This is a genomic window from Providencia sp. PROV033 (assembly GCF_028484855.1).
Taxonomy (GTDB): domain Bacteria; phylum Pseudomonadota; class Gammaproteobacteria; order Enterobacterales; family Enterobacteriaceae; genus Providencia; species Providencia alcalifaciens.
In genome coordinates this window covers 1-115343 of the sequence record NZ_JAMPSW010000001.1, presented here as the reverse complement: position 1 = coordinate 115343, position 115343 = coordinate 1, and the positions used below count along the sequence as shown (strand labels likewise).

The window sequence follows — 115343 nt, the reverse complement described above, 5'->3', positions numbered from 1 at the left end:
GTCATTCCTGGGTCAGGAGGAACTAATTTAGAAATGCGATCCACGAAACCATATGGATGACCAAGCACACGCCCTACGTCACGAATAACGGCTTTTGCTGCCATCGTACCGAAGGTAATAATCTGAGATACGGCATCTCGTCCATACATTTGTGCTACGTGATCAATAACTTGATCCCGTTTTTCCATGCAGAAGTCAACGTCGAAGTCAGGCATAGAAACCCGCTCAGGGTTTAGGAAACGCTCAAACAGTAAATCTAGCTCAAGAGGATCTAAGTCTGTAATTTTTAAGGCATAAGCGACTAAAGAACCAGCACCTGAACCTCGGCCGGGTCCAACAGGAACACCATTATCTTTCGACCATTGGATAAACTCCATCACGATCAAGAAATAACCAGGGAATCCCATCTGGTTGATAACATTAAGCTCTATTTCTAAACGCTCATCGTATTCAGGACGCTTTTCAGCCCGCACTTTTTCGTCTGGGAATAAAAATTTGAGTCGCTCTTCTAAGCCTTCTTTCGCACGCATAACCAAAAAGTCTTCTGTTTCCATATCCCCAGTCGGGAATTTAGGCAGGAAATATTCACCAAGCCGAATGGTTACGTTACAGCGCTTAGCAATCTCTACACTGTTTTCTAATGCTTCAGGGATGTCGGAAAACAGCTCACACATCTCTTCTTCAGTACGTAAGTATTGCTGAGGACTATAATTTTTAGGGCGTTTCGGATCGGCTAATGTATAACCATCATGGATAGCGACACGAATTTCATGGGCATCAAAATCACTGCTTTCAATAAAACAGACATCGTTAGTCGCAACAACAGGCAGACCGCGCTGGGTTGCCAGCTCAACCGCCGCATGAAGGTAACTTTCTTCATCAGGTCGACCTGTACGTATAAGCTCCAGATAATAAGCATCAGGGAAATGTGTTTGATAAAACTCAAGACTTTCATCGACTAACGCTTGGTTACCACGCAGTAAAAATTGCCCCACATCCCCTTTTCGCCCGCCTGATAATAGGATTAAACCTTCTTTATGTTTGACAAGCCAATCGCGATGAATCGTTGGGCCAATGGCGCCATAGCCTTTTTGGTATGCTTCGGAGATGAGTAAAGTGAGGTTTTGATAGCCTTCGTTATTGCGAGCCAGAACGGTTAAGTGAGCAACCTCATCACCCAGTTGCTCACTTTCCATATAAAAATCAGCCCCAATGATTGGCTTGATGCCCGCACCATGAGCCGCACCATAAAACTTCACTAACCCACAAAGGTTAGTAAAATCCGTGATGGCAAATGCAGGCATGCCCATGGCGGCAACTTTTTTGACTAATGGACCGGTTTTTGCCAGCCCATCAATCATGGAATAGTCACTATGAACACGTAGATGAATAAAACGAGGAGAAGCCATTAACCTTATACCTATTTTTCTATGCCGACTATTTTATGTCTAACGCACGTCTTACAGGCGCGAAGCTTTTACGATGAAACTCGGTAGCGCCAAATTCAGCTAATTTTTCTAAATGATACGCTGTAGGATAGCCTTTATGTTTCACAAAACCATACTCAGGAAAAGCTTTATCGAGCTCAACCATTTCTCTATCTCTGACGACTTTCGCTAGAATAGATGCCGCGCTTATCTCTTGGACTAAGCTATCGCCTTTGACTACTGCCTGTGATGGTATATCTAGCTTAGGGCAGCGATTACCATCCACCAAAACAAATTCCGGTTTAATCGATAATCCTTCCACGGCTCTTTGCATCGCCAACATAGTGGCATGCAATATATTCAACTGATCGATTTCTTCTGGTTCAGCACGTCCAATGCACCAACACAGCGCTTTTTCTTTGATTTCATCGAACAGTTTTTCTCGTTTCTTTTCACTGAGCTTTTTTGAATCAGCCAGTCCTTCTATAGGATTATTGGGATCTAAAATCACTGCTGCTGTCACTACAGCGCCCACCAAAGGTCCACGACCGACTTCATCAACACCAGCAATTAAGTTGGCTTTCGGGTATATAAATTCCATTATTTTCTAACCAAATCCAGTACAGCCTCTGCGGCTTGTTGGTCCGCATCACAACGAATGAGTTGATGCAATTGTAAGAAAGTTTGCTTCAGCGCTTCCACTTTTTCACCACCTTCCAATAATGGCAGTAATTGCGCAGCAAGCTGCTGTGGCTGACACTCTTCTTGGAGTAATTCTTTGACAATTTCTTTCCCTGCCAATAAGTTTGGCAAAGAAACATAAGGGGTTTTAACTAAGCGCTTTGCAAGCCAGAATGTGAAGGGTTTCATTCGATACCCCACAACCATTGGACATTTTGTTAGCATACATTCCAACGCTGCCGTGCCTGATGCTAAAAGTGTCGCATCAGCCGCAGTCATCGCATCGCGAGCTTGTCCATCAAGAATATGGACATTCAATTCAGGAGCAACCTGCTGCTTTATTTCATCAAATTGCTGACGTCTCTTCTGATTTACCAAAGGCACTACAATATGTAAATCATCGAAATGACTATTTAATAGTGTAGCGGTTTTTAAAAAATCAGCACTGAGCATCTCCACTTCAGAATGTCGACTACCCGGTAATAAGGCTAAGCATTTTGCAGTTGCTGGGATATTTAAACGCTCGCGTGCCGCGTATTTATCTGGGTTGAGGGGAATCGAATCCGCCATTGTGTGCCCAATAAAACGGCAAGGAACATCAAAGCGGTCATAAAATGCCTTCTCAAATGGGAGAAATGCTAAGACTAAATTTGTTGAGCGACCAATTTTGAATACACGCTTTTGACGCCAAGCCCAAACAGAGGGACTAACATAATGGATAGTTTTAATACCTTTTGATTTTAAACGACCTTCAAGAGTGATATTAAAATCAGGTGCATCAATACCAACAAACACATCAGGCTGTAACTCAGTAAAACGCTGAGTTAAATCTTTGCGTATAGATAATAAGCGAGGTAATCGACCAAGGACTTCAACAATTCCCATGACGGCAAGCTCTTCCATTTCATACCATGCTTCACAACCTTCAGCTTGCATGAGTGGTCCAGCGACACCGACAAAACGGGCATTGGGAACGTGTTGTTTTAAGGCGCGGATGAGTCCTGCGCCTAAGATATCGCCAGATGTCTCTCCGGCAACAAGGCCAATAGTAAGTGGGCGGTTGCTATTTACCAAAATTCGCTCCTTATTAAAGGCCTTTTCGTATCTTCATCTACAACAGCAAAAAATTAACGAATAATTCCACGCTTAGATTGTGCTGAGTCTTCTAAAAAGTCGCTAAACACTTTAACGTGTTCATCCGTTTTAGCCATTTCAGCAATTTCTTCGCGCGCTTCTTCTAAAGATTTTCCTGAGCGATATAACGTTTTATACGCGTTACGGATCGCATGTAGAGACTCTTTTTCAAAACCACGACGTTTCAAACCTTCAAGGTTTAAACCGAATGGAGTTGCATGGTTACCTTGTGCAATGACGTACGGAGGCACATCTTGTGCAACACCAGAGCACCCACCCACCATAACGTGGGCACCAATTTGGCAAAATTGATGCACCGCAGTCATGCCACCAATAATGGCGAAATCACCTAAAGTGACGTGACCACCTAACGTTCCGTTATTCGCAATAATACAGCGGTTACCAATGATGCAGTCATGTGCAATATGGACGTTAACCATCAGTAAATTATCATTACCAATTCTAGTTAAGTCACCGCCTTGTGTGGTTCCACGATGGATTGTCACACTCTCACGGATGCGGTTACGATCGCCAATCTCAACACGAGTCGGTTCACCTTGGTATTTCAGGTCTTGGTTAATTTCACCAATTGAAGCAAATTGAAAAATAACGTTGTCACGACCGATTTTTGTGTGTCCGTTCACAACAATGTGAGATTTCAGCTCAGTACCTTCACCAATTTCAACATCAGCGCCAATATAGCAAAAAGGTCCAATGCGTACATTGGCACCAATAACAGCTCCATCTTCTACAATAGATGAGGGATGAACATAGGCAGTTTTGTCAATCATATCAGACCTCACGACGACGGGCGCACATCATTTCTGCTTCGCAGGCCACTTCTCCATCAACTTTTGCAACACCTTTAAAACGAGCAACACCGCGACGTTCTTTGATAAATTCGACTTCCAGGATCATTTGGTCTCCTGGCAGAACGGGACGTTTAAAGCGCGCGTTATCTATAGCTGCAAAATAATACAATTCGCCGGGCTCAAGTTTACCTACGCTTTTAAACGCAAGAATGCCTGTAGCCTGAGCCATCGCTTCTAAGATTAAAACACCCGGAAAAATTGGTTTGCTAGGGAAATGTCCCTGAAAGAATGGCTCGTTAAAAGAGACGTTCTTTACCGCGCGCAAAGATTTACCTTCTTCAAAATCCAATACACGGTCAACCAAAAGGAATGGGTAACGGTGCGGAAGTAGTTCTAAGATTTCTTCTATATTCAGAGTATGATTATCACTCATCGAAATACTCTTCCTGTCAATTAATACTATTTAATTAATGAATCGGCCCGCTTTAACTCAATGGTGAGTTAACAGGCAGGCCGGAAAAACGTAACTCAAGAAACTATTTTAGCTTGAATTACCAAATAATTACTGATTTTTTTGATTTTGGCTATCTAATTCACGTTCAATTGTTTTTAGACGCTTATTCATCTCATTGATGTTTAAGACTAAAGCCGCAGTTTTACGCCATGTTTTATTCGGCTGTAAAGGGATACCAGAAGAGTAAACTCCAGGCTCAGTAATTGGTCGCATGACCATTCCCATACCTGTTACGGTAACCTTATCACAGATTTCCATGTGCCCATTGATAACACTGGCTCCGCCAATCATACAATAACGACCGATTTTTAAACTGCCGGCCATGATGACACCCCCCGCAACTGCGGTATTATCACCTATTGTTACATTGTGCGCAATTTGGCATTGGTTATCGATAATAACGCCATTGCCAATGACTGTGTTATCTAATGCGCCACGGTCAATTGTTGTACACGCGCCGATCTCAACACGAGACCCGATGATCACGGTACCCAACTGAGGGATCTTGATCCAATTACCACGATCATTGGCATAACCAAAGCCATCCGAGCCGATCACTGTGCCAGATTGGATTAAACAGCTTTCACCAATTTCAACATGATGATACACACTGACGTTCGCCCATAAACGGGTACCTGCGCCAATACGGGTGTTTTTACCAATAAAGCAACCAGCGCCGATCACAACGTTATCACCTAGCACTACGCCACTTTCGATAACAGCATTCGCGCCAATAGCGACATTTTGACCAAGCTGAGCATCATCAGCAATAACGGCTGAAACATGGATATTCTCCGCAGGAGCTGGAGTGGTATCCATAATTTGTGCCATATACGCATAAGCAAGGTAAGGATTATCTACAACCAGTGCAGCAACCTTACAAGCACTCAGATCTTTTTCCGTTAAAACCACAGCAGCAGCTTGGCAGTCTGCCAATTTGTCGCTGTAACGGCTATCAGATAAAAAAGTAATCTGTTGATTGTTCGCTGAATACATCGGTGCGATACCGGTGATGACGATATCGCCATCACCGTGTAACTGTGCATTCAACTGCTGAGCGAGGTCAGCTAATCGAATTGAAGACATCTATTATTTAACCTGTTTTTGAACCTGGCTGGTGATATTGATACCATCTTTTGCATACGCAACTGCGTTTGCATCGATAACAACATCATAGCCTTCTTTCGCTGCAACAGCTTTAATAGAATCTTGGATACGGCTCAGAATTTTATTACGCTCTTCAGATTGACGACGACGATTGTCTTCCTCAAATTTTTGAGCTTTTTCTGCAAACTGGTCACGTTTAGTGATTAATTCTTTTTCCTGCTTTTCACGATCACTAGTGCTCATAGTCGCACCGTCACGACGCAGTTTTTCTACGCGTGATTGCAGATCTTTTTCCAGATTTTGCAATTCAGTAGCACGGCTTTTGAATTCACTTTCAAGCTGCTTAGCAACGGCTTCACGAGCAGGCATGTTTTGGAAAACTTCGCCAACATTCACGATAGCGATTTTTTCAGCATACGCACCCGCAGACATTGCTAAAGCAATACTCACACCCGCTGCACACAACAATTTTTTCACACTAAACTCCTTAACCCATTCTTATGGCTGGAAATTTTGGTAGCCCTCATTCTCTTATGAGGGCTGATTTCGATAGAGACTGGGCTATTACCAAGTTCTACCAATATTAAATTGGAACTGTTCTGACTTGTCGCCTTCGTAATCCTTGATAGGTTGCGCATAGGAGAAGACCAGAGGTCCAAGCGGCGAAATCCACTGTAAAGCAATACCCGTAGAAACACGGACATTGGTTGCTGTACCGTAGTCAGGCATACCTGCACGCCACGCTGGGTTAATACTATTCCAATTGGTATCCCATACTGTACCCGCATCCACAAATAGGGATGTACGGATTGTATTCGCATATTTTTCGTCGACAAATGGCGTTGGGGTGATCAACTCAAATGAACCTGCATACATCGCGTTACCACCAACTGCATCGCTGGATGGGCTACCTGGCTCAGGACCATCTTTGCCATTAATATTCTTCAGATAAACCGCTTTCGGACCGATGTTATTCGAACGGAAACCACGGATGGTGCTAGAGCCCCCTGCATAGAAGTTCTCATAGAATGGCATTTGTTTGCTACCAATACCATCACCATAACCTGCCTGTGCACGACCTAACACAACCCATGTTTCATCATCATTCAGTGGGAGGTATTGGGCAGTATCAAAACGCAGTTTGTAGTATTCGTTATCAGAGCCAGGGATTGTCACTTTACCTGAAACGCTGGTTTTGTTACCCGATGTTGGGAAGAAACCACGGTTTAATGAGTTATACGTCCAACCTAAGTTCAGCGTAAAGTCATCCGCTCTGAAGCTTTCTTTGTTACGACCATCTTTAGTCACCGGTGGGTTTTCACCCATAGATTGCAGATAATCCCACATAGCTGCTTGCGCACGCATGTCAGACAGGTCGTTATGAACATAACCCGCACCAATACGGAAGGAGTTATTTTCATTGAATGGGAAGCTTAATGTGCTATCTAGGCCATACGTTTTGTTGTTATAGCCAGATAAGTCCGCATCTTTCGCACTAAAGTCGTTATAGAAAATACGTCCACCCAGACTCACACCGTTAACAGTGAAGTAAGGGTCTGTCATTGAAAACTCGACGTTGGTTGAGTAGTCATTTCGGCTAGCGTTAATGCCAACTGCATTACCTGTACCCAACCAGTTATCCTGAGTTACACCAACTTGGAAGCTAACGCCACTTTCAGTACCAAAACCAACACCAAAGTTCATTGAACCGGTGTTACGTTCTTTAACCTTATAGATAACATCAACTTGGTCTGGGCTACCTGGAATACGCTGGGTTTCAACATCAACTGTTTCGAAGAAGCCTGTACGATTCAGACGTTCTTTACCCAATTCAACTAAATCGTTACCTAACCACGCCCCTTCCATTTGACGCATTTCACGACGTAAAACAGAATCTTTACTGGTGTCGTTACCTTGGAAACGAATTTGACGAACATAGAAACGGTTACCTGCATCGACGTTCACATGTAATTTAACGGTTTTATCTGCATCGTTAATTTCAGGTTGGGTCATGACGCGTGGGTACGCATAGCCATAGCGACCAAATAAATCTTTAATTTGGTTTTCCATTTGAGTCACTTGCGCACCATTGTATAACTCACCTGGTGTGATAGTGATCAGTTCTTGGATATCTGCTAAATGCTCAGCCGTATTACCATTAACGTCTACACCGGAAATCTTATATTGATCGCCTTCAGTCACATTAATCGTAATGTAGATATCTTTCTTGTCTGGCGTCAGACTCACTTGTGTTGAGTCGATATTAAAACGTGCATAACCACGATCAAGGTAGAAACTACGCAGAGTTTCTAAGTCTCCCGCCAGTTTTTGTTTTTGATATTTTTGGTCAGCCGCAAGGTTCCACCATGGCACATCGTCACGTAATTGGAGTTTATTCACCAATTCCGCTGTCGAATAATTTTTATTACCTACGATGTTGATCTGCTGAATTTTTGCAGATACGCCTTCAGAGAACACGAATTTTAAATCCACGCGGTTACGTGGTAATGGTGTGACCACGGCTTTTACTGTTGCATTGTATTTACCAACGCTGTAGTAAAAATCCTCTAAGCCTTTTTCAATATTCGCAATTTTAGTGCGGTCTAATGCCTCACCCACACGGATATTTGATGCTTCCAAGTTCTGCTTTAGCATGTCATCTTTTACAGATTTATTTCCTGTAAAAGTGATACTCGCGATGGTTGGTCGCTCTTTAACTTGAACGATCAGCGTGTTTCCATCACGCAGGACCCTAACATCTTCGAAGTTACCCGTAGAGAATAGCGAACGAATCGAACGACTAATATCTTCGTTATCGATTGAATCCCCGACCCTGACAGGCATGTTCAATAATGCTGCACCAACGGCGACGCGTTGTAGACCTTCGAAACGAATGTCTTTAACTACGAATCCGTCTGAACCGTATGCAGTGGCGCTACCTAAAAGCAGCGACGCTATGAGCAACTTTTTCATCGCCATCGTTGTTATGCGTATTCCTTACTGGTCCCAAGCTTACAAAATTAGAAGCGAGAGAAATCATTAAAAAGTGCAAGCCCCATTAACAAAATCAATGCCATTGCACCAATTCGAAAACTAAAGTCTTGTACTCGCTCAGACACCGGACTCCCTTTAATTTTTTCAATTAATAAGAAGAGTAAGTGCCCCCCATCTAACACAGGCAATGGAAATAGATTGATGATGCCTAAATTCACGCTAATCAGCGCAATAAACATCAAATAATATACCAAGCCTGACTCCGCCGAAACCCCCGCACCTTTTGCGATAGATACCGGACCGCTCAAGTTATTGAGTTTGACATCCCCAACAACCAGTTTACCCATCATATTGACAGTCAATTTCATCAACTGCCACGTCTTATCGCTAGCTTGATATAGTGCAGAAACAGGGTTGTACTGTTGCACCATTTTATATTCATCTGCTAACGGTAACACTGTTAATTCGACACCCGCAACACCAAAGCGCTCACCTTTTTTACCGTCCTGAGCATCAGGTACCAAGGTTAAAGTGATCAATTGCGAATTTCTTTGTACGGCTAATTTTAGTGGTGTCCCCGGATTATTTCGGATAATTCTCGTGACAGGATTCCAATCGTCCAGCACTTCTCCGTTGACACTGATAATTCTATCTCCCGGTTTTAAACCGGCACGTTCACCCGCTAAGCCTTCCGTTACTTTATGGATAACCGGATCAACTTTCGCAGACACTGGCATAATACCAATGGATAAAATTGGGTCCTGTTTTTCAGGATCAAATTGCCATGAACTTAAATCTACTGTTTTAGAAACCGGCTCATTATATCCTTGAGGCAAAACTTGTGCAGTAAATTCCCTATCACCTATTTTACTCACCAATGCTAAACGAACTGAATTCCAATCAGGTGTTTCGATACCATCTATCGATTTTAGTTCCATCTGAGGCTCAAAATTTGCCTCAGCGGCAATAGAATTCGGTTTAATACTCTCAATCACTGGGCGAACTGACGGTATCCCAATCATAAAGACAATCCAGTAGACAACAATAGCAAGCAAAAAGTTCGCAAGAGGTCCCGCGCTAATAATGGCGGCTCGCTGCCCAACTGTTTTGTTATTAAAAGCCAAATGTCGACGTTCTGGGCTCACTTCACCAACGCGTTCATCGAGCATTTTGACGTAACCACCAAGCGGGATCAGTGCCAAAACAAACTCGGTGCCATGTTTATCAACTTTACGCCAGAGTGTTTTACCAAACCCTATAGAGAATTTTTCAACGTAAACACCGCAACGACGCGCGACCCAATAATGCCCAAATTCGTGCACGGTAATCAGCACACCAATTGCAATAATAAACGCCGCTAAGCTCCAAATAAATCCCATTAATCTTCCTAAAGACCAAAACCGTTAAAAACTAACAAATTCAGCCCTGCAAATACGGGAATTGCCGCAGTTAGGCTATCAATTCTATCTAATATTCCGCCATGACCTGGGATCAAATGGCTACTATCTTTAATACCTGATTGGCGTTTAAACATACTTTCTGTCAAATCACCAAACACTGATACTACAACAACAATAATTGAAGTCACTAGTAAATAATCTGGCATTGCAGGGATTGGGGCATACAGGCTAAATAACCATGAGATAATTCCCGCAGTAATCAAACCACCGATTAAGCCTTCCCATGTTTTACCCGGAGACACTTTCGGTGCCATTTTATTACGCCCTATCGTACGTCCAAATGCGTAAGCGCCGGAGTCCGCTCCCCATACCAACAACATGACATACAGCAGCCACCATGCTCCAACAGAGGTATCCGCTTGATAACCAATCGTTCTTAATACCATCATACCGCTGTAGAAAGGTACGATAGTTAATACACCAAATAGCAATCGAATAATGACTGATTTGCCCCACGATGCCGATGCAGGGTAAGTCACCACTAATAAAATTGCGGCAATCCACCAGATTAAACCCGCCCATAGGCTATATAAAATAAACGAGGAATTGGCTAACGCAGTCATATCAAGCAGAGAAAATTGTATTGCGAGTAGTGCCACTGCAAATACAACAGCTAAACCAATACGTTTAGCTGGAGAGTGCCATCCTGCAAATTGGGCCCATTCCCACGCACCTAGAGCACAGACAGCTATCACAACTAGACCGAAATTCGCTGGAGACAGTAAAAAAAGTGCAGCAATAACAATTGGAATTAAAATCACCGCAGTGAGTAAACGATACTTCAGCACATCCATCCCCTTTTATTTGACAAGTTCGTCATCTGATTCTGCCCCACCATAACGGCGTTCGCGCTTGCTAAAAGCATCGACTGCATCCTGAAACACCATTTCATCAAAATCTGGCCATAAAACGTTGGTGAAATAAAATTCCGCATACGCAACCTGCCATAACAAGAAATTACTAATGCGATGTTCTCCACCTGTACGAATAACCAAATCAACACACTCTTGATCATGCATACAAATGTGGTCACTAATCGTACTTTCCGTGATGTCATCGACAGACAACTCACCACGATTCACTTTCTCATATACTTGTTTAACACTATTAACGATGTCCCATCGTCCACCATAATTGGCGGCAATATTCAGCTGTAGCCCCGTATTATTCGCTGTTAATGCTTCGGCTTTATCAATTCTTTTTCTTAAAGTTTCACTAAAGCGACCAACATCACCAATAATTTTTAGTTTTACGTTATTTTTATGCAGGTTTTTGACTTCATTATCTAATGCAAAAACAAACAGATCCATCAGTGAACTGACTTCTTTCTCAGGTCTTTTCCAGTTTTCACTGCTGAATGCGTAAAGTGTGAGAGAACGAATATTATTCTTTACTGCAAAACGCACAGAACTACGTACAGATTCAACACCTGCTCGATGACCAGTAATTCTGAATTTTCCTCTCTGCTTTGCCCATCGCCCATTGCCATCCATAATGATAGCAACATGCTTAGGCATCATAGAATCAGAGAGATTTTCACCACTAGAGTTCATTAAATGTTAATCCTTGTCTGTACTACTTGGGAAATCCGGCTCAATCATAACTCTTATGATTATAATTGCTGATAAGACACATCCTTAATTTACTTATTGTTGATATGCTTTTTATTCTCAACCCGCCACATATTAAAGATATATTATAGTTATCAGCAACTAAATAAATCACATATCAAGATTAAAATTCTTGAGTAATGAGTTGAGCGGCTTCACGACGAGCACAAGCATCGATTTCTAAGACCTCATCAATGGATGTGGGTTCCGAAAAATCTAATTTATCCATAATCTTGTGGTTGATTTTTGCAATATCCGTAAAACGAATTTTCTCTTCCAAAAATGCGCCTACGGTAATTTCATTCGCACCGTTTAATACTGTGGTAGCCGCTTGGCCTTGGTGGCATGCATCGATAGCCAATTTCAGGCAAGGATAACGTTGATAATCAGGTTCAACGAAAGTCAGTGAAGATAATGTAGTGAAATCCAATGGTTTAGCACCAGAAATAATACGCTGAGGGTATGCCATGCTATACGAAATTGGTGTACGCATGTCCGGCGTTCCTAATTGAGCAATCACACTGCCATCACGATAACGCACCATCGAGTGGATCACCGATTGTGGGTGAATAATCACTTCCATCTGCTGTTCAGTCGCATTAAAAAAATAACAGGCCTCGATATATTCTAGCCCCTTATTCATCATCGTTGCAGAATCAACGGAGATCTTACGCCCCATAGACCAATTTGGGTGGTTACACGCTTCATCAGGCGTCACTTGATCAAAATAAGATAATGGCGTATCCCTAAATGGTCCACCGGACCCCGTCAAAACAATGCTGGAAATACCGGAAGCCGTTAGATCTGCAAAACCTAAATTCAGCTGAATTTCTTCAGGTAAACTTTGGAAAATTGCATTATGCTCGCTATCTATTGGGAAAACTGTAGCATGGTGCTCACGAATCGCATTAAAGAATAAACGGCCACTGGTAATCAGAGACTCTTTATTCGCTAATAATATTCTTTTTCCTTTACGGATAGCCGCTAGCGTTGGCAAAAGTCCTGCGACCCCCGTAATAGCTGACATCACTTGATCTGCTTCATCGAGTCCCGCGAGTTCAATTGCTGATTCTTTGCCCGATAAAACGTCTGTTTTGCAGTTATTTTCCGTCAAAATAGAACGTAATGCTTTCGCGGCACGCTCATCAGACATAGAGACATATTTAGGATTAAATTCAAGGCACTGGCTTGCCATTTCAGATACGTTTTGACCTGCAACTAATGCAAGAATTTGGAATTTATCAGGATTTTGACGAACAACAGAAAGTGTACTTGTACCGATTGAGCCTGTAGAACCCAGGATAGTAAGACGTTTCATAGTGATCAGATGCTCTGTATTAATTCAATACTGAGATTATATCAGCTTAGTGATGAGAAAGGATTGTTTAATAGAAATGATAAATAATAAAGCCATGCTAAAGCACACTTTTAAAAAATGTGTTCAGATGGCTTTATTATTAAGATGGATTAAAACTCCATCAGCTCCGCTTCTTTCTGAGCCAATGCTTCATCCACTTTTTTGATGAAATGATCAGTCAACTTTTGGATGTCATCCTGTGAACGGCGCTCGTCATCTTCACTGATTTCTTTATCTTTCAGTAAAGCTTTAACTTTATCGTTAGCGTCACGGCGGACGTTACGGATAGCAATACGACCTTGTTCTGCGTCACCACGTACCACTTTGATTAAGTCTTTACGACGTTCTTCAGTCAATGGAGGAAGTGGAACGCGGATAACAGTACCCGCTGAAGAAGGATTCAGACCTAAGTCAGATGCCATGATTGCTTTTTCAATTGCAGGAGACATGCTGCGGTCAAAAACAGAAATAGCTAATGTGCGTGAATCTTCAACAGTCACGTTAGCTAATTGACGTAAAGGCGTCGCAGAACCGTAATATTCAACAGTGATACCGTCTAACAGGCTTGGAGAAGCGCGGCCAGTACGAACTTTACTGATTTGACTTTTTAATGATTCAAGGCTCTTTTCCATACGGTCTTGAGCATCTTTTTGGATTTCGTTAATCACGTTATCAACCCTTAAGAACTAGTTATTAAAGGCCGCTAAGCAGCCTCGCTTAAATTGTCTGAATTTATGCTAGATAATACATTCAAACTCAGGTCATGTCTCTGAGTATTAATTGTGAGAAATCAGAGTTCCTTCGTTTTCACCCATCACAACACGGCGTAATGCGCCTGGCTTATTCATGTTGAAAACACGAATTGGCAGGTTGTGATCGCGGGCTAGCGTAAATGCAGCTAAGTCCATAACTTTCAATTCACGCTCAAGAACATCTTGATAATTCAGTTTTTCATACAGAACGGCATCAGGATCTTTGGCAGGATCTGACGAGTAAACGCCATCAACTTTTGTGGCTTTCAGTACAACATCAGCTTCAATTTCAATGCCTCGTAAGCAAGCCGCTGAGTCCGTTGTGAAGAATGGATTTCCTGTACCCGCAGAGAAAATAACCACACGACCATGACGCAATAAGCTAATGGCTTCAGCCCAGCTATAGTTATCACATACGCCATTGAGTGGAATTGCAGACATCAGTCTTGCGTTAACGTATGCACGGTGTAGTGCATCACGCATTGCCAGACCGTTCATGACAGTTGCTAGCATCCCCATATGGTCACCAACAACACGATTCATACCTGCTTGTGCCAAGCCAGCACCGCGGAACAAGTTACCACCACCAATAACCACACCGACCTGTATACCCAGTTCTATAAGTTCTTTGATTTCCTGAGCCATACGATCTAAAACGCTAGCATCGATACCAAAACCTTCTGCACCTTGTAGAGCCTCGCCACTTAGTTTAAGCAGAATACGCTGATAAACGGGTTTTGCATTGGTTGCCATGAGTTGTGTCCTAACAGGTCATTATTGGAGTCATACATAAAGAGTCACGCTCTCTATGCCGAAAAATGTATTTATACAGAATGCTACACAAAAATAGTTCAAGTTGCAGGAAGTTAAGTCGCTACTCTAAAAGAGTGCGAAAGCATGCAGCTTGAAATATGCAGTGTATTAAAGAAAGGCCGCCAATTGGCGGCCCTTTAAGTTGATTACTTGCTCATTGCAGCAACTTCTGCTGCGAAGTCAGTTTCAACTTTTTCGATACCTTCGCCAACTTCGAAACGGATGAAGTTAGTTACAGTAGCACCTTTTTCTTTCAGTAAGTCACCAACAGATTTGCTTGGATCCATTACGAAAGGCTGGCCAGTCAGAGAGATTTCGCCAGTGAATTTGTTCATGCGACCGATAACCATTTTTTCAGCGATTTCGCGTGGTTTACCAGATTGCATAGCGATGTCTAACTGAATTTGGTGCTCGTGAGCAACAACATCAGCTGGAACGTTGTCTGGAGTCACATATTCTGGTTTGCTTGCAGCAATGTGCATAGCGATGTGTTTCAGCAGTTCTTCATCTGCGCCTTCGCCAGCAACCAGAACACCGATACGAGCACCGTGCAGGTAGCTACCTACTTGTGCGCCTTCCAGAATAGCAACGCGACGGATATTGATGTTTTCACCAATTTTCGCAACTAACGCTGTACGAGCTTCTTCGAATTTTGCTTTCAGAGCGTCGATATCAGCATTTTTATCTGCAACAACAGAAGCTAATACTTCTTTACCGAATGCTAAGAAACCAGCATCTTTAGCAACGAAGTCAGTTTCACAGTTCAGTTCGATCAGTGCGCCAGTTTTACCGTCGTTGAAAACTTCAGTCAGGATAACGCCTTCAGCTGCAACGCGACCTGCTTTTTTAGCCGCTTTTGCTTGACCTGATTTACGCATGTTGTCGATTGCTAATTCGATGTCGCCGTTAGCTTCAACTAATGCTTTTTTACATTCCATCATACCTGCGCCAGTACGTTCGCGCAGTTCTTTTACCAATGCAGCGGTAATTCCAGACATGTGATTTATTCCTCGATGTTCCCCGTGAGAGTTTTCTCACGTGGATAGTTCTGATTCACAGAGTACAAAAGGGGCCCAATCAGGCCCCTTCTAACTATATATAGCAGTACCTGTATAGCAATACCTAGTTAATAAGGGGTGACCTTATTATTCAGCTTCTACTAAGTTTTCTTCTGCTTGAACAGCCAGATCTTGTGAACGGCCTTCACGAACGGTGTTTGCAACAGCGCCCAGATACAGTTTGATTGCACGGATTGCATCGTCGTTACCAGGGATAACGAAGTCGATACCGTCTGGATCAGAGTTAGTATCAACGATAGCGAAAACTGGGATACCCAGGTTGTTAGCTTCTTTGATAGCAATGTGTTCGTGGTCTGCATCGATAACGAACAGAGCGTCTGGTAAACCGCCCATATCTTTGATACCGCCTAAGCTGTTTTCTAACTTACCAAGTTCACGAGTACGCATCAGCGCTTCTTTCTTGGTCAGTTTGTCGAAAGTACCGTCTTGTGACTGAACTTCCAGATCTTTCAGACGTTTGATTGACTGACGAACAGTTTTCCAGTTAGTCAGCATACCACCTAACCAACGGTGGTTAACGAAATATTGATCACAGCTGTTAGCAGCTTCTTGAACGGCTTCGCTTGCAGCACGTTTAGTACCAACAAACAGAATTTTGCCTTTACGAGAAGCAATTTTAGTCAACTCAGCCAGAGCTTCGTTGAACATTGGAACAGTCTTTTCCAAGTTGATGATATGAACTTTGTTACGAGCGCCGAAAATGAAAGGTTTCATTTTAGGGTTCCAGTAACGAGTCTGGTGACCAAAGTGAACGCCCGCTTGTAACATATCGCGCATGGAAACAGTTGCCATTTTATACCTCTGTATATAAGTAATTGGGGTTATGCCTCCACGAATCCCATGCTACCGACTCTAAAGCTGCGTCTAAACGCATAAGAGCACCCCGGCGCATGTGCCGATTCGTGTGTGTTATTACACAATTGAGTTTTAGTTTACGCACATCCAATTGATGTCTTCAATGTTCATTCGCAAACCCAAGATTGGATTAAAAAATGAGATAAAGAGAAAAATATGGATTGCCGGCGCGCTTTATACCATAAAATGCAGTTGTAATCCAATAATTGTTGTTTTTTTCACTGATAAAAACCGAAATAGTCATTCCCGTCACGACGAACTTTACCGCAAAATAAAATCACTATTTAGCAAATTTGGAACGACAACAAAACGATAGCGAAAAATGCGAGAAGTAAAAACTATTCCATCTAGAATAGATGAGCAATTTTGGCAATTTGTGCTCTAAAAAGCTCAATTTGAACAAACCCACCTTAAGGCTTGGCTTACCCTATGCCTCATTCGTTGTTTTTAACCCGACTCTAGGCGCCTAAACATATCGCCTACTAGTTGGCAGAAAATGCGGTGACTGTTACCATACTCAGCATCAACAGTAAAAATGTCGCAACAATTGCCCATTTCGAATCCCTTTTTTTAACATGTCTCAAATTCTTGCAGACATATATGGACTGAACTCATGGCTATTATTATCAAAACTGAAGAAGATATTCAGAAAATGCGTGTTGCTGGTCGCCTAGCAGCAGAAGTGTTAGAAATGATTGCACCGCATGTTGTGCCGGGAGTCAGTACAGGTGAACTGGATCGCCTTTGCCACAAACACATTGTTGAGCAACAACAAGCGATCCCTGCCTGCCTTGACTACCATGGTTTCCCTAAATCTGTTTGTATTTCTGTGAATGATGTTATCTGTCACGGAATTCCAAGCGACGATAAAATTCTAAAAGACGGTGATGTGGTTAACATTGATGTTACCGTTATCAAAAATGGCTTCCACGGTGATACTTCTAAAATGTTCATCGTCGGTAAACCAACGATCCAAGGCGAGCGCCTGTGCCAAGTAACCCAAGAAAGCTTATATTTGGCAATTCGCATGGTTAAACCGGGTATCCGTTTACGTACTATCGGTAAAGCAATTCAAGAATTTGTTGAAAAACAAGACTTATCCGTTGTTCGCGAATATTGCGGACACGGTATTGGTGAAGGCTTCCACGAAGAACCACAAGTTCTACACTATGATGCAGATGACAGCGGTGTTGTCCTGCAAAAAGGAATGACATTTACTATCGAGCCAATGGTCAATACAGGCGATTACCGCATCCGCACCATGAAAGATGGCTGGACCGTGAAAACCAAAGACCGCGGTTGGTCTGCGCAGTACGAACACACCTTAGCAGTGACTGACAATGGCTGTGAAATTTTAACGCTACGTAAAGAAGAAGAGCCTTTTATTTCGGCTGTTCTGATTAACGAGTAATCATCTTTAAGCTCCTCGTATGAGGAGCTTAGTTTTACTGTTCATCCCTGCTAAAAAAACGTAAGCTGATCATAATCTCTGTATGGCTCTCAACACGGACAGATCATGATGACAGCACCTTCAAACAGCTACCTCTCCCCCACTCAGTTCCAACCTTCTGACCTTGAGCTTTCAGCGCTTCGACAACACGTTGATCAATTTGATGCTTGGCAAGAATCCGCTTTTCACCAAGGGCAAAATGTCGTGGATTTACTGCACGCGCGCAGCGACTACCTTGACGCCTTACTGACCAAGCTCTGGCAATCTTACCAATTTGATCAATGTGCCAATATGTCACTGATTGCAGTGGGCGGCTACGGGCGTCATGAACTTCACCCACTGTCAGATATTGATATTTTAGTCCTAAGCCAACAGCCTCTTCCTGAAAATATTGCCACCAAAGTGGGACAATTTATCACCTTACTTTGGGATCTACGCTTTGATATTGGGCACAGCGTTCGCTCACTGGAAGAATGCATTGAGGCAGGAAAACAAGACTTAACCACTGCCACTAATTTGATTGAATCTCGTCTAATTTGTGGTGATATCGCGCTATTTTTAACCTTACAGAAAACCATATTTAGTGATGACTTTTGGCCTTCAGCCACTTTCTTCGCCGCTAAGTTGGCAGAACAGCAAGAACGCCACCAGCGTTATCACAGTACCAGTTACAACTTAGAGCCTGACATTAAAAGTAGCCCCGGAGGATTACGAGATGTTCATACCTTACTGTGGGTAGGACGACGTCATTTTGGCGCAACGACCGTAGATGAAATGGTTGGATTTGGCTTTCTCACCGAAGAGGAACGCCATGAGCTCAAAGAGTGTTTAACATTCTTATGGAAAATTCGATTTGCCTTACACTTGGTCGTTAAGCGCTATGATAACCGATTACTATTCGACCGCCAATTTAGTGTTGCACAATCATTAGGTTATACCGGTGAACGGAACCAGCCTGTCGAACGTATGATGAAGGATTTCTATCGCGTCACTCGCCGCGTTAGAGAACTAAACCAAATGCTACTTCAGCTCTTTGATGAAGCCATCTTAGCGTTGAATCCAAATGAAAAACCACGACCTATCGATGAGTATTTTCAACTACGTGGTAATTTAATCGATGTTATTGATGAAATGCTGTTCATCAAGCAGCCCGAAGCCATTTTAAAAATGTTTTATCAAATGGCGCGCAATCCGAATATTGACGGTATTTATTCCACAACATTACGCCAATTACGGTTTGCAAGGCGCGATCTTAAGGTTCCCTTATGTGAAATTCCTGAAGCGCGCCGTATGTTTGTGAAAATATTGCGCCACCCCAGAGCAATCAAAGGGGCATTTGTGCCCATGCACTTACACAGTGTTCTCAGTGCCTATACCCCGTTTTGGAGCAATATTGTGGGTCAAATGCAGTTTGACCTATTCCACGCCTATACCGTGGATGAACACACCATTCGCGTTCTACAAAAAATTGATAGCTTCACACAAGAAGAAAATCGCCGCGAGCACCCTCTCTGCGTCAGTGTTTACCCGAAAATTTTGCAGCCAGAGCTCCTACGATTAGCCGCCATGTTTCATGATATCGCCAAAGGACGCTCTGGAGATCATTCTGAGCTAGGAGCTGAATTTGTCTATGAGTTCGCTCTACAACACGATTTTACGACCAAAGATGCCGAACTCGTTGCATGGCTAGTGAAAAACCACCTGCTAATGTCCGTAACAGCGCAGCGCCGAGATATTCAAGATCCTGATGTGATTAAACAATTTGCTGGAAATGTAAAATCGACCGCTCGCTTAAACTACCTTATGTGCTTAACCGTTGCAGATATTTGTGCCACAAACAGTACATTATGGAATAGTTGGAAACAAAGCCTGATTCGCGAACTCTACCTTTCAACAGAGCATCAGCTTAACCAAGGAATGCAAAGCACTCCAGATCTTCGAGAACGCATTCGCCACCATCGTTATCAGGCACTATCGCTGCTACGCCAATCTCATATTGATGAAGAACAGCTCAACAAATTATGGTCCCGCTGCCATGCGGATTATTTTCTACGCCACACCCCCATGCAACTCGCTTGGCATGCTAATCATCTGCTCAAACATGATTTAACCCAACCATTGATATTAATCAGCACGCAGCCCAAACATGGTGGAACGGAGATTTTCATCTGGTGTCATGATAAGCCACACTTATTTGCAGCAGTTGCGAGTGAACTTGATAGACGCAATTTAAGTATTCATAGCGCTCAAATTTTTACCAATAAAGATAATATGGCGATGGATACGTTTGTTGTACTTGAACCCAATGGCTCACCACTTTCAAAAGATCGATATGAACATATTCGCAAAGCCTTGTTACTCGCGGTTCAACAACCGGAAATTCCATTACCAAAACCGCGCATGATCCCAGCTAAATTGCGTCATTTCAGCGTGCCAACGAAAGTGAATTTCTTGCACTCCAATCATGAACGTCGTACCTACATGGAGTTATTCGCCCTCGATCAACCTGGACTGCTTGCCAAAATAGGGCATATTTTTGCCCAAATGGAGATTTCGTTATACGGTGCCCGTATCACCACTATTGGTGAAAAAGTCGAAGACTTTTTTGTTCTCGCCGACAAAGAACACAAAGCGCTGGATAAAAATATGCAACAAGAGTTATCAGAAAGGTTGACAGAAGCCCTTAAATCGAAGGATAAATTATAGTGCCAACCTGATTTATGGCATGTCCCTGACTGAGAACCATTGTAGGAGAAAAAGCATTAATGCAACAATTACAAGCAATTATTGAGCAAGCCTTTGAAGATCGCGCATCGATTACGCCTAACACCGTGACACCTGCCGTCAAACAAGCAGTGACAGAAACCATCGCATTATTAGATAGCGGTAAACTGCGCGTGGCAGAAAAAATTGGCGGAGTTTGGATCACTCACCAGTGGTTGAAAAAAGCCGTTTTACTCTCATTCCGTATTCATGATAACCAAGTCATTGAAGGCGCAGAAAGTCGTTATTTTGATAAAGTTCCGATGAAATTTGCTGACTACGACAAAGCCCGTTTTGAACGTGAAGGCTTCCGCGTTGTGCCACCAGCCGCAGTACGTCAAGGCGCTTATATTGCTAAAAACAGCGTATTAATGCCATCTTACGTCAATATTGGGGCGTATGTAGATGAAGGCACAATGGTTGATACATGGGCAACCGTGGGTTCTTGTGCACAAATCGGTAAGAATGTTCACTTATCTGGTGGTGTTGGTATCGGTGGTGTTCTTGAACCATTACAAGCGAATCCGACTATCATCGAAGATAACTGCTTTATCGGCGCACGTTCTGAAGTCGTTGAAGGGGTGATCGTCGAAGAGGGTTCTGTTATTTCAATGGGCGTTTACTTGGGTCAAAGCACCAAAATTTATGATCGTGAGACTGGTGAAATTTTCTATGGTCGCGTCCCTGCCGGCTCTGTTGTAGTTTCAGGTAACTTACCCTCTAAAGATGGTAGCTACAGCCTATACTGTGCAGTGATTGTGAAGAAAGTCGATGAAAAAACCCGCGGTAAAGTGGGTATCAACGAGTTATTAAGAAGTATTGATGAGTAATATGCGGATAATTATCCTCTAACTACTTAATCAATCTCAAAACTCTCACCTCCCCCTTATATTTTAAGGGTTACAAGGTGCCAAACGCAAAGCTACCCCGAAGCGCATACTTTGTCTGCAAATCGGGTAGCCGAGTGCCCCTTGATCCACAATGAAAAATTCCTTCCCCTAAGCATAAATACCCCGTTAAGTCAGCAGAAACCTCTGGGTTATAGATAAATAACCTAAATAATAAAGTATTTTTTATTAGAAAGAGAGGTTGGTCAAACACGATTAATCGCGCATAATATGACCGAGAATTTACCGCCCTTGGTCAATTAACTGCTATTATTAGATGGTTATTTTGTCACTCATCATTCTATAAGCAATTAGGGCTCAGTAAATGGTTATAAAGAGAGACCGCTTTGTTTATAACCCCAAGGTCATTGACATAGTCCCTTACGATTAAGCGAGCTAATATGTACGACAATCTGAAAAGTTTAGGTATCAGCAATCCACAAGATATCGACCGCTATTCCCTGCGCCAAGAAGCTAATAACGACATTTTAAAAATCTATTTTCGTAAAGATAAAGGTGAGTTCTTCGCTAAAAGCGTGAAATTTAAATACCCACGTCAGCGTAAAACGGTAGCAGCCACTGATGGTAGCAATAACTTCAAAGAAATTAACGAAATCAATACTAACTTACGTTATGTAATTGAAGAATTAGATCAAATTTGTCAAAGCGACCACACTGATATCGATTTAAAACACAAAATCTTGGATGACTTACGTCATTTAGAGCATGTGGTATCCAACAAAATCGCAGAAATTGAAGCCGACCTTGAAAAGTTAACGCGTAAATAATCGCGTTTTCCCACTGCACTGTAAATCCTCGTTTGGTATTCAACCACCAATACTTTTACAGTGCAGATGCTTGTTTTATCATACTTAAAGCATATCAGCCCAAGCCTGTAACCATGCTTTAGCAAACTCTTCGGGCTCTTCCACTTCAGTCGCATCAATAAATAAGATATCGCCAATACGACTGCCCGATTGCTCGGCTAACAGCTCATCGAATTGCTTTCCTGCCCCACAGAAATTTTCATAACTGCTATCACCTAAAGCAATGACGCCATATCTCAGCTCAGGCTGATAACCGATAACATCTTTAATTTCATAAAATAGGGGCGCGATCGTATCAGGGAAATCACCTTGCCCAGTGGTAGAGGTGATCACCAAAGCAATACCTTCACCTGCATTATAGACTTGCCAATCCGCCAATGTCGGCTCATCAAACACTTCAATTTCATGACCTTGCTGTTCAAGAATCTCTTGCGCCACTTCTGCAACGGCTAATGCATTACCATATACCGTCCCGACAAAAATTCCGATTTTGGACATAATGCCCCTCCTTATGAAAAAATATCAAATAGAACGATTGATAACATCGATGTCGAGCTCATTGACGGCGTCAATCCATCCAAATTGCTCAATGAGTGATAGCCATTGTGCATCCCACGATGCGACTAAGGATATTTTTTCTTCTGTTATAGGGTGAATAAATATTAGCTGACTAGCATGTAGCATCAAACGTGAGACAGAAAAATGCTCAGCCACACCGCGATTTTGCCGTAAATCACCATGCTTGCTATCCCCAATAATTGGGTGGCGCAAGTGGGACATATGCCGTCTTAATTGATGCTTACGACCTGTTTCTGGTTTTAACTCGACAAGACTAAAACGGGCAGTATCATAGCGACCGATAGCGACAGAGCACTCGACTGTTGCCAACGGTTTATAGTGAGTAACACACTCTTGTAGCCTTGGTTCTTTCGTCGCATTTTTATCTGCAATTTTGTCGAGCTCTTCCAATAACGGATAGTCCAACCTATCCCCATCCATGACATAGCCTCGAACAATCGCATGATACACTTTTTCCATACGATGCTGCTCAAACTGCTCTGCCAGTAGCCTTGCTACATCACTGGACAACGCAAACAGCAAAACGCCTGATGTCGGTCTATCAAGACGGTGAATAGGAAAAACATGCTGCCCAATTTGATCTCGCAATGTTTGCATGACAAACACCGTCTCTTTACTATCGAGCCAGCTGCGATGAACTAACATGCCTGCAGGTTTATTGACTGCAACCACATACTCATCTTGATAGATAATTTCCAGCATCAGTTACTCGCCCATCATGGTGAATTGAAAATAGCTATCTAACTCACGAAGATGGTCTAGGAACACAATAAAGCGCCCTTCCTCATCTTCTTTGTAGATTTCCTCAAAATAAGGGGCAATAGCAAAATTGTTCGGTAACATCGCACCTTGATCTATCATTGCGGTTAGGCGGGGAATTAAGATCCACTGTAACCATTGCGCAGCTTCCATCGTATCAATAGCAAAAGGTTCTACGCTTTCAAACGCTTCAGGGCTTGGTGGAAGCTCATCCCATAGAGATTTGTCTCTCATTTCCATTTCGAGATGCCCGAGTTTCTCTAGAATGCGTTGCTCAATATTCATACTAAAACCTATTCGACTGTAATAATTCAAAATATACCGTATTTTATGGCACGGTTCTGTCGAAAACATGGGGATGGCTGAAATAAAAAGCAATCAAACGCCCTCAAATTATTCCGCTATATCCTTTCGCTCATATTTATTAAAAAAATTAATAATCATTTATCATTTATTGTATATTTGGCATTTATTATCAAATGTTTTTCTATACAGTTTGCTTTTTTCATTATTAACATAAAGATGGTTTATCTATGGGACTATTAAAGCAGTGGCGTCAACAAAATCAGACATGGAAATCTTTCACTAACAAATATGTACAGCTAAAAAGAAAGATTCGCATTGCTAGATTGCCTTCACAACAATATCAGCAATATCAATCGATGTGCGACAGCTATCAGAGCGCTCTATTATCCGCGTCCATTGATGGCGTACCACAATTTATTGAGCGTCCTATAAATAAATATCTGCACAAAGCGTGGAGCGGTAAAGAAAAGTTATCAACTGCGAGCTACACATTAGACTTAATTGAAAGAACCTTTACCCCCGAAGCCATTACTGCCATGTTTTCGGATAAACGTGAAGGGCTGACTATTGCTAATATTGAGCTAAAATCGGGTGATTTTGCGCAATTAAAAATGATCTATTCCCAATATCCTCGTGAAGGGGATCTCTCAATTCATTTACTCAATGAAACTGGAGATGAAATCTATCTGATGAGTTTCTCATTCGGGGAACAAGGTCAACTCTATGTGTGTTCTCTACAAGGACCATCTACCGAGCAGAGCGTAGAGCAAGTGAAATCTATCACGAAACAAATGCACGCAATGAGGCCTAAAAATCTGTTAATGTCAGCCATTTATGCTGTAGCGGCTTATTTCCAAATCAAATCGATTAACGGGATTTCGAATAACTGTCATATCAAGAGCCAGCATTTAAAATCCAGCTACGATACGTTTTGGGAAGAGTGTGGCGGTGTATTAAATTCTGCGGGATGGTATCAGTTACCGCTTCAAGAACCCGTACGTGATATTGAATCCGTTAAAAGCCAGAGACGCTCTGAATTCCGTAAACGCGAGGCGCTACGAGAAGCCATGTTCCAGAACATAGTTCAATCCCTTACCCTCTACTCAAACACGGCGCAGAAATAAAAAAAAGTAGCCAGTTAAAAACTAACTGGCTACTTATCTATCAACTGACTTGCATCCTGCAATGCGACTTCCTGCCGCCTAACATCCTGTTAGAAAAATGAGCAAATTAACTGCTCTGCTAGGCTATCCATTTCCTTGTTTTTAAAATGTAAATCGCTAAACAACTACCCTGTCCAGCCCGATAAGAATGTATTAAATCCATTAATGAAACAACCTAGTATTCCATTCTTATGTGGTTCAAAAAATAATAAAAAACTTAAAATAGATAGTAATGCCATGAAATTAAAAGTTAAATAGTTATCATTTCAGTAAAATGAAAATTTATTAAGATATGGCTTAACCCAATTGTAGGTAATAACTTACAGTTCAATGCTGCTAATCTCTTACCCCTGAGATGATATAACTGGCTTCAACTGTTGAATAAAACTCGCAAGATTTTCTGCAATTACCCGTCGCTGCTTACTTCCGAATGTTTCCACAATAATTTCTCCCGTTAAATTACACATGGAAATCATCTCTAATTCAGAATCTAATGTGGCGATAAACAGCGTTGGTGATAACTTTAATCGTTTTTGCGTCACTAGATGCCCAATCAGGTTTTCTTGTAAACGAATAAAATCTTCTTCACTCCACACTTGAACCAAGTTCAATGACAGATCATTGAATGTCGCACACATATCTCCGGCTAATTGCGTAGTATAAAAAGCATGGATGTCATCTTGTAATTGCAAGTCGACACCATTAGCTACATTACTTAGGCTTTTTTCTGCTAATGGAAATGGTTGAGGCTCCCAATAAACCACATCGTCACCAGTACGGACGATACAAGGAGACGGTACGCCATAAAGTTCAGCGGAACTTGGCGGTAATCCCGTAACGTCTTGCCACTTTGCTACATACTGGCTAGTAAAATTTTTAATTAAATCAGAGATTATTGTATTCATCGTTTTTCAATTGTTAGAAATAACATTATTTAAACCAATTTAAATTGGCGGACTCAATATTACAGATAAGTGGTATTATGACAGAAGTTAACAAACGAATAAAACGTACTCAGTTTACCTATTAAGGACTGATGTGCCGAAAGATAAGGATCACTATGTCTCACTATCAGAATAACCCTGCTCTCGATAATTTAACGCTGGGAAAGAAGACGGCTTATCATGACCAATATGATGCCGCTTTATTACAAGCTGTACCACGCAGTCTTAATCGAGATCCTTTGGACATTCATGCTGATAGCCTGCCATTTCACGGCGCAGACATCTGGACACTGTATGAGCTTTCTTGGCTAAACGCCCGCGGAGTCCCTCAAGTTGCTATAGGCTCTGTTAGTGTTGATGCCACAAGTGAAAATCTCGTGGAATCCAAAAGTTTTAAGCTTTACCTCAACAGTTTCAACCAGACCCGTTTTGAAACGTGGGAAAATGTGCGAACCGTTTTGCAAAAAGACCTAAGCCGCTGTGCTAACGGCGAGGTTAAGGTTACACTTTATAAGCTTGACGATTTCACTCAGCAAGCCATTCACCAATTCCAAGGTGTCTGTATTGATGAGCAAGAGATTGACATCGATAACTATGAATTTAATCGTCAGTATCTGGTCGATTGTACCCAATCAGAGGTCGTCGAAGAAATCCTCGTCAGCCATCTGTTAAAATCAAATTGCTTGATCACCAACCAGCCTGATTGGGGTTCAGTACAAATTCATTATCGTGGTCCGAAAATCAATCACGAAGCGTTATTACGTTACCTCGTCTCATTTCGTCATCATAATGAATTTCATGAACAGTGCGTGGAACGCATTTTCAACGACATAACAATACTGTGCAAACCGGAAAAGTTATCGGTATATGCACGCTATACTCGCCGAGGTGGATTGGATATCAATCCATGGCGCAGTAATGAACAATTTGAGCCTGAAACGGGTCGTTTGGCACGGCAATAAGTACCTACTAAATTGAAAAACAGTGTAATTTAAGAGAATGCTATTTAAATCATTTTCAATGTAATTCACGCGTCAATAGCCCAATTGGGTAAAGGAGTGTTACTTGATTACTCATATCAGTCCATTAGGATCTATGGATCTACTGTCTCAGCTTGAAGTCGACATGCTGAAACGTACGGCGAGCAGCCATTTGTATCAATTGTATCGAAACTGCTCCTTAGCAGTGTTACATTCAGGAAGCTTAACTGACAGCAGTAAAGAGCTATTAGAAAAAAGTGCAAGTTTTGATATCAATATCTTACGTCGCGAACGTGGCATTAAGCTGGAACTCATCAATCCCCCTGAAAAAGCATTCGTTGACGGAAAAATTATTCGCTCATTACAAGCTAACTTGTTTGCTGTACTGCGCGATATTCTGTTTGTGCATGGACAAATCAGTACAGCAAAACAGCAATTCCATCTCGATTTGGAAAACAGTGTCCATCTAACCAACATGATCTTTTCTATTTTACGTAACGCCCGTGCTCTGCATATTGGTGAAGACCCGAATATGATCGTGTGCTGGGGTGGTCACTCCATCAATGAAAACGAATATTTATATGGTCGTAAAGTTGGTAATGAACTTGGCTTACGCGAACTGAATATCTGTACCGGTTGTGGACCGGGCGCGATGGAAGCGCCGATGAAAGGCGCTGCGGTTGGTCATGCGCAGCAACGTTACAAAGACAGTCGTTTTATCGGTTTAACCGAACCCTCTATCATCGCGGCAGAGCCACCTAACCCACTCGTTAACGAACTGATTATCATGCCTGACATCGAAAAACGTCTCGAGGCATTTGTGCGTTTAGCTCACGGGATTATTATTTTCCCAGGTGGTGTAGGGACTGCGGAGGAACTTCTGTATTTGTTAGGCATCATGATGGATCCTGAAAATACCGAGCAAGTGTTACCTCTCGTGCTCACGGGACCAAAAGAGAGTGCTGAATATTTTTCTGTACTGGATGACTTTATTCGCCACACTCTGGGTGATGAAGCCAGCAAACATTATCAAATCATTATCGATAACCCACAAGAAGTGGCTCGCGTAATGAAAAAAGGAATGTCTGCTGTGAAAGAGAGCCGCCGTAATACTGGCGACGCTTACAGTTTCAACTGGTCGATTAAAATTGCACCAGACTTACAGCATCCATTTGAACCAACCCATGAAAATATGGCGTCACTGAACTTGCACCCAGACCAATCTCCTGAAAAATTGGCGTCTGATTTACGTCGTGCTTTCTCTGGGATTGTCGCGGGTAACGTGAAAGAAGTTGGTATGAAAGCCATTGAAAAACATGGTCCTTTCAAAATTCACGGTGATAGCGACATTATGAAACGTATGGATATTTTACTCCAAGGTTTCGTGAAACAGCATCGTATGAAATTGCCGGGTGGCACCGCTTACGAACCTTGCTATGAAATTGTGAAATAATCACCTACGCGCCAAGGACGGCGCGTTTAACTACCAAACGGCTTATGATCCATTTATTAATTATTGATGCTTTAAATTTAATTCGACGTATCCACGCGGTTCAAGGTAGCCCATGTGGAGAAACCTGCTTGTCCGCTATTTCTCAATTGATTAACCACACTAATGCAACTCACGTTGTTGCCGTCTTTGATGAGGAAGGTCGACACCATAGTTGGCGCCATGAAAAGCTACCTGACTATAAAGCAGGACGTCAGCCTATGCCTGAATCATTACACACTGAACTCCCCAACTTAGTTGCTCAGTTTGAAGAAAATGGTATTCATTGCTGGCAATCTGAGGGAGACGAAGCCGATGACTTAGCGGCCACTCTCGCTAAACGCATTGCCGATTCTGGGCATACCGTCACCATCGTCTCCACCGATAAAGGCTATTGTCAGTTGCTGTCACCCAATTTACGTATTCGTGACTATTTTCAAAAACGCTGGCTAGACGTGCCTTTTATCGAAAATGAATTTGGGGTCAAACCTGAACAACTTCCTGACTACTGGGGTTTAGCGGGGATCAGCAGCAGTAAAGTTCCCGGAGTTGCAGGAATTGGAGCTAAAAGCGCCACGGAGCTGCTTCAGCGATTCCGCTCGATTGAAAATTTGTACGCCAACTTTGATGTTCTTGAAGAAAAATGGCAGAAAAAATTAGCAAATCAAAAAGATATAGCGATAATCTGCCGCGAAATTGCGACACTAAAAACGAATATTGCGTTGAAAGGCAACCTAAACCAATTACGCTATCAAGCTAAATAGTCGACACAAAAAAGGTCACTTTGAAGTGACCTTTTTGCTATTCAAACCAATCCAGCTTTGACTTAATAATATTCACGCGCCATTGGGTTTGCAGACCAAACACGTTGTACATGCACGGTGACTTCTTCACGGTCATGGTAAAGCTGTTTCGCGTGGATCAGAACGTTGATACCATTCTCTTTCAGCTGAACTTTCATTTTTTCCAGAATATGCGCGACTTCTTCATAACGCTTTTTCATCGGCAACTTCAAGTTAAAAATGGTTTCACGACACCAGCCTTCTTGTAACCACTGCGTCATCAATGCAGCAACTTTCGCGGGTTTTTCTACCATATCACACACTAACCAAGTGATATTCTGCGATGTCGGCTTAAATTTAAAGCCATCTTCACGATGGTGTCGAACTTGCCCTGTATTCATCAAGCTTTCCGCCATTGGACCATTATCAACGGCATCAACCATCATACTGCGTTTCACCAACTGATAAGTCCACCCGCCTGGACATGCTCCAAGATCAACGGCTTTCATTCCACTCCCTAAACGCTCATCCCACTCTTCATAAGGAATAAACACATGGAAAGCTTCTTCCAATTTTAACGTTGAACGACTTGGTGCATCTGATGGGAATTTTAAACGCGGAATGCCCATGTAAAAATTCGAACTATTATTCGAATAAGAATAGCCGGCATAACAACACCCCGGTGCAATAAAGAACACATGGATCACCGGGCGTTTAAAGTTCTCTTTCGCCAATAATACTTTCTCTTGGCGTAACGCATTACGCAGAGGTACTGTAAATTTACGGCAAAACTTCATTAACTCTTTTGATTCATTGGTATCTGCGACTTCAACGCGCAGATCACCTGCTCGCTCAACCTGCTTGCTAAGCGCATTCACAATAGGAGTAACCCTATCTTCTGGAGGTAGATCTTTTAATAAATCACCTACCACAAACATTTGACGAGCAAAAATTAATTCACGAAATGGCAGCGTGCGTGCAAGAATGTCTGCGTCCTCAGACTGATAACATTCAAAAATAACATAGCCGCTATTCTCTTTAACACGAGCAAAACCGTAAATTTCACGTTGTCCTGCTTTATCTGTAATTTCTGCTGCACACTCTTTTTCAAAGCCCGGGCGGCAATATAATGCAATCTTGTTACTCATTGCGTGACGCCGATTTCCTTAGACGCATAGCGCCAATAACTGCTAAAAGCCAGCCAACTAGGAAGCAAACGCCACCTATTGGCGTAAAATAAGAGAAGTATTTTACCTGCAATAAGGCCATACAATAAAGGCTACCACTAAAAAGAAGTATTCCGACGGAGAAAAATACCCCAGCCCAATAGAACCATAAAATGACTTTACGCAGTAATACTGCGCCTAGCACCATTAATGCAACGGTATGAAACATTTGATAACGCAATCCTGTCTCAATCCATGCCATTTGATAAGAGCTCATCATTGGTGCAAGTGCATGCGAGCCAATAGCACCAAATGCGACCACAAAAAATCCACTGATCCCTGCAAAAATTAACATCAAACGACTATTCACAATAGCACCTTCGTTTTTACTGTTTGATTATTGTATATGCGTCAAATCTTGGTCATTGGTAATAAACCCGAGCTTTTCTTGCTCACTGGCTGCTTGCGCGAGGATCCATTGACGAAATGCCGCAATTTTCCCTAAATCGGCCTGACTTTCTTGGCAGACCAGATAGAATGCGTTTTTACTCACTAAAACTTCACTAAATGGGCACACCAATCTGCCCGCATCAATTTCATTTTTTGCCATCACATTGTTAGTTAGCGCAACGCCTTGTCCATGTACTGCAGCTTGAATCACCATCGAACTGTGACTAAAAATAGGTCCCTGCTGTACATTAACAATATTCTGCAAATCTAACTGCTTCACATATGCCTGCCAATCACGGCGAGAAGAGTCATGAAGTAATGTATGCTTTGCTAGATCTTCAGGATTTTTAAGTTGATTCCCACCCGTTAACAACGAAGGTGAACACACTGGCATTAAGTATTCAGCATACAGCCTGTCAGTTCTTAGACCTGTCCAATTTCCTCGACCGTAAAAAATCGCAACATCGACATCATCGGCTAGCTTATCTTCTTCCCGATCAACCGCTTGAATACGTACATCAATGCCGGGAAACGCTTGATTAAATCCAGAAAGACGAGGAACTAGCCATTGTATCGCGAAACTTGGCGATAAGCTTACAGTGAGTGCGCCTTTTGCACTTCTGGCTTGAAGCTTTCTCGTCGCCTCATTTAAAGACGAGAAAATTTCCTTAATATCAAGATAATAACTTTGCCCTTCTTCCGTCAGTAACAATGAGCGATTTCGGCGACGAAACAACTTCAAACCAAGAAAATCTTCTAGGCTTTTTATTTGATGACTAACAGCAGCTTGTGTCACAAATAATTCATCTGCCGCTTTAGTAAAACTTAAATGACGGGCGGCGGCATCAAACACTCTCAGAGCATTTAAAGGCGGTAATCTTTTAGACATAATCTCTTCGGCTCAGCTTTGTTATATGCATTAGTTTTTCTCATCCGAAGCATTATAAATTGTCCATTGAGGATCCGCTAGTAAATACCTATAGTATGCACACTTCCTAAGCCGGAACGAAAAGTTGCAGAGTTTAGTTACTTTGAAACTTTTGGCTTTGTGGTTGTGATGTTGTGTTTGCAAGTTGTCTGGTTAAACCAGGCTTTGTAGCAATTGCTACTGTTTTTTTCACTTCCTGTACATTTACCCTGTCTGTCCATAGTGATTTTATAGTGCACCGCCAAAGCGCGGTGCTTTTTTTTATGTTGAGCGCGATAAAATCCATTATGGAAGATAAAAATTATTATCCCATCAGACTAAGAGTAAAAAAGCACACAAAACCACCTTAAATTAAATTTAATCATTAGATTAAAAGTAAACCGAAAACGTTTTAAACTACGTTGCATTTTTATGGCGCGCAATTATTCTAAAATCTGAGCAAAAATCTTCCTGTTAAGTGTAACAAATTATGTCTAATAATCGATAACTGAATAACATTTTTTGTACCCATCTACTTATTCACTGTTTTCCGTTATTATCATAGCCAGATCATAATCACATTCACCAACTGAATGATTAACGACAAAGAATCAGCATAATGGATAACTTTAACGCCCTTCAATTTCGCCAGCAATTTCCTGCTATCAGCTCAGATATCGTTTTTCTAGACAGTGCCGCTACCGCACTAAAACCGCTGGAAATGGTCAACGCCTCCGATAATTACTATCGTTTTTCAGGCAGTTCTGTATATCGAGGGCAATCGCCAGAGGCATTAAAAATCACGCAACTCTATGAGCAAGGGCGCTCCTTAGCGGCTAAGTTAATCCATGCGCCCGACGAAAAATCCATTATTTGGACTCGCGGTACCACTGAGTCGATAAATTTGATTGCTCAAAGCTATTTTCGCGAGAAACTTCAAAGTGGCGACGAAATTATTGTCAGCGAAACTGAGCATCATTCTAACTTGCTACCATGGCTGATGTTGGCACAGCAAACAGGTGCAAAGGTCGTAAAATGGGCAATAGAACCTGACTTAACGCTCGATATCAACGCACTACGCTCTATCTTAAACACAAAAACTAAAGTTATTGCTATCACTCAAATGTCCAACGTAACAGGCTACCAGCCGGACATCTCCACCATAACTAAATTAGCCCATCAAGTTGGAGCAAAAGTTGTTGTGGATGGCGCACAGGGCGTTGTACATCACCCTCTAGATATCTTGGCGACAGATGTAGATTTCTACGTGTTTTCAGCCCATAAATTATATGGACCAACCGGATTAGGAGTCTGTTACGGAAAACCAGAACATTTAGCCAACATGAATCCGTGGCATGGTGGTGGCAAAATGTTAAGTCACGTCGATTTTTCAGGCTTTACTCTCGCGCCAATACCACAACGTTTTGAGGCCGGAACACCTAACATTGCAGGTGTCATTGCCTTTGCAGCAGTGCTTAAATGGCTTTCAACCCAAGATTTAACACAAGCTGAAATCTATACGTGTTCTCTGATAGATTACGCGTATGAGCAACTGTCGCAACTCGACGGTATTATTTGTTATCGCACAGAAAACTCACCACTTTTATCTTTCAATTTCCACAATATTCATCATAGTGATTTAGGTCTCTTCTTGACCGAACAAAAAATTGCACTACGCTATGGGCAGCATTGTGCTCAACCGTTGATGGACGCACTCAATATAAGCGGCTGCTTGCGCATCTCTTCCATGCCATACAACAACAAACAAGATATTGATAAATTTATTAATTCTGTAAAATTTGCACTGTCGATTTTAAATGATTAAAAGGTAATCACATGACTTTGTCTAGACATGAACTGGCTTCTCATCCATTTGGCACAGAGATTGTCATTCACGAAATCGTTGAACAGTTTTCCAAACAAAAAGCTTGGGAAGATAAATATCGCCTGCTCATTCAATTAGCCAAAAAACTGCCAACCCTTACTGAAGAAGAAAAGCAGCAAACTCAAGAAGTTCAGGGTTGTGAAAACCGCGTCTGGATTGGCGCCATCCTCAATGAAGATGACACATTTCATTTTTATGGGGATAGCGAAGGGCGTGTGGTGAAAGGATTATTTGCCGTTTTACTTGCCTGTATTGAACATAAAAATGCACAGCAAATTTTAGACACTGACTTTGATGAAATTTTCAATCAAACGGGTTTATCAGGACAACTCAGTGAATCCCGCCAAAATGGGATACAGGCGTTAATTTCTGCGGTTAAGAATATTGCAGGGGAGATGACCCCGGCAGAATAATGACATGATTGAGGCTACGCGGATACGGTAGCCTCAATGCCAACTATTTAGCCTCTCTTTGCGCTTTAGCGACCATCTTTTTCAACGCATGTGACACGGCAATAAAACCAAAGCTAGCTGTGACCATCGTGACAGCACCAAAACCTGATGCGCAATCCATCCGTTTTGAGCCATCCGCTGTACTTTTCGCCGCACAGACGGTTCCATCACTTTGAGGGTAAACCAATTGCTCTGTCGAAAACACACAATCAATCCCCAGCTTGCCTTTACCATTTTTCACAACGTTAAAGTCTGATTTTAAGCGTTCACGCAATTTGGCAGCGAGTGGATCTTGGACTGTTTTAGCTAAGTCGGTAACTTGGATTTGAGTCGGATCAATTTGTCCCCCAGCGCCGCCCGTTGTGACTACGGGGATTTTAAAACGACGGCAATACGCAAGTAATGCTGCTTTAGGTCTTACGCTGTCGATGGCATCGATAACATAATCAAACCCCAAAGAAAGGTACTCAGCCACATTATCGACTGTTATAAAGTCATCAATAACATTGACGGTACATTCTGGGTTGATGGCTAAAATACGCTCTTTCATTACATCAACTTTTGGTAATCCCACCGTCGATTTCAATGCATGCAATTGACGATTGGTATTTGTGACGCAAATGTCATCCATATCGATCAAAGTGATCGCACCAATACCAGAGCGTGCTAATGCTTCCGCAGCCCAAACGCCAACGCCGCCCACACCAATAACGCACACATGTGAACGCGCAAAAAGATGAAGGGCTTTTTGCCCATATAAGCGCCCAATTCCAGCGAATCGCTGCATCCACGCCTCAGAAAGCTGAGCTTGCATAATCACAAACAACCTTAGTTAAAACGGTAACTTAGTAAAAATAACAATCTAGTAAATAATCACTACATCGCACTAAAAACAGGCTGACTCTTTTTCAGTACCCATACACGACCATAATGGTTATAAAAGCCTGCCATTTTGCCCGCTTCGTGCCCTGTTCCATGATAAATATCGAAATGGTGCCCTTTAATTGCGCCCCCCACATCGAGAGCAACCATCATACGCATTTCGTATCTACCCGTAAATTTTCCATTACTATCTAATACTGGCACTTCGGCTAGCAATGCAGTTCCAGGTGGAATCAATGTTTTATCTGATGCTACCGAGGCTTTTGCCACTAATGGCACAGCACTCGCTCCCCTAACTGGGACAAACGATTGTGGTTTAAAGAAGACAAATGATGGGTTGCTTTCCAGTAATTCACGAACCTCTTGCTCACTGTGCGTGTTAGTCCAATCATGAATTGCTTGCAGCGACATTTTTTCTAATGGCACTTCGCCTCTATCAACCAATACTTTGCCAATACTTTTATAGGCATGACCATTTTTCCCTGCATAAGCAAAGAAATTCAAAGGGCTACCATCACCAAAGTCGACATAACCACTACCTTGCACTTCCATCATGAAGTTATCGACAGGAGAGTTACTGTAAGCGAGGATCAAGTTGTTACTGAGCGCACCATTATAGATTTGTGCGCGACTTGGTAAACGTTTCTTGCCTTTTGACGGCATTCCATATAACGGATGTTGATAATCCCCTTGTGGCGAACGACGGGCTTCAATTACGGGAGTGTAGTAACCTGTAAACTGAACGTTTCCGTAGTTATCCATCCCTTCCATTTGGAAGGCTGATAAATTAAACCGCGACAACTGAGCCGGATCCCCACCTGCCATTAACCAATTCTCTATCGCATGGTAAGTATCATTATTGCTGTTGAATAAGCGTGGTGATGCATTTTGAATCTCAGTCACTTGGCGATTAAAATCCGACGCATTTATTGGTCGCCCTTGCACATTAACCTGATTAACTTGTTGCAAGTCACTATGCATTTTTCCGTCTTTATATTGTTGTCCTTTATCTGTCGGATGAGACTGACACCCTGCAAGTAAAGAAAAAAAGACGCCCGCAATTAACCCTTTCTGCCATGAATTCATCTTTTACCACCTAACACATATCCAATATGAAGCGCACAATAGCAAACCCAAATTGAGAATGAAACGAGTATAAATATTTAGTTAAGTTATTTCTGAGTTCAACACCAACAAAGAACAAAAAAGCAACATTCTGTGCGATTTTTAAACTCCGATCGATGAAAAATGAAAAAAAAACACGAAAAAACTTGCATCAGATCTCATCCCGAGTATAGTGCCCGCTATCGGACGCGGGGTGGAGCAGCATGGTAGCTCGTCGGGCTCATAACCCGAAGGTCGTTGGTTCAAATCCAGCCCCCGCAACCAATTTCTTGATTCAGTCAATATTGATTTAGTCAAAGTAAATTCAGCAGTAAAATCAAAGTAGTATCCCAAAGTAGTGAATATTTCAGGCGCGGGATGGAGCAGCATGGTAGCTCGTCGGGCTCATAACCCGAAGGTCGTTGGTTCAAATCCAGCTCCCGCAACCAATTCCTGATATATTAGCCTCTTCAGTCGCGGGGTGGAGCAGCATGGTAGCTCGTCGGGCTCATAACCCGAAGGTCGTTGGTTCAAATCCAGCCCCCGCAACCAATTCTTATGTTTCCTTTTCTTTCTTCTTTATCCTCCCAAACTCAACACTCAAATTAATTTTTAATTATTCTAGCTTCATTTACGATTTATTTTATCAATAAAAAAGGCGACTCACATTACTGCCTGCCACCTTCTTTCATATATAAATCAAATAATTAGTTACGAATAGCTAACTCGCCACCATTACGAAAATAGGCTTTAATCCCTTCAAAAATAGACTCTGCCATCTGCTGTTGGAATTTCGCGGTTTTAAGCTTACGCTCTTCATCTAGGTTACTGATAAACGCAGTTTCTACCAAAATAGACGGAATTTCAGGGGCTTTCAATACAGCAAAACCAGCTTGGTCTACTTTGTTTTTATGCAGCCGATTCACTCTACCCATCCGTTTCAGGACTTCATCACCAAACTTCAAACTGTCATTAATGGTTGCTGTTTGCACCAGATCTAACATTGTATGGTCAAGATAGACATCACCACTTTTGCTCACGCCACCGATTAAGTCAGCTTCGTTCTGAGTTTGAGCAAGATAACGCGCCGTATTACTGGTCGCTCCTTTCGTGGATAATGCAAAAACAGATGAGCCATTCGCTGAGCGATTCGTAAATGCATCCGCATGAATAGAAACGAATAAGTCTGCCTGCATTTTTCTCGCTTTCGCAACACGCACTTTCAATGGGATAAAGACATCCTCATTACGCGTCATATAAGCTCGCATTTTAGGATCTTTATCTATTAGCGTTTTCAAACGACGCGCAATTTGTAAAACCACATCTTTTTCACGCGTTTTATATTTACCAATCGCACCGGGATCTTCCCCACCATGACCAGGGTCAATCATAATAACAATCGGTCTATCCGTACCTGCTTTACCCGGTTTCTTCGCCTGTGCAGGCATGCTCTCTTCTAAATCACCTTTATTGTAATCTTCAAGAAGCGCAAGTAACGGATCATCATTGGTTTCAACCCCTTTACCTGGGTAAAAGTCCATGACTAAACGGTGTTTAAACTCAGCGACTGGCGGTAAAGTAAAGAACCGAGGTGTGACTTTATTCTTAACTTCAAACACTAAACGTACCGTTTTAGGATCAAACTGCCCCACCCTAACTAATTTTAAGTAAGGGTCTCGAGACTGAATTTGACTTCCCATATTCTTAAGAACGTTATTTAATTGGACGCCTTCTAAATCAACAACAATACGCTCAGGGTTGTTTAAAACAAACTGGCGATACTTTAAAGGAATGCTGGATTCAAGAGTAATACGGGTATAACTCGAGGCTGGCCAAATACGAACAGCAACAACACTACTACTGGCAGCAAATCCAAATGGGCTGACACTTAATAGCATAACTGCCGCCGCACCTTGCAATAGGCGACGTTTTGATGGGCTGTGATCTTGATGACTCATCAATAATTCCGAATCTATTTCCTGAAAAGTTTAATAATATCTAAAATAAGAGATAATATATTAGCGATTAATTCGCACTCTATCTAGTTCTTCATCCTTTGTCATTACCAATCTATTCTATTTATATCCCAGCACGCATCTATTCAATGCCATATAAACGCCATATTTACGTAATTTAAATAGTTAATGATGCTCAAATGTCGAATAACATTTATTGGCAATAATCTGATATGCAGATTGAATTGTTGTGATTATATCCATTTATATTTAGAGATATGTAAACCTTAAAAATAAATTTGTTACTTTTATTGTCCCAACTTTTACTTGATATTTCTTGCCAAAAAGAATAAAAATACAGTTATTGCGAATAAAAATTCAGTTAAGAGGGTAGTTATGAAAGAGCGCAGCACCGAGTTGGTTGATGAGTTTCGCCATTCGGTACCTTATATAAACGCCCATCGAGGCAAGACATTCATTATCATGCTTGGCGGTGAAGCAATAGCGCATGAAAATTTTCCTAGTATTGTCAATGATATAGGTTTATTGCATAGTTTAGGCATCCGTATAGTCGTCGTTTATGGTGCTCGTCCTCAGATAGAAGGGATTCTTGCAGAGCATAATTACGATGCTATTTATCACAAGCATACCCGTGTGACAGATGCGAATACTCTTGAATACGTTAAACAGGCTTCTGGTGCTCTACAGCTAGATATTACAGCCCGCTTATCAATGAGTTTAGGCAATACGCCGTTACAAGGGGCACATATTAACGTTGTGAGTGGTAATTTCGTCATTGCACAACCTCTTGGCGTAGATGATGGCATTGACTATTGCCATAGTGGTCGTATCCGTCGCATTAACGAAGATGCAATCAATGCGCAATTAGATAACGGTTCGATCGTTTTGATTGGTCCTGTCGCCGTTTCAGTGACTGGTGAAAGCTTTAATCTTACCTCTGAAGAAATTGCCACCCAGCTTGCCGTTAAAATTAAAGCCGAAAAACTCATTGGTTTTTGCTCATCTCAAGGGGTTGCTGATAAAGAAGGTAATATCTTATCTGAGCTATTCCCGAATGAAGCTGAAGAACGAATCCAAGAATTGGAGTCAGAAGGTGATTATTACTCTGGAACCGTTCGCTTTTTACGGGGTGCTGCTTCAGCATGCCGCCGAGGTGTTCGCCGTAGTCACTTACTCAGCTATCAAGAAAATGGCGCGTTAATCCAAGAGTTATTCTCCCGTGATGGTATCGGTACGCAGATCGTTATGGAAAGCTCTGAAAAAACTCGCCGAGCCAATATTAATGATATTGGGGGAATTTTAGAGTTAATTAGACCACTTGAGCAGCAAGGAATTTTAGTTAGGCGTTCACGTGAACAACTCGAAATGGAGATTGATAAATTTACCATAATTGAGCGGGATAACTTGGTGATCGCTTGCGCAGCGCTTTACCCTTATCCTGAAGAAAAACTTGGTGAGATGGCGTGTGTAGCCGTACACCCAGATTACCGCAGCTCCTCTCGTGGTGAAGAGCTATTACAGCGTGTCATGGCACAAGCGAAGCAATTGGAATTGGATAAACTTTTCGTCTTAACCACCCGAAGTATTCATTGGTTCCAAGAACGTGGTTTTATCCCCGCTGAGATTGAAATGCTCCCCATGAAAAAACAGGCGCTCTATAACTATCAGCGTAAATCAAAAATATTAATGCTCGATATTAAAAGCCAAGCGGCTTAAGTCCCCAGAAGCAGGCGAAAAAATTAATTCGCCACACGATTTAATGCGCAATCATAAACCCAGATGTTCAAGCTACATTCTGGGTTTTTCTTGAATACAACTGAGTGTTAAGTTAAGCGGTTTGAACGACGCGGCACTTTTCACACAGTGGATTTGCATCTAATAATGGGCGTAAAATTGCTTCCATTTCAGCAAAAGAACTACCATAAAAGTAAAATGCGGTTTCAGTTGGTCCATCCCAAACACCGTGGATGCCACCAATATCCTCTACCGCTTCATCCAGTTGGTCAAATAAATCATTAATATCATTGTTTTCATATACTTCATCAGGTAGCTCTGTGCCATTAAAGTAAATAGCTAAACCTTCATCTGTACCAAAATCGATTTGTACATCTTCACCATGAATAGTTAAACGAGAACCTTTAGGCGCTAACATTGCCGAGAACATCTGAATAATCAGACTAATATTCTCATCACTCGCATCGGTTAATGCCAATTCAATATCACATTCAGCAACTTCGCCATTTTCACCTAATTGAGTACCACCACCGCTGACTTGAATTTGCCCTTCCTTGCCTAGCTTTTCCATTGCTTGATCAAATGCGTCTTCTAAATCTGCACGGCGAGCGGGGTCAATTTTGGCATTTAGTGTTACTGTTACGGCGGTCATTTGCTGCTGGTTTTCCATAGAAGTACCTTAAAGTCAGGGGATTAATTTAATTCTCTGTAATTCATTATCTGTAGCTAGTTCTTAGCAATCCCATGGTGACTGTTTAATTGCTCAAACTGCAATGCTAAGCCGCTACGGCGTTTAGTCGGCGTTTCTATCGCGCGACGCAACACTTTTTTACTGCCATACAGCGAAAGTTCATTCTTGGCTCGAGTCATTGCCGTATAGACAAGTTCACGAGTAATCACAGGCGAATATACATAGGGTAAAACCAAGGCGGTATGAGCAAACTCTGAACCTTGTGATTTATGTACCGTCATCACATAAGCTGTCTCATGGGCTGGTAATCGATTCGGTTGAATCCCACGAATAGTACCGTCAGGGAACTGAAAATAGGCTCTTAGTTGCCGCTCTTCGTCAAATAGAATAATACCAATATCTCCATTAAAGAGCCCCAAAGCACTATCATTACGGCTGATCATGATAGGTCTTCCAACATAGTGTTTATGTTGTAAATTATACGGTTTTGTAATTAAGCCTTGGCGGTGAAGTAATTTTTCAAGCTTGTCATTTAAACCAGAAACCCCATAAGCCCCTTCTCTTAATGCTGCAAGCAAACGGTATTGGTTAAATTTATAAAGAATATCTGCAGGTTTTTCACCGACTTTAACCGCCAACAGATAGTTTTGATAGAAACCAACGGCATCTAATAACATCTGAGCGTAACTTTCTCCACTTTCGAGCTCAGATTGGGTTTCATGTTCAGAGGGGCTATTTGGATTATTGTTAGAAATATAATTATGAATGTCTGCGAAATTCTGGGTAAGAATTTCATCAACCCGTTTTACATTTCCTGCGTTGACGGCATAGGCTAATTGCCCTATCCCTGACTCAGCAGAAAAACGGTAGCTTTTTCTCAGTAAACATAAACTATCGCGAATAACAGGCCCCTCATTGGAGGTAAAATCACTTAATGGGCATCCAGTCAGTAATTCAAGCTGGGCAGCTCGCTCATAGCTATAACCTTTATCGGCAAAACGACAAATATCCCCAAGAACAGCCCCCGCCTCGACTGATGCGAGCTGATCCTTATCCCCAAGAAATATCAACTTAGCCGAGTTAGGCAACGCTTCAATGAGTTTGCTCATCATCGGTAAGTCTACCATCGATGCTTCATCCACAATCAGTATGTCCAGTGCCAACGGGTTATCACGATGATAACGAAATTGTTGGCTTTCTGGCTGAGCGCCTAGCAAGCGATGTAATGTTTTGGCTTGGGTGGGTAACAACGTTCGCTCTTCATCATTCAGCGGCAACTGCTTCAGAGCATGCCCTAAAGATTCCGTTAAACGTGCGGCGGCTTTACCTGTTGGCGCGGCTAATTCGATGCGTAAACGATGTGGCAGGTGACCTAACTTAATCAATAACGCTAAAATTTTAGCTACTGTCGTGGTTTTACCTGTTCCGGGTCCACCGGAGATGACTGAAACTCGGCTTGTGACAGCAACTGCAGCAGCAATTTTTTGCCAATCAATATCTTCAGAGACTGGGAATAACTGCGACAAAATTGACTGGGTTTTAACTACATCACAATCTGTTGACCCTGTCTGTGAAAAAAAGTGTGCGACACACTGCTCATATTGCCACATACGTTGAAAATAAAGAAAATCACCGGACAATATCAAGGGAGCTACGCCATTATTTCCAACTTCACATACTGATTCACTCGACAGCAATGCGGCTCTTATCGTGCTAGGATCCGGCTCCCCTATCATTTGCCACAACTGCGCTGCAAACTCAGGGTGCCTTCCCATAAATAACGAGTTAGGATGAATATCATCTAATGATAAACAGACATGCCCTGACATGGTTTCCGCGCTAAGAAGTGCTCCCACCAGCAAAAGTATTGGGTTTTCCTCATTTGCAATATTATAGGCAAATTGTACATCAAGAGGCGTGAATAAACGCGCTTCAATAGCTTGATTAAATAGCACTTTCATTATTGAAGCTCCTTAGATTGAGCCTCACGAAAGAGCGCATCAAATTCATGGATAAATTCAATTGTTGGGCGATAAAAAAAGATGCCATTTTGAGAATCTACGCGCTCAGTCCCACGTAGAAAGAGATAGTAAACACCGCCAAAATGGGTTTCATAATTATAATTTGGCATCCTCTGCTGTAAAAAGCGGTGTAAAGCGAGTGAATAGAGTTGGTATTGCAGATCATAACGATGGTCTATCATCGCGTCTGCCATCGCCTCTTGCGTATAATACGACGCATCTTCACCTAAATAATTAGACTTATAATCTAATAAGTAAAATTTCCCTTTCCAACAAAAAGTTAAGTCAATAAAGCCTTTTAAAATCCCTTGCACCTGCTCAAAGTTAAGCGGTGGGCAATGTTTGGATAATGGATCATGTTGGTGAGTCACGCGATCGACATCTTTTGCATTAAGTAGGCTATCTATTGGCAGATAAAATTGCATTTCATCCAATCTATCTTGGGCGGGAAGCGCTGATAAGCAAAGCCCATCATCAGCCAAAGGAACGTTGAGAATCGCATTTAGCCAAACTTGCAACATCGGAGCCCATTGAATATCAAACCCCGCAGCTTGTAGTTTTTCTTCTAACCACTGAGGTGAAATTTCACCTGAAAAATCAATTTCCTCCATCAAACTATGCAAGAAAGTTCCAGGAGCTGAGCCTTTAGGAAATTGGTGTGGCGTCAGTTGGTTTTCTTGTATCTCTTCAGCGTTAACATCTTGGCTAGCTTCGATATCCATTTTTGGTGCTAATGAATTTGCAAATTGCAAAGCAGATAATGTTTGTTCTTCTTCTCCATGAGAACTGCTATAGCTCAACCCCGAATAACTGGTAACACGCCAATGGTCATCAAAATGACGAGAAATTTCTCTCGCATATAGCTCACAGTCAGTCTCTTTCGTTAAATTCAACCTTGCCCTTTGCGACGCAACAATCGGTTTTATATCAATGACATCGTTGCTGATAACGTCTAGCATGTTACTGAGTAATGAAGCATCGCCTTCTTGACCTTTTTGCAGTAAATAACCCAGTGCGGATAAATGCAAATCTGTATTACCTGACTTTTTGCGGTTACCTTTGATAAGCGGTGCTACCCCTACACTACAATGGTAAATTGCACGAGTGAGCGCGACATACAACAAACGTAAATCTTCCGCTAAGCGCTCTTCGTCCGCTAATTCAACGTATTTTTCGGCATCATCAAGATCGAGTTTAGTCATGTAATCATTACGATCATGGAACAAGCCTTTTGACTGAGGTAAAAAATTACTCGCAAACGGCAACCAGACAATTTTATATTCCAAACCTTTAGATTTGTGAATGGTGCTAATTTGCACTAAATGACGATCACTTTCCAAACGCATTTGTTGGGCATCTGATTGATGATCAGGATGCGCAATCTGTTGTGCCAACCAACGAGTTAGTGTGTGCTCACCTTCAAGTTGGAGAGACATCTCTTGCAATAATTCACCAATATGCATGAGATCCATCAAACGACGTTCACCTTCAGTACCCGACAGCAAAGTTTCCGCGATATGTCGTTGGGACATAATTCCCCTCAACATAGGCAAAACGCCACGTTTACGCCAAATTACTGCATATCGTGCAAACTCATCAACCAAGGCTTCCCACGCTTTTTCATCGTAATTCAGGTTATCAATATCTTCAGCAGTTAAACCTAATAAGCCCGTGGCTAACGCGCTGCGTAGTACCCGTTCTTTTTCCGGTGTTAATACCGCCAATAATAACCAAAGAATCTCTTTAGCTTCTTGGGTTGCAAATACACTTTCCCTATTCGATTGGAACACAGACGGAATATTAAGTTGATTCAGCGCATCACGGATTAATACTGCTTCTCGGCGACTACGCACTAACACTGTGATATCAGAAGCTTCAACCGGTGTTTTTTGCTGTTTATTTTTAAAGTAAGTAAAGCCTTGCTGGCCACCAGCAAGATATTCCCCAATTTGAGCTGCACACTGCAGTGCAACCGCTTGTTCATATTCTGAAACTGAGACAGCTTCCGCTTGCTGCAACCAAAACGTGAGGGCTTTAACTTCCTTTCCATCATGGATCAGTTTTTTGTCGCTATTGCTTTGTGCAAAATTAACACTTTGAAATGGAATTTGTTCAAAAATAAAGGGGTTTTCTGCATGATGAAAAACCTGATTGACCGCCTCAACCATATGCTGTGATGAGCGATAGTTTGTTTCTAACGTATAGTGAGCACTAACTTGCGTCTTTGCAGCAATATACGTAAAAATATCTGCCCCACGGAAAGCATAAATCGCCTGTTTCGGATCACCGATAAACAGCAAGGCTGTCTCGTCTGCTTCTTGATAGATTCGCTGAAAAATACGATATTGCTGCGGGTCGGTGTCTTGAAATTCATCGATCATAGCGACAGGAAAACGCTTAGCTATTGCTTCGGCAAGCAGCTCGCCCCCATCTTTATGTAAAGCACTATCTAAACGGGTTAGTAAATCGTCAAATCCTAGCTCTCCTCGCGTTTGCTTTTCATGAGCAATAGTTTGGCGTACTTCGCTAATCGCTTGAGGAATAATTAAGTCTTTAATAGTGAGATTTTGAGCAAGTAATTCATCGATAAGCCGAAATACTGCATGAGAAGGTCCCGAACCGCTTTTAGATTTTTCATCTAATCTGGACTGAGCAAAACGCTCTAAAATATCCTGAGGAAGCTGGTAATCATCTGTTTCTTGCGCCGCCCAATGGGATATTTTCTCCAACCATGTTGGTAAATAACGCCCGCTATAGCTGCGTTTATCTACATCAGAATCCGCAATCAACTTTTCAAAATCAGCAACGTTTTGGCACCATTCATCTTTTACGTTTTGAATTAGATTAATTAGCCTATGATGGCGCTCTTCTAGCGTTTCGAGCTCTTTAGGTTGATTAATAATGGTGGGAATATCACCTTGTAAGAATGGTTTAATTTCATTCAATAGCGCTTCAGGTCCACTCCACTGAGAATGAACGACTTTCGTCATCGAATAATCCAAAGGATAAAAATGACGCCGCCAAAAATCCGCACATGCTTGTTTCTGAATCGGAAATTCATCTTGGATCATCGTTTGCTCAAATAAAATGCCAGACTCAAACGCATTGTGAGCCAGCATTCGTTGGCAAAAACCATGAATCGTATAAATTGCCGCTTCATCCATTTGGCGCTCAGCGGCTAGCAACCAATTAGCGGCAAAGTCCCTCTGCTCTTTACTTGGTAATTCTGCCAGTAACCTAAGGTATTCTGGTTCTGATTCAAAGCCTAAGCCATTACGTAAACATGCTAGACGCATTTTATGAATACGTTCGCGAATACGTCCACGTAATTCATTTGTCGCAGCTTCGGTAAAGGTAACGACCAAAATTTCTTCAACACTTAAAGGGCGAGGGAATGCATTCTCATTCCCTAACCCCAGTAATAAACGCAGATAAAGAATCCCAATCGTATAAGTTTTACCTGTACCCGCAGATGCCTCGATTAACCTCTGTCCATTTAAAGGCAATTTATAGGCATCTAACAATTGGGAATTCATCTGCATTTTATTCACTCAGCATTTTCCTTAATCGGTAACTTCTTCTGAAGGTCAGATGCATTCAGATATAGCGCCCAGTTTTTAAATTGTGCATATCCCGATTTCGTATCGACATTCTGACCAATAACTTGAGATGCCATAGCCAAGCCTTGGCGTTTTAATACTGCGTTTTCGTAGTAGTTAATCACTTCAGCTTGAGTTGCTGCCGCTAATCTCGTTAACAGTTTATCTCGAGTATCAAAACTGAAAATATTACGAGAAAAATCAGAACCATAACGTCCTACTTCTTCATAGAATGTTTGCGGTGGCTGCTTCATTTCTGTAATGATGGATTGCTTATATTGCTCAAACTCACTAGCAGGCAATTTTTTCAGCTTATCCAAAGCCGCCGTATAGAAATCCTGATAGCGAGTATTGAGATAATTTGGAGTTTTGGCATTACTTTGTAGTAAGAAACCAATTCCCCATTGATCGCCCAGCCCAACCTTAAAGGCAAATACCGCATAACCTAATTGCTCATTGGTTCGCAGTTGATCGTAGAACCAGGGTTGAACAATTTTCGATAAAATACCCGATAAAACAGCGCCATCGATACGATCATAGCCAGTAGGAATAAATAGCTCAGCTAACGCATTATCACTGCTATTACCTTGTTTATGGAAATTTGCCAAATACGTTTTATCTACAACAACGATATCACCACGCCACCAATTTTTACCTTTGCTCTTCAATAGCTTACTCGCGTCCAAAATAGTTTGAATACTTTGTTGCTGAGTTAGATTTCCTACCACTAACGCCTGTAAGGCAGCCCCCTCAACGACTGAATCACGGTAGTCCGTAATATCCTTAAGCGTGATAGTCTCTAAAGCGGCTAACCGTTGTTCTTGTTCAAAATAAGGAACACTATTGAGACGCTGCAGTGGTTGCATAGCAAGTTCATACGCTTTCGCATTGTTTGCTACTTCGATTTGTTCTTTGTACCAAGATTTTGCTTGGGCTAACTCTCTTTCTGTTGGCTCAAAACTTAAATATTGCTTGGTCATGGACAAAAACAGCTCAGATAAATGCTGGGTATAACCACTAGCATTGAGCTGTAAACCAACCCCTTGAGAAACTGAAACAGACATTCCAGCTACAGAAGCCTGATACTGTAATTCATCCATTTTTAACGATGAAATATATTGCAGAAGTGAGCCAGCCACTTGAGATTTAGCCGTTTTATCTTGCTCGTTGTACCGGAGATCTAACGTAATACTCGCCTTAGGTTCATCAGCAAAATATTGGCTCGGCATATACAGAACACGGGTATTTCCTTTCTGATAAACCATTTCAGGATGCTTGTAAGCTTTGTCTGTTTTAATCAGTGACAAGTTGTCTGGAATATATGGGTTAAGTTTAGGCAATTTAAACGTCATTTTTGACTCTAAATCAGCCCACTGCGTAAATTGCTTTTTGCTAATTTTATCAACCTGATAGGGTGCATCGACAAAATAAGCTTTTTTATTACTTGGCTCATTCGGACTAATAAACCAAATACGGGCATTTTGCGCAGTTAACTCAGAAAGTCGCTGTTTTATTGCAGCAGGGTTATATTTATCCGCCACGTAATCAGAGTCCAATACATGATTAACTGGCATTGTGATCATTTGGTCAGATAGCCATTCGATATAGTTCATGTCTCTTACAATTGAACCATAACGGAATGATAAATTAAGCACTTTGGCTATTTCATCAAAATAACCTTGGTTAACACCTTGGTTTTTAATCAAATCAATATAAGCAAAAATGGCGGCAATGATTTGATCACGCTCGGCTAATCCTTTGTCAGTTAACGTGACATAAATAGAAAAGGAGCCATAGTTACGATCAGAATTTGGTGATGCTGATGCACTAATACCTTCCGCTAATCCTTGGGAGATCAGCCAGTCTGATAACGTACCAGGGCTACGGTTCCCGATTAAGTAGCTAATATATTCATCACTTTTGCTACGAAAGTCAGCCATATTATTTTTGATACTAAATTCAATTTGCAGTGCTTTTTGCGGCTGAGACGGAACGTAATGAATCACAATACCTTTTTCTTTATCCGTAACTGCTGGGATCGTGACTTCAGGTACTGAGGCATTAAAATTAGGGATACGACCAAATGTTTCATTGGCGATTTTCGCCAATTGCTCAATAGATTGATCGCCATATAGCACCCCGTTCATCAGGTTCGCAGAATAATAACGCTTGTAGAAACTCACTAACTCATCTTGAAGCTTACTATTTTTTTTATCCTTTAGCGTTTCTAGATTCCCCCCAGCAAAGCGAGAATTTGGGTGCGCGGGATTTAAGGTTTCTGAACGAATCTGCCAAATGCGCATTCCATCACGGGCACGAGCCATTGTCAGTTCTGCATTAACTGCATTACGTTCTTTATCCGCATTGATAGGGTCTAGTAATGGTTCTGCAAGGGCATCCGCGAGCCTATCAGTCGCCGCTTCTAATGCACCATTTTCGACTTCAAAATAGTAGGCTGTACGGTGAGGAGCTGTACTCGCGTTATGACTCCCGCCATGCTTTTGTAAAAATTCAGAGAAGCTGCTTGGCTCTGGGTATTTTTTAGAGCCCATTAACACCATATGTTCTAAATAGTGAGCAAGTCCTAACTGACTATCTGGATTCTCAATACTTCCAACAGGTAATGAGACCGCAGCTAACGATTTTGTGGCTTTAGGATCCGAAACCAGTAAAACCGTCATGTCGTTATTCAATTTAATAGCTTTATATTCTCGGGGATCACTCACGCTTTTATTGATAGTCTCTGGCAATACTTGCCAAAGTGGTTGCGCAGCAATGGCACTACCGACAAACAGTAGTGATAACAAGAACAGATGAGCGATATGTTTCGATAATCGTAACATTCTTGGATGCTCTCCTTTATTTTAAGTGCTCTGCCATCGGCAGTAAGAAGCGCCGAGTATTACTCAGCAGCGATTCAATCAATGAACTATTTATGCTTCTACAAGCCCGCAATACATAATCATCTTCCATTTCACCCACTTTCATTTGGCTTCCCTGAAGGCTTTGTAGTAGCGCCGATAACGCCTTTTGCTGCACATCTTCCGAAATAAAATCATATTCCTTTGTTTTTTTATCTAAACACGCTGAGAGCCAATTCCAACCACTTTGGTTTAAGAGGATCAGAGGCGTATTCATTCCTTCACAATAACCTTTGATAAAGGTATTTAAGTGCTCTTTGGCATTTTCGGTTGGTATGGCAGAAAAATGCCAAACACTGTTTTCTCGTCCTAATGCAATGCTCTCACCTTCACGAATGAATGCATTGAAAAATAAATGCTCTATCCATAATTGCACCCCATCATTAGCCGTTAGATAGGCAGGTCGATAGCGCAATATTCCTGATTCATGAATGTTTCTCAATAAACCCGTGATTTTGATTCCTTGTATTTCACATTCAATCGGGTAATCAATACGCTGATCGCCATACTCTTTAACTTTTTCAGCTAATGGAGCAATGTCATTTAGTTGCTTTTCCCAAAATATCTGACCAAATTGTTTAGCGGGTAGTTGTCCTGAGGCCTTTAAAGCATGATAAAGCGGATTTGGGTCTTCATCTTTTACCAACAAATCTAAAACTTGATCATTGATTTTATAACGTTGTAATCCACCTAATACAAACGGTTCCTCTTCTGGAAGCTCGGTCTCTTCAACCGAAAAATGGACCTTCAGACGTTGTTGGAAAAAGCCACGAATTGGGTGTCGATAAAAACGTAAAATTTGTTCTAACGATAATTCTGTAATAGGTTCCCTTTGCTTTAATACTGAAGTGAACACTTCCGTTGCTTTATCCTCACTTTTTGCTGCAGGTAACCACTCCTGAGCAAAACTTTGATAAAGAGAGTTTGGTACAAAATTTTCTTTCGCAAATGGTACTCGATTATGCTCAGTGACTAAGTGCTGCTTTAAGCGCTGGGCACTATCATCGATATTAAGTGATTGGTCACCTTGTAGGCAGAAGCTCTGACAGATGTACTCCAATAGTTCAGTCACCAACACCGATGGATTACATTCTTGATTATCTCGGATCGAGCGCCCGATATAACTAATGTAGAGCTGTTTAGCTGCTGAATTCAGCGCTTCTAAAAATAAATATCGGTCATCATCGCGGCGTTTTCTGTCGCCACGTTGTATTTTTTCTGCCATTAAATCAAAACCTAATGGCGGTACATTACGCGGATATGCCCCATCATTCATACCAAGCAAACAAACGACTTTGAACGGCACTGAACGCATTGGCATCAATGTACAAAAATTTATTGCTCCGGCAAGAAAACGCTGACTAATTTTTTCATCATCAAAACAAACAGATAACTCATCACGAATTAATCGTAATGGAATTGTTTCTTGATAATTGGAGGTCAGGGCATTTTCAATAATTTTATGCCATTGCTCAGTCAATAATGCCAACACCACTTCAGTTTCACTATCCACTTTGAAGCAAGTATCAATCAATTGCTGACAGACAGTTTTCCACTCCTCAAGAGTACGTTCTTGCTCCAGCAATGTTCTCCATTCTCTAAGAGTATCAACGAGTAATGCAAGTTTCCCCGCTAACTGAGCAGCTAACCCACTGCATTCATCATACGGTAATACCCCATTCCAGGGACCATTACGGCTATCCATTGCATAGCCAAGTAACATACGGCTTAAACCAAACTGCCATGTATTTTGCCCAATAACAGGCAAAGACAGTGAGCGAACATTGTCATCATCAAGTCCCCAACGAATACCAGATTCATTAACCCAACGTCTTAATAAACTCAGTTCACTTTCATCTATGTTGAAACGTGCTGAAAATGCCGACACTTCTAATAATGTTAAAACTTGTTCTGTAGAAAATCGGCTTTGAGGGAGATCCAATAACATGATAAAAGCTTGCAAGATCGGGTGAGCTTGCAACGCTTTTCTATCTGATATTGAGAATGGAATATAGTGTGATGAGTTTGTATTACCAAAGACGGCTTGAATATAAGGGGCATAACTATCAATGTCTGCAACCATCACGATCACATCTCGTGGTGTCAATGTTGCATCTTCTTCAAACAATGCCAGTAAACGATCCTGTAAAACTTCAACTTCTCGCTGAGCACTGTGGCATGAATGGAATGTCACTGATTGGTCTAATTGATTAAGCGGTCGCTTATGCTGACTACTTTCGTACTCTTCTAATGTCGCGCCTAATTGCGCGTGATTTTCAAGATCTAGAATATCTTGCTGTAAATTTTCAAGGAGATTATTTCTCCCATTCTCTACAAAAGCAGAAACTTCATTTGTGGCGTCAATTTGAGAAATAAAATACAGGTTGTCACGCCCAAGCTTACCCCATGATGCCAGTAATGGATTCGCAATATTTTGCTCGCCATCAGCATTAAATAAATTAGCGGCATGCTCCTCAATTTTAAAACGAGATATTTCATATTTATCTAAATAATGGCGCAATTTTCGTTGTTGCAATCTCGCCAAAAAGGCACTGCTTTGAATATCACCCCAATAATAGCGACATGGGTTGGTAAACATTAAGTGAATATCCGTATGTTCCGCAATAGCATTAAGCGCTTGTAGGTACACTGGTGGTAAAGAAGAAATACCACAGATAAATAAGCGAGTGGGTAAGTTTTTAGCCAACTCTGGTGATTCCCGCAGCTTATCAATAAAGCTCTGGTATAGATTTGCACGGTGCCAAGGCGACTGACCAAGTTGCGCTGTATACTCGACCAAGCAGAGCCATAATCTTTTTTGCCATAATTGATTTGAGCTTAATCCTTCAATTAGTTCATTACGCTGCCAGTGAGAAATCCACTCTGGTCGATAGACCAAATACTGGTCAAATAAGTCAGCAATTCGTCCTGATAATTGATGTAATTTACGCTTATCTGAGTCGTCATTAAGATAATGACGTAAAGGCTCAAATTCAGCTTCATTAATAACTGTTGGCAAAATAGTCATTAATTTCCACGTCATCGCTTGCTTGGTATAAGCACTTTCCTTAGGAATATCTGGAAGAACTCGACGGAACATATCCCAAATAAACGTCGCTGGTAATGGGTAGTTTATGTTAGCGGCTATCCCAAAACGCTTAGCAAGTTCTATTTGTAACCACTGAGACATTCCAGGGCTTTGAACTAACACAATTTCTTGCTCAAAAGGATGTGTGAGTGGATCATTCTCCATTAAGTGTGCAATTAGCTCTTTAAGAAGATCTAATTGGTTAGAATGATAAACCTGAAACATGACTCTCTCCTTTTGCGCATTGCCAGCGACTTATCGAATGCCGTTTATTGCCCGCTGACAAGGACACCTTAGATTCAGCACAGCTCCCAACATTGGCAGAATATACAATTTCTATCTGCTGTTCTCGATTCTGTAAATCATGAGCCCATGGCTCTACTTTTAATGGAATAGCGTTATGGGAAGATACTGTTTTTTCTAATGTTCCATGTAGAGACCTGACTGCCTTTGCACTTTGAGATATTTGATTAAAATTCAAAGCGATATATTGACTGTAGTTTAACAGAGCTATGAGTAAGATAGCAAAAACAACCACCGCTATCATCGACTCTACCAGCGCAAATCCTTGCTGTGAATTCTTCATTGACAAAATCCTTTAATGGCGACAGGGCAATAATCTATCCACCCATTTTCTCGTGCTTGTAGACGCCCTTCATTCCATATCGGTATTACCCAACGATATACCGTTAACGACTTGTTAGGCAGTAACTCACCGGTTCCCGATAAAATGAATTGATTGTTTTTATAATATTTAAGACAACTCACCCACCCTTGATTCTGTTCTTTTTGACATACCCAAGAACCTGATTTATCTGTCTTCAGCACCCAATGTTGAGTGAGCCCCCACGCCAAAGCAGATTCTGCTAAATTAAACGATTGATAATATTTTTCTTCTCGGCTCAGTTCATAGCTAGCCCGTGTTTGGTAGTAATGTAACGCTTTTAATAGTATGAGCCCTATACTCATTAAAACCATCACCATCACTAAAGCAATATTACCTTGCTCCGCTATCTTCCACTTCATGGCATATTCCTTAACATCACGGTAGAGCGGTAATTAAATGTTTTACTTGGCAATAAAAGGCTTTCTAAATTGATATGCGTCTCTAACATGTGCACAGCTGGCTGCCAATTAAAATTAAGCTTATTAACTTTAACAATAGAAGGATCAAATAAGGACTGCCAACGAGTTCCGTCACAGCTTGTGACGTTACGATTAGATTCAAGCTTATTATTGTTAAGCCTAAATCCAAAAAAATCTGAATGTAATGTCTTTTCTTGCCCGACAACCCAACTCCCTGATAAGTCTTGGTCATAGGCAAAAATAATGCAGGAGTTCATTTGGTGACTTAAAAACTTGGCGCTGATAGTGATTGCCTTACCTTCGCAGCGAGGCTTAGAGAGAGACTGGCTACAATGACCAATTCGGCGAAAATCCTTTTCTATATTAATCAGTACCTGTCTCACCTCCCTATCTAATTGGTATTGGAAAAACGCCTGAAATAGTTGCTTAAATAGCACGGGGATCGTATTCATTGCAGCTATACACACTAAACAGCCGACCAGCATTGCGACCAAAGACTCCAATAGTGAGAACCCTTTTTCCCTTTTATTCTCTCTAGCGCGTATTAACATTTAGGTACGCCTGCTAATGCTTGTTTGCTACAACTACGTACTCGTCCAGCAGATGAAACTATCACTGATATTTGGTCACTTTGATTACTGAGCGCTATTTGAAAAGGGCTGCTGGTTCCTTGCTTACCGTATAAATGAATCGATTGTCTAGACGCATGCTTAAGTTCAATACCATCGAATTTATCACCACTAAATTGGCTTATTTTCTGTAGTGTATCCACATTAGCGACCTTTAAATTCCAGCTCGTTAATGTGGAACTAACCGACATAATTCGATGTTGATTGAGATAAATCCCTTCCATTAAGTTACTGTAGATAAATTCTGCGGTTTGCCTCGCAGCATCAATAAGCTGTAACCGCTTCACTTGTTGTTGCCATTGATAAAATGCAGGTAACCCCACGATTGAACAAAGAAACAGTACAACTAACATTTCAATTAACGTGAATCCCTGTTCATCCTTTTTTTTCTTCAACCACTTCGTCGTTTTATTTATCAAATTCATCTGGTTTATCTTTCCCTTCTGATAGCAACCTATCTAGCCCCAGAGATAAGCATGACCGGAAATATCATAGGACAACAATCTTCATCGCCTATTTTTCGTAGCGCTTTCCAGAAAAATGTAATGGTTACATTTTCTCTCGTACTTTCTGGATACCACTTTGAATAATAAATAAAGGGGCAAAAAAATAGCTCACGAAAAAAAGAATGATGCTGGAAAGTAGTTGAACAAATGGCAAAGCAAAAAGATGAGAGGTAGAGAATTCAAGAGTAATTACGTAGGCAGGTAATGAAGACAATGAAGGCATAAGCAATGTGAAATGCCTATGCCTTCATATCAACTAATCAATACTAATTAAACCGTAAATGGATATTTAATGGCTTCGTGACACTGATAACCTTCCAAAGTGAAGTCATCCGTTGTTACCCACGTTTCAATATCTTCTAAGGTTTTAATTTCAGAATTAATCGTTAAATTTGGAGATGGGTATGGCTCACGCGTTAATTGGACATCACGCATTAAAGGTAGCTGATTTTCATAAATATGAGCATTCACAATTTTATGGTAAGCCTTACCTGCTTTATGACCCGTAATACGCGCCATTAGCGCCAACAAGACAAAACATTGCACCTGATTAAAATTGAGTCCAAGGGGAACATCGCAGCTACGTTGGTATGAAGTTAAATGCAATGTATCGCCAAGCAGTGAAAAGGTATGGGTATGCATACATGGACGTAAGCAGCCCATTTCGAATTCGCCAGGGTTATAGAAAGTAATAATTTCCGCACGGTCATCAATGCCATTTTTCAGGTTATTAACGACTTTCTTTAATTGGTCAAGATGAGAACCATCGGGACGTTGCCATGAACGACCTTGGACACCATAAACGCGCCCCATGTCATCTTCGCCTTTGCGGTGCGGATTATCTAACCATGCTTGGCTTTCATTCGCATTGGCATTCCATGTATTACAACCAATTTCACGAAATTGTGCCGCGTTATCATAGCCACGTAAGTACCCTAATAATTCAGCAATAGCGGCTTTATAAAAGCTTTTGCGGGTCGTAATTAGAGGAAATTGATTGTTACCTACATCATATTCGAGATCAGCATTAATAACGGTTAAACAGCGAACATTTGTGCGCTTGTTTTCAACCCATTGACCTTCATCGAGAATACGTTGGCATAATTCAAGATACTGCTTCATAGTGGCTCTCTTACTCAAAAATACAGGTGGTTTGTGCTATAAAACATCAGTAATAACACAAACCTATATTGACTTGATTTACTTACTGTCTGCGTTCTTAGCGGGCTTATGGGCAGGAATATTTTTACCATATTTATAAGCCCAAATAATCATCAATACACCGATAAGAATCATCGGAATTGAGAGTATTTGCCCCATACTGATGCCGCCAAATAGCCCTAACTGCGCATCCGGTTGTCTGAAGAATTCCACAATGATACGGAATGCACCATAGCCAATAAGGAATAAGCCCGATACGCTTCCCATTGGGCGAGGCTTACGAACAAATAAATTCAAAATCAGGAATAAAACGATGCCTTCTAAAAACATTTCATACAGCTGAGATGGGTGTCTTGGTAACACGCCATATTGCTCAAGAATAGGTAACAGGGATGGATCTTGTGCCGCAAGCTGAATATCTTCACTTCTTGAATGAGGGAATAAAAACGCCCATGGTGTATCTAATGTGACGCGTCCCCATAATTCACCATTAATAAAGTTACCGATACGCCCCATTCCAAGACCAAAGGGAATTAAAGGTGCAACGAAATCAGACACTTGTAAAAAGCGTCGTTTAGTGCGATAGGCAAACAACATCATGGCACAGATAACGCCGATCAAGCCACCATGGAAGGACATTCCCCCATCCCACACTTTGAATAGGTACAATGGGTCAGCTAAGAAAACAGGTAAATTATAGAAGAAAACATAGCCTAATCGCCCACCAACAAATACACCGACAAAGCCAATATACAGGAGGTTTTCGACTTCATTTTTTGTCCAGCCGCTATTTGGCTTAGCCGCTCTACGCCCTGCTAGCCATAACGCAAAAACGAACCCCACAAGGTACATAAAACCATACCAATGTAGAGAAACTGGTCCAATCGAAAACATAACGGGATCAATTTCCGGAAATGCTAAGTAGCTGTTACTCATCGTTCCCCACTTTAAAATAATTGATTCAAAAATTATGCCGCATAATAACACGAGGTTATTGTCAGCATATAATTACATATTAATAACATAGAAGATCAAATTAGATCCCGCCACGCACAAACCCACCGAGTCCATTTTTTTCCATGAACTCACTGATTTTGTGTCGGACATTTTCACTCGTTTCTGCCGAAAGCAGTTCAGGTACTAATTCAGACATCAATAGAGGATCAAGCTGGCGAATTAAATACTTCATGCGAGGCACACTACGCCCACTCATACTTAAACTTCGATAGCCTAAAGCCATTAGCACCATCGCGCTTAATGGTTGACCCGCCATTTCACCGCACACACTGATTGGTAAACCAATACGCTGACATTCGGTATGAACCAGGGATAAAAAGCGAACCACCGCAGGGTGCAGGTTATCATAGAGTGCCGCTACATGAGTGTTATTACGGTCAACTGCAAGTAAATATTGTGTAAAGTCATTGGTACCAATAGAAATAAAATCAACACGTTGTTTTAGCTCTGGCAGCAAAAACAATAACGAAGGTACTTCCAGCATGACGCCTATTGGCGGTAAATTAATTGGTTTACCAAGCTGTTGGCTGACTTCATTTCGGGCGCGATTAATCAAGCCAATCGCTTCATCCACCTCATTAATGCTGGTGATCATCGGCAGCAAAATACGCAAATTCCCCGTATCTTGGTTCGCTCGCAACATAGCTCGTAACTGGATCAAAAATATCTCAGGTTGATCCAACATCACTCGGATCCCACGCCAGCCTAAACATGGATTCTCTTCACTAATCGGCATATACGGCAGCTGTTTGTCCGCCCCAATGTCCAACGTTCTTAGCACAACCGGTTTGGTTGAAAACAGTTGCAATACTTCACGATATAACTGCTTCTGCTCATCTTCTGAGGGAAAGCCATTGTGCAGCATAAATGGCAGCTCAGTACGGTATAACCCGACTCCGTCAACACCATCATGAATTTGTTGTTCATAACGCGGACTCAGCCCAGCATTAAGGCAAATATCCACATGCTCGCCATTTTTCAGTATGGCGTCTTGGGAAAGTGTTCCTTCCGCTAATCGGCTAAGGTCATTTTCTTCTTCGATGATTTGCTGATATTCCTGAGCGATAAAATTTTCAGGTTCAATAAATACTTCACCACGATACCCATCCAAAATCAGATGACGATTGTGTAATAACGAAGGCTCAATATCCGCCCCCATAATGGCTGGGATCCCCATTGCGCGGATCAAAATCGCCGAGTGTGAATGTGTTGCACCATCGCGAACAATCACTCCTGCCAATTGCTCAAGCGGTAACTCAGCAAGAACACTGGCACTCAGCTCATCCGCAACCAAAATAAAACGATCTGGCCATTGACTAGTGGGAGTCTGAGAGTCATCCAGATGAAACAATAAACGCTGCCCTAACGTCCGAAGATCCGAGCCGCGCTCTCTTAAATAAAGATCTCTCAGGCGAGAGAACTGCAAGGCATAATCTTCGATAACTGTTTTGACGGCCCACTCTGCCACTGCGCCTTGATTGATCGCCATAAACAATCGTTTTTTCAGTTGGGGATCGCTAAGCAAGTGGTTATACAGATCAAAAATGGCAGCGCTCTCTTTGGATGAACTTGCCATAAAACGTTTGCTGATCCGGCGAAATTCCGCAGCGGCACTTTCCAGTGCAACAACCAAACGCTGGCGTTCTTCATCAATATTTAATGTGGTGGCTTGGCATATGCTATCTAAAGATGGCTGGGAAGTATCTTGCCAACCATATGCCATTGAAATTCCTTGAGAAACAGGGATGGCCTTGAGGCGATTTTGACGATATTGTCCAAAAATACCTTTGGTCTGTGCTTGAGATAAAATCACCGCTAACTGCATAGATAGCGTCACCATAAAGGACTCTTCGGTTTCGTTAAATAACCGCTTTTCTCGTTGCTGAACGACCAGCACACCCAGTAGCTGACGTCGATAAACCACAGGCACACCAAGAAATGCCTTGAGCTGCTCTTCTTTAATTTGAGGGAGATATTTGAATTGAGGGTGTTCACGAATGTCCGCGAGATTCAGCATTTCAGATTGTCGACCGACAGCGCCAACAACCCCTTCGTCAAATCCTAGACGAATAGCAATCCCGCTAGGCTTTTTCAGCCCGCGGGTTGCCATTAGGTAATAACATTGACGAGGATGATCTGCTAAATAAATCGAGCACACATCTGTGCGCATCGCTTTGCAGGTTTCATTGACCAAAACTTCAAGCGCTTGGGTCAAGCTGGTCGCCATCGCGACCTTTTCGACAATGTCACGTAAACGCGTCAACATAGGCTTATTTGACTCCGCGCCTACGATTATTAAAAACAGGTCGTTGTGGTAATTTTTGTTCCTGCAAAGGCATAACCACGGGGGCGAATTCCTTCATAACACGCCGATAAACTTCGCGTTTAAAAGAAACCACTTGCCTAACAGGATACCAATAACTGACCCACCGCCAGCCGTCAAATTCTGGCGATTTACTGCGCTGCACATTTATATCGGCGTCATTACATTGGAGTTGAAGTAAAAACCAACGTTGTTTCTGTCCAATACAAACAGGTTTTGTATCCCAACGCACCAAACGCTTAGGTAATTTGTAGCGTAACCAATTACGGGTAGATGCAAGTAACCTGACATCTTTACGCTGTAGTCCGACTTCCTCGTATAACTCACGATACATCGCTTGTTCTGGCGATTCCCCAGGGTTAATCCCACCTTGAGGAAATTGCCAAGAATGCTGACCATAACGGCGAGCCCATAAGACTTGACCTTGCCGATTACAAATTACAATTCCTACATTCGGGCGGTAGCCATCATCATCGATCACTAGACTACCTCAATAACCAAATTTGAAAGATGCCTAATTGTTTCACACATACCTAAACTGGTAAACCTATATCAATACAGTTTGCAGATATGTCTGAAGTAACTACAATAGTCTGCGTCTCAACGGGGTGCCAATTTGGGCTGAGAAATAACCCGTAGAACCTGATCCGGCTAATACCGGCGTAGGGATTTGAGCTGCCGTCTACAAATTATTGTATCGGTCCCCCCTCAAATCCTGTGTGTTTTTTATGATTTACGCAGGAATTACAATGACTAAAAATAAGCTATTTACCTCTATCATTGCATTAACCACCTTAAGTTTTGCAACGTTAGCCTCAGCCGAGAAACCAACGCTGACTGTCTATACCTATGATTCTTTTGCCGCTGAGTGGGGTCCAGGTCCACAAATTAAAAAGAATTTCGAAGCCCAATGTGATTGTGAATTGAAATTAGTTTCATTAGGTGATGGTGTTGCGCTACTCAACCGCCTGCGTATGGAAGGTGCTAAAAGCAAAGCTGACGTTATCTTAGGTTTAGATAACAACTTGCTTGATTCCGCAGAAAAAACAGGATTATTCGCCGCTGCAGATATCAAAACTGATGCCCTCAAATTACCTATCGAATGGAATAGCAAAACATTCATTCCTTACGACTATGGCTACTTCGCGTTCATCTACGATACCAATAAAATTAAGCAGCCACCGAAAAGCATGAATGAGCTGCTTGATAGCAAAAATAATTGGAAAATCATTTATCAAGATCCTCGCACCAGCACCCCTGGCTTAGGGTTAATGCTGTGGGTTGAAAAAATCTACGGTGAAAAATCTGCCGATGCATGGAAAAAAATGGCAGACAAAACGCTCACGGTCACGAAAGGCTGGAGTGAATCTTATGGATTATTCTTGAAAGGCGAAGGTGATTTTGTTCTTAGCTATACCGCCTCTCCAGGCTACCAGATTCTGAATGATAAGAAAGATAACTACGCTGCGGCTCTGTTTGATGAAGGGCATTATATGCAAGTCGAGGTAGCAGCTAGATTGAAGCACAGCCCGCAGCCTGAGCTCGCAAAGCAGTTTTTACAGTTTATGTTAACGCCAGAATTCCAAAACACATTACCCACAACTAACTGGATGTATCCGGTGATCGATATACCGCTACCTGAAGTGTATAACGTGTTGCCATTACCGAAAAAATCATTGCAATTTAGTGCTCAAGAAGTGGCTAAAGAACGTCAAGCATGGACTCGTTTATGGCAAACCGCCGTCAGTCGTTAATCAACTTAACTTTATTACCGGGGGCGCTTGCCTCCGGTTTATTGCTTGTCGTTGCATTGCTCGCATTTGGGGCTCTGTGGTTTTTCGCACCTGAAATTTCGCTCAAAGAAATCGTTGAAGATGATTACCTCTGGCATGTCATCGGTTTTACGTTTTGGCAGGCACTGCTTTCCGCGATTTTTTCCATTATTCCCGCTATTTTTCTTGCAAGAGCCCTTTACCGCCGGCGGTTCTGGGGACGAACGCTCTTCCTCCGCCTATGCGCTATGACTCTCGTTTTACCCGTATTGGTGGCTGTTTTTGGTATTTTATCGGTATATGGGCAAACCGGATGGCTTGCAAAACTGTGCCAATGGCTAGGATTGGAATACCAATTCTCGCCTTATGGATTACGTGGCATTTTGTTGGCTCATATCTTTTTCAATATGCCACTCGCCACCCGAATGCTATTACAATCGCTTGAAAATATTGCTATTGAGCAACGACAAAGCGCAGCTCAACTTGGATTTAATGAGTGGCAACAATTCGCTATTTTGGAATGGCCCTATTTGCGCCGCCAGATGTTACCGACTGGCGCCTTAATTTTTATGTTGTGCTTTGCCAGTTTTGCGACAGTACTTGCTTTGGGAGGCGGTCCAGCAGCGACAACTATCGAGTTAGCGATTTATCAAGCGCTTAGCTATGACTTTGATTTAGGACGAGCCACATTGCTCGCCTTGATTCAGCTTGGCTGCTGCGTGGGCTTAATGTTAATTTGCCAGCACATTAATCATGCATTCTCAATTGGCTTTAGTCATCAAAATCAGTGGTTTGACCCTGCCGATAACCTATTTCGTCGCTTGCGCGATTTGCTTGTGATTGCTGCCGCCCTCCTCCTATTAATCCCGCCCTTATTAGCGGTTATTGTCGATGGACTAAATAGTCAACTACTGGACGTCCTCCAGCAATCAGCCTTATGGCAAGCAACATCAACATCACTGTTTATCGCACTTTTCGCAGGAGTGATATGTGTCATCCTCACGCTAATGCTGCTTTGGAGTAGCCGAGAACTACGACTGAGAAATGCGCTAAAACTTGGACAAGCGATTGAACTCAGCGGTCTCATCATTCTCGCGATGCCTGGGATTGTTCTGGCAACTGGCTTTTTCATTTTTTTCAATGAAACCATTGGTATCCCTGAGACTCCTTATCCGCTCGTGATCATGACAAATGCCTTACTTGCGATCCCTTATGCCCTAAAAGTGCTTGATAACCCTATGCGGGATTTGGCTCAACGTTATAATCCATTGTGTCAATCTTTGGAAATTACAGGCTTTAACCGATTTAAAATTATTGAGTTACGCGCGCTACGTAAACCTATCGCTCAAGCATTAGCGTTTGCTTGTGTTATTTCAATCGGGGATTTTGGCGTCGTCGCCCTGTTTGGTAATGAAGCGTTTCGCACTCTACCTTACTATCTTTATCAGCAAATAGGCGCTTATCGTACTCATGACGGTGCTGTCACCGCGATGCTATTGCTGTTACTTTGTTTTTGCCTGTTCAGCTTACTTGAGAGATTATCGGGAAAGACTCATGATTGAATTAAAAAACCTAGATTATCAATACGATAGTCTGAACATGCACTTTGATTTCATAGTCGCTTCAGGGGAAAGAGTCGCGATCATGGGACCGAGCGGCGCAGGCAAGAGTACCCTACTTAGCCTAATTAGTGGATTTCAGTATCCTCGCCACGGCACTATCACGTTAAATGGCGAAAATCATACTTTGACACCCCCTGCGAAGCGCCCTGTCTCCATGCTATTCCAAGAAAATAATCTCTTTGCCCACCTCACGGTTAGGCAAAATATTGGGCTAGGCTTACAACCTAGTTTGCGCCTTAATCAACTGCAAATGACTGAAGTTGAACAGATGGCACAACACGTCAGCTTAACTGAATGTTTGGATAGAACACCGGCGCAGTTATCGGGTGGTCAACGTCAACGTGCAGCGCTTGCTCGCTGTTTAATTCGCAACCAACCTATTTTATTGTTAGATGAGCCATTTTCTGCCTTAGATCCCGCTTTACGCAATGAAATGCTGCAATTACTCAATGACATTTGCGTTAATAAATCCATCACGTTATTGATGGTCTCTCATAGTATTGAAGACTCGCTACAAATCGCCCCTCGTAGCTTAGTGATTGCCGATGGCGCAATTGTGTATGACGGCGATACCGAAACACTGTTACAAGGCAAAACCGATGCTTCTGCATTATTAGGTATTTCTAATTATCTCGATAAATAATACTGTATAAATCCCCACTATTCGCGTATATTAATTGCAGATTATTTACGCGAGTTTCCTTTATGCCTCCATCCAATGCCCCCGCTGAAAAAGGCTTTATTCTTAGCCGCCATTGGCGAGATACCCGCTACGGTATCGAGGTCAGCTATTGGCTACTTACCGATAATCAACCGCAAAAAGTCATTGTTCCTTATCAACAAGCCGTCGGTTTTTTACCCGAATCTAAACTGCCCCTTGTACGCCATTTATTTGAAGGGCAAGCTGATATTAGCTATCGCCCCGTTGAGCTTCGGGATTTTAAACGCGAAAAAGTGTATGCCATTTACTGTCAGCAATATCGCCAGTTACAAAATTTGGACAAAAATTGCCAAGCGCTAGGTGTCGAGTTATTAGAAACTGATATTCGCCCTTGTGAACGTTATTTAATGGAGCGCTTTATTACCGCTCCCGTGTGGTTTTCTCGAAATCATCAAGGAAAATATCAACTTAAACCTTGTGACGGTTATCGACCAACATTACGCGCTGTCTCCCTTGATATTGAAACTAGCCAGCATGGGGAGCTTTACTCAATTGGGTTAGCTGGCTGTGGTGATAATGTCGTGTTTATGCTGGGGCCTGAACAAGGTCCAGCCCTCAACAATGAACATCGGCTAGTGTACGCAAACAGTCGCCCTCAGTTACTCGAACAATTAAACGACTGGATTCAGCAATATGATCCTGACGCCATTATCGGTTGGAATTTAATTCAATTTGATTTGCAAGTGTTACAAAAACACGCAGAGCGTTATGGCATTCCACTTTTATTAGCTCGGCAAGGGAAAAAGCTTGAATGGCGAGAACACGGTTTTAAGCAAGGGGTGTTTTTTGCCTCCGCTGAAGGTCGCTTAATTATTGATGGTATTGATGCGTTAAAATCGGCAACATGGAGTTTCAGTTCATTCAGTTTGGAATCCGTTGCCCAGCAATTGCTTGGTGAAGGAAAGGCAATTGATACTCCCTATGATCGGATGGATGAAATTAACCGCCGCTTTGCTCACGATAAACCCGCCCTCGCCCATTACAATATTCAAGACTGTATTTTGGTGCATCGCATCTTTGAGAAAACCGATTTAATGGCATTCTTGCAAGAACGCTCTACAGTCACAGGGCTCGCCGCCGATCGCATGGGAGGCTCAGTCGCCGCCTTTTCCCATTTATATATTCCTCGGCTACACCGCTTAGGGTTTGTTGCCCCTACGCTCTCTGAGCAAAAATTTCAGCTCAATCCCGGCGGATTTGTCATGGACTCCCAACCTGGTTTGTATGACTCTGTTTTGGTGCTTGATTATAAAAGCCTATATCCCTCAATTATTCGCACCTTTTTGATTGACCCTGCAGGCATGATTGAAGGGCTGGCTCATCCTGAACCTGAGCATTCTGTTGAAGGATTTCGTGGGGCATGGTTTTCCCGCACTACACACTGTTTACCTGATATTGTCAGCCATATTTGGCAAGGTCGAGATAAAGCTAAACAACAAAAAAATGCCCCTCTATCCCAAGCACTCAAAATCATTATGAATGCATTTGCAGGGGTTTTAGGTGCCGATGGATGTCGCTTTTTTGATCCTAGATTAACCGCTTCAATTACGATGCGTGGTCATGAAATCATGCGCATTACGAAGCAATTAATTGAATCTCAAGGCTATCAGGTAATCTATGGGGATACAGATTCCACCTTTGTTTGGCTAAGGGATCCTCACACAGATGAACAAGCGCAAAAAGTCGGTTATCAATTGCGAGATCATGTTAATAATTGGTGGAAACAACATCTTAAAGAAGAGTGGCAACTCGATGGTGTTCTCGAACTTGAATATGAAACCCACTATCGACGCTTTTTGATGCCAACGATCCGCGGAACCGACCAAGGCAGTAAAAAACGCTATGCAGGTTTAAGCCAAGATACCATGGTTTTTAAAGGGTTAGAGACTATCCGCTCTGATTGGACGCCTCTCGCTCAAAATTTCCAAAAAGAGTTGTATACCCGTATTTTTTATCGTCAGCCTTATCGAGAGTTTATTAACGATTATATTCGTGCCATTCGTTCTGGAGAATATGACAATCGCTTGATTTATCGTAAACGCCTGCGTCGTAAATTGTCCGATTATCAGCGTAATGTTCCCCCTCACGTAAGAGCTGCACGACAGGCGGATGAATACAATTTAAAATTACAGCGCCCTTTGCAGTATCAAAATGGGGGTTGGATCAGCTACATTATTACCCAAGCGGGTCCTGAACCGCTTGAAACTGTGACGGCTAAACCCGATTATGAGCACTATATTCTCAAACAAATCAAGCCTATCGCCGATGGGATTCTCCCTTTTCTGCAAGATGATTTCGATACCATTTTGACAGGGCAAATTAATCTTTTGTTTTAAAGCCTAACGAGCAGCGAGAATTGTACAATTCTTATTACAATTGCCGCATTTTTAACAGGTGACGATAAGCGAATGTTGAATTAATATAACGCCCCTTTGATATCTCGACCTGTTATACGCACAGCTTGGCGAGAAAATCGGCTATACTCATCATAATTCGAGCAACGCGACTCGAAAGAGAAAAGAGCTATAATTGCCAAACGGCAAAACGATTAAAAAATTTCGCATCACCCTTGGTATATAACCGTTATATCAACACTGGGCAAAGACACCGATTAGTTGTCTTAAACATCTAAAAATAAACAATCAAAATTATGGAATTAAATTAAACCTATGCCATTTACTCTTGGTCAACGCTGGATCAGCGACACAGAAAGCGAACTTGGGTTAGGCGCCGTCGTGGCTATTGATGCCCGTATGGTGACGTTGCTTTTCCCTGCAACAGGGGAAAACAGACTGTATTCACGAAGTGATGCACCCATCACCCGAGTGATGTTCAACGAAGGTGATACCATCACCAGTCACGAAGGTTGGCAGCTACAAGTTGAAAGTATTCAAGAAGACAAAGGGTTACTGACCTATACCGGAACGCGCTTAGACACCCAAGAAGCGGATGTCAGTTTGCGAGAAGTTTTCCTCGATAGCAAATTGACGTTTAATAAGCCACAAGACAGGCTGTTCGCGGGTCAAATCGATCGTATGGATCGCTTCGCTCTGCGTTTTCGCGCACGTAAATTCCAAAGCGAACAAGTTAAACACCAAGCCACTGGCTTACGTGGTATCCGCGCAAGTTTAATCCCTCATCAGCTGCATATTGCTAACGAAGTAGGTAAACGTCATCATCCGCGCGTTTTACTGGCAGACGAAGTGGGCTTAGGAAAAACAATCGAAGCGGGTATGATTATCCATCAACAATTGATGGCGGGTCGTGCTGAGCGCGTCTTAGTGATTGTACCGGATAGCTTGCAGCACCAATGGCTAGTCGAAATGCTGCGCCGCTTTAATTTACGCTTTTCCCTATTTGATGATAGCCGCTACAGTGAAGCGCAACATGATAGCGATAATCCATTTGAAACTGAGCAGTTAGTGCTGTGTTCTTTGGATTTTGTTCGCCGTAATAAACAGCGCTTTGACCAACTCGTTGACGCAGGTTGGGATATGATGGTGGTTGATGAAGCTCATCACCTGCAATGGAGCGAAACCGCCCCAAGCCGTGAATATCAAGTCATTGAAACGTTAGCGGAACATGTTCCATCTGTGTTGCTATTAACCGCAACCCCTGAGCAGCTTGGTCAAGAGAGTCACTTTGCGCGTTTGCGCCTCCTCGATCCTAGCCGTTTCCACGACTACCAAGAATTTTTAGCTGAGCAAGAAAACTATCGCCCTGTCGCAGATGCGGTTTCACTGCTGCTGTCTGGCGATAAATTAACGAACGATCAGCAAAATATACTGAACGAACTCATTAAAGAACAAGATATTGAGCCGTTACTGAAAGCTGCGAATCTTGAAGGTGATGATAGCCAAGCCGCTCGCCAAGAACTGATCCACATGCTGATGGACAGACACGGTACTAGCCGCCTGTTATTTAGAAACACCCGTAATGGTGTCAAAGGCTTCCCACGCCGTGAATTGCATTCTTTAAAAATGCCACTGCCAACTCAATACCAAACGGCAATCAAAGTCGCTGGCATTATGGGCACGAAAAAGGATGTGGAAACTCGCGCAAAAGAGATGCTGTATCCAGAACAAATCTACCAAGAATTTGAAGGCGAAAACGCCACTTGGTGGAACTTTGACCCACGTGTTGAATGGCTGATGGGCTTCTTAACCGCGAATCGCCACGAAAAAGTACTGGTTATCTGTGCTAAAGCTGCCACCGCATTGCAACTTGAGCAAGTTCTGCGTGAACGTGAAGGGATCCGCGCCGCGGTATTCCACGAAGGTTTATCGCTGTTAGAGCGTGACCGAGCTGCTGCCTACTTTGCTTCACAAGAAGAGGGGGCACAGGTTTTACTGTGTTCAGAAATTGGCTCCGAAGGCCGTAACTTCCAATTTGCTAACCAATTAGTGATGTTTGATCTGCCATTCAACCCTGACCTACTTGAGCAGCGTATTGGGCGTTTGGATCGTATTGGTCAAAGCCGCGATATCGTCATCAACGTGCCGTACTTAGAAAATACTGCGCAATCTGTGTTGATCCGCTGGTACCACGAAGGGTTAGATGCATTCGAGCATACTTGCCCAACGGGTCGTACTATTTACGACAAATACTATCAGCAACTGCTGCAATTTATGGCAGAGCCAACTATCACTGACGGGTTTGATGAATTTATCAAAAACTGCCGTGAAGAACACGATGCACTGAAAGCCCAGTTAGAGCAAGGTCGCGACCGATTGCTGGAAATGCACTCAAATGGTGGTGATGCGGGTAATCAACTAGCCGAAGAAATTGGCGAAGGAGATAACGAAACTGAGTTAGTCAACTTTGCGTTGAACTTGTTTGATATCGTAGGCATCAATCAAGAAGATAAGAGCGATAACTTAATTATCCTCACGCCATCAGATCATATGTTAGTCCCTGATTTCCCAGGATTACCACAAGATGGTTGCACCATCACCTTTGATCGTGAGCAGGCTCTTTCGCGCGAAGATACACAGTTTATTAGTTGGGAGCACCCAATTATTCGTAACGGTTTGGACTTAGTGTTATCGGGTGATACCGGTAGCTGTGCCGTGTCTGTTTTGAAAAATAAAGCATTGCCAGTCGGTACATTACTGACCGAATTGATTTATGTGGTTGAAGCTCAAGCCCCTAAACAACTGCAAATCAGTCGTTTCCTACCCGCAACGCCAGTACGTTTATTAATTGATTTAAAAGGTAATAACCTCTCTTCACAAGTGGAATTCGAGAGCTTTAACCGCCAATTAAATGCCATTAACCGTCATATGGCGAGCAAGTTAGTCAATGCGGTACAAAACGAAGTGCATTCAGTGCTACGACTCTCTGAACCAATGATTGAGAAAGAAGCTAAATCTATTATTGAGAATGCGAAAGAAGCGGCCGATAAAGCTCTAACTCTTGAGCTGTCACGTTTAGAAGCACTGAAAGCGGTTAACCCGAATATCCGTGATGAAGAACTCGACATTATCGAAGAAGAGCGTCGCCAATTGATGACTAATATCGACCAAGCATCATGGCGCCTCGATGCTATTCGCCTCGTGGTTGTCACGCATCAGTAGAGAATGTAGCTCGGCACTAGCGGTGCTGGCTGATAGCAGCCAACACCGCTACAGCGTGAAGAGTGAAGGATAAAAAGTAGGTATTTATAGTTTGGCTTTTGACTTTATCTCTCTATTATTAGCCAAAATTATTCGCGTTGTAGCTAGGCGGCAAATGAAGATATCCCTAGGAGCATACTCAAGTATGTGACTAGGGTGGCTGAGAGCTGCCAACACCGCTACAGCGTGAAGAATGAAGGATAAAAAATGTTACCCTATAATCCGCCAACAGACCCTTGGCTATATGTCCTTTACCAAGATGAACATATCATCGTAGTAAACAAGCCTAGCGGTCTGCTTTCAGTGCCAGGGAAAGCCCCTGAGCACCATGACAGCATTATGAGCCGTATTCAGCGAGATCACCCTGCTGCTGAATCTGTTCACCGTTTGGATATGGCAACCAGCGGAGTAATGGTGGTTGCGCTGCACAAAGCCGCTGAGCGGGAACTCAAACGCCAATTTCGAGAGCGTGAGCCCAAAAAACACTATGTTGCGCGCGTATGGGGTCATTTAGAAAAGCCCGAAGGCTTGGTGGATTTACCACTAATTTGTGATTGGCCGAATCGCCCTAAGCAGAAAGTCTGTTTTGAAACGGGTAAATCGGCACAAACCGAATACCTTGTTCTGGAATATGAAGAGCAAGCCACACGAGTTAAACTTTCCCCCATTACTGGGCGCTCGCATCAATTACGTGTGCACATGTTGGCACTGGGGCATCCAATCCTTGGGGATAGATTCTATGCTCATGAAGAAGCATTAGCATTGGCACCACGTTTGCAATTACATGCTCAGGAGCTCTATATCACACATCCAGAGTATGGTACGCCAATGCATTTTACTTGCCAGCCAGACTTCTAACTGTCGCGTCGAATTTCCCTAATCACGCAGACTACCGCAAGGTCATGCCGATTGAATAAATCCCTAGGCACGTAGATAACTGCGTAACTAGGGAATCCTGCGAAGCCAATAACACCGAAGTACAAAATATAGTGGGGAAATTATTTGAAGCCTCGTTCTTTTTTGACTAGATCATAAGCGGCTTGAATTGACTGCGCTTTTTGCTTAGCTATCTCCATCATTTCCGGCGGTAACCCTTTTGCTACCAGCTTATCCGGATAGTGTTCACTCATCAGCTTACGGTATGCGCGCTTAATTTTTGTCGGCTCATCATCCACAGCGACACCAAGCACTTTGCAAGCATCTTCCAGCGTCGGTCCATTATTTTGCTGATAGTATCCCCCAGACTGCTGTTGAGAGTAACCATGACCAAACTGACGACCGCTTTGAATCATACTCAAGAACTGTTCGAACTGAACTTGGGAAATGCCGAGCTCTTCTGCAATGATTAACAGCACTTTCTTTTCATTCGGATGCAATGAGCCATCGGCAAAAGCAGCTTGCAGTTGAATTTCCAGAAACATCTGAATTAGGTCATGCCGACCATAACATGCCATACGCAATTGCTTTAAAACATCACGTAGTGGAAACTCTGGCGATTTCCCTTCTCTAAAGGCTTGCTGAGCCGCTTTACGCGTTTCCCCATGCAGTTGCATTCTATCCATCAAATTCGACGCTAACTGAATGTCTGTCTCAGTAACACGCCCTTTCGACTTGGTTAAATGCCCTAGTATTTGGAAGGTACTCGCGAAGAAAATAATTTGTCTATCGCGCTTATTGATGGAGCTGGCGAACTTACGTTGAGCCGAGGCTTTATCAAAACCGTGTCCAATGAGTAAGCCTGCTAGTGCTCCCCAAAACCCTAAACCGGAGACAATAGCGAGTATCACCCCAATAATTTTACCCCAATAGTGCATATATCCCTCAATTCTTCAATGCTCAGAATGCAATTTTGCATTATCATACTATCCATTCTGCTTTTGTGCATAACGATAAAGAGCCTAACAAGTTGCTAACAACGAACGCCACAGTTTTGATATTATGCTGGCGAAAACGGATTGGCTAAGATAGTCTTTGAGCGTTTGCCGACTGTGCCCATTTGACGGACTCCTTATTTAATGATGAAAAAAAGTTATCCCACAATAATCGCCACCATGGTATGGGCGGCTATTTATAGCCAGCAAGCACATGCTGATCTTGCAGCACAATGTATGCTTGGGGTGCCTGTTTATGACAAACCGCTGGTCACTGGCGACTCCAATAGTTTACCGATTAAAATTCAAGCTAACGCTACCACTGGGGAATACCCTAATTTTGTCGAATATACAGGCAATGTTGATATTCAACAGGGTAACCAAACTCTCACCGCAGATAAGGTCAAACTGACGCAAACCCAAAAAAACGGTGAAGAACCTGTTCGTGAAGTGACGGCAACGGGTAACGTTCATTATGATGACCCTCAGATTATCCTGAAGGGACCTTCCGCATGGTCGAATTTAGATAACAAAAATACTGATGTTGATGACGGTAACTACATGATGGTAGGTCGTCAGGGTCGCGGTGAAGCGAAAAAAATGAAAATGCGAGGTGAAAACCGCTATTCCATTATGGAAAACGGAACCTTCACCAGCTGTTTACCGGGAAGTAATACCTGGAGCGTTGCAGGCTCTGAAGTCATTATTGACCGTGAAGAAGAAGTGGCTGAGATTTGGCATGCACGCTTCCGTATTGCGGATGTCCCTGTATTTTATAGTCCATATATGCAGCTACCAATTGGTAGTAAACGTCGTTCTGGTTTCTTGATCCCGATGGGAAGCTATTCAAATAATGACGGACTGGAATTCACACTCCCGTATTATTGGAACATTGCCCCGAATTACGATGCTACTATCACACCACAGTTTATGACTCACCGTGGCGTTAAATTAAATAACGAATTCCGTTATTTAATTACACCTGGTACAGGCACCATAGCTTTCGATTTTATCAACCATGACCGTGCTTATATAAAAGATAAAGAGAATGGTAAACGAGATGCACGTGACAGCGATGACCGTTGGTTATTCTACTGGCGTCATTCAGGCACCTTTGCTCAACACTGGAACTTTGGTGCAGATTATACCAAGGTAAGTGACCGCCAATACTTTACTGATTTTAGCTCTCAGTACGGTAGTACCACCGATGGTTATGCCACGCAAAAATTTAATGTCGGCTATTCAGATACAAACTGGAATATGAAAGTATCTCATAAACAATTCCAAGTCTTCGTTGATGACCCCAACCGCCGTGCATATAAAGCTGAGCCACAAATCGATTTTAACTATTATCAAAATAACGTCGGTATGTTGGATTTCCATACCTATGCACAAGCTGCCCGCTTTACCAGTGTAGGTGAAAATAACCCAGATGCGACGCGTTTGCATATCGAGCCGGAAGTCAGCATGCCGCTGTCCAATGGCTGGGCTCAGATGAATAACAGCATTAAATTAATGGCAACCCATTACGACCAAGATATTCCTGATGTAAGACAAGACAGCGGCTTAGACAAAAATGTCACCCGCGTACTGCCAATGTTCAAGAGTGATGCAAAGGTCGTTTTTGAACGCAACCTATATCAAGGCAGTGATTTTGTTCAAACCTTAGAACCGCGCGTCCAATACTTATATATTCCGTACAAAGATCAGGACAATATCAATAACTACGACTCCGCACTCTTACAGTCTGACTATACTGGTCTGTTCCGTGATCGTATTTACAGTGGCTTAGACCGTATTGCCTCTGCAAACCAGTTCACCACCGGTGTCACCACCCGTATTTATGATGAAAACTTAGCTGAGAAATTTAATTTCTCCGTTGGGCAAATTTACTATTTAGAACGCCCTCGCGCAGGTAACTCAAATCTGAAAATTGATGACAAGAGTGATACCGGTTCATTAATGTGGGCAACCGATGCCATGTGGCATATTGATGAAAACTGGGGTATTCGTGGTGGTTTACAATATGACCGTCGCCTCGGCAGTGTCACCATGGGAAATGCGGTTACTGAATATCGCTTTGATGCCGATAGACTGATTCAGCTGAATTACCGCTTTGTTGACCGTGACTATATCCAAGCCACGTTCCGTCGTGAAGATACCGCTGGTGGCTATACTTATACACTCCCTGAATACCAACAAGGTATTTCACAAGTTGGTACCGTGGTTAGCTGGCCGTTAAGTGACAACTGGGGCTTTGTGGGCTCTTACTATTATGATACCAAGCAGCAACAATCAGCGAGCCAGCTCGTCGGATTACAATACAATGCGTGCTGTTGGGCAGTCAATTTAGGGTATGAACGTAAGATTGTGGGTTGGCAAAAAGAGAAGTTCAACAGCGAATATGATAATAAATGGTCAATCAACGTGGAACTTAGAGGCCTAAATAACAATCATAGTTTAGGTAGTCAGGAGATGTTGAAACAAGGTATTATTCCTTATCAACGTGCTTTCTGATAACAAACAACATAACGATCACGATTAGCCCGCATATGCGGAATAAAAGTCAATTTTATAGGACCATTATGAAGAATTGGAGAACGCTTATTCTGGGACTGATGTTCGCAAGCTCTGCAAGTTTAGCTGCGCCACAGCAAATGGATAAAGTGGCTGCGGTTGTCAACAACGGAGTTGTACTGGAAAGCGACGTCCAGAATATGATCAATACAGTGAAGTTGAATGCACGTAATGCAAATCAACAAGTTCCTGATGATCAAACCCTGCGCCAGCAAATCATCGACCGTTTGGTTATGGATAACATCATGTTGCAGATGGCTAACCAAATGCAGATTAACATCCCTGAAGAAGCCGTGAATGCGACTATCGCGGATATTGCTCGCCAAAACAATTTAACCTTACCTCAGATGGAAAAACGCCTGACGGCAGATGGCATTAACATTGCCAAATACCGTAGCGAAATCCGTAAAGAAATGCTATTAGCGGAAGTGCGTAACAATGAAGTTCGCCGCCGTATCACCATTTTGCCTCAGGAAGTTGATGCATTAGCTGAGCAAATGGATTCTCAAATGAATGCTCAGAAAGGCGTAAATTTAAGTCACATTCTGATCCCACTGCCAGAGAACCCAACGCCTGAACAGTTATCAAAAGCAGAATCGTTAGTTGATAAAATCTTAACTGACCTGAAAAAAGGCTCTGATTTCGGTAAATTAGCGATTGCTTACTCTGCTGACCCTCAAGCACTGAAAGGTGGAAACATGGGTTGGTCACGTCTGCAAGAGCTGCCTGTCGTATTTTCTGATGAACTAAAAAATGCGAAGAAAGGCGACATCGTCGGTCCAATCCGCTCTGGTGTTGGCTTCCATATTTTACGTGTAAATGAAGTTAGTGGTGATACTCACCAGCCAATTTCCGTCACTGAAGTTAAAGCGCGTCATATCTTACTGAAATCATCACCAATTATGGATGATGCCACAGCAAGACAAAAACTGACTCAGCTGGCTCAAGAGATCCGTAACGGTAGAATTTCATTTGAAGAAGCCGCTAAAGAGAACTCTGAAGACCCAGGTAGCGCATTAAAAGGCGGTGAGTTAGGCTGGAACATGCCAGATGTTTACGACCCAGCATTCCGTGATGCGTTAATGAAACTGAAAAAAGGCGAAATCAGCCAACCTGTTCCTTCAAGTTTCGGCTGGCACTTAATTCAATTAGAAGATACTCGTAGTGTCGATAAAACTGATGCGGCGAAGAAAGATCAAGCGTACCGTTTACTGTTCAACCGTAAGTTTAACGAAGAAGCGCAGACTTGGATGCAAGAACAGCGCGCAGCAGCTTATGTGAATATCGTCGATGGTCGCCAAAGCCAATCTAATGATGAACAAGCAAAATAAGCCCATTATCATCACCCCCGGCGAACCAGCCGGGGTAGGTCCGGATCTCCTGATTCAGCTGGCTCAACAAGCATGGCCAGTTGAATTAGTCGCTTGTGCCGATCCGGATTTACTTCTTCAACGTGCTAAGATGCTCAACTTGCCATTAACTCTGCACGAATATCATGCAGATCAGCCGCAATCGTCCATGGCAAGTCACCTTTCCATTGTTCCTGTTTCGTTGAACGTGCCTGCTGAGCCTGGAAAGCTGAATGTTCGTAATGGCGAATACGTCACTGAAACCTTAGCCCGTGCCTGTGATGGTTGTTTGAATGGCGAATTTTCTGCCATTGTGACGGGACCGGTTCACAAAGGCATTATTAATGATGCAGGCATTCCATTCAGCGGTCATACTGAGTTTTTTGCTGATAGAAGCCACTGTGACCGCGTTGTGATGATGCTCGCAACCCAAGAGCTACGTGTTGCCTTAGCCACCACGCACCTCCCGTTAAAAGATGTGTCCGATGCGATAACTCAGCAAAGCTTGCATGAAGTCATCACCATTTTGCATCATGATCTGCAAACTAAGTTTGGCATTGAAAACCCGCATATTTATGTTTGTGGACTTAACCCGCATGCAGGAGAAGGCGGACATATGGGAACGGAAGAGATTGATACCCTCATTCCAGCCCTAGAAACACTGCGTAAACAAGGTATGACCTTAATGGGTCCGTTACCCGCAGACACCTTATTCCAACCGAAGTATTTAGAGGATGCAGACGCTGTATTGGCGATGTATCACGATCAGGGACTACCTGTGTTAAAATACCAAGGTTTCGGCAGAGCGGTAAATATTACCCTTGGTCTGCCATTTATCCGTACTTCCGTCGATCACGGCACAGCGCTTGAATTAGCAGGTACGGGTCAAGCCGATGCGGGCAGTTTTATCACCGCATTGAAATTAGCTATCCAAATGACACAAAAGAATTCATGAATAATCGAGTCCATCAGGGGCACCTTGCCCGCAAACGTTTCGGGCAGAACTTTTTAACTGACCAATTTATTATCGACAGTATTGTGGATGCTATGCACCCGCAACCAGGACAAGCCATTGTAGAAATTGGTCCCGGTCTTGGTGCATTAACTGAGCCTGTTGGTAGCCGCATGGATAAAATGACGGTAGTTGAGCTTGACCGCGATCTCGCCGCTCGCCTGCACGTCCATCCTCAATTGAAAGATAAACTGACCATCATCCAACAAGATGCGATGACTGTAGACTTCGGTGAACTGGCAAAACAAGCTGGACAGCCAATACGTGTCTTTGGTAATTTGCCTTATAACATCTCAACCCCGTTGATGTTCCATCTGTTTACATTCACCAACCAAATTTCCGACATGAACTTCATGTTACAGAAGGAAGTGGTTAACCGGTTAGTCGCAGGTCCGGGGAGCAAAGCTTATGGTCGTTTAAGTGTTATGGCACAATATTACTGCAATGTTGTTCCTGTGCTCGAAGTTCCACCAACCGCTTTTGCCCCGCCACCAAAAGTGGATTCAGCAGTAGTAAGATTGATCCCTCACAAGGAAAATCCATACCCTGTGAAGGATATTAAAGTATTAAGCCGTATTACAACTCAAGCATTTAACCAACGTCGTAAAACTGTCCGCAATAGTCTTGGGGATTTATTCAGTGTTGAGCAGTTAACCGAGTTGGGTATCGACCCAGGTACACGCGCTGAAAATATCTCTGTTGAGCACTATTGTAAGATGGCAAACTATCTGTGTAATTTATCGGAATAGAGAATCTGAGGAGGCACAATGCTGAATGATCCTAATGTGAGCATCCAAGTTCAAAGTGTCTACATAGAAAGCCAATCCCAACCTGAGATCGCCCGTTTCGTCTTTGCGTATACCATTTGTATCCGTAATGTAGGGCGAGTCCCGATACAGTTAATGAGCCGGTATTGGCTCATTACCAATAGTGATGGCCGTAAAACTGAAGTGCAAGGTGAAGGCGTGGTTGGCGAACAACCCGTGATTTTACCGGGCAAGGAATATCGCTATACCAGCGGTGCAATATTAGAAACACCAATGGGTACGATGGAAGGCTATTACGTCATGCTGAGCGACCAAGGAAATCACTTCCATGTTGATATTCCTGCATTTCGTCTCGCCATCCCAACACTGATTAATTGATTATGTCCACATATATTGTAGGTGATATACACGGTTGTTATCGTGAGCTGCGGGAACTTCTTGATAGCGTGAGTTTCGATCCACAGCAAGATACATTATGGCTAACAGGTGATCTTGTCGCCCGCGGTCCCGATTCACTGCAAGTATTGCGCTACGTGAAAAGCTTAGGGTCATCTGCACGATTAGTACTTGGCAATCATGACCTACACTTAATTGGTATTTATTGCAAAATTAGCCGTAATAAACCCAAAGACCATCTTGATGAGCTACTGAATGCGCCTGATATTGATGAATTAATCAATTGGTTACGCCGCCAGCCACTGTTGCAAGTCGACGAAGACCAAAAAATGGTCATGACCCACGCAGGGATAACTCCTCAGTGGGATCTCGAAACAGCCAAAATGTGTGCTCGAGAAGTGGAAGCCGTTTTATCTAGCGATGCCTACCCACTTTTTATTGACTCGATGTATGGTGATATGCCAAACAATTGGTCTGAGAGCTTAATGGGGCTCGCACGTTTACGCTACAGTACGAATGCCCTTACCCGTCTGCGCTATTGTTTTCCTAATGGTCAGCTGGATATGGACTGCAAAGAAAGCCCAGCTAAAGCCCCTGCGCCTTTAAAACCGTGGTTTTCTCTACCAAGTCAATTCCCTGAAGATTACTCAATTTTCTTTGGTCATTGGGCATCACTGGAAGGTAAATTTACACCAGAGCATGTGTATGCAATGGATACGGGTTGTTGCTGGGGAGGAGATTTAACGCTGCTTCACTGGGAAACTAAAACATTCCATAGACAAAAATCTCACCAAAAACGTCGTAAAGAGTAAGTGTTTTCTCAGATACCAAAATGATAGATAGTAAAATGGCACCTAACAGTGCCATTTTTATTGACTAGACCAACAACGATTAGACGCGACGAGTCAGAACTTCAATGCAGAAACCGTGGCTATTCGCTTCGTCTGCTTCGTGATACTCAGTGAAAATAGAATCCCATTCATCGGGTTCATAGGCAGGGAAATGTGTATCTCCAATCACTTCCGCATCTACATGGGTCAAATACAGTTTATTGGCGAGTGGTAGAAACTGCTGGTAAACCTTGCCACCACCAATCACCATAATTTCATCGGCACCTTCAACTGCTTTCGCAGCTTCTAATGCTTCTTCAATGGATTTAACCCAGATAACACCGGTTTCAGTCCCTGCTTGACTACTTAAAACAATATTAACACGCTGTGGTAAAGGGCGGCCTAACGCTTCATAAGTCACGCGTCCCATAATCACAGGTTTATTCAATGTTTGACGTTTAAACCACGCCAAATCACCAGGTAAATTCCAAGGCATCGCATTTTCCATGCCGATAACCTGATCGAACGCCATTGCTGCGATTAAGCTAATATTCATCTAACCACCTTAGAAACAAAATATAAAAATTGTGCACACTATACGGAAACAGACATACTACGTCGACTAAATTTAATCTTCCTTAAATACGACGCAATCCCTTATACTCGAACGAATCAAGTCAATGCACTAAACGATTTTTACAACGCTTTTAGTCCCTTATTACTCAGTTTAGTTCAACCTAAAATAAAGAGATTACATTATGTATCAGACCAGTATCATGGTCGCGACGATTGCCGCCCTTGGCATGGTTTCACCCGGTCCAGATTTCTTTTTAATTATCAAAAACGCAGCACGCTACCAACGTTCTGCCGCTATGATGACCGCCTTCGGTATTATCGTCGCCATTGCACTTCACATGTCCTATTGCGTGGCAGGTCTTGCCGTGTTGATTACCACCACGCCATGGCTATTTAATATTCTTAAGTATGCTGGTGCTGCCTATTTAATCTGGATTGGACTAAAAAGCCTCATGCCACAAAAAGTCCAACGCATTGATTTGACTACCAATCAACATGAGCATGTGACGTTTAAAAAGGCTTTTATGCAAGGCTTCTTATGTAATGTATTGAATCCTAAAGCCACTTTATTCTTCTTAGCCATTTTTACGCAAGTACTCAGTGTCGATTCTACATTCTCAGAAAAGCTGTGGTTCGCCTTTATTATTTGGGGTCTTGCAGTGATTTATTGGCCGATTTTAGTTTTATTGATTCAAAGCACCCCTGTCAGAAAAGGGTTAGCTAAAGTCCAAAAATATGTGGATAAAGTACTCGGAGTGGTACTTGTCGCCTTTGGCGTGCGTGTTGCGTTAAGTTAATGCTGAAAATGATAAAGCCCCAAATAATGGGGCATTATCTTTTATTAGTTAGCACTATCTTCTGGTGTAATGACCAATTGCCCTGCGGAGCCTAAATCCGCTTTCTCTAAATTTTGGCTATAAAACAAGAATGGGAAGTGGTTATATGATGGTTGCATCATTTGAACTAGTAGCTCACAACGCCCATCAATCCAAACTGTGTCTTTCCAACCAAAATTATCGGGTTGAGCGGGTTGACCGTTACAATTAATAACTTTGAATCGAACACCTTCAATGTGGAACGCCTGTGGCTGTTGGCTACTCACATTCCAACGCTCCCAGCTACCTTGGCGAGAGGTGATATCCACACGAACGGTATCTAATTTTGCACCGTTGATCCCCACAGGATCATTCAATTGAATCTCACGATTGGTGATTGACGACGTAATTTGCGTTGTATCCAAAACTAATTGTTTTGGAACATCATCCGTCACCAGCGACATTAATCCTGTTGCTTTGATGGTTAACACATTGGTCGAGATTAAGTTATTAGAAGGCTCAAATAACCCTTTTACGCGATCCATTAACGATGCGGACTCCCCTGCCGTTATCGTTAACTCTTGAGTTTTAGCCATATCAATCAAGACTTCACGACGTTCTCCCGGCGCAAGCGGCAACTCTTGAACACTCGCGGGAACCGTTAATAATCCTTGATCAGAGCCAATCATGATAAAAGGACGCCCATCACTAATTTTCATGACATAACGTCTAGAGTTAGATGCATTCAATAAGCGTAAACGTATCCAACCACGAGAAACCTCAATATAAGGGTCTTGTACCCCATTAACCACGAGTGTATCCCCAAGAAATCCATTTTCATCAACGTGATATTCAGGGGCTCCAAAATTATCTAAGCGCTTATCTTGAATAATAATAGGGAAATCATCGACACCGTAATGCTTAGGTAAACGTAGCTCTTTGGTAGAATCATCATCAATAATCCACATTCCCAGTAGACCATTGTAGACTTGCTGCCCCATTTTCCCTTGAGTATTCGCATGATACCAAAGCGTTGCAGCATTTTGGCGAATAGGGATCACTGGCGACCAATCCGCATTTGGCGAAATTTGCCTTGCTGCACCACCAATTTGCGTACCCGGTATTTGTAATCCGCTAATAGTCATCGAAACCGCATCAGGTAGCCTGTTGCTATAAATAAGTTTGAGATCATCCCCTTTTTTAACGCGGATCGTAGGTCCTGGATAAGAGCCATTAATCCCTAAAACTTCTGCCGAATATTTACCATCAAAAGACCAATGGATTTTTTGTAATGTTAAAAAGAGAGGCTGTCCCGAACGGGATTCTAACAAGGGTGGAACAGGGAGTGCGGTCGTTCCTTCTGCACTCGCATGAGTTGATACCTGTAATAAGCACACAGCCAACCCGCTAATCAGCAATGATCGGCAACGACTGAATAACATAGATTCTCCGCTAAATAAAAACCAGCAAATTATTTTAATAAACCATTAAAAATTAGTGGCTTATCTGAGTATTTTTAAGTATGTGCTGGTGATACCACAATTTGGAATTCAATAATTTATCTTGTGATAAATTTGCGAGCCATCATATCGCGAAAGGACATAGAATTCTAAAAATATATGTATCACTAATTAAAATATAATAAATTCAAGTGGTGATAATTGCAGGTGGGTTAAATAACAACGGGGATAAAATGGTGGGATGCTCTCAATAACACCCCACCTTCAATACACTTGATTAGCGTTTATTCAGCTCATCGACTTCTTTATCTAATTCTTTAATTTTAGCTTCCATCAAGTCATGGCAATATTCTGACAGCTCACGAACCTGATCTTTAGAATATTTAGATGTATCAATTGGATCTAACATTTCAATAATCACATGACCATTATTCCAACGATTCAAGCTGATTCTATTTTGTGTCGTAGAAACGCAGACAGGAACAATGGGTACACCCGCCGCAATCGCTGCATGGAATGCACCTGTTTTAAATGGCAGTAAACCACGACCACGGCTGCGTGTTCCTTCAGGGAACATCCACACTGAAATCTGACGAGATTTAATCTGTTCAGCAACCTGTGAAATGGTATTATGCGCTTTAGAACGATTCCCACGGTCAATCAATATATTACCGGTGATCCAATACAAAAAACCAAAAAACGGGATCATAACAAGGCTTTTTTTCCCCACCGTGACCGTTCTTGGTTGAACACCGTTCGACATGGTCACCATGTCATAGTTATTTTGGTGATTACCAATATAAATACTTGGGCCATAATCCTTCGCTTTCGCAGGAACCCGGTCAATCATTTTGATGCCAAACACTGGGGATAAACGCCCAAACATACGACCAAACGTCATCACATGTTTTGGATTCCGTGGGCTAAATAAGCAGTAAATACTTCCGCCTACACACACACAAATCGTAAATATGATCACAATGATAGCTCTAATTAGCGCTAGCATAATATTCCTTAACTTATGAAAAGGGCTTTAAACAAGCCCTTGAATTATCTTTTATTTTTATTCTGCATTCACAGAATCGACATCAATACGTTCAATGTTATGTAAACCGCGAGGTAAAGAGGTTCCTTTACGTCCACGCTCCGCACGGTATTTTTGTAAGTCTTCTGATTTAAATTTCAGTTTACGCTTACCAAAATAGAGCGTGATAGAGGCTTGTGGCGGTATTACCATTAACCAAACTAGCAGATCTTCACCACTTGCCGCTTGTGCGCCAGTGATATTAATAATCTTATTCCCTTTCCCTTTGGATAATTGTGGGAGGTCAGACACCGGGAATAATAACATACGACCCGCTTTCGTGATGGCTAATAACAAATCTTCTTTTTCGTTATTTAGCTCAATTGGCGCCATTACTTTTGCATTTTCAGGTAGTGACATCAACGCCTTACCAGTTTTATTCTTCGTCACCAAATCATTAAAGGTGCAAATAAAACCATAACCCGCATCAGATGCCATTAAGTATTTCTGCTCTTCCGGCGCCATCAGCACATGCTCAATCGTCGCACCCGGCGGTAATGTCAATTTACCCGTAAGTGGCTCACCTTGGCTACGTGCAGAAGGCAATTCCAACGGATCTATTGAGTAACTACGCCCGGTGCTATCAAGGAACACTGCCGCCTGATTAGACTTACCTCGTGCAGCACCTTTGAAGCTATCACCCGCTTTGTAGCTAAGGTTGCTTGGTTCAATATCATGCCCTTTCGCACTACGCACCCAGCCCATATCAGACAAGACAACGGTAATCGGTTCCGAAGGTAAAATCTCATGCTCACTCAGTGCTTTTGCTTCTTCACGCTCCTGTAATGGCGAACGGCGATCATCACCATACGCTTTAGCATCCGCTTGAATTTCCTTTTTAATCAAGGTATTCAAACGTGCTTCAGAGCCTAAAATAGCTTGTAACTCATCGCGCTCCTTGGCTAATTCATCCTGTTCACCGCGAATTTTCATCTCTTCGAGTTTCGCTAAGTGGCGCAGTTTTAATTCTAAAATTGCTTCGGCTTGCGTATCGCTAATATTAAAACGCGACATGAGAACCGCTTTTGGCTCATCTTCATTACGAATAATTTCAATCACTTCATCGATATTCAAATACGCGATGAGTAAGCCATCCAAAATATGCAGGCGTCTTAATACTTTTTCTAAACGGTGGTTTAAGCGATTACGTACCGTTTGGCGGCGATAGGTGATCCACTCGTTGAGGATCTCCACCAGCCCTTTCACTGCCGGACGGTTATCTAAACCAATCATGTTTAAGTTAACACGGTAACTTCTTTCGAGATCCGTCGTTGCAAACAAGTGAGTCATCACTTGCTCAAGATCCACACGGTTACTGCGTGGCACGATCACTAAACGAGTTGGGTTTTCGTGATCCGATTCATCACGTAGATCTTCCACCATTGGCAGCTTTTTCGCACGCATTTGGTTGGCGATCTGCTCCAAAATTTTCGCCCCAGAAACTTGATGAGGCAGTGCGGTGATCACCGCATTACCCTCTTCTTTTTCCCACACGGCGCGCATACGTACTGAGCCACGACCATTTTGATAAACTTTACGAATATCTTCTGGTGACGAGATAATTTCAGCTTCTGTCGGGAAGTCAGGACCCGGAATAAACTGCATGATCTCATCAAGGTTTAATTTCGGTTTTTCGAGTAGTGCCACCAGTGCACTTGCCACTTCGCGGGCATTATGTGGTGGAATATCCGTCGCCATACCGACGGCGATCCCCGTGGTACCATTTAATAAAATATTTGGCAGACGGGCAGGCAACATTTTCGGCTCATTTAATGTGCCGTCAAAGTTAGGTACCCAATCAACAGTACCGTGACCTAATTCGCTTAACAGAACTTCTGCATATTTTGATAGACGAGATTCGGTATAACGCATCGCTGCGAAGGATTTCGGGTCATCCGGAGCCCCCCAGTTTCCTTGGCCGTCAACCAAAGGATAACGGTAGGAGAATGGCTGCGCCATTAACACCATCGCTTCATAACAGGCGCTATCACCATGTGGATGATATTTACCTAATACGTCACCAACGGTTCTTGCAGATTTTTTATATTTTGCCGTATTGCTCAGCCCTAACTCGGACATGGCATAGACAATTCGGCGCTGAACTGGTTTAAGTCCATCGCCGATAAATGGCAACGCTCTATCCATGATGACGTACATCGAGTAGTTCAGATAGGCGTTTTCAGTAAAGGCATGAAGCGGTAAACGCTCCACACCGTCATGAGTAATTTCACTCATTCAATACGTTCCTTACTCTTATTCATCCGATTATGATCAGACCTCAATTTCTGCCGTATCGCCTTTTTCTTGCAGCCAGTTACGACGATCTTCCGAGCGTTTTTTAGCCAGAAGCATGTCCATCTTCGACATGGTTTCTGTGTAATTATCATCATCGATAGTTAACTGAACGAGGCGGCGAGTATTTGGATCTAACGTCGTTTCACGCAATTGCGGCGGGTTCATTTCACCCAGTCCTTTAAAGCGCTGGACGTTTGGTTTACCTTTTTTATGGCTTAATCTATCTAGGACCGCATTTTTTTCGCTTTCATCGAGTGCGTAGTAAGTCTCTTTACCTAAATCAATACGATATAGTGGTGGCATTGCCATATAAACATGCCCCTCTTTGACCAATTTAGGGAAATGGCGCACAAACAAGGCGCACAACAATGTAGCAATGTGCAGTCCATCGGAGTCCGCATCCGCAAGGATACACACTTTTCCGTAACGCAGCTGCGAGATATCTTCGCTATCCGGATCCATACCAATTGCCACGGAAATATCGTGTACCTCTTGGGAAGCTAAGACTTCATCCGAAGAAACTTCCCAAGTATTGAGGATCTTACCACGTAGAGGCATGATCGCTTGATATTCACGATCACGGGCTTGTTTTGCTGATCCACCCGCCGAGTCCCCTTCCACCAAGAACAATTCGGTCATCGACAAATCTTGAGAGCTGCAATCTGCTAATTTACCCGGTAAAGCCGGACCACTCGTGAGTTTCTTACGCACCACTTTTTTTGATGCGCGAAGGCGACGTTGAGCACTTGAGATGGCCATTTCCGCCAGTTGTTCTGCAACTTGGACATTTTGGTTGAGCCATAAACTAAAAGCATCTTTCACCACACCGGAAACAAACGCGGCACATTGGCGGGAAGAAAGACGTTCTTTGGTCTGCCCCGCAAATTGTGGATCTTGCATTTTTACAGATAAAACATAGGCGCAACGATCCCAAATATCATCCGCAGATAATTTCACGCCACGCGGCAGAATATTGCGGAATTCACAGAACTCACGCATTGCATCTAATAAGCCTTGGCGTAAACCATTAACATGGGTACCGCCTTGCGCTGTTGGAATCAAGTTAACATAACTTTCTGTTAGGAGTTCGCCGCCCTCTGGTAACCATAATAGTGCCCATTGTGCCGCTTCAACTTCAGCAGAAAATTCACCTGTAAATGGTTTTGCAGGCAAAGCTTCAAAACCATCCACTGACTCCATTAAATAGTCAGTCAACCCGTCGCTATAGCACCAGCTTTGCTCAGTATCATTGAGCAGATCCTTAAACGTAATTTGTACGCCAGGGCATAAAACAGCTTTTGCTTTTAAATTATGGGTTAAACGAGAAACAGAAAAACGTGGGCTATCAAAATAGCTTTCATCTGGCCAAAAATGAACACTGGTTCCGGTATTACGTTTGCCACAAGTGCCAATGACTTGTAAATCTTCAACTTTGTCGCCATTTTCAAACGCAATCTGATAAACCTGACCATCACGGCGCACAGTCACTTCAATACGTTTTGATAACGCATTGACCACGGAGATACCAACACCGTGCAAGCCACCTGAAAACTGATAGTTTTTGTTGGAGAATTTCCCCCCCGCATGAAGCTGCCCTAAAATTAACTCAACGGCAGATACCTTCATTTCCGGGTGGATATCAACAGGCATACCTCGCCCATCATCAATCACTTCGAGGGATTGATCTGGGTATAAAATCACTTGGATGTGTCCTGCGTGCCCTGCTAAAGCTTCATCGACACTGTTATCAATTACTTCTTGAGCCAAATGGTTCGGTCGGCTGGTGTCGGTATACATGCCAGGACGACGGCGAACAGGCTCCAAACCACTGAGAACTTCAATGTCCTCTGCGTTATAACTAGATTGAGTCATGTTGTCATTCTGCGGTAATAGGTGATTAATTGAACTATATCCTAAATAATTCAAGGAGATTGGGTATGTTCAATCAGTGAGTTACTGGTGATAATAACAGTGTATTGGCGTTTTCGCACTATTTCTCTGCGTTATCAACCAGAGACAAAAAGCGAATGATCTGCGGGAAATAGCGTTCAAATCCTACAAATGCATGATCCCCATCCGGTTCCACCGTTTGCTTACACTCTGAAAGATAGGCAACGGCTTGGCGATAATCAAGTACCTCATCCCCCATTTGCTGCAATAACCAAAGTAAGCTTGGTGACTGTATCTTTTCAAGATGCAAAGCCTTCAATTCGTCCATGTGCTTAGGTTCGAGCAAATATGTTTCGTGGGTATACGGATTGGTATTTTCCCCAAGATAATCATTAAGCAAATCAAACGGGCGCACTGCTGGGTTAACTAATACCGCAGAAATTTGGTAGCGCTCAGAAAAATAAATCGAAAAGTAACCACCTAATGAAGAGCCCACTAAACCGACTTTTTCATGCTGGTGTTCTGCAAGAATACCATCGAGTAAGTTGGCAGCTTCCTGTGGGTAATTAGGCAGTTGAGGGACTACCATATTGATCTGTGGATAATGCTCCGCCAACCACTGCTTAAGATTATTTGCTTTCTCAGACAGTGGCGAACTATTAAAACCATGAATATACAGTAAAGTAGCCATTAGTAACCATCAGAATCAAAATCGGGACTAAACGCCTGAGTATTTAGACGATGAACTTGGGTTTCAATCACTTTTTCCCCATTTTCATTAACCGTCAACTCAAGATAACGCCAGCCTGGAGCTACAGTATCTAAAGCAAAATTGGTGCAGTGCGGTTTAAATTGTACACAAGTTGATGGTGTCGCTAACAAACGGATACCATGCCAGTTTTCATCCATTTCCTGATGAATATGTCCGCACAACATCGCCTTCACATTAGGGTAGTTCTTGAGGTAGTCCGCCAAAATATGCGAATTTCGCAAACTGTGCTGATCTAGCCACGTGCACCCTGACGGTAATGGATGATGGTGTAGCATAATCAGTGTCGTGCGAGTTGGTTGCTCATCTAAGCACTGCTGCATCCACTCTAATTGCTGCTCAGAAAGCTCACCGTGCGCCACATCTTGTAATTGGCTATCTAACATTAAAATTTGCCAGTCATCACCAATAAAAACCTGCTTAGCACTTGAGATTCCCGCTATTTTCAAGGTTCCGACCATTGCAGGTGGGTAATCGTGATTGCCCGGAAGCCACACGCAAGGCGCAGGAATACGCTCAATCCCAGCCGCAAAATGTTGATAGGCTTTAGGGGATTGGTCTTGAACGAGGTCGCCTGTCGCGACAATTAAATCGACAGGTAAGTTTTGTTCTGCAATCGCATCAAGTACCGCCTGATAGCTTCGGTAAGTATTGATCCCTAAAAGGGTGTTTTCCGTATCAGCAAAAAGATGCGTATCAGTAACTTGTAAGATTCTAATAACGTTAGGGTTATTAGCAGTCACTTTAAGCTGGCTGTCCAAAGTATTCCTTTATCCTTAAAAATAGCGCTAAGTATTATCACCTAAATCGAGAAGTGCATAGGTCTCTGATTTTAACCTAACTATTCACTTAATATCTGCTAATCAGCACACACTTCATTAGATTAGTGGTTATTTAAATCGGTTTCACCCATTTTTCATGCAGTTTTTGGTGATGAAGTTGTAGCCATTGAATGGCAATCACTGTCGCCGCATTGTCAATTTTACCCTCTTCAACCCATTGATAAGCTTGCTCTCTGCTCACCACATGCACTCGGATATCTTCATTTTCTGACGCGAGACCATGAATCCCTTTTGCTTGAGAACTATCGACTTCACCAACGAAAACATGAATACGTTCGCTAGTTCCTCCTGGGCTCGATAAATAACTTACTGATTTTTCGATGCGTCCAATGGTCAGTCCCGCTTCTTCTGTTGATTCGCGGCGCACAACGTCTTCAGGGGATTCATTTTCTTCTATCATTCCCGCGACTATCTCTAGTAACCAAGGTGTTTCACTTGATTCAAATGCAGGAAAGCGTATTTGTTCAATTAATACGACATTATCCGTTTGAGGATCATAAGGAAGTATTGCGCCTGCATGCCCTCTTTCAAATACTTCACGAACAATCTCTTTGCTCCATCCGCCTTCAAATAATCGATGTTTGAATCGATACTCAATCATTTGAAAAAAACCGTTAAATAATTTACGCTTAGATATAATTTCAATATCATTTTTACTGTATTTAATCGGATTTTCGATTTTATTATTCATTGATATTCTCCTAATCCCTTCATTTTTATACTAAGAAAGATGACAGGATTAAATCAGTTTTTAAGGTTTTTTAACCTTAGATGAGGTAATGTTTAAACTAATTAGGACTAAATGGCACAAAAGGCTACCGTTATCGGTGCCTCACCTCTGTTACAATGTGCGCCATTATTCAAATTTATGAGCAACAATAGGGTCTGTTTTGAGAACGGTCTCTCTTTTCAGAGTTCCAACTGCCTATCATTGTTCAATAACATGATAAGTTTTAGATAACAGGCTCAACATAATTTGCTGTTTAATCAAGGAATCCAAATGAAGAAACTGCTTCCCCTTTTTATTGCGATGAGTTTTGTGGGTCTCAGTGCTAATAGTTATGCAGAAGATTTACTTCAGGTTTACCAAAAATCCAAAGAAAGTAACCCTGAGCTCAGAAAATCATTTGCTGAACGTAATCAAGCTTTTGAAAAAATCAATCAAGCACGTAGCCCACTGTTACCGCAACTTGGCTTAGGCGCTGGAGCAACTTATGGCAGCGGTTACCGTGATGCAAGCAACACTGAGAGTACTGGTCTTAATGCATCATTGAAATTGACCCAAGTTGTATTTGATATGTCAAAATGGCGTCAGTTGGATATTCAAGAGAAAACAGCTGGAATTTCTGATGTTACCTACCAAACAAGCCAACAACAGCTCATTTTAGATACAGCAACTGCATATTTTAACGTATTAAAAGCGATTGATGCGTTATCTTACATCCAAGCTAATAAAGAAGCTGTTTACCGTCAATTAGACCAAACAACTCAACGTTTTAATGTTGGTTTAGTGGCAATCACTGACGTGCAAAACGCCCGAGCAAACTATGATAGCGTTATTGCACAAGAAGTTGCGGGTCGCAACGACTTAGTCAACGCAGTCGAAAAACTTCGCCAAGTTAGCGGTGTTTACTATAGCCAATTAGCGTCTTTAAATATCGACCGTTTTAAAACAGCAAACCCAGACAATGTTGAAGCCATCTTAAAAGATGCAGAGCTGCGTAACTTAAGCCTTCTTAGTGCACGTTTAGCACAAGACGTTTCGCGTGAAAACATCCGTTTAGCAGAAACAGGTCATATGCCTACTGTAGGATTAGATGCATCGACTAGCGTTGCAAACACCTACAATCATGGCAGTGGTTATGATCGTACCGGTGGCGCAAGCAACAATTATAACGGCCAAAACAGCATCGGCTTAACATTAAGCCTCCCACTTTATTCTGGTGGTGCTGTAAGCTCACAAGTTGAACAAGCACAATATGGTTTCCAAAGTGCAAGTGAGCAGTTAGAAAGCGTTTACCGTAACGTAATCCAATTAGTACGCTCATCCTATAACAACGTAACGTCGTCAATCAGTAGCATCAACGCATATAAACAAGTTGTTGTGTCTGCACAGAGCTCATTAGATGCGATGGAAGCTGGCTACCAAGTGGGTACTCGTACTATCGTTGATGTGTTAACAGCAACAACTGCGCTATATCAAGCGAAGCAAAATCTGTCTAACGCTCGTTACGATTATATGATTAACCAACTGAATATCGAATTTGCACGCGGCACATTAAACGAAGATGATATCGCTCGTTTAAATGCTAGCCTAGGTAAAGAGATTCAAACCTCACCTGATAGCATTATTCGTAACTCAACAGCACCAAAAATTAAATAATCATTTGGTTCAGTCAGTTAGATAGCTCGCCCAGTGGCGGGCTATTTTTTTACCCTTATCACCCAAGAGCTTATTTGAAAATAACGCGAAATTGCAGTTCTCTAGATAATGAATAACTTATTGCATTATTTATTCAATCTATCCTTAAAATTCAGTCAATTCTGACTTATGTTAATTGCAACATTAATTAAAAAATCACCATAATTAATTTATTGATATCAAAGAAAAATAAGAATTGCTTGGCGTTAGATTTAACCAACATTCTATAAAAATGGAATCAATATCGCTAAATCCATCATTTCCCATTATTTGTGCAGCATTTGTACTTTAATTTTTATCTTATATCCCCTATTCTAGAGGCAATATCTCGAACCTCTTACTTATTATTTATTCAAGGTAATTACCATGACCATGAAGCGCACCAAAAATATTAATCAGAACGCCTTCCGTAAGTCTTGGCGCTCATACCGTTTAGCACCTGTTGCTGTAGCAGTGAGTGCTGTATTTATGCTGTCTGCATGTGAAGAGAGCGATGAAACAGTTTCTCTGTACACCAACGCACAAGACTGTAGCCAAGCCAATCCCTCTCAAGCAGAGCAATGTACTCTTGCGTATAACAACGCATTGAACGAAGCTGCAAAAACAGCACCAAAATATGCCACTCAAGAAGATTGCGTTGCGGAGTTCGGTGAAGCGATGTGTACTCAAGCACCAGCTCAAGCAGGTATTGCGGGTACAAGCACCCCAGCTGCAGGCGAACAAGCCGCTCAGCCACAAAGCAGTGGTAGCATGTGGATGCCATTAATGATGGGCTACATGATGGGTCGTATGATGGGCGGAGGCGCACCATCTCAGCCACTTTTCAGCTCTAAAAACCCAGCCAGCCCAGCAAACGGTAAATTTGTTGATGCGACAGGTAAAAGCTACGGTCCTGCTGTTGCGGGTGGTCGTTCAATGAGCGTACCAAAAACGGCTATGGCGCCAAAACCAGCCACAACCTCTACAATTACTCGTGGAGGTTTCGGTGATACCGTTAATAAACAAGCAACAGCACAGCGTTCATCTTCGTCTGCGAAATCAGGCTCAACCTCTTCCCGCTCTATGGGTGGTTGATAAGTAATGAAACGTGTTCCTATTGTCGAGCGTCCTAACTGGCGCGAAAAAGCGGATGAGTTTGGTTTTCACTTCCACACTATGTACGGCGAACCGTACTGGTCTGAAGATGCCTATTACCAATTCACGCTAGCCCAAGTTGAAGAAATTGAAGAGGCAACTGCTGAAATTCACCAAATGTGCCTTAAGGTTGTTGAGCGTGTCGTCGAAAGTGATGAATTACTCGCTCGTTTCCAAATTCCTAAGCATTGCTGGGAATTTGTACGCAGTTCATGGAAAAGCGAACAGCCATCATTATATTCCCGTCTTGACTTAGCTTACGATGGCGTCAATCCACCGAAGCTATTAGAGAACAACGCAGATACACCAACATCACTGTATGAATCTGCTTTTTTCCAATGGATTTGGCTCGAAGATCAAATTGAAGCGGGCAAACTGCCTGAAAATGCTGACCAATTTAATAGCATCCAAGAGCAGCTCATTGAACGTTTTACTGAGCTCAAAGATCAATACGGTTTCCGTTTATTGCATATGGCATGCTGCCAAGATACTGAGGAAGATCGTGGCACCGTACAATATTTGCAAGATTGCGCGAACGAAGCGGGTGTGGCTACCGAATTTCTATATATTGATGAAATCGGATTAGGCGAGAAAGGCGAATTCACCGATACACAAGATCAGGTCATTAGTAACCTGTTCAAACTGTATCCATGGGAATTTATGCTCAGAGAAATTTTCTCCACCAAACTGCAAGATGCCGGTGTTCGTTGGTTAGAGCCGGCTTGGAAAAGTATTGTTTCCAACAAAGCCCTGCTGCCAATGTTATGGGAAATGTTCCCTAATCATCCAAATTTGCTGCCTGCCTATTTTGCCGATGGTAACAAACCGGAACTTGAGAGCTATGTAATTAAACCATTATTCTCTCGCGAAGGTGCCAATATCCGTGTCATCGAAAATGGCAAAGAAATTGCGTCAGCAGATGGCCCTTACGGTGAAGAAGGAATGATTATCCAGCAGTTCCATCCACTGCCAAAATTTGAAGGCAGCTATACATTAGTGGGAAGCTGGTTAGTTAACGACCAGCCTGCGGGGATCTGTATCCGCGAAGATAAGGAATTGATTACTCAAGACTTATCCCGTTTCTATCCGCACATCATCCTCGACTAATTCACTATTAGCTTGGTAAAACAGCATCAAATAAACAAAAAGCGGCGACGAAATATTTCGTGCCGCTTTCTTCTTTCGCCATTCGACTCATTAACCGATTTGTACTGATAACATACTCAATGATGCCGAAACAATTCCTTCAACAGGCGTGCTAATCACTTCTTCACCATCCCATGTACCTAAGATAGGTAATATAGGTAAAAAATGTTCTGGTGATGGATTTGATAACTGACCATCTTCACGCTCTAACCCTGTTGTCAGCGGGTGCGGCTGCTCATGACTTCGCAGATTTGCATAAACAAATTGCTCAAACGAAATTGCCCAAGGGTAAGGTTCTGCATGTGAATTCTGCCAATCCATTGCACGTAAATTATGGACAACGTTACCACTCCCCATAATCAAAACCCCCTGCTCTCGCAAGACTGCTAATTTTTTACCTAGCTCATAGTGCCACGATGCAGGCTTAGTGCCATCAATACTCAGTTGCACGACGGGAATATCGGCTTGCGGATACATGCGCACTAAAATTTCCCATGTGCCGTGATCAAGTCCCCACTCCTCTTTATCTTGATAAATTGGCTCTGGAGACAGTAATTCAGCCACCTGTTTAGCCAGCTCAGGAGAGCCTGGTGCCGGGTACTCTATTTGGTATAAAGCTTCAGGGAAACCACCAAAATCATGGATCGTTTTCGGTTTAACCATCGCCGTGATCGCCGTTCCACGGGTATACCAGTGTGCTGAGATCACCAAAATCGCACGCGTTCTAGGCAAAGTTGTACCCAGTTTTTCCCATGCTTCAGTGTACGAATTATGGTTAATCGCGTTCATCGGGCTACCATGACCGATAAATACCGCGGGCATTCGATGGGTTAAGTGTTGGTTATTTGTCGACATGATGACCTCAATTCCACAAAAAGGATAATGAGTATCAGCATACCCTTTTTTATAAAAAACACAGTGGGGGAATTATGAGAATGATCATCAAAAAATTTGAAGAGGCCACAAAGGTGTGCAACTTTGTGGCCAATGACTCTATAGGCAAAGCGTTTTAAAAACTTAGCGAATTAACTCGCTTTTTTTTCCAACTGAAGACGATAGCTAGCTAAGTCCTCAATGGTGACAACGGTCATGTTGTGTTCACGAGCAAACTTCACCACATCTGGCGCACGCGCCATTGTGCCATCATCATTGGTCAGCTCACACAGTACTCCAGCAGGTTTGAAACCGGCTAATGTGGCTAAATCAATCGAGGCTTCTGTATGACCACGACGTGTTAATACACCACCTTCACGACCACGTAATGGGAATACGTGACCAGGGCGGTTAATATCCGCAGGCACTGCATTATCCGCAATCGCCGCTTTGATAGTCGTGATACGGTCTGCCGCAGAAACGCCGGTTGTGACACCTTTCGCAGCTTCAATTGTGACCGTAAAACCCGTTTGGTTTTGGCTGGTGTTTTTTTCCACCATCATCGGGATATCAAGCTGCTTACGGCGTTCTTCCGTAATGCATAGGCACACAATGCCGCTGCTATAGCGAATTGTCATTGCCATTTGCTCGGCGGTCATGGTTTCTGCTGCAAACACTAAGTCACCTTCATTCTCACGATCTTCATCGTCGAGAACTAAAATGCCTTTGCCTTGGCGCAGAGCTTCGATTGCATTTTCAACACGCTCGGTTGGATTACCGAATTCGGAAAGTAGCGTCTGATTCATGGTAAAAACCTTCTTTAATTAACAATATTTGAGTTACCAGAACCAGGGCAGTCTTAGGAGTACGAGAAATGAATAAACACCACGACCTACTAGCCGTTTAGCTATTCAATATGTAGAACAGTGTTGTACCTAAAAGATACAAACATGCAGATACAGTGATTCTCTCCCATCCGGACTATAACCGTCGGCTCCAGATTCACACTGGATCTGCTGACCTTTCCTATCCATGACAATAATGCCAAAGATAACAAAGCGCTCGCGGGCTTCATGCGCGATGCATGTTACCGCCGGTGGGGACTTTCACCCCGCCCTGAGATTACGCAATTAATATAACTCCAATAATTCAATGGTGCAACGAGCAAACGATAAAGTGGAAACTTACTCACACTTTTCGCCAATAAAAACAAGATGAAAGGCTAGGTTTCTATAATAATGTTAGAAGGTGGTTTATTCGTAACGCCGCAGGTATTACACTACCCCACATTATTTATTTTGAAACTGACGTTATTTTGAAACTGAAGGACCCGCGAATGCTCGATCCGAAAAAAATTGAACAAGTTGCCCGCCAAATTCAAGGTGCATTACCGAAAGGCGTGCGTGACTTAGGTGAAGACTTTGATAAAAAGCTCCGTTCACTGTTGCAATCTCAGCTTGGTAAATTAGATTTAGTCAGTCGAGAAGAGTTTGATATCCAAACACAAGTTTTATTGCGCACTCGTGAGAAACTGATGAAAATGGAGCAGCGTGTCAGCGCCCTTGAAGCTCGTTTCTCAGATGAAAAAGTGATTGAAGAAAAACAAGAAGATTGATTCAGTCACAAACAAAAAAGCCTAACTTCTGTACACATTTAAATGCAGACAAAAAGTTAGGCTTCTACTGATACCAACTAATGTTTAATTATTTGGTTTTCATAATATTTTTAATGATATTGGTGGTTGAGATACCATCTTCGAAATTTAGCACCATCACTTGTCCACCCGCAGCCCAAACTTCCTGGCTTCCGGCAATTTCATCTGGTTGATAATCCCCGCCTTTTACTAAGATGTCAGGCAGAATTTCTGAGATCAAACGCTGCGGTGTATCTTCCTCGAATGGCACAACCCAATCCACGGCACCTAATGCACCCAACACAATCATACGTTGGTCTAATGGATTAACTGGACGAGTCTCCCCTTTTAAGCGGCGAGTCGATGCATCGCTATTTACCGCAACAATTAGTCGGTCACCGAGTTTACGGGCATTCGCCAGATATGAAACATGACCCGCATGGAGAATATCGAAACAGCCATTGGTCATCACCACGCGCTCACCACGCGCACGCGCATCGGCAACGGCTTGCTTAAGTTGGCTTTCGGTCATAACACCGAAACCATTTTCCGCGCGACCACGGATCGCATTTTCCAATTCAATCGGGGATACTGTTGACGTCCCTAATTTACCAACGACCACGCCAGCCGCCGCATTCGCTAGCGCACAGGCTTCATGCAATGGACGACCTGATGCAATCGATGCCGCCAACACGCCAATCACCGTATCCCCCGCACCAGTAACATCAAACACTTCTTGCGCTTCGGTCGGTAAATGTAATGGAGCCTCATTACGACGAATCAAGCTCATTCCTTGCTCTGAACGCGTGATTAATAATGCAGATAGCTCCAGAGATTCAAGAAGTTGCATCCCTTTTTCTTCCACATCTTTATTATCTTTGCAACGCCCAACAATCGCTTCAAATTCAGACATATTTGGCGTTAGCAGCGTCGCACCACGATAACGCTCAAAATTATGACCTTTCGGGTCGATAAGAACAGGAACGCCAGCCTTATTCGCCAATGCAATCATCTTCTCAACTTCTGCCAATGCCCCTTTCGCATAGTCAGATAACACTAACGCACCAATGTGAGGCAACGCTTGTTCGATGCGTTCCAGCATTGGCTGAGCATCCACATTTTCGAAACCTTCTTCAAAATCGAGGCGGATAAGCTGTTGGTTGCGGGATAAAACGCGTAATTTAGTAATGGTTGGATGAGTTGGGATCGCCACGAAATCACAGCGTACATTCACGCCATTGAGATTCTCGGTGAGCGCTTTTGCTGCATCATCAATCCCTGTTAATCCAACCAAACGGGAGTTAGCACCAAGGGAAGCAATGTTCATTGCCACGTTAGCTGCACCACCAGGACGCTCTTCAACCATGGTCACTTTAACAACCGGAACCGGTGCTTCAGGTGAGATTCGATTAGTCGGTCCATGCCAGTAGCGATCTAACATTACATCACCAACAACAAGTACACCTGCTTGCTTATAATCAGGAAGGGTTACTTTCATCCCGCACTCCAGTTATGAAAAGAAAATCTACAATTAATTGCCGCCAATACTACCATATTGCACGATATCGCCTAAATAATTTGCTACCTAATCAATTACTCCAGCCATTTTCGCCAACTGGCTAACACCAGCGCTCGCTGAGTCGCAAATTGCTGGCTCTCTACGCGGCTTGGTAAAGATTGCAATGCAAGATGGTGCAATTCATTACGCATCGTCACATACGCTTGTGTTAAGCCATAAGCCTCTTCTTCTGGCATAAAATCGTACTGCGCCATTAATTCAAAGATGCGTACATTGTCTGACCAACGGGTTAAAGCCGGATTCTCTGTTGCAAAACGCAATACTAAATATTGAGCAATAAATTCAATATCCGTGATCCCACCAGGATCGGCTTTTAAATCAAACTCATTTTCCTGATGACTGCCCAAATGCTGATGCATCTTCACTCGCATATCTCGCACTTGTTCACGCAGCACATCGGGCTCTCGTGGCAAACATAAGGTTTCATGGCGGATTTGCGTAAATTTCTGTTGCAATGAACTATCACCGAAAACCATACGGGCGCGGATCAGCGCTTGATGTTCCCACGTCCACGCATCATTTTTTTGGTAATCATCAAAAGATTGAATGGTACTGACTAACATCCCTGACTCACCGGAAGGTCGAAGACGTGCGTCCACTTCATAGAGCACCCCTGAGGCTGTTCGGGTACTGAAAAGATGAATAATGCGTTGTGCGACACGCAAATAAAATTGTCGTGCGTCAATGGAGCGATCCCCTGTAGTGACCACATTCATTGGGCAATCAAACAGAAAAACCAAGTCTAAATCAGAACTGTAGCCCAGCTCCCATCCACCTAATTTACCGTAGCCTAAAACGGCGAATCCGTACTGTTTTTCATCAAGCTGAGCCAGATGAGCCGGTTCTCCGTAACGCTTCGCCATTTTTTGCCAAGCTTGATGTACCACAGCATCAATAATCGCCTCAGCCAGATACGTTAAGTGATCACTCACTTTCATGACAGGGAGCACCCCTGAAATATCTTCCGCAGCAATACGCAATAATTGCGCCTGTTTAAATTGGCGGAGGGCTTCTAATTGTTGCTCTTCATCATCATCCGGCACCCGCATAAGATATTGACGTAATTCATCTCGATAAGCGGTCAGTGGTAATGGCTGATACAGCGATTGCGGATCAAGCAATTCATCTAATAATAGTGGATGACGAGCGAGCTGTTCTGCAATCATCGGGGATGCTGCACATAGTCGAATAACGTGGGTTAACACCTCATCAAATTCGAGCATCAGTTCTAAGTATGTTGTCCGGCTAACAATACTTAACAATAATGGTGTAATGCGCTCGATAACTCGCCCTGCATCTTCACGCTCCCCAACTTTTGCCAGTAATTTAGGCATTAATTCATCAAGAACATCTCGACCTCGGGGACCGATGGTACGCTTATTGAGGTCGTGTCTGAACAGGTTAATGCCGTGGATCATTTTCTCAGCGACAAATTCATCTTTTGACGGTAGATAACTAGCAAGTTCTTCTTTAGAAAGCTCACTTTGCCACAACGTGATGTAGGCTTCATCGCACTCTTCTGCACGGTCTTCTTCATCATCGCTGCCAATTTGCTCCGCAAATATCTGATGCACTGAGGTCATCATAGCACTGAGCTGATGGTAAAATTCAGACCAACTAGTGAATCCCATTCCCCATGTTAAACGCGCCTGATTTAAGGCGTCATCGGGTAATGTCTGGGTTTGTTGGTCATCAATGCTTTGCAATAAATTCTCCAATCGGCGCAGAAAAATATAGCTGTTTTGGAGCTGAATTACTTGTTGAGATGGCAAAAGTTCAAGTTCTTCAATCCCCTGTAATGCGGCGAACAAAGACTGAGACTGTAACACGGGTTCTCTCCCACCACGAATCAACTGGAAAACTTGGGAAATAAACTCAATCTCACGAATACCACCAGCACCTAACTTGATGTTATTGATCAATCCACGACGGCGAACTTCCCGCTCAATCATGTTTTTCATGTTGCGCAGGGATTGAATCACACTGAAATCAATATAGCGGCGATAGACAAACGGACGTAATAATTTACGTAGCGTATCGGCATAATGAACGCTGTCAGGTCCCATAATACGCGCTTTGACCATCGCATAGCGTTCCCAGTCACGACCTTGTTCTTGATAATAATCTTCTAGGGCTGAGAAACTAAAAACCAATGGACCGCTGTCACCAAAAGGGCGTAAGCGCATGTCAACACGATAGACAAAACCATGAATGGTCACTTGGTCGAGAACTCGAATCAGTTTTTGTCCAAGACGCGTAAAAAATTGCGCATTATCCAGCTCTTTGCGCCCACCTTGGGTCACACCGTTTTCTGGATAAGCAAAAATCAGGTCGATATCAGACGAAAAGTTTAATTCTCTGCCACCCAGTTTTCCCATTCCCAGCACTAATAATGGCTGGGGATTTCCAGCTCGGTCACAAGGTGTTCCCCACAATTGGCAATAGGTTTTATATAACCAATCCCGTGCTGAGACGATCAAAACTTCAGCCAGTTCACTAAGTTGCACAATCGTCTCGCGTTGGGAACAGATTTCCAACGTTTGCATCCAAGCTATGCGCACTAACATATGATGACGAAAAGTACGCAGAACCTGCATCAAATGATCTTCATCAGTTACGCCTGCCAGCGTTTCTTCCAGCCAGTCTCCATAATATTTCCATTCATCGCCCATCGGAGGTTGAGTGCGAATCTGTTGTAAAAATCGAGAATGGGTAAGAACCTGTTTCAACGCAAAATCACTGAACGCTAAAAAATTCAGCTCATCTTCACTTAATGGGAGCAATGCTGAAGAGAGCTCAGAAAATTGACGAATAATACGTTGATGTTGGTCTTGCAAAAGTTCGGAAGAAAGCGGCATAGATTCAGTACCTATTCGACATCGGTATATGTTAAGGCGGTTAACCACTGAATAAAGGCTAATTTACATTTTAGCCATTGGCTACTGTAACAAAAATCTTCTGCACTGATCGTCTCGTCAGTCACATCCAAACGTAATTGTTCTAGAGGAAGGTCATGCACAAAATGCGGTGCCGAGTTTTGATAATGCACTAAAAATGCCTGAACAAAGCGCAAGAATTCACTTAATCCATGACGAGCATGTTCACCACCAGATAACCAATATTGCTCATGCTGCTGGCACAGTTGCTGCATGTGCAGCAATGATTTTTCAATAGGTTGCTCTTCATAATCAAACACGGATTCAGGGCGAACTAACGGTGCTGGTTCACTCATCAATAAGAAGTACCCACGGGCAGCTTTGCTCAGTGACGAAAGACTGAGACCATCGATATCAGCGAATTTTTTCGTCAAATTAAGCACATCCGCCACAAAACCTTGTTTTAGTTCCAATTCAAACTCTTGAATCGGGATATCTTTAGCTCCTGCTGAAACTTCCCCTTGATCGAATACAATTTCAATCTCGCTATCTTCAAACTTCACTAACCACTTTTCACGAGTAAAGTTTGTGCTAAACAAAACTTCTAGCTCTGATTCAAGTTGCGCCAAATCGATGCCTTCGGGCCAAATCTCAGCGGGAAATGCAGAGAGGTTGATTTCAGGAGAATCGATTTCCACATTGTATTCTGGGCGCTGGTGTAACCCACTGATCACTTGACCTGCCGTTTTAATCGTCATTTCATAATGACCATCACAACCACGGATCCGTAGCCCCATATCCCATTGACGAAGCTGTCTTGTCTGCGTGTCAAAATAGATATTGGTCAGTTTGCGAGGGGCAAAATGCTGAGGTGAAAGTGTTGAAATACACTGGCGAACAGCATCAATAGCAGAACTCTGAGCCGCTAACTTGAGTTCAACTTCTATGTGGTTCATACATTTCCTTATTTAATAATTTCACTGCATCCATATTACCCCAATCCCTGATAGCAGAGAAAAGAAACCGCACAGAAACCAAAAATTCCATGCAATCCCTCCCTTTTAGAGAGTTATTTCGATAACGCACTGAAAAATTGAATTATCCAGTGACTTAGGAAGGTTCTCATTCTTATTCAACATTTACACAACTCTAAGCTTTAACGTTTGCACCAATAGGCTTTACTTATTAATATTTAATTAATAAGACACTCATTCACCCTAAAAAGATCACAACACTATGCGAAAAATTCCACTTTTATTTGTCTCAATCATGGGGTTAGGCCTTTCAATCACAGCAAACGCTGAAACACGCTACGTTTCTGAAGATTTATCGACTTATGTCCGTAGTGGCCCAGGCACCAACTACCGTATTGTTGGCTCGCTGAATGCAGGTGAATCTGTTGAACTGATTTCAGTTGATAATAAATTTGCCCAAATTAAAGATGGCAAAGGCAGAACGGTTTGGATACCTACAGATCAACTCAGTGACATCCCGAGTATGAAAAGCCGTATTCCTCAGCTAGAAGCTGAGAACCAAAAGTTACGCCAACAATTAGATAATATTGATAATACTTGGAATACCCGCACCGCAGACATGCAGCAAAAAGTGGCGGATAATGATAGCGAAGTTCGTCAGTTAAAAGCTGAAAATGAAAAACTGAAAAATGAGCTTATCAAGGCAGGTAAGAAATTAGATATTGCTGAAGTGAATCTGGATGACCGTCGCCGCGAATTGATTTTACAGTGGTTTATGTATGGTGGTGGCGTTGCTGGTGCGGGCTTAATTCTAGGTTTGCTGCTGCCGCACATTATTCCTCGTCGTAAAAAACGTAATGATGGCTGGATGTAAGAGAATTTAAATGAAAGTCTATCTCGTCGGTGGTGCGGTACGCGACAAACTACTGGGATTACCTATCTCAGATAGAGATTATGTGGTGGTAGGTACTACGCCAGAGGCGATGCTAGCCAAAGGTTTTCAACAGGTTGGTAAAGACTTTCCTGTCTTTTTACATCCCAAAACCCATGAAGAATATGCCCTTGCCAGAACTGAACGAAAAATCGGTTCTGGCTATACTGGATTTAGCTGTTATAGCGCGCCCGATGTCACCATCGAAGATGACCTTCTACGCCGTGATTTGACCATTAATGCCATTGCTCAGAGCGACACTGGAGAACTAATCGACCCTCATCATGGCGTACGCGACCTCAAAAACCGTGTTCTTCGCCATGTTTCTGATGCGTTTTTAGAAGACCCTCTGCGCGTTTTACGCGTAGCACGCTTTGCCGCTCGCTATTATGCACAAGGCTTTCGAATTGCTCCTGAAACGATGTTTCTGATGCAATCCATGTCTGAATCCGGTGAGCTCTCTCATCTTACGCCTGAGCGAGTTTGGACGGAAACACACAAAGCGCTCATGTCCAATTCGCCACAAATCTATTTCGAGGTTTTACGCGAGTGTGGGGCTCTTGCCATCCTATTCCCTGAAATTGATAACTTATTTGGCGTTCCAGCCCCTGAAAAGTGGCACCCTGAAGTGGATACTGGCATCCATATTTTGATGGTGATGCGCGTTGTGGCAACGTTATCGAAAGATATTGACGTTCGTTTTGCTGCACTATGCCACGATCTGGGTAAAGGCCTCACGCCTAAAGCCGTTTGGCCAAGCCATCCACAACATGGTGAAGCAGGGATCCCTTTGATCATCGATTTATGCGAACGCTACAAAATTCCGAGTAGCACCAAAGATCTCGCCTGCTTAGCTGCAAAATATCACGATATGATCCATGTAATTAATAAGCTTAATGCGTGCGATCTCGTTGGTATGTTCGATGGATTAGATAGCTGGCGTAAGCCTGAACGTATTTTACAGCTCGGCTTGGTGAGCGAAGCCGACGCCAGAGGTCGAGGTGGATTAGAAACACAAGCCTATCCCCAAGGGATATATTTACGCCAATCCTATGAGGTTGCCAAAGCGGTTGCTGTCAAATCAATTATTGAGCAAGGTTTTCAAGGCGCGCAAATTCGAGAGGAGCTCACAAAACAGCGGATTCACGCCGTTGAAGAGTGGATAAAAAACCAACAGGTTATGGTTCAAAGATAAAATGAAAAATATTGGCGGTACTGACCGCCAACATCCACGAGGCAATCCCCATTAGCTGGTTTTTGTACCACGCTCAATCAGTACGCCCATGTTAGCAGCACGAGCAACAGCCCCTGGCTTAGATACTCGGATACGTACCCAAGGCGTGAAAAATTCATTCAGCAGAAGTTGAGCAACCTCTTCAGCAACTCGTTCAACTAATCCAAACTTATTCTGTTCTAAATAGCTAACAATGCGTTCGCTAACATCTGCGTAATTCAAGCACAATTCAACATTATCGCTCATCGCGGCCTGTTTATTGTCCCATCCCATTTCGATATCGAGCAAAAGTTTTTGTTCTATATCTTGTTCCCAGTCATATACACCAATGGTGGTGATGACTGATAATTGTTCAATAAATACGATATCCATCACGTCATTTTCTCGTTTATGTGCTGAATTGATACCACTTCAGGAAAAATGTGCGTATTATCCAAGACTGAAGTGAATTACATATAAATAGCTTAAACCGTTTTTGGAGTTAGTTATGAGTGCAATCGCGCTTGGCATGATAATTTTCGCCTATCTCTGCGGATCAATATCGAGTGCTATCTTGATCTGCCGTCTGGCAAGATTACCCGATCCCCGTCAACACGGCTCAGGTAATCCCGGTGCAACTAACGTCTTACGCGTCGGTGGTAAAGCCGCCGCAGCCTCAGTACTGATCTGTGACGTACTGAAAGGGATGATCCCTGTATGGCTTGCTTATTATTTAAATGTGCAACCATTCTATCTTGGCTTGGTCGCGATTGCAGCCTGCCTTGGACATATTTATCCCGTTTTCTTCCACTTTAAAGGCGGAAAAGGCGTTGCCACCGCATTTGGTTCTATTGCCGCTATTGGCTGGGATCTCTCTGGGTTAGTCGCGGGAACATGGCTGCTCACCGTATTACTTAGCGGATACTCGTCACTCGGTGCGATTGTTAGTGCACTACTCGCCCCCTTCTATGTCTGGTGGTTTAAGCCAGAATTCACGTTCCCTGTAGCCATGCTCTCGTGCTTAGTGTTAGTCCGTCATCATGCAAATATCCAACGCTTATGGCGTGGGCAAGAGAGCCGGATTTGGCAAAAACTGAAAAACAAAAAACAAAAGACCGCCAAAGAGATTGCTCAAGAACAACGTGACGATCATGATGAATAATCACTAAACATGAGCTATAAAAATCACCAACAATAAGGGCTAATTTTTAGCCTTTTTTGTTGTGACTAACCCGCCTTTTACATTCAGCCAAAACCCACTCTATTATCAAAAATTCCCCCTATTTTTTACTTCGCTCACTCACAAAATCTCACTTATTTTTGTACGTATTTACACCTACGTATAACTTAGCGCACACTTTTAAAAAATAGTTAAAAGATTGCAAATTTATTACTAATGAATAATTAAAAACTGTCGACTATATAAAGGAAAACTTAACTATAAAAGTGAATATAAAATGAGCAGAACTCCTTATGTAACTCAAAATGAACATATCTTAGATGAAGATATAACCCTGATGACCACAAGTGACCTTCAAGGGAATATTATTCACGCTAATGATTTCTTTGTGCAGGTGAGTGGGTATGATCTCGATGAATTAATGGGACAGCCTCACAATATTATTCGCCACCCTGACATGCCAAAAGAAGCATTTGCCGACATGTGGCGAACCTTAAAAATGGGTGAACCATGGACTGGAATAGTTAAAAACCGCCGTAAAAATGGCGACCATTACTGGGTTCGTGCCAATATTATTCCTATGCAACGAAAAGGCGTGATCACTGGCTATATGTCTATTCGGCTACGAGCCACACGCGATGAAATTGCCGCAGTCGAGCCGCTTTACAAATCACTCGTTGAAAATCGTAGTAATCGCCGTATTTATAAGGGGATCGTGCTACCCAAACGCCGTCGATTCTCGCTATCAACACTGTCTGTCCGTTGGCGCTGCCGACTTATCTCTTCCAGCTTATTCGCATTGTGGATGGTGATGGCAGGTTTATCGGGCTTATCAGGCAATGCGCTGCTTCTTTCCAGTTTGTTCACTTTTATCACCCTACTGCTGGGTAATGTGGTACTCGAACGCAGCTTTGCCAACCCACTTGAAAATATCATGTCCCAAGCACTCAGCGTAGCAAGAGGCAATCGTAATAGTATTACTCACATGAGTCGCGTTGATGAAATCGGGCAAATTCTGCGCTCAATAGGTCAACTAGGCTTAGTGTGTCGTTGGCTAATCAACGATGTCTCAGAACAAGTCGATAATGTTCGCAAAGGAAGTGAGTCATTGGTTAGTGGTTGCAGTGAATTAGATACCCATACACAACGCACCGTGGGCTATATGCAACAAACCGCCGCCACCATGAATCAAATGGCGGTTTCGGTCAAAATGAACGCAGACAACACCCATAAAGCGGATGTTTTATCGAATGAAACCAGTGAAACAGCCGTTAATGGCGGTGCGATGATGGATGCCGTTGTCATGACGATGGATGAAATTGTACACAGTACCAGTAAGATAAACTCCATCACGGATGTGATTAAAGACATTGCATTCCAAACCAATATTTTGGCATTAAATGCCGCGGTTGAAGCTGCAAGAGCAGGTGAGCAAGGGAAAGGTTTTGCCGTTGTTGCCAATGAAGTTCGTAGCTTAGCCAGCCGTAGTGCCAGCGCAGTAAACGATATTCGCGAATTGATTAACAACTGTGAGAAGAAAGTCAGCTCAGGTAAGGATCAAGTCTATGCGGCGGGCAACACGATGAAAGAGATCGTGGGTCAAGTACAAAACGTCACCCAACTGATCACACACATCAGCCATGCGACAACAGAGCAAGCGTCTGGGATCTCCGATATCACGCAAGCGGTCAGTGAGCTGGAATCGATTACCCAGCAAAGTAGCTTATTAGTCGAGCAAAGCACTGAAACAGCAAGCCATGTAAAAGATCGTTCCATTCGTTTGGAAGATGCGGTCACTATTTTACATTAAAACGCTTTTGCATAAAAAATAGGGGCTGACGCAATACGCCAGCCCCTACTATCGCATCAAAATATGACGTTATTTTTCTAACGGTGGAAGTTCTGCAAGAGGCCAGCGAGGACGAACCGTCACGCCTAAACCTGCATTTGCCCCACCTTTTAGGCGAATCAATCCTGCTAATGCAATCATGGCACCGTTATCGGTACAAAATTCAGGGCGTGCATAGAAGACTTCCCCACCGCGCTGCTTCAAAACGTCTTCCATTTTAGCTCGTAATGCACGATTAGCGCTCACGCCGCCCGCCATGACCAAACGTTTAAACCCAGTTTGTTCAAGTGCCCGTTTACATTTGATAGCTAATGTATCGACGACTGCATCCTCAAACGCGCGAGCAATATCCGCACGAGTTTGGTCATCATCATCATTTTCACGAATCGTATTCGCGGCAAATGTCTTTAAGCCTGAAAAGCTAAAATCTAACCCAGGGCGATCGGTCATTGGACGAGGAAAAACAAAACGTCCAGCAACCCCTTGCTGTGCCATACGAGATAAAACAGGTCCACCGGGATAATCTAAACCAAGCAATTTCGCCGTTTTATCGAATGCCTCGCCCGCGGCATCATCGATAGACTCACCGAGAAGCTCATATTCGCCAATACCTGTTACGCTAATTAGCTGGGTATGACCACCAGAAACCAACAGCGCCACAAATGGGAACTCTGGACTTTTCTCTTCCAGCATAGGTGCGAGCAAATGCCCTTCCATGTGATGCACTGCGACTGCCGGTACGTTCCATGCAAACGCTAACGCACGACCCACCGTCGCGCCGACCATCAGAGCGCCTACTAAACCAGGCCCTGCGGTATACGCAACAGCATCGATATCTTCACGAGTTAAATTGGCTTCTTTGAGCGCAGCTTGAATCAGCGGCACTGTTTTACGGATATGGTCACGAGATGCTAATTCGGGTACGACGCCACCGTAATCAGCATGCACTTTAATTTGGCTGTATAACTGGTTCGCGAGTAGACCCAGCTCATCATCATAAATTGCGATTCCGGTTTCATCGCAAGATGTTTCAATACCTAAAACACGCATTGCACTACCCTTGTTTGTTGCATGGAGGCAAGTCTATCACTAAATTTGCGTCATCGCGCAATAAATGTCATGAAAACACGCAATTAATCCCAGCAAAAGGCTGACTTTCTTAGTTGTATAGTCTATAATCAGACCCCTGTAATAAAAATTTCGTGTGGCAAATTCTCATTATTATCTGGTTTTTCTCACTTTATTTATTAAAGCTGGGACGAAAACAGGCAATCTTGTGTGATTCAATTTTATACGGCACTTTACAAACCCGTACTCATTGAAGTAAAATTCCGCACCATTTTAAATGATGGCTGGTGAACAAAAACCAGCAACAAACCGATTTCTATTGAGGTGAGAGGCACATGCCGGTAATTAAAGTACGTGAAAACGAGCCATTCGACGTAGCACTGCGTCGTTTCAAACGTTCTTGTGAAAAAGCAGGAGTTTTAGCTGAAGTTCGTCGTCGTGAATTCTATGAAAAACCAACGACTGAACGTAAACGCGCTAAAGCATCAGCGGTAAAGCGTCACGCTAAAAAACTGGCTCGCGAAAACGCACGCCGTACTCGTCTGTACTAATTGATTGCGATTCTCATCGCAACCAACGCAGACAAGTAGTAGTTAGCAGTTAAAGGCCGTGCTTTCCTAACGGAAGCGCGGCTTATTATCGTTCATCAACAGGCGAAAAAGAGGCTTATGGCTGGACGAATTCCGCGTTCATTTATCAATGACTTACTCGCTCGTACCGATATCATTGATTTAGTCGATGCAAAAGTCCCGTTAAAAAAACAGGGTAAAAACCATCACGCTTGCTGTCCTTTTCATAACGAAAAAACACCATCGTTTACTGTCAATGGTGAGAGACAGTTTTACTATTGTTTTGGCTGTGGTGCCCATGGTAATGCCATCGATTTTCTGATGAATTACGACAAACTCGATTTTGTCGAAGCGATAGAAGAGTTATCCGCATTACATGGTCTGGATGTCCCTTATGAAAAAGGAACGGGAACCAGTCAAATAGAACTCCATCAGCGTCAAAATTTGTACCAATTGATGGATAAAATAAATCAGTTTTACTGCGCTGCCTTAAATCATCCCTCGGCGAATAAAGCCAAAGATTATTTAAGCCAACGTGGTTTAAGTGCAGACATTATCTCGCATTTTTCAATCGGTTTTGCTCCCCCTGGCTGGGACAACCTTTTAAAGAAATTTGCAGTGAATCCAGAAAGCCGTCAGCAACTTGATGAAGCGGGTATGCTGGTCACTAATGATAATGGTCGCGTATATGATCGCTTTAGAGAGCGAATCATGTTCCCTATTCGGGATCGTCGCGGTCGTGTGATTGCATTTGGTGGACGGGTATTAGGCGATGCCTTACCGAAATATTTAAACTCCCCCGAAACCGATATTTTTCATAAAGGTCGCCAGCTTTTTGGTCTTTATGAAGCCACGCAAAATAGTAGTGAGCTTGCAAAATTACTTGTTGTTGAAGGCTATATGGACGTTGTAGCACTCGCACAGTATGACATCCGCTATGCGGTTGCATCACTTGGCACCTCTACAACCTCTGAGCATATTCAATTGCTCTATCGTTCAACAGATACCGTAATTTGCTGTTATGACGGAGATAGAGCAGGAAGAGATGCCGCTTGGCGTGCACTTGAAAACGCCCTTCCCTATTTGACCGATGGTCGCCAACTCCGTTTTATGTTTTTGCCTGATGGCGAAGACCCAGATTCATTGGTACGCAAAGAAGGAAAAGACGCCTTTGAGCAGCGCATGGAAAATGCGCAAAGTCTTTCCACATTTTTGTTTGACTCTTTAGTTCCTCAAGTGGACTTAAAAACCCAAGAGGGTCGAGCAAAAATTAGTAAACTTGCTATCCCATTGATAAAACAGATACCGGGTGAAACTCTGCGCCTTTATATGGCACAAGAGCTAGGAAATTTCATTGGCGTACCGGATATTTCCCAAGTTCTTGCTATGATTGATAGAGAGAGCACTGAACCAGTTAACTATCAGGCACCCAAACTGAAACCAACAACAATGCGCATACTTATCGCGTTGTTGGTACAAAATCCGAACTTTTCGGAGCTTGTTCCCTCACTAGAGGGAATTGCCCATATCCAGATGCCGGGGCTTTCTCTATTTCAGGAATTGGTTGAAGTTTGCCGTTCCACCCCCGGAATGAACACAGGGCAGTTGCTAGAACGTTATCGCGATAATAATTTTGCGAAACAACTTGAAAAACTCGCAACATGGAACGATATAGAAATAGAGGAAATAGCGGAAAATACCTTTATAGATGCTCTAAATCATCTATTTAATAGCGCCCTCGATGAGCGTTTCGACTATCTAATAGCGAAAGAACGAACACAAAGGCTGACACCTGAAGAGCGCGAAGAAGTCCGTCTAATCACTCTTTCACGAGTGAAAACATAAAGCATCCAAAAAATAGTATACAAAACGGCTTAAGTGCCGCATATAACAAGGCAAATGCCTGTAAATGCTACGAAATATAAAGGGCGTAGCGCGTAGTCAAATGTCCCTTTAAATGTTCTTGTTGGCCGTTAGTTTCGCCGACCGACACCAATTTAAATACTCAGAAGTGTGGATACCGTCTTATGGAGCAAAACCCGCAGTCACAGCTTAAGCTACTCGTCACCAAGGGTAAAGAGCAAGGTTACTTAACTTATGCCGAGGTAAACGACCATCTGCCGGAAGATATCGTCGATTCAGATCAGATCGAAGATATCATCCAGATGATTAATGACATGGGCATCCAGGTCATGGAAGAAGCACCTGATGCCGATGATTTAATTTTGGCTGAAAATACTTCCGACACGGACGAAGATGCGGCAGAAGCCGCAGCTCAAGTATTATCCAGTGTTGAAAGTGAAATCGGCCGTACCACTGACCCTGTTCGCATGTACATGCGCGAAATGGGAACCGTCGAATTGCTCACCCGTGAAGGTGAAATCGACATTGCAAAACGTATTGAAGATGGTATCAATCAGGTTCAGTGCTCTGTCGCTGAATACCCTGAAGCTATCACCTACTTACTTGAACAGTATGACCGCGTTGAAGCTGGCGAAAGCCGCTTATCTGACCTGATTACAGGGTTTGTTGATCCGAATGCGGAAGAAGATTTAGCTCCTACAGCTACTCACGTAGGTTCTGAACTTCCACAAGAAGAGCTAGATGACGACGAAGAAGAAGAAGATGAAGACGGCGATGACAGCGATAGCGATGACGACAACAGCATCGATCCTGAATTAGCACGCCAAAAATTTTCTGATCTTCGTGAACAGTATGAAAAAACGCGTACCCATATTAAACAATATGGTCGTAGCGATGCGAAAACTGTGGCAGCTATCGAGCAATTGTCCGAAGTTTTCAAAGAGTTCCGTTTAGTACCTAAGCAATTTGACTATCTGGTCAATAACATGCGTGAAATGATGGATCGCGTTCGTCTGCAAGAACGTACCATCATGAAACTGTGTGTTGAGCAGTGCAAAATGCCTAAGAAGAACTTCATTACCCTATTCAGCGGCAATGAAACCAGCGAAACTTGGTTAACCGCAGCAAAAGCGATGAACAAGCCGTGGTCTGAAAAACTGCTGGAAGTGGAAGAAGAAGTTCTGCGTTGTCTGCAAAGACTGCGTCAAATCGAAGAAGAAACGGGCCTGACAATTGAACAGGTTAAAGATATCAACCGTCGTATGTCTATCGGTGAAGCGAAAGCGCGTCGTGCGAAGAAAGAAATGGTTGAAGCAAACTTACGTCTGGTTATCTCTATCGCGAAGAAATACACCAACCGTGGTCTGCAATTCCTTGATTTGATTCAAGAAGGTAATATCGGTCTAATGAAAGCGGTTGATAAGTTTGAATACCGCCGTGGTTATAAGTTCTCAACTTATGCAACATGGTGGATCCGTCAGGCTATTACCCGTTCTATCGCTGACCAAGCACGTACAATTCGTATTCCGGTTCACATGATTGAAACTATCAACAAATTGAACCGTATCTCTCGTCAAATGCTGCAAGAAATGGGTCGTGAGCCATCGCCAGAAGAACTGGCAGAACGCATGCTAATGCCAGAAGATAAAATCCGTAAAGTACTGAAGATTGCGAAAGAGCCAATCTCCATGGAAACGCCAATCGGTGATGATGAAGATTCACATTTAGGCGATTTCATTGAAGATACCACATTAGAGTTACCGTTAGATTCTGCAACATCAGAAAGCTTACGTTCGGCAACTCATGAGGTTCTGGCTGGCTTAACTGCTCGTGAAGCAAAAGTTCTGCGTATGCGTTTCGGTATCGACATGAACACTGACCACACCCTTGAGGAAGTGGGCAAGCAGTTTGATGTAACCCGTGAACGTATTCGTCAGATTGAAGCAAAAGCGCTGCGTAAATTACGTCACCCAAGCCGCTCAGAAGTTCTGCGCAGCTTCTTAGACGAATAAGCAATAACCGTCTTCAAGTCTAAAAAATCAAACACCTGCTCCGGCAGGTGTTTTTTTATTAAATGACCGCTAAAAAACATATTTTCCTATTAAGCCACTAATATTGGCATTTCGTGCAGATACAGCCAATGATATTTCCCATCTTCAATTTTTATACACACTGTCGACGTGCGACTATTTTCTTTGCCAGCCAAGGTCTGATGTTCTAAATATTGTATCCAATATGTATTGCCATCACACTCAAACAGCGGCTGAATATTTCTAATTTCAATAACTAATGAAGGTCTAACACCTCTGTTTTTACTAAACAACTCAGATGCCTGTTGTGCATTCATCGAGGCACCTTGAATAGTGACCATTTTAAATGTCTTATCAAAGCTCCCTAATAAAGCCTGAAGACTTTCACCGTGATCTCGCCCCGTAAATACATCCTCAATGAGCATATGGAAATCAATAATATTCTGTATAGCTAAAGACATTTGTGGATTCATTTTATTTTCCTTTAAATACTGAAATTAACGATAGCAGACCCAACAGTGCTGCAATAAAAAAAGTATATTGGTAACGAATTAACTCTGATGAAAATGAAATAAGGTTAAACACTGAAATAAGTACGACCGTCCCTACACTGAAAGCTACCTGACGGTTAATATTCCACAACACGCTACCTTGCAGTAAATCTTTATCTTTAAAATCAATTAATGCACTAATTTGAGCCGTATTTGCACTTATTCCCCCGCCCATTCCCATCAATAAATAAGCAGTAATCAATAATGCTAACTGACTTTGACTGTCTATCCAGAACAGCGTAAGAATCCCAACACTGTGCAAAATAATCCCCACCACAAAGAGGTTTCTCTTACCAATACGATGATAAAAATAGCCTCCTGTCACCATGGAGATCAGAGCGCCAGCTGCATATACCAGCATAAACATGCCTGTTTGCTGCGCATTAAACCCAATATTATTTTGTAAGTTAAAAATATTCAGTAAATTAACACCGGTGAAAATTCCAGGCACCGCGTAATAAACAATAAATCCATTACGTAAATTATAATTCTTCAGTAATAGCAAATTTAAAATAGGTGCTCGGCATTTTTGGGCATATTTTAAATATATCCTCAGTAAAACCGCAGAGACGCCAAAACTCAATAAAGCCAATACCCAACTTTGCTCATCGTTATACAGAGTAAATGAAAGTAATAAACCCAACAAACTGAGACTCACTAGCAGTAAGCCGATAATATCGGGCTTTTCTCGAAGTTGTTTTTCACCATCCTTGACCCAGACCCATGCAAGTATTGATGCTAATAATGCGAATGGAAGATTGGCAAAGAAGACCCAACGCCATGAAAATGAATCAATAATCATACCGCCAATTGCCGGTGAAAATGCAGGTGCAATTAAGGCAACAGTCATAATCAAAGTCGATATTTTTTGGCGCTCTTGATTGGGAAATAGCCCAAACACTAATGCTTGCCCAACCGGAATTAATAATCCGCCAGAAACGCCTTGAATAAAGCGCCAGAAAATTAAACTATAAATCGAATCACTGAGCCCACATAACCCAACGGAAAGCGAAAATAGCAACATGGAATACGTGAGTAGCTTTCTTTCTCCCAAACGTCCAGCCAGCCATAAGCTAATGGACATAATCAGCACTAGTCCTAAAATATAAGCATTGGCGACCAAAGCCACCATCGACTGGCTTGTCGAAAAAGCTGATGCAATATCAGGCAGCGCAATAGCAGACATAAAAATGTTAATACAATCAATAAAAAAACCGAGAAGAAATACTGTCGCAATTTGATAACGATATGACATGGTGACCTCCGGTTGCAAAGAGTAGAGCTCAGCCCTTCTCCTGTCGATGCAAAGGAAGTAAAATCATTGTTTAATTCAATCAAACAATCGAGTTGATTATGCAAAAAAATCTCAAGCAAATTACCAGCTTTCTTCAAGTTGTCGATTCCGGCTCTTTTACAAAGGCTGCCGAGGTTTTAGGACTAAGTCGCTCGATGGTAAGTATTGATATAAAACAGCTAGAAAAAAGCTTAAATGTCAGCTTATTGGTGCGAAATACACGCAATATTGCACTCACTGAGGTAGGAAAACATTTCTACGATGATTTTAAACGGATTCAATTACAGATTGAGGAAGCGTTTGAAAGGAATCAAAACTTAGCGACCAATATTACGGGGACATTGCGCTTTTCTTCCACAAACGAATTTGGGCAACGTTATGTTTTGCCACTGGTCCCAGAATTTTGCCGGCAATATCCTCAACTGCGTCTGCAATACAGTTTCAATTCATCTTTTGATGATTTATTGGCAGAAAAACTCGATATTGCCATCCGCTTAGGAAATTTAAAAAACTCCTCCCTAAAATCGAGAAAATTAGGGGAATATGCCATTTATTTAGTCGCAACCGCGGAATTTCTCGAACAATATCAGGTTGAAAATGTGGATGATTTCGCCAATATTCCGTGGATCACCCATACTTTGCTGAACTTACAAGATAGCCAATATGCTCTACAGAACCGTCACGGTGAAAAGTTTGAGTTGCCTCTATTAAACAGCCAGTACGAATCTAATTCCGCAGAAACTATCCGCCAGCTTGCATTAGCATCACTCGGTGCCGCTATTTGTCCGGCATGGCTAGTTGAAGAGGATTTAAATGCTCATCGCTTAATCCGTTTACTTCCAGATCTTGAACTCCCCAAACAAAATATTCAGCTGCTCTACCCGAACACCCAAAATCTCCCCGCTAAAACACGGGCATTTATTGATTTTTTGGTTAAAAAAATCGATCTGTGATTAGGCTTCAGCCACCGTCCATACCTTGGTACACACTTTCTCTAACAGCGCTTTATTGTGGCTAAAAACAATCATTGCCAGAGGACGTTGCTGTGAAATACGGATCAAATGCTGCCACACTTCCTTTTGTAAATGCGCATCTAATTGGGCAGTCATCTCATCTGCGATTAATACTTGAGTGCGGGGATCGAGTGCGCGAAGCAGCGCAATACGTGCTAACTCTCCACCCGATAATTCACTTGGGCGCCGTTCTAGCCATTGAGGTTTTATCGATAACCAATCTAGCCATTGGGCATCCGGCTCCCATGCATCGCGTACACTGGAACCTACGGTACGATAAGGATTAAAACTTTTTTCGGGGTGCTGCGGGACTAGCTGAATAGGGCAATAACCGCGATGAGGAACAGGTTCACCATTCAATAAAACTTGCCCATCAGTGGGTTTTTGCCACTGCCCAAGCACTCGTCCTAGCGTCGTTTTCCCAAATCCACTGGGAGCGGAAATGCCAAGCCGTTCATTATCTACCAATGACAAATTCAGGTTATCCCACAGCACTCTGCCTGCCTGTTCAATACGCAAGTTTTGTATTTCTAGCATCCGGCTACCTCCACTCATCCAGCATCATAAATTGATGTTCTGGCAGCGCATTCCACAAAGATTGAATCCACTGACCACCACCGCCTTGTTTGAGTTTTTGGCTGCTTAGCACCTCTTCTAGTGCCCCATTACGCAATAATGCTAAACGGTCGGCAAAGCGCACCGCCATTGCTAGATCATGAGTTACCCACAACACACCACGCCCATCTCGACATAGAGATTTGATATTGTCGAGTAACTGTACCGCATGCTCGTCATCCAGCCACGAGGAGATTTCATCCGCCAAAATATATTCCGCGCGCGATAAGGTGGCGCTACTCGCTAATACCCTTTTCGCCATTCCCCCTGAGAGCTGGCTTGGGTAGTGATTCACAAGGCTAGATTGCAAACTATATTCTTGTAGATGCCGAGCGACATCGTGCATTTTAATATGTTGCCCACTAAGTACGGCGGCACGCTCAAGCTGAGGACCAATTTGAATCAATGGGTTTAAGGCGCTGACCCCTTGAGGTACGTAACACAGAGAATTCCCTCGATACTGAGATTTCGTTTTTTCCGTCAATGGCTGACCATTGAGCTCAATGGTCCCTTGGCAACGCATATTTTCGGGTAATAATCCCAATGCACTTTGCAGTAATAAACTTTTACCTTCACCGCTACCACCAATCAACGCCACCATTTCACCGGGTTGAATATCCAGAGAAATATCATGCAATAACGGAGACCACTGCTTTCTCCCCAGCCAGCGGTATTGCGCTACGTCGATGGTAAGATTTTCAAACTTCAGCATACTGCGCCCCTTAACCATAACCGTTGGACTGATTTAGCAAATTGGTCAAACAACAACACTAGCCCCATCAATGCAGCACCAGGAAATACCACCATCCACCAAGCGCCCGTACTCAAATAACGTAATGCCTCGGACAGTAAAATCCCTAAAGAAGGCTCATGAGGTGCTAGCCCAAAGCCAAGAAAGCTGAGTGCCGCACTGTGTAAGACAGAATGTGGAAACATCAATAATGTTCCGACCATCCATTGAGGGAGTAGCATGGGTAGATAGTGATACCGTAGGCGCCATAACGCACTGTTGCCAATACGGTGGGATAACATAATGTAATCAGTTTGCTGAACACGCAGAAGCTCTGAACGTAAGATAAGCGTTAATTTAGGCCAATGGGTTAATGCCACCGCCAAAATCACCCCCATCTTTCCGCCCCCTAGCG

At 42.7% G+C, this 115343-nt stretch carries 95 protein-coding genes, 3 tRNA genes, 1 pseudogene and 2 riboswitches (1 of these 101 running past the window's edge); of the genes and pseudogenes, 39 read left to right on the top strand and 60 right to left on the bottom strand.

Annotated elements, in window-relative coordinates:
• From dnaE to rpsB, 16 genes are all read right to left on the bottom strand, one after another.
• Positions 1-1409, bottom strand: partial view of a DNA polymerase III subunit alpha gene (gene dnaE, locus PSF16_RS00495; RefSeq protein WP_006662996.1) — the beginning only. 2074 nt of this gene lie to the left of the window's left edge; 1409 of the gene's 3483 nt are visible here — the first part of the coding sequence; it begins with the start codon at positions 1407-1409; the stop codon falls past the left edge of the window.
• A gap of 28 nt (positions 1410-1437) precedes the next feature.
• Positions 1438-2028 (bottom strand): ribonuclease HII, encoded by a 591-nt coding sequence (rnhB, locus tag PSF16_RS00490; RefSeq protein WP_272688607.1) that lies wholly within the window; start codon positions 2026-2028, stop codon positions 1438-1440.
• Positions 2028-3182, bottom strand: coding sequence for a lipid-A-disaccharide synthase (lpxB, locus tag PSF16_RS00485; protein WP_006658397.1), 1155 nt, complete (start codon positions 3180-3182; stop codon positions 2028-2030). The genes rnhB and lpxB overlap by 1 nt, the downstream gene beginning before the upstream one ends.
• A gap of 53 nt (positions 3183-3235) precedes the next feature.
• Positions 3236-4033 (bottom strand): acyl-ACP--UDP-N-acetylglucosamine O-acyltransferase, encoded by a 798-nt coding sequence (lpxA, locus tag PSF16_RS00480; protein WP_006658398.1) that lies wholly within the window; start codon positions 4031-4033, stop codon positions 3236-3238.
• 1 nt (position 4034) lies between these two features.
• Positions 4035-4487 (bottom strand): 3-hydroxyacyl-ACP dehydratase FabZ, encoded by a 453-nt coding sequence (gene fabZ / locus PSF16_RS00475; protein WP_006658399.1) that lies wholly within the window; start codon positions 4485-4487, stop codon positions 4035-4037.
• Positions 4488-4616: 129 nt separating this feature from the next.
• Entirely contained in the window at positions 4617-5654 is a 1038-nt protein-coding gene (gene lpxD / locus PSF16_RS00470) for a UDP-3-O-(3-hydroxymyristoyl)glucosamine N-acyltransferase (protein ID WP_006658400.1), read from the bottom strand.
• Between the two features lie 3 nt (positions 5655-5657).
• Positions 5658-6152, bottom strand: a complete 495-nt coding sequence (gene skp / locus PSF16_RS00465) for a molecular chaperone Skp (protein WP_006658401.1) — start codon at positions 6150-6152, stop codon at positions 5658-5660.
• An 87-nt stretch (positions 6153-6239) separates the two neighbouring features.
• Complete coding sequence (bamA, locus tag PSF16_RS00460; protein WP_006658402.1) at positions 6240-8654, bottom strand: outer membrane protein assembly factor BamA; 2415 nt, start codon at positions 8652-8654, stop codon at positions 6240-6242.
• 41 nt (positions 8655-8695) lie between these two features.
• Positions 8696-10048 carry a sigma E protease regulator RseP gene (gene rseP / locus PSF16_RS00455; RefSeq protein ID WP_006662990.1) on the bottom strand — a complete coding sequence of 451 codons (1353 nt, stop codon included), beginning with the start codon at positions 10046-10048 and terminating at the stop codon, positions 8696-8698.
• A gap of 8 nt (positions 10049-10056) precedes the next feature.
• Positions 10057-10923, bottom strand: coding sequence for a phosphatidate cytidylyltransferase (cdsA, locus tag PSF16_RS00450; RefSeq protein ID WP_006658404.1), 867 nt, complete (start codon positions 10921-10923; stop codon positions 10057-10059).
• Positions 10924-10929: 6 nt separating this feature from the next.
• A complete protein-coding gene (gene uppS / locus PSF16_RS00445; protein ID WP_006658405.1) occupies positions 10930-11682 on the bottom strand; it encodes a polyprenyl diphosphate synthase in 753 nt (250 codons plus the stop codon).
• A 181-nt stretch (positions 11683-11863) separates the two neighbouring features.
• Positions 11864-13057, bottom strand: a complete 1194-nt coding sequence (gene ispC / locus PSF16_RS00440) for a 1-deoxy-D-xylulose-5-phosphate reductoisomerase (RefSeq protein ID WP_006658406.1) — start codon at positions 13055-13057, stop codon at positions 11864-11866.
• Between the two features lie 149 nt (positions 13058-13206).
• The gene (gene frr, locus PSF16_RS00435; RefSeq protein ID WP_006658407.1) at positions 13207-13764 is read right to left on the bottom strand and encodes a ribosome recycling factor; all 558 of its coding nucleotides are present in this window, start codon (positions 13762-13764) and stop codon (positions 13207-13209) included.
• Between the two features lie 108 nt (positions 13765-13872).
• Positions 13873-14601: a UMP kinase gene (gene pyrH, locus PSF16_RS00430; RefSeq protein ID WP_006658408.1), complete on the bottom strand. Its 729-nt coding sequence runs from the start codon at positions 14599-14601 to the stop codon at positions 13873-13875.
• Positions 14602-14807: 206 nt separating this feature from the next.
• The gene (gene tsf / locus PSF16_RS00425; protein ID WP_006658409.1) at positions 14808-15659 is read right to left on the bottom strand and encodes a translation elongation factor Ts; all 852 of its coding nucleotides are present in this window, start codon (positions 15657-15659) and stop codon (positions 14808-14810) included.
• Positions 15660-15806: 147 nt separating this feature from the next.
• Positions 15807-16532, bottom strand: coding sequence for a 30S ribosomal protein S2 (rpsB, locus tag PSF16_RS00420; RefSeq protein ID WP_006658410.1), 726 nt, complete (start codon positions 16530-16532; stop codon positions 15807-15809).
• A gap of 676 nt (positions 16533-17208) precedes the next feature.
• Here rpsB and map point away from each other — a divergent pair.
• The 4 genes from map to PSF16_RS00400 all read left to right on the top strand — a co-directional run bounded on the left by map (position 17209) and on the right by PSF16_RS00400 (position 22483).
• On the top strand, positions 17209-18006 hold the full coding sequence (gene map / locus PSF16_RS00415) for a type I methionyl aminopeptidase (RefSeq protein WP_006658411.1): 798 nt from the start codon (positions 17209-17211) through the stop codon (positions 18004-18006).
• Positions 18007-18111: 105 nt separating this feature from the next.
• Positions 18112-20751, top strand: coding sequence for a bifunctional uridylyltransferase/uridylyl-removing protein GlnD (glnD, locus tag PSF16_RS00410; RefSeq protein WP_006658412.1), 2640 nt, complete (start codon positions 18112-18114; stop codon positions 20749-20751).
• 59 nt (positions 20752-20810) lie between these two features.
• Positions 20811-21638: a 2,3,4,5-tetrahydropyridine-2,6-dicarboxylate N-succinyltransferase gene (gene dapD / locus PSF16_RS00405; RefSeq protein ID WP_272688606.1), complete on the top strand. Its 828-nt coding sequence runs from the start codon at positions 20811-20813 to the stop codon at positions 21636-21638.
• A 458-nt stretch (positions 21639-22096) separates the two neighbouring features.
• Entirely contained in the window at positions 22097-22483 is a 387-nt protein-coding gene (locus PSF16_RS00400; RefSeq protein ID WP_006658414.1) for a DUF3461 family protein, read from the top strand.
• Between the two features lie 84 nt (positions 22484-22567).
• Here the strand turns inward: PSF16_RS00400 and PSF16_RS00395 are convergent, their stop codons facing one another.
• The 3 genes from PSF16_RS00395 to PSF16_RS00385 are packed head-to-tail and all read right to left on the bottom strand — an operon-like array spanning position 22568 to position 24145.
• On the bottom strand, positions 22568-23020 hold the full coding sequence (locus tag PSF16_RS00395) for a flavodoxin (RefSeq protein ID WP_006658415.1): 453 nt from the start codon (positions 23018-23020) through the stop codon (positions 22568-22570).
• Positions 23021-23044: 24 nt separating this feature from the next.
• Positions 23045-23803: a tRNA pseudouridine(65) synthase TruC gene (gene truC, locus PSF16_RS00390; RefSeq protein WP_154633219.1), complete on the bottom strand. Its 759-nt coding sequence runs from the start codon at positions 23801-23803 to the stop codon at positions 23045-23047.
• 3 nt (positions 23804-23806) lie between these two features.
• Positions 23807-24145 carry a YqcC family protein gene (locus PSF16_RS00385; RefSeq protein ID WP_006658417.1) on the bottom strand — a complete coding sequence of 113 codons (339 nt, stop codon included), beginning with the start codon at positions 24143-24145 and terminating at the stop codon, positions 23807-23809.
• 248 nt (positions 24146-24393) lie between these two features.
• Here PSF16_RS00385 and PSF16_RS00380 point away from each other — a divergent pair, with 248 nt between their 5' ends.
• Positions 24394-25290, top strand: a complete 897-nt coding sequence (locus PSF16_RS00380) for a VirK/YbjX family protein (RefSeq protein ID WP_006662986.1) — start codon at positions 24394-24396, stop codon at positions 25288-25290.
• 383 nt (positions 25291-25673) lie between these two features.
• Here PSF16_RS00380 and syd read toward each other — a convergent pair whose 3' ends face one another.
• Entirely contained in the window at positions 25674-26234 is a 561-nt protein-coding gene (gene syd, locus PSF16_RS00375; protein WP_272688605.1) for a SecY-interacting protein, read from the bottom strand.
• Positions 26235-26389: 155 nt separating this feature from the next.
• Between syd and queF the strand changes: the two genes are divergently transcribed.
• The 3 genes from queF to xni all read left to right on the top strand — a co-directional run bounded on the left by queF (position 26390) and on the right by xni (position 29506).
• A complete protein-coding gene (gene queF, locus PSF16_RS00370) occupies positions 26390-27235 on the top strand; it encodes an NADPH-dependent 7-cyano-7-deazaguanine reductase QueF (protein ID WP_272688604.1) in 846 nt (281 codons plus the stop codon).
• 103 nt (positions 27236-27338) lie between these two features.
• Positions 27339-28706 carry a nucleotide 5'-monophosphate nucleosidase PpnN gene (ppnN, locus tag PSF16_RS00365; RefSeq protein ID WP_006662984.1) on the top strand — a complete coding sequence of 456 codons (1368 nt, stop codon included), beginning with the start codon at positions 27339-27341 and terminating at the stop codon, positions 28704-28706.
• 44 nt (positions 28707-28750) lie between these two features.
• Positions 28751-29506 (top strand): flap endonuclease Xni, encoded by a 756-nt coding sequence (gene xni / locus PSF16_RS00360; RefSeq protein WP_112859938.1) that lies wholly within the window; start codon positions 28751-28753, stop codon positions 29504-29506.
• A 62-nt stretch (positions 29507-29568) separates the two neighbouring features.
• On the opposite strand, the gene rlmM is transcribed toward xni, so the two are convergent.
• From rlmM to PSF16_RS00345, 3 genes are read right to left on the bottom strand one after another with little or no spacing between them, the layout of a single operon-like run.
• A complete protein-coding gene (gene rlmM / locus PSF16_RS00355; protein WP_036962889.1) occupies positions 29569-30672 on the bottom strand; it encodes a 23S rRNA (cytidine(2498)-2'-O)-methyltransferase RlmM in 1104 nt (367 codons plus the stop codon).
• Positions 30665-31060, bottom strand: a complete 396-nt coding sequence (locus PSF16_RS00350; protein WP_272688603.1) for a DUF423 domain-containing protein — start codon at positions 31058-31060, stop codon at positions 30665-30667. The genes rlmM and PSF16_RS00350 overlap by 8 nt, the downstream gene beginning before the upstream one ends.
• Positions 31061-31087: 27 nt before the next feature.
• The gene (locus PSF16_RS00345; RefSeq protein WP_006660122.1) at positions 31088-32029 is read right to left on the bottom strand and encodes a transcriptional regulator GcvA; all 942 of its coding nucleotides are present in this window, start codon (positions 32027-32029) and stop codon (positions 31088-31090) included.
• Between the two features lie 637 nt (positions 32030-32666).
• Between PSF16_RS00345 and csdA the strand changes: the two genes are divergently transcribed.
• Both csdA and csdE read left to right on the top strand, forming a co-directional pair.
• Positions 32667-33872, top strand: coding sequence for a cysteine desulfurase CsdA (gene csdA, locus PSF16_RS00340; protein ID WP_006662979.1), 1206 nt, complete (start codon positions 32667-32669; stop codon positions 33870-33872).
• 11 nt (positions 33873-33883) lie between these two features.
• Positions 33884-34345, top strand: a complete 462-nt coding sequence (csdE, locus tag PSF16_RS00335) for a cysteine desulfurase sulfur acceptor subunit CsdE (protein ID WP_036962884.1) — start codon at positions 33884-33886, stop codon at positions 34343-34345.
• Between the two features lie 43 nt (positions 34346-34388).
• Here csdE and tcdA read toward each other — a convergent pair whose 3' ends face one another.
• Together tcdA and mltA are read right to left on the bottom strand one after the other, a co-directional pair.
• On the bottom strand, positions 34389-35198 hold the full coding sequence (gene tcdA, locus PSF16_RS00330) for a tRNA cyclic N6-threonylcarbamoyladenosine(37) synthase TcdA (RefSeq protein WP_006660125.1): 810 nt from the start codon (positions 35196-35198) through the stop codon (positions 34389-34391).
• Between the two features lie 62 nt (positions 35199-35260).
• Positions 35261-36352, bottom strand: a complete 1092-nt coding sequence (mltA, locus tag PSF16_RS00325) for a murein transglycosylase A (RefSeq protein WP_272688602.1) — start codon at positions 36350-36352, stop codon at positions 35261-35263.
• 226 nt (positions 36353-36578) lie between these two features.
• On the opposite strand from mltA, the gene PSF16_RS00320 reads away from it, so the two are divergent.
• The 3 genes from PSF16_RS00320 (at position 36579) to PSF16_RS00310 (ending at position 36922) form a co-directional block, all read left to right on the top strand.
• Positions 36579-36655: transfer RNA gene (locus tag PSF16_RS00320), tRNA-Met, on the top strand.
• 87 nt (positions 36656-36742) lie between these two features.
• Positions 36743-36819: transfer RNA gene (locus PSF16_RS00315), tRNA-Met, on the top strand.
• Between the two features lie 26 nt (positions 36820-36845).
• Positions 36846-36922 (top strand) — tRNA-Met (locus PSF16_RS00310).
• A 155-nt stretch (positions 36923-37077) separates the two neighbouring features.
• Here PSF16_RS00310 and amiC read toward each other — a convergent pair.
• Entirely contained in the window at positions 37078-38328 is a 1251-nt protein-coding gene (gene amiC, locus PSF16_RS00305; RefSeq protein WP_006659233.1) for an N-acetylmuramoyl-L-alanine amidase AmiC, read from the bottom strand.
• A gap of 393 nt (positions 38329-38721) precedes the next feature.
• Between amiC and argA the strand changes: the two genes are divergently transcribed.
• Positions 38722-40062, top strand: a complete 1341-nt coding sequence (gene argA / locus PSF16_RS00300) for an amino-acid N-acetyltransferase (RefSeq protein ID WP_006662976.1) — start codon at positions 38722-38724, stop codon at positions 40060-40062.
• Positions 40063-40174: 112 nt separating this feature from the next.
• On the opposite strand, the gene PSF16_RS00295 is transcribed toward argA, so the two are convergent.
• From PSF16_RS00295 to rppH, 13 genes are all read right to left on the bottom strand, one after another.
• Positions 40175-40750, bottom strand: a complete 576-nt coding sequence (locus PSF16_RS00295; RefSeq protein WP_006659231.1) for a hypothetical protein — start codon at positions 40748-40750, stop codon at positions 40175-40177.
• Between the two features lie 56 nt (positions 40751-40806).
• Positions 40807-42732, bottom strand: coding sequence for an exodeoxyribonuclease V subunit alpha (gene recD / locus PSF16_RS00290; RefSeq protein WP_272688601.1), 1926 nt, complete (start codon positions 42730-42732; stop codon positions 40807-40809).
• Complete coding sequence (gene recB, locus PSF16_RS00285) at positions 42732-46343, bottom strand: exodeoxyribonuclease V subunit beta (RefSeq protein WP_272688600.1); 3612 nt, start codon at positions 46341-46343, stop codon at positions 42732-42734. Before recB ends, recD begins: the two co-directional genes overlap by 1 nt.
• On the bottom strand, positions 46340-49234 hold the full coding sequence (gene ptrA, locus PSF16_RS00280) for a pitrilysin (RefSeq protein ID WP_272688599.1): 2895 nt from the start codon (positions 49232-49234) through the stop codon (positions 46340-46342). Before ptrA ends, recB begins: the two co-directional genes overlap by 4 nt.
• Before the next feature lie 16 nt (positions 49235-49250).
• Positions 49251-52625 carry an exodeoxyribonuclease V subunit gamma gene (recC, locus tag PSF16_RS00275; protein ID WP_006662972.1) on the bottom strand — a complete coding sequence of 1125 codons (3375 nt, stop codon included), beginning with the start codon at positions 52623-52625 and terminating at the stop codon, positions 49251-49253.
• Complete coding sequence (locus tag PSF16_RS00270) at positions 52603-52986, bottom strand: prepilin-type N-terminal cleavage/methylation domain-containing protein (RefSeq protein ID WP_036962874.1); 384 nt, start codon at positions 52984-52986, stop codon at positions 52603-52605. Before PSF16_RS00270 ends, recC begins: the two co-directional genes overlap by 23 nt.
• Positions 52983-53426, bottom strand: coding sequence for a DUF2509 family protein (locus PSF16_RS00265; protein ID WP_036975995.1), 444 nt, complete (start codon positions 53424-53426; stop codon positions 52983-52985). Before PSF16_RS00265 ends, PSF16_RS00270 begins: the two co-directional genes overlap by 4 nt.
• Positions 53423-54037 carry a prepilin peptidase-dependent protein gene (locus PSF16_RS00260; protein ID WP_006659224.1) on the bottom strand — a complete coding sequence of 205 codons (615 nt, stop codon included), beginning with the start codon at positions 54035-54037 and terminating at the stop codon, positions 53423-53425. Before PSF16_RS00260 ends, PSF16_RS00265 begins: the two co-directional genes overlap by 4 nt.
• Positions 54031-54540, bottom strand: coding sequence for a prepilin-type N-terminal cleavage/methylation domain-containing protein (locus PSF16_RS00255; protein WP_006662969.1), 510 nt, complete (start codon positions 54538-54540; stop codon positions 54031-54033). Before PSF16_RS00255 ends, PSF16_RS00260 begins: the two co-directional genes overlap by 7 nt.
• A 351-nt stretch (positions 54541-54891) precedes the next feature.
• Complete coding sequence (locus PSF16_RS00250; protein ID WP_272688598.1) at positions 54892-55743, bottom strand: thymidylate synthase; 852 nt, start codon at positions 55741-55743, stop codon at positions 54892-54894.
• Between the two features lie 78 nt (positions 55744-55821).
• A complete protein-coding gene (gene lgt / locus PSF16_RS00245; RefSeq protein ID WP_006659221.1) occupies positions 55822-56718 on the bottom strand; it encodes a prolipoprotein diacylglyceryl transferase in 897 nt (298 codons plus the stop codon).
• Positions 56719-56818: 100 nt separating this feature from the next.
• Positions 56819-59065, bottom strand: coding sequence for a phosphoenolpyruvate--protein phosphotransferase (ptsP, locus tag PSF16_RS00240; RefSeq protein WP_272688597.1), 2247 nt, complete (start codon positions 59063-59065; stop codon positions 56819-56821).
• Positions 59066-59069: 4 nt separating this feature from the next.
• Entirely contained in the window at positions 59070-59603 is a 534-nt protein-coding gene (rppH, locus tag PSF16_RS00235; protein WP_006659219.1) for an RNA pyrophosphohydrolase, read from the bottom strand.
• Between the two features lie 113 nt (positions 59604-59716).
• Positions 59717-59809, top strand: a riboswitch (TPP riboswitch).
• A gap of 62 nt (positions 59810-59871) precedes the next feature.
• Between rppH and thiB the strand changes: the two genes are divergently transcribed.
• The 6 genes from thiB to rluA all read left to right on the top strand — a co-directional run bounded on the left by thiB (position 59872) and on the right by rluA (position 69710).
• Entirely contained in the window at positions 59872-60876 is a 1005-nt protein-coding gene (gene thiB / locus PSF16_RS00230; RefSeq protein WP_006662966.1) for a thiamine ABC transporter substrate binding subunit, read from the top strand.
• Positions 60852-62456: a thiamine/thiamine pyrophosphate ABC transporter permease ThiP gene (gene thiP / locus PSF16_RS00225; RefSeq protein WP_272688596.1), complete on the top strand. Its 1605-nt coding sequence runs from the start codon at positions 60852-60854 to the stop codon at positions 62454-62456. The genes thiB and thiP overlap by 25 nt, the downstream gene beginning before the upstream one ends.
• On the top strand, positions 62449-63159 hold the full coding sequence (gene thiQ / locus PSF16_RS00220) for a thiamine ABC transporter ATP-binding protein ThiQ (protein WP_006659216.1): 711 nt from the start codon (positions 62449-62451) through the stop codon (positions 63157-63159). Before thiP ends, thiQ begins: the two co-directional genes overlap by 8 nt.
• Before the next feature lie 62 nt (positions 63160-63221).
• On the top strand, positions 63222-65573 hold the full coding sequence (locus PSF16_RS00215; RefSeq protein ID WP_272688595.1) for a DNA polymerase II: 2352 nt from the start codon (positions 63222-63224) through the stop codon (positions 65571-65573).
• A 333-nt stretch (positions 65574-65906) separates the two neighbouring features.
• A complete protein-coding gene (gene rapA, locus PSF16_RS00210) occupies positions 65907-68813 on the top strand; it encodes an RNA polymerase-associated protein RapA (protein ID WP_036962851.1) in 2907 nt (968 codons plus the stop codon).
• A gap of 246 nt (positions 68814-69059) precedes the next feature.
• Positions 69060-69710, top strand: coding sequence for a bifunctional tRNA pseudouridine(32) synthase/23S rRNA pseudouridine(746) synthase RluA (rluA, locus tag PSF16_RS00205; protein WP_006659213.1), 651 nt, complete (start codon positions 69060-69062; stop codon positions 69708-69710).
• Between the two features lie 140 nt (positions 69711-69850).
• Here the strand turns inward: rluA and djlA are convergent, their stop codons facing one another.
• Positions 69851-70666, bottom strand: coding sequence for a co-chaperone DjlA (gene djlA / locus PSF16_RS00200; protein ID WP_272688594.1), 816 nt, complete (start codon positions 70664-70666; stop codon positions 69851-69853).
• 204 nt (positions 70667-70870) lie between these two features.
• Here djlA and lptD point away from each other — a divergent pair, with 204 nt between their 5' ends.
• The 6 genes from lptD (at position 70871) to apaH (ending at position 77636) form a co-directional block, all read left to right on the top strand.
• The gene (lptD, locus tag PSF16_RS00195) at positions 70871-73240 is read left to right on the top strand and encodes an LPS assembly protein LptD (RefSeq protein ID WP_272688610.1); all 2370 of its coding nucleotides are present in this window, start codon (positions 70871-70873) and stop codon (positions 73238-73240) included.
• A 68-nt stretch (positions 73241-73308) separates the two neighbouring features.
• The gene (gene surA / locus PSF16_RS00190; protein ID WP_272688593.1) at positions 73309-74631 is read left to right on the top strand and encodes a peptidylprolyl isomerase SurA; all 1323 of its coding nucleotides are present in this window, start codon (positions 73309-73311) and stop codon (positions 74629-74631) included.
• On the top strand, positions 74612-75604 hold the full coding sequence (pdxA, locus tag PSF16_RS00185; protein ID WP_006662960.1) for a 4-hydroxythreonine-4-phosphate dehydrogenase PdxA: 993 nt from the start codon (positions 74612-74614) through the stop codon (positions 75602-75604). The genes surA and pdxA overlap by 20 nt, the downstream gene beginning before the upstream one ends.
• A complete protein-coding gene (gene rsmA, locus PSF16_RS00180) occupies positions 75601-76410 on the top strand; it encodes a 16S rRNA (adenine(1518)-N(6)/adenine(1519)-N(6))-dimethyltransferase RsmA (protein WP_006662959.1) in 810 nt (269 codons plus the stop codon). The genes pdxA and rsmA overlap by 4 nt, the downstream gene beginning before the upstream one ends.
• Before the next feature lie 18 nt (positions 76411-76428).
• Positions 76429-76806 (top strand): Co2+/Mg2+ efflux protein ApaG, encoded by a 378-nt coding sequence (gene apaG / locus PSF16_RS00175; RefSeq protein WP_006659207.1) that lies wholly within the window; start codon positions 76429-76431, stop codon positions 76804-76806.
• A gap of 2 nt (positions 76807-76808) precedes the next feature.
• A complete protein-coding gene (gene apaH / locus PSF16_RS00170) occupies positions 76809-77636 on the top strand; it encodes a bis(5'-nucleosyl)-tetraphosphatase (symmetrical) ApaH (protein ID WP_006659206.1) in 828 nt (275 codons plus the stop codon).
• A gap of 79 nt (positions 77637-77715) precedes the next feature.
• Here apaH and folA read toward each other — a convergent pair whose 3' ends face one another.
• Complete coding sequence (folA, locus tag PSF16_RS00165) at positions 77716-78210, bottom strand: type 3 dihydrofolate reductase (protein WP_006659205.1); 495 nt, start codon at positions 78208-78210, stop codon at positions 77716-77718.
• Between the two features lie 202 nt (positions 78211-78412).
• Here folA and PSF16_RS00160 point away from each other — a divergent pair, with 202 nt between their 5' ends.
• On the top strand, positions 78413-79027 hold the full coding sequence (locus PSF16_RS00160; RefSeq protein WP_006659204.1) for a LysE family translocator: 615 nt from the start codon (positions 78413-78415) through the stop codon (positions 79025-79027).
• Positions 79028-79071: 44 nt separating this feature from the next.
• Here PSF16_RS00160 and ftsP read toward each other — a convergent pair whose 3' ends face one another.
• From ftsP to nudF, 7 genes are all read right to left on the bottom strand, one after another.
• Positions 79072-80487, bottom strand: coding sequence for a cell division protein FtsP (gene ftsP / locus PSF16_RS00155; protein WP_272688592.1), 1416 nt, complete (start codon positions 80485-80487; stop codon positions 79072-79074).
• Positions 80488-80782: 295 nt separating this feature from the next.
• Positions 80783-81511: a 1-acylglycerol-3-phosphate O-acyltransferase gene (locus PSF16_RS00150; RefSeq protein WP_006662957.1), complete on the bottom strand. Its 729-nt coding sequence runs from the start codon at positions 81509-81511 to the stop codon at positions 80783-80785.
• A 57-nt stretch (positions 81512-81568) separates the two neighbouring features.
• A complete protein-coding gene (gene parC / locus PSF16_RS00145; protein ID WP_006662956.1) occupies positions 81569-83824 on the bottom strand; it encodes a DNA topoisomerase IV subunit A in 2256 nt (751 codons plus the stop codon).
• Between the two features lie 36 nt (positions 83825-83860).
• Positions 83861-85756, bottom strand: a complete 1896-nt coding sequence (gene parE, locus PSF16_RS00140) for a DNA topoisomerase IV subunit B (RefSeq protein WP_272688591.1) — start codon at positions 85754-85756, stop codon at positions 83861-83863.
• Positions 85757-85874: 118 nt separating this feature from the next.
• Positions 85875-86465: an esterase YqiA gene (yqiA, locus tag PSF16_RS00135; protein WP_272688590.1), complete on the bottom strand. Its 591-nt coding sequence runs from the start codon at positions 86463-86465 to the stop codon at positions 85875-85877.
• A complete protein-coding gene (gene cpdA / locus PSF16_RS00130; RefSeq protein ID WP_006659198.1) occupies positions 86465-87304 on the bottom strand; it encodes a 3',5'-cyclic-AMP phosphodiesterase in 840 nt (279 codons plus the stop codon). The genes yqiA and cpdA overlap by 1 nt, the downstream gene beginning before the upstream one ends.
• A 133-nt stretch (positions 87305-87437) precedes the next feature.
• Entirely contained in the window at positions 87438-88076 is a 639-nt protein-coding gene (gene nudF, locus PSF16_RS00125; protein WP_006662955.1) for an ADP-ribose diphosphatase, read from the bottom strand.
• A gap of 309 nt (positions 88077-88385) precedes the next feature.
• Between nudF and tolC the strand changes: the two genes are divergently transcribed.
• From tolC to PSF16_RS00110, 3 genes are all read left to right on the top strand, one after another.
• The gene (tolC, locus tag PSF16_RS00120) at positions 88386-89768 is read left to right on the top strand and encodes an outer membrane channel protein TolC (RefSeq protein WP_006659196.1); all 1383 of its coding nucleotides are present in this window, start codon (positions 88386-88388) and stop codon (positions 89766-89768) included.
• A gap of 405 nt (positions 89769-90173) precedes the next feature.
• A complete protein-coding gene (locus PSF16_RS00115; protein ID WP_036962839.1) occupies positions 90174-90881 on the top strand; it encodes a DUF1190 family protein in 708 nt (235 codons plus the stop codon).
• 6 nt (positions 90882-90887) lie between these two features.
• Positions 90888-92048 (top strand): glutathionylspermidine synthase family protein, encoded by a 1161-nt coding sequence (locus PSF16_RS00110; RefSeq protein WP_036962837.1) that lies wholly within the window; start codon positions 90888-90890, stop codon positions 92046-92048.
• A 90-nt stretch (positions 92049-92138) separates the two neighbouring features.
• On the opposite strand, the gene ygiD is transcribed toward PSF16_RS00110, so the two are convergent.
• Together ygiD and ribB are read right to left on the bottom strand one after the other, a co-directional pair.
• Positions 92139-92942 (bottom strand): 4,5-DOPA dioxygenase extradiol, encoded by an 804-nt coding sequence (ygiD, locus tag PSF16_RS00105; RefSeq protein ID WP_272688589.1) that lies wholly within the window; start codon positions 92940-92942, stop codon positions 92139-92141.
• Between the two features lie 170 nt (positions 92943-93112).
• Entirely contained in the window at positions 93113-93766 is a 654-nt protein-coding gene (gene ribB, locus PSF16_RS00100; RefSeq protein WP_006659192.1) for a 3,4-dihydroxy-2-butanone-4-phosphate synthase, read from the bottom strand.
• Between the two features lie 154 nt (positions 93767-93920).
• Positions 93921-94088: riboswitch (FMN riboswitch) on the bottom strand.
• Between the two features lie 208 nt (positions 94089-94296).
• Here ribB and ubiK point away from each other — a divergent pair.
• Entirely contained in the window at positions 94297-94575 is a 279-nt protein-coding gene (ubiK, locus tag PSF16_RS00095) for a ubiquinone biosynthesis accessory factor UbiK (RefSeq protein ID WP_006662951.1), read from the top strand.
• Positions 94576-94663: 88 nt separating this feature from the next.
• Here the strand turns inward: ubiK and hldE are convergent, their stop codons facing one another.
• The 3 genes from hldE to PSF16_RS00080 all read right to left on the bottom strand — a co-directional run bounded on the left by hldE (position 94664) and on the right by PSF16_RS00080 (position 100004).
• Positions 94664-96091 (bottom strand): bifunctional D-glycero-beta-D-manno-heptose-7-phosphate kinase/D-glycero-beta-D-manno-heptose 1-phosphate adenylyltransferase HldE, encoded by a 1428-nt coding sequence (gene hldE, locus PSF16_RS00090; protein WP_181480209.1) that lies wholly within the window; start codon positions 96089-96091, stop codon positions 94664-94666.
• A 95-nt stretch (positions 96092-96186) separates the two neighbouring features.
• On the bottom strand, positions 96187-99030 hold the full coding sequence (gene glnE, locus PSF16_RS00085) for a bifunctional [glutamate--ammonia ligase]-adenylyl-L-tyrosine phosphorylase/[glutamate--ammonia-ligase] adenylyltransferase (protein ID WP_272688588.1): 2844 nt from the start codon (positions 99028-99030) through the stop codon (positions 96187-96189).
• Between the two features lie 11 nt (positions 99031-99041).
• The gene (locus tag PSF16_RS00080) at positions 99042-100004 is read right to left on the bottom strand and encodes a CYTH domain-containing protein (protein ID WP_272688587.1); all 963 of its coding nucleotides are present in this window, start codon (positions 100002-100004) and stop codon (positions 99042-99044) included.
• A gap of 280 nt (positions 100005-100284) precedes the next feature.
• Here PSF16_RS00080 and PSF16_RS00075 point away from each other — a divergent pair, with 280 nt between their 5' ends.
• Complete coding sequence (locus PSF16_RS00075; RefSeq protein ID WP_006662948.1) at positions 100285-100896, top strand: TIGR04211 family SH3 domain-containing protein; 612 nt, start codon at positions 100285-100287, stop codon at positions 100894-100896.
• Positions 100897-100906: 10 nt separating this feature from the next.
• Complete coding sequence (locus tag PSF16_RS00070; protein WP_006659186.1) at positions 100907-102148, top strand: multifunctional CCA addition/repair protein; 1242 nt, start codon at positions 100907-100909, stop codon at positions 102146-102148.
• 51 nt (positions 102149-102199) lie between these two features.
• Here PSF16_RS00070 and folB read toward each other — a convergent pair whose 3' ends face one another.
• Entirely contained in the window at positions 102200-102559 is a 360-nt protein-coding gene (folB, locus tag PSF16_RS00065) for a bifunctional dihydroneopterin aldolase/7,8-dihydroneopterin epimerase (RefSeq protein WP_006659185.1), read from the bottom strand.
• A gap of 115 nt (positions 102560-102674) precedes the next feature.
• On the opposite strand from folB, the gene plsY reads away from it, so the two are divergent.
• Positions 102675-103328, top strand: coding sequence for a glycerol-3-phosphate 1-O-acyltransferase PlsY (gene plsY / locus PSF16_RS00060; RefSeq protein WP_006659184.1), 654 nt, complete (start codon positions 102675-102677; stop codon positions 103326-103328).
• A gap of 295 nt (positions 103329-103623) precedes the next feature.
• Positions 103624-105156, top strand: coding sequence for a methyl-accepting chemotaxis protein (locus PSF16_RS00055; protein ID WP_006662947.1), 1533 nt, complete (start codon positions 103624-103626; stop codon positions 105154-105156).
• A 69-nt stretch (positions 105157-105225) separates the two neighbouring features.
• Here PSF16_RS00055 and tsaD read toward each other — a convergent pair whose 3' ends face one another.
• Positions 105226-106245, bottom strand: a complete 1020-nt coding sequence (gene tsaD / locus PSF16_RS00050) for a tRNA (adenosine(37)-N6)-threonylcarbamoyltransferase complex transferase subunit TsaD (protein ID WP_006659182.1) — start codon at positions 106243-106245, stop codon at positions 105226-105228.
• A gap of 353 nt (positions 106246-106598) precedes the next feature.
• Between tsaD and rpsU the strand changes: the two genes are divergently transcribed.
• The 3 genes and pseudogenes from rpsU to rpoD all read left to right on the top strand — a co-directional run.
• A complete protein-coding gene (gene rpsU / locus PSF16_RS00045) occupies positions 106599-106814 on the top strand; it encodes a 30S ribosomal protein S21 (RefSeq protein WP_001144069.1) in 216 nt (71 codons plus the stop codon).
• 117 nt (positions 106815-106931) lie between these two features.
• Positions 106932-108677 (top strand): DNA primase, encoded by a 1746-nt coding sequence (gene dnaG, locus PSF16_RS00040; RefSeq protein ID WP_006659180.1) that lies wholly within the window; start codon positions 106932-106934, stop codon positions 108675-108677.
• Between the two features lie 164 nt (positions 108678-108841).
• Positions 108842-110707 (top strand): annotated as a pseudogene (rpoD, locus tag PSF16_RS00035) (RNA polymerase sigma factor RpoD); the annotation flags it as partial.
• Positions 110708-110796: 89 nt separating this feature from the next.
• On the opposite strand, the gene PSF16_RS00030 reads toward rpoD, so the two are convergent.
• Positions 110797-111198 carry a hypothetical protein gene (locus tag PSF16_RS00030; protein WP_272688586.1) on the bottom strand — a complete coding sequence of 134 codons (402 nt, stop codon included), beginning with the start codon at positions 111196-111198 and terminating at the stop codon, positions 110797-110799.
• A 1-nt stretch (position 111199) separates the two neighbouring features.
• Positions 111200-112531: an MFS transporter gene (locus PSF16_RS00025; RefSeq protein WP_272688585.1), complete on the bottom strand. Its 1332-nt coding sequence runs from the start codon at positions 112529-112531 to the stop codon at positions 111200-111202.
• A gap of 98 nt (positions 112532-112629) precedes the next feature.
• Between PSF16_RS00025 and PSF16_RS00020 the strand changes: the two genes are divergently transcribed.
• Positions 112630-113523 (top strand): LysR family transcriptional regulator, encoded by an 894-nt coding sequence (locus PSF16_RS00020; RefSeq protein WP_272688584.1) that lies wholly within the window; start codon positions 112630-112632, stop codon positions 113521-113523.
• On the opposite strand, the gene PSF16_RS00015 is transcribed toward PSF16_RS00020, so the two are convergent.
• The 3 genes from PSF16_RS00015 to PSF16_RS00005 all read right to left on the bottom strand — a co-directional run.
• On the bottom strand, positions 113524-114120 hold the full coding sequence (locus PSF16_RS00015; protein ID WP_006662943.1) for an ATP-binding cassette domain-containing protein: 597 nt from the start codon (positions 114118-114120) through the stop codon (positions 113524-113526).
• 4 nt (positions 114121-114124) lie between these two features.
• Positions 114125-114910, bottom strand: coding sequence for an ATP-binding cassette domain-containing protein (locus tag PSF16_RS00010; RefSeq protein ID WP_272688583.1), 786 nt, complete (start codon positions 114908-114910; stop codon positions 114125-114127).
• Positions 114904-115343: ABC transporter permease (locus tag PSF16_RS00005; RefSeq protein WP_272688582.1), on the bottom strand; the 440-nt coding region annotated here is incomplete at its 5' end. The genes PSF16_RS00005 and PSF16_RS00010, both read right to left, overlap by 7 nt.

Excerpts from the sequence above, each read along its gene's own strand:
- rnhB (WP_272688607.1), bottom strand. The coding sequence starts at position 2,028 with ATGGAATTTATATACCCGAAAGCCAACTTAATTGCTGGTGTTGATGAA.
- lpxA (WP_006658398.1), bottom strand. The coding sequence starts at position 4,033 with ATGATTGACAAAACTGCCTATGTTCATCCCTCATCTATTGTAGAAGAT.
- fabZ (WP_006658399.1), bottom strand. The coding sequence starts at position 4,487 with ATGAGTGATAATCATACTCTGAATATAGAAGAAATCTTAGAACTACTT.
- lpxD (WP_006658400.1), bottom strand. The coding sequence starts at position 5,654 with ATGTCTTCAATTCGATTAGCTGACCTCGCTCAGCAGTTGAATGCACAG.
- bamA (WP_006658402.1), bottom strand. The coding sequence starts at position 8,654 with ATGGCGATGAAAAAGTTGCTCATAGCGTCGCTGCTTTTAGGTAGCGCC.
- rseP (WP_006662990.1), bottom strand. The coding sequence starts at position 10,048 with ATGGGATTTATTTGGAGCTTAGCGGCGTTTATTATTGCAATTGGTGTG.
- cdsA (WP_006658404.1), bottom strand. The coding sequence starts at position 10,923 with ATGGATGTGCTGAAGTATCGTTTACTCACTGCGGTGATTTTAATTCCA.
- uppS (WP_006658405.1), bottom strand. The coding sequence starts at position 11,682 with ATGAACTCTAGTGGTGAAAATCTCTCTGATTCTATGATGCCTAAGCAT.
- ispC (WP_006658406.1), bottom strand. The coding sequence starts at position 13,057 with ATGAAACGTCTTACTATCCTGGGTTCTACAGGCTCAATCGGTACAAGT.
- pyrH (WP_006658408.1), bottom strand. The coding sequence starts at position 14,601 with ATGGCAACCAATGCAAAACCCGTTTATCAGCGTATTCTGCTTAAACTA.
- tsf (WP_006658409.1), bottom strand. The coding sequence starts at position 15,659 with ATGTCTGGAATTACCGCTGCATTGGTAAAAGAACTGCGCGAACGTACT.
- rpsB (WP_006658410.1), bottom strand. The coding sequence starts at position 16,532 with ATGGCAACTGTTTCCATGCGCGATATGTTACAAGCGGGCGTTCACTTT.
- map (WP_006658411.1), top strand. The coding sequence starts at position 17,209 with ATGGCTATTATTATCAAAACTGAAGAAGATATTCAGAAAATGCGTGTT.
- glnD (WP_006658412.1), top strand. The coding sequence starts at position 18,112 with ATGATGACAGCACCTTCAAACAGCTACCTCTCCCCCACTCAGTTCCAA.
- dapD (WP_272688606.1), top strand. The coding sequence starts at position 20,811 with ATGCAACAATTACAAGCAATTATTGAGCAAGCCTTTGAAGATCGCGCA.
- PSF16_RS00400 (WP_006658414.1), top strand. The coding sequence starts at position 22,097 with ATGTACGACAATCTGAAAAGTTTAGGTATCAGCAATCCACAAGATATC.
- PSF16_RS00395 (WP_006658415.1), bottom strand. The coding sequence starts at position 23,020 with ATGTCCAAAATCGGAATTTTTGTCGGGACGGTATATGGTAATGCATTA.
- truC (WP_154633219.1), bottom strand. The coding sequence starts at position 23,803 with ATGCTGGAAATTATCTATCAAGATGAGTATGTGGTTGCAGTCAATAAA.
- PSF16_RS00385 (WP_006658417.1), bottom strand. The coding sequence starts at position 24,145 with ATGAATATTGAGCAACGCATTCTAGAGAAACTCGGGCATCTCGAAATG.
- PSF16_RS00380 (WP_006662986.1), top strand. The coding sequence starts at position 24,394 with ATGGGACTATTAAAGCAGTGGCGTCAACAAAATCAGACATGGAAATCT.
- syd (WP_272688605.1), bottom strand. The coding sequence starts at position 26,234 with ATGAATACAATAATCTCTGATTTAATTAAAAATTTTACTAGCCAGTAT.
- queF (WP_272688604.1), top strand. The coding sequence starts at position 26,390 with ATGTCTCACTATCAGAATAACCCTGCTCTCGATAATTTAACGCTGGGA.
- xni (WP_112859938.1), top strand. The coding sequence starts at position 28,751 with ATGATCCATTTATTAATTATTGATGCTTTAAATTTAATTCGACGTATC.
- rlmM (WP_036962889.1), bottom strand. The coding sequence starts at position 30,672 with ATGAGTAACAAGATTGCATTATATTGCCGCCCGGGCTTTGAAAAAGAG.
- PSF16_RS00345 (WP_006660122.1), bottom strand. The coding sequence starts at position 32,029 with ATGTCTAAAAGATTACCGCCTTTAAATGCTCTGAGAGTGTTTGATGCC.
- csdA (WP_006662979.1), top strand. The coding sequence starts at position 32,667 with ATGGATAACTTTAACGCCCTTCAATTTCGCCAGCAATTTCCTGCTATC.
- csdE (WP_036962884.1), top strand. The coding sequence starts at position 33,884 with ATGACTTTGTCTAGACATGAACTGGCTTCTCATCCATTTGGCACAGAG.
- tcdA (WP_006660125.1), bottom strand. The coding sequence starts at position 35,198 with ATGCAAGCTCAGCTTTCTGAGGCGTGGATGCAGCGATTCGCTGGAATT.
- mltA (WP_272688602.1), bottom strand. The coding sequence starts at position 36,352 with ATGAATTCATGGCAGAAAGGGTTAATTGCGGGCGTCTTTTTTTCTTTA.
- amiC (WP_006659233.1), bottom strand. The coding sequence starts at position 38,328 with ATGAGTCATCAAGATCACAGCCCATCAAAACGTCGCCTATTGCAAGGT.
- argA (WP_006662976.1), top strand. The coding sequence starts at position 38,722 with ATGAAAGAGCGCAGCACCGAGTTGGTTGATGAGTTTCGCCATTCGGTA.
- PSF16_RS00295 (WP_006659231.1), bottom strand. The coding sequence starts at position 40,750 with ATGGAAAACCAGCAGCAAATGACCGCCGTAACAGTAACACTAAATGCC.
- recD (WP_272688601.1), bottom strand. The coding sequence starts at position 42,732 with ATGAAAGTGCTATTTAATCAAGCTATTGAAGCGCGTTTATTCACGCCT.
- ptrA (WP_272688599.1), bottom strand. The coding sequence starts at position 49,234 with ATGTTACGATTATCGAAACATATCGCTCATCTGTTCTTGTTATCACTA.
- recC (WP_006662972.1), bottom strand. The coding sequence starts at position 52,625 with ATGTTTCAGGTTTATCATTCTAACCAATTAGATCTTCTTAAAGAGCTA.
- PSF16_RS00270 (WP_036962874.1), bottom strand. The coding sequence starts at position 52,986 with ATGAAGAATTCACAGCAAGGATTTGCGCTGGTAGAGTCGATGATAGCG.
- PSF16_RS00265 (WP_036975995.1), bottom strand. The coding sequence starts at position 53,426 with ATGAAGTGGAAGATAGCGGAGCAAGGTAATATTGCTTTAGTGATGGTG.
- PSF16_RS00260 (WP_006659224.1), bottom strand. The coding sequence starts at position 54,037 with ATGTTAATACGCGCTAGAGAGAATAAAAGGGAAAAAGGGTTCTCACTA.
- PSF16_RS00255 (WP_006662969.1), bottom strand. The coding sequence starts at position 54,540 with ATGAATTTGATAAATAAAACGACGAAGTGGTTGAAGAAAAAAAAGGAT.
- PSF16_RS00250 (WP_272688598.1), bottom strand. The coding sequence starts at position 55,743 with ATGAAGCAGTATCTTGAATTATGCCAACGTATTCTCGATGAAGGTCAA.
- lgt (WP_006659221.1), bottom strand. The coding sequence starts at position 56,718 with ATGAGTAACAGCTACTTAGCATTTCCGGAAATTGATCCCGTTATGTTT.
- ptsP (WP_272688597.1), bottom strand. The coding sequence starts at position 59,065 with ATGTTGACGCGTTTACGTGACATTGTCGAAAAGGTCGCGATGGCGACC.
- thiB (WP_006662966.1), top strand. The coding sequence starts at position 59,872 with ATGACTAAAAATAAGCTATTTACCTCTATCATTGCATTAACCACCTTA.
- thiP (WP_272688596.1), top strand. The coding sequence starts at position 60,852 with ATGGCAAACCGCCGTCAGTCGTTAATCAACTTAACTTTATTACCGGGG.
- thiQ (WP_006659216.1), top strand. The coding sequence starts at position 62,449 with ATGATTGAATTAAAAAACCTAGATTATCAATACGATAGTCTGAACATG.
- PSF16_RS00215 (WP_272688595.1), top strand. The coding sequence starts at position 63,222 with ATGCCTCCATCCAATGCCCCCGCTGAAAAAGGCTTTATTCTTAGCCGC.
- rapA (WP_036962851.1), top strand. The coding sequence starts at position 65,907 with ATGCCATTTACTCTTGGTCAACGCTGGATCAGCGACACAGAAAGCGAA.
- rluA (WP_006659213.1), top strand. The coding sequence starts at position 69,060 with ATGTTACCCTATAATCCGCCAACAGACCCTTGGCTATATGTCCTTTAC.
- djlA (WP_272688594.1), bottom strand. The coding sequence starts at position 70,666 with ATGCACTATTGGGGTAAAATTATTGGGGTGATACTCGCTATTGTCTCC.
- lptD (WP_272688610.1), top strand. The coding sequence starts at position 70,871 with ATGAAAAAAAGTTATCCCACAATAATCGCCACCATGGTATGGGCGGCT.
- surA (WP_272688593.1), top strand. The coding sequence starts at position 73,309 with ATGAAGAATTGGAGAACGCTTATTCTGGGACTGATGTTCGCAAGCTCT.
- pdxA (WP_006662960.1), top strand. The coding sequence starts at position 74,612 with ATGATGAACAAGCAAAATAAGCCCATTATCATCACCCCCGGCGAACCA.
- rsmA (WP_006662959.1), top strand. The coding sequence starts at position 75,601 with ATGAATAATCGAGTCCATCAGGGGCACCTTGCCCGCAAACGTTTCGGG.
- apaG (WP_006659207.1), top strand. The coding sequence starts at position 76,429 with ATGCTGAATGATCCTAATGTGAGCATCCAAGTTCAAAGTGTCTACATA.
- apaH (WP_006659206.1), top strand. The coding sequence starts at position 76,809 with ATGTCCACATATATTGTAGGTGATATACACGGTTGTTATCGTGAGCTG.
- folA (WP_006659205.1), bottom strand. The coding sequence starts at position 78,210 with ATGAATATTAGCTTAATCGCAGCAATGGCGTTCGATCAGGTTATCGGC.
- PSF16_RS00160 (WP_006659204.1), top strand. The coding sequence starts at position 78,413 with ATGTATCAGACCAGTATCATGGTCGCGACGATTGCCGCCCTTGGCATG.
- ftsP (WP_272688592.1), bottom strand. The coding sequence starts at position 80,487 with ATGTTATTCAGTCGTTGCCGATCATTGCTGATTAGCGGGTTGGCTGTG.
- PSF16_RS00150 (WP_006662957.1), bottom strand. The coding sequence starts at position 81,511 with ATGCTAGCGCTAATTAGAGCTATCATTGTGATCATATTTACGATTTGT.
- parC (WP_006662956.1), bottom strand. The coding sequence starts at position 83,824 with ATGAGTGAAATTACTCATGACGGTGTGGAGCGTTTACCGCTTCATGCC.
- parE (WP_272688591.1), bottom strand. The coding sequence starts at position 85,756 with ATGACTCAATCTAGTTATAACGCAGAGGACATTGAAGTTCTCAGTGGT.
- yqiA (WP_272688590.1), bottom strand. The coding sequence starts at position 86,465 with ATGGCTACTTTACTGTATATTCATGGTTTTAATAGTTCGCCACTGTCT.
- nudF (WP_006662955.1), bottom strand. The coding sequence starts at position 88,076 with ATGAATAATAAAATCGAAAATCCGATTAAATACAGTAAAAATGATATT.
- tolC (WP_006659196.1), top strand. The coding sequence starts at position 88,386 with ATGAAGAAACTGCTTCCCCTTTTTATTGCGATGAGTTTTGTGGGTCTC.
- PSF16_RS00115 (WP_036962839.1), top strand. The coding sequence starts at position 90,174 with ATGACCATGAAGCGCACCAAAAATATTAATCAGAACGCCTTCCGTAAG.
- PSF16_RS00110 (WP_036962837.1), top strand. The coding sequence starts at position 90,888 with ATGAAACGTGTTCCTATTGTCGAGCGTCCTAACTGGCGCGAAAAAGCG.
- ygiD (WP_272688589.1), bottom strand. The coding sequence starts at position 92,942 with ATGTCGACAAATAACCAACACTTAACCCATCGAATGCCCGCGGTATTT.
- ribB (WP_006659192.1), bottom strand. The coding sequence starts at position 93,766 with ATGAATCAGACGCTACTTTCCGAATTCGGTAATCCAACCGAGCGTGTT.
- ubiK (WP_006662951.1), top strand. The coding sequence starts at position 94,297 with ATGCTCGATCCGAAAAAAATTGAACAAGTTGCCCGCCAAATTCAAGGT.
- hldE (WP_181480209.1), bottom strand. The coding sequence starts at position 96,091 with ATGAAAGTAACCCTTCCTGATTATAAGCAAGCAGGTGTACTTGTTGTT.
- glnE (WP_272688588.1), bottom strand. The coding sequence starts at position 99,030 with ATGCCGCTTTCTTCCGAACTTTTGCAAGACCAACATCAACGTATTATT.
- PSF16_RS00080 (WP_272688587.1), bottom strand. The coding sequence starts at position 100,004 with ATGAACCACATAGAAGTTGAACTCAAGTTAGCGGCTCAGAGTTCTGCT.
- PSF16_RS00075 (WP_006662948.1), top strand. The coding sequence starts at position 100,285 with ATGCGAAAAATTCCACTTTTATTTGTCTCAATCATGGGGTTAGGCCTT.
- PSF16_RS00070 (WP_006659186.1), top strand. The coding sequence starts at position 100,907 with ATGAAAGTCTATCTCGTCGGTGGTGCGGTACGCGACAAACTACTGGGA.
- folB (WP_006659185.1), bottom strand. The coding sequence starts at position 102,559 with ATGGATATCGTATTTATTGAACAATTATCAGTCATCACCACCATTGGT.
- plsY (WP_006659184.1), top strand. The coding sequence starts at position 102,675 with ATGAGTGCAATCGCGCTTGGCATGATAATTTTCGCCTATCTCTGCGGA.
- PSF16_RS00055 (WP_006662947.1), top strand. The coding sequence starts at position 103,624 with ATGAGCAGAACTCCTTATGTAACTCAAAATGAACATATCTTAGATGAA.
- tsaD (WP_006659182.1), bottom strand. The coding sequence starts at position 106,245 with ATGCGTGTTTTAGGTATTGAAACATCTTGCGATGAAACCGGAATCGCA.
- rpsU (WP_001144069.1), top strand. The coding sequence starts at position 106,599 with ATGCCGGTAATTAAAGTACGTGAAAACGAGCCATTCGACGTAGCACTG.
- dnaG (WP_006659180.1), top strand. The coding sequence starts at position 106,932 with ATGGCTGGACGAATTCCGCGTTCATTTATCAATGACTTACTCGCTCGT.
- PSF16_RS00030 (WP_272688586.1), bottom strand. The coding sequence starts at position 111,198 with ATGAATCCACAAATGTCTTTAGCTATACAGAATATTATTGATTTCCAT.
- PSF16_RS00025 (WP_272688585.1), bottom strand. The coding sequence starts at position 112,531 with ATGTCATATCGTTATCAAATTGCGACAGTATTTCTTCTCGGTTTTTTT.
- PSF16_RS00020 (WP_272688584.1), top strand. The coding sequence starts at position 112,630 with ATGCAAAAAAATCTCAAGCAAATTACCAGCTTTCTTCAAGTTGTCGAT.
- PSF16_RS00015 (WP_006662943.1), bottom strand. The coding sequence starts at position 114,120 with ATGCTAGAAATACAAAACTTGCGTATTGAACAGGCAGGCAGAGTGCTG.
- PSF16_RS00010 (WP_272688583.1), bottom strand. The coding sequence starts at position 114,910 with ATGCTGAAGTTTGAAAATCTTACCATCGACGTAGCGCAATACCGCTGG.